We start from the raw sequence: 115,343 nt of genomic DNA, 5'->3' as shown, positions 1-115,343 counted from the left end.
ATCCGCCAGAATCCACACCAACCAGGCGATCAGGAACGTCACCCCCAGGCCGATCACGCCCTTGGCAATCTGCTGACTGATCCCCGCCGAGCTACCCACGGCCCATAGCGACGAGCCCCAGACCCGCATCGCCAGTTCGGCGAAGATCAGCCAGCTCACCAGATGCGCCAGCGTGAAGCCGAACCTCACCAGCCGCGACCAGTATTCGGAAGCCCGCTTCTCGCGGGCATTCTCGCTGCGTCGATGGATCAGCCCGGTGATGACCAACGTGGCGATCATTAGGCCCGCGGTCACTACCGCGCGGAAGAAAGCGCTGCGCGAATCTTCTGCCGACATGATCATTGCTATCAGCGAGACGCCGACCATGATCAGAATCGGGATATGCCAGATCCGACTGAACACGCGGATGAACTCGGTCGTCGCGGGTTGCTTCTGGCGTAGCGCGTAGGGACGGTTGCGAATCAAATGGCGGATAGGGCGCCGGAATACCTGTACAAAGGCACCCAGCAGCAGTGCGGCAAAACCATTGGCGATCACGGACAGAAACGTCGTCAGGCCCTCGCCGAGCGGTCCCACCAGAGCCTCGGCATGAGCGGCATCACCGAGAGCGACCAGTGCCCCCAGCGCGAAAAGCCAGCGAACCCCGTGTTGACGCAAAATGCGCAGCGCGGTGTGACGGTGGCCGCTCCCGAACAGGGAGAAGACGATTTCACAAACCGACGCGAACACGGCGCCGCATAGCGTCGCGTAGGCGGTTACCATGGCCAGCGCGACGCCGATGGACCCCGTCGCCACTTGGTGAACCGTGGTCAACGCCACGCTAAAGCCGATCCCCAGCGGCACCACACGCCGGACGATATGCCGCACCAGCATCCAGGTCGTGGGCTCGGAAGGCAGGTGCCATGGCAAACCCAGTTGCCTGACGGCCCAGCGCCACAATAAGGCGAGGATAACGGTGACACCGACCCATAATGCCGAGACCCACAGCAGGTCCAGCAGGATGCGCGGCCACTGTGCGTGGTTGCTCATCAACTCGGAGATGTCGTTACCCGCCTGGTCTGCGCGCCTGGACCAGTAGTGCACCGGGTTATCGAGCCCGTCCGTCTCCAGCGACGAAAAAGATTGGGCTAGAGCGCCCAACAGGCCACCAGAGCCACTCTTCTTCTTGGCATCCGCCGCCGTGGCGTCACGTAACTGCTTGAGATTATCCAGCAGCGCCTGACGCCGGTCGCCATCGTCGAGCGTGGCGATGATCTGATCGAGCGAAGCGCGCAGCTCTTGCGGCGAGGGCGACGGCACCGAGCTCGATTCGCCGGTATGGCTGCTGCCCATCAGCGAGGTCAACGACTGCGCCGAGGCAGGGACACTGATCGCCAATGTCAGCGCCAGCAACAGCATCCACCCCAACTTTCTCAATCCAATCACAGTGACTCCTGTCTGCATTCCTTCGTGCCATCGAGGGCGCGTGGCCGACATCATGCTATCCACGAGACACTAGAACAACGTTGCGATACTTTGGTCTAAGGACGAAGCTACCCTGTCTTCTGCAGATTCGCCTTGATGAACACGCTTCGAAACGGCGTTCAAGACATACGCTTTTCAAGCGAACGCGCAATGCAGATCGGTTTCATGCTAAGCCCAGTCTGAGTCCATCATCCCTACCAGGACGTATGTCTCATGACGTGATGCTCATCCGATGTGTTGTCGAAGGCGATGCGTTCTCCAAGGGAGAAGATCCCCGGGACCGGTTCACCGCCACCGAATCATCCACTCAAGGAGAGAGATATGCGCCTTTCCGGCAAAGTCGCTCTGGTTACCGGTAGTACGCAAGGCATTGGCCGTGCGATCGCCGAGCGTCTGGCCCAGGCCGGGGCCGATATCGTCGTCAGCGGTAGTCGCCCTTCCGATCGTGCCGAGGAAACGGCAGCGCTCGTACGAGCCCATGGACGGCGAGTCGCGATCGTTACCGGCGACATTGCCGATGTCGAGACCAATCGCCGCTTGATCCGGGAGAGCGTCGAAGTCATGGGGCGACTGGATATACTGGTCAACAACGCCGGTATCGAGATCGACTCCCCCTTCCTCGATGTCAGCGAAGACGACTACGACCAGGTCATGCAGACCAATCTGAAAGGCGTCTTCTTCACCACGCAGGCGTTCGTCAGCTATTTGCGCGATGAGGGCCGTGGCGGCCGAGTAATCAACATGAGCTCGGTCCACGAGGACCTGCCTTTCCCCGGATTCACCAGCTACTGCATGAGCAAGGGCGGCATGCGCATGCTGACGCGCAACCTGGCGATCGAACTCGCACCACTGGGCATTACCGTCAACAGCGTAGCGCCCGGGGCCATCAAGACACCGATCAACTCGGCACTCGACGACGATCCGGAAAAGCTGCGTCATCTGCTTGGCAATATCCCGCTCAATCGGCTGGGCCGGCCCGAGGACGTGGCCGGCGTGGTCGAGTTTCTGGCATCCGATGATGCCGCCTACATGACCGGCACCTCGCTGCCGGTAGACGGCGGTCTGCTCTGGCAGTATGAAGAATAACTCCAGTGCGGTCCTGTCACCGACCTACGCTCCGTTACGCAGGAAAACCGGCATGCTCGATAGTCCGCAGACGATGTCTGAAAGCGTCGAAATGCAAGAAGAAGCCGCGACGACGCCTCACGACTGCTACGGCGAACTGTTCGAGGCCGTTGCGCTCGCCCATATCTTCGAGGATTCCAAGACGTTCGCCGATTCCGTCCCCCGGCAACCACCCGCGCAGATCATGGAAGCCTACGCACAGCAGCGCCACCAGATCGGGTTCGATCTCGGTGCCTTCGTGGCTGACCATTTCTACAGTGATCTGGTCTCCTGCAAGGGCTACGAATCTCGGCCCGAGCACGACCTGGTCACTCACATCGACAATCTGTGGCCGGTGCTGACGCGCAACTCCCGCCGACACCCACGCGGCTCATCACTGCTGAAACTCCGTCACGACTACGTCGTGCCGGGCGGGCGATTTCGCGAGTACTACTATTGGGACTCCTATTTCACCATGCTGGGTCTGGCCGCCAGCGGCGAAAACGATCTGGTATGTGCCGTTACCGATAACTGCGCCGACTTGATCATGCGCTACGGTCATATGCCCAACGGTAACCGCAGCTACTATCTGAGTCGTTCTCAACCGCCGTTGTTTTCGATGATGGTCGAACTGACCGAGCGCCAGGGGTTACGCAAAGCCACCCACTACCTGCCCCAGCTGGAGCAGGAGTACGCGTTCTGGATGGCAGGAGAAAAAAACCTCGCGCCGGGAGAAAGCCATCGCCGCTGCGTTCGTCTCAGCGAAGAGCACTACCTGAATCGCCATTGGGACGACCGGGCGACGCCACGCGAGGAGTCGTTCCGGGAGGATACGGAGATCGCAAAGCGATGCAGCCGCCCCGCCGAGACGCTGTTTCGCGAGCTTCGCGCCGGCGCGGAAAGTGGTTGGGATTTCAGCGGACGCTGGCTGGACGACGTCACGGATTTGAGCACGATTCATACGACCGACTTCGTTACGCCGGAACTCAACGCGCTGCTGTTTCATCTCGAACAGACGTTGAGCCGTCTTAACGGGGCTGTGGGCGATGACGCCAAGGCCGCTGATTTTCGCCGTCGTGCCATCCGTCGACAGAAAGCGATAGACGCTTACCTCTGGAACGACGCCCGGGGTACCTACTACGACTACGATTTCGTGCATGACCAGCTCAGCGTCCACCTGACGGCCGCGTGTGTCGTGCCGCTGTTCGTCGGCGTCGCCTCCGAGGCGCAGGCGGAGCGGGTCGCCAATATCGTCGCCAATCGACTCGTGGCACCCGGAGGGCTCGTCAGCACGGAGATCACCGATAGCCAGCAGCAGTGGGATCATCCCAATGGCTGGGCGCCACTGCAGTGGATGGCGATAGAAGGTCTGCGAAACTACGGCTTTACCAAGCTGGCAAACGACATCGCCGACCGCTGGCTGGACCTGGTAGAAGATCTCTACCGGCGCGAGCACAAACTGGTAGAGAAGTACGTGCTCTACCCCGGTGCAGACTTCGCCCGCGGCGGTGAATATCCCCTGCAGGACGGATTCGGCTGGACTAATGGCGTGACGCGGGCGCTACTCGCCCAGCGCGCCGGGAGACAATAACACCACCCCCAACGGCGGCAGCGTCAGCGAAATACTGGCCATCTGCCCGTGCAGCGGCGTATCGAGCGCCTGGATCTGCCCCATATTGCCCACGTTCGATCCGCCGTAGCACTGTGCATCGCTATTGAAGATCTCTTCCCAACGTCCCATGACCGGCACGCCGAGTCGGTAGTCGTAGCGCGAAAGCGGGGTCATGTTCGCCACCACTAGCAGCGGCTCGCCAAGCGAGTTCCAGCGTAGCCAGGCGAATACGCTATTGGTGCTGTCGTCGCCGACCACCCAGGCGAAACCCTCCGGCTCGGTGTCACGCTGATGCAGTGGCGTCTCCCGCTGATAGAGCCGGTTGAGATCGCCGACCAGACGCTGGACCCCGGCATGATGGGCCTCGCCAAGCAGCGACCAGTCGAGTTCACGGTCGTGACTCCATTCGCGCCACTGACCGAACTCGCAGCCCATGAACAGCAGTTTCTTGCCGGGCTGAGTCCACATGATCGAGAGATAGGCACGCAGATTGGCGTACTGCTGCCACTCGTCGCCCGGCATCTTGCCGATCAGCGAACCCTTGCCGTGCACCACCTCGTCATGCGAGATCGGCAGCACGTACCTCTCGGAGAATGCGTAAACCATCGGAAAGGTCAACTCGTGGTGGGCATACGAGCGATAGACCGGATCCTTGGCGACGTACTCCAGGGTGTCGTGCATCCAACCCATGTTCCATTTATAGGCAAAGCCCAAGCCGCCTTCCGAGGTCGGCTGGGTGACACCCGGCCAGGCGGTGGACTCCTCGGCAATCACCGAAGCACCCGGCACCTCCTCGGCGACCACGTCATTCAGGTGGCGCAAAAACTCGATCGCCTCCAGATTCTCCTGCCCGCCGTACTGGTTGGGGATCCACTCCCCTTCCTTGCGCGAATAGTTGCGGTACAGCATCGACGCCACGGCATCGACGCGCAGCGCATCGACATGATAGTGACGTAGCCAATGCAGTGCCGAAGCCAGCATGAAGCCATGCACCTCGCGGCGCCCCAGATTGTAGATATAGGTGTCCCAGTCCTGATGGAAGCCCTCGAACGGGTGCTCGTACTCATAGAGCGCCGTGCCGTCGAAGCGCGCCAGGCCATGTGCATCGGTGGGAAAGTGCGCTGGCACCCAGTCGAGGATGACGCCCAGCCCGGCCTGGTGGCAGGTATCCACGAAGTAGGCGAAATCCTCGGGCTTGCCAAAGCGCCCGCTGGGCGCGAACTGACTCAGTGGCTGGTAGCCCCAGGAGCCGCCGAAGGGATGCTCCATGATCGGCAGTAGTTCGACATGGGTGAAGCCCATCTCGAGCACGTAGGGAATCAGATGCTCGGCCAGATCACGCCAGCTGTAGGTGATCCCGTCGTGTCCGCCATGCTTGCGCCACGAGGCAGCATGCACTTCGTAGGCGGAGATCGGGCGGTCGGGCGCCTGTCGCTCGCCGCGCTGAGCGATCCACTCGGCGTCATGCCAGGTGAAAGGCGCGGTGTCGGCAACCACCGATGACGTGTGAGGCGGCGTTTCGGTAGCCAGCGCTACCGGGTCGGCCTTGAGCGCAAGGGTGTCGTGCGCGTCGAGCAATTCGTACTTGTAGGATTCGCCCGGCCCCACCCGTGGGATGAATAGCTCCCAGACTCCGGCCGGATGGCGCAGACGCATCACATGGCGGCGTCCGTCCCAGGCGTTGAAATTGCCGACTACCGAAACACGTCGAGCATTCGGCGCCCAAACGGCGAAGCGCACCCCGGGCACCCCGTCGATTTCCATCGGCTGGGCACCCAGGCAATGCCCCAGGTTACGGTGATTGCCCTCGCCGAACAGGTACAGATCCGTCTCGCCAAGCAGCAGACCGAAGGAATAGGGATCCTCGGTTTCCTGCTCACCGCCCGACCAACGAATGCGCAGCGTGTAGGGCGCGACATGCGGCAAACGGCCCGCGAACAGTCCCGGGATCTGGATGCCGGTCAAGCTGCAGCGCCGTTCGCCGCTATCGCGGTCGAGCACGTCCACGCCCAGTGCGCCGGGCAGATAGACGCGCAACTGACGTGCTTCCGCGCCTTCCTCGCCACAGGCATGCACGCCAAGTATGGAAAACGGATTGCCGTGCGTGCCACGCGCCAGCGCTTCGGCGTCATCGGCAGACAACCAGAGGGCCTCGTCCTTGACGGAATTGACGTTCAGATCAGTCATATGCCCCTCTCATCTACAGTGGGTCTGATGGACAGTTGGTCGACGACGGCGACCAGCCCGCGCAGCGGCACGCCCAGCCAGGCGGGGCGATTGGCAGCTTCATAGGCGATCTCGTAGACCGTCTTTTCCAGCACGAACAGTTCCAGCGCGGCATCGGTACCTTGCGACGAGGCCCAGCGATGGGCAATGTCGGCGGTACTCTGCCAATAGGCGTCGAGGAAGGCTTGCCGACTGGCGATCAGATAGCGCTCGGCCACCTCGTGGGCCATTTCGGTGGCACTGTCGTCGCTTGGCTTGCCGACGGCAGCTTCGTCCATCTTGGCGCTGGCGTAGTCGAAGGAACGCAGCATACCGGCGACATCACGAAGCGGGCAGTCCTTGGCGCGCCGCTCTGCCAACGAGCGGGCGGGCTCGCCCTCGAAGTCGATGATGTAGGCGTCGTCATGGGCGACCAGCACCTGACCGAGATGCAGATCGCCATGGATGCGAGTCAGCAGACTGCCCTTGGCCTGCTGAGCCAATGGCTCGATGGAGGACAGCAAGGTATCTCGTTCGGCCAGCACCCGTTCAGCCAAAGCTTGGTCGGCTTCACTGGCATTACCTTTGTGATGTTCCAACAGATCGAGCGCCGTCTCGATCTGCTCGCGAACACGCTGCGACCAGACGGCCACATGCGTGTCGTCGGCCAGCTCCGGCGCGAAGTCGGGGTTCTCGCTGGAGGACGCCAACACCCGGTGCAGCTCGCCCAGACGTTGCCCCAGGGTCGTGGCAAACTCCTCGAGTTCGTCGAGGGCACTGTAGCCGCCCTCCTCGGCGCTGGTCTCGCTCTCCTGACCCACCTCGCGGATCGCCCGTTCGAGCGCGTTGTGCGTCCACGACCACGCGTCGCCCTGGTTGGCGATGAAGCCCTGCACCAGCATCAGGGTCTGCGACTCGCCCTCTTGATTGCGACGCGCCACTTCGCCGTACAAGGGCGGTACGTGTTGGAAGCCATGCTCGCTCAGGTAGCGGCCGATCTCGGCTTCGGGGTGCAGCCCCGGCTCCAGACGCCTGAACAGCTTGAGCACCACTTGATGACCGATGATCACCGAGCTGTTGGACTGTTCGACGTTGTTGTGAGCCACGTCGACATCCTCGGGCAACTCCAGTGCCTCCAATGCCGGGGTCGGCAGGAAGCAGATCTCGCCGTCTCCACAAGGCAGGCTGGCCCCGCTACGCAACAGGTCGAGAATGCGCAAAGCAAAAGCATCCAGACCCAGAGCGTCGGTCAGCAGCCCGACATCGCGGCCACGACGTACGCGTGCCAGGGCCAGTTGCTCTGCCATCGCGCCGCTACGGTCATCCTCGCCGAGAAAACCCAACGGCAACAGGTAGCGATCATGCCCCTGGGAATGCTCGACCTCGATTTCGCTGAGCAACATTGAATGCTGCTCATCCTCGATACGCACGGCATAAAGTAGGTTCACGTGGTTGATGCTCGCCTGCTTGGCGGCAAACCAGCGCCGCTTGGGCAGGTAATTGGGCAGCGCCTCTTTCTCCATCAGGGCTCGCGATGGCGCGTCGAGTATCTCTTCCAGTTGGCGTTTGATGATTAGCGTGACGAAGTCCGGCATCGCCTCGGGAGCCGGCACGTGCCACTCGGGCATGGCGGACTCGGGCGCGAGCAGGAACCAGTAGAAACCGTAGGGTGACAACGTCAACAGATAAGGCAGCTTGCCGACCGGCGGAAAAGCGCTACCGCCAACCATCTCCACCGGCACCTGACCGGCGAAGGCCGACAGATCGAGTTCCACCGCCTGGGCGTTGCGCGCCACGTTGGCCACGCACAGCAGCACCTCGGTCTCGCCATTGTCCAGCACCAGCTCGCGCAGATACGCCAGGATATGGCGGTTGGCAGGATACAGCGGGCGCATAGTACCGCGGCTGAACACCCGATGCTGGCTGCGCACCGTGAGCAGCCGGCGCATGCTGTTGAGCAACGAATGTGGATCGCGGGTCTGCGCCTCGACGTTGACCGATTGGAAACCGTAGAGCGGATCCATGACCGCCGGCAACACAAGCTTGGCCGGATCGGCCCGCGAAAAGCCACCATTGCGATCCATCGACCATTGCATCGGCGTGCGTACACCGTCGCGATCGCCCAGATAGATATTGTCACCCATGCCGATCTCGTCGCCGTAGTAGAGCACCGGCGTACCCGGCATCGACAGCAGCAGACTGTTGAGCAGTTCGACACGCCGCCTGTCGCGTTCGAGCAGGGGCGCCAGACGGCGGCGGATGCCCAGATTGATGCGCGCGCGGCGGTCGACGGCGTAGTGGTTCCAGAGATAGTCGCGCTCCTTGTCGGTGACCATCTCCAGGGTCAACTCGTCGTGGTTGCGCAGAAAGATCGCCCACTGACAGTTGGCGGGAATCTCGGGGGTCTGGCGCAGGATGTCGGTGATCGGAAAACGATCTTCCTGAGCCAGGGCCATGTACATGCGCGGCATCAACGGGAAGTGGAACGCCATGTGGCATTCGTCGCCGTCGCCGCTCTCATTGCCGCCAAAGTAGGGACTCGTGTCCTCCGGCCACTGGTTCGCCTCGGCCAGCAACATGCGGTCGGGATAGCGCTCGTCCAGAGCCGCACGGATTTTCTTGAGCACCACGTGAGTCTCATCGAGGTTCTCGTTGTTGGTGCCCTCGCGTTCGACCAGATAAGGGATTGCGTCCAGGCGCAATCCATCGACGCCCATGTCCAGCCAGTACGCCATGACCTTGAGCACTTCGTCGAGCACCTGCGGATTGTCGAAATTCAAATCCGGCTGGTGAGAATAGAATCGATGCCAGAAGTAGGCATTGGCCACCGGATCCCAGGTCCAGTTGGACGACTCGGTGTCGAGGAAAATGATCCGCGTGCCGGGATACTTCTGATCACTGTCCGACCACACGTAGAAATCGCGCTCGGGCGAGTCCGGCGGTGCACGACGGGCGCGCTGGAACCACTCATGCTGATCCGACGTGTGGTTGATGACCAGTTCGGTGATCACGCGCAGGCCACGTCGATGTGCCTCTTCGATGAAACGCTGGGCGTCCTCGAGAGTGCCGTAATCGGGGCTGACCCCGGTGTACTCGGCAATGTCGTAGCCGTCGTCGCGACGCGGCGAGGGATAGAACGGCAGGATCCAGATCGTGTTGACGCCCAGGCTGACGATGTAATCGAGCTTCTCGATCAGGCCCTGGAAATCGCCGATGCCATCGTCGTTGGCATCGAAGAACGACTTGACGTGCACCTGGTAAATAACGGCGTCCTTGTACCATAGCGGATCGTCGAGGAAATCGAGGGTCTCGACGGCGTGCGATTCGCTGCTGGCATCCATCATGGTGCCTTCCTCCTTGACTGATCAGCGCTCCGGATGGATGCGCCAGATGGCGAACGGCAAATGCCGCGGCTCCAGTCGCGTCGACTGCCACTTGCCATGCCATGTCCAGCGATGACCGGACATCAAATCTTCCACGCGCAGTGCCGCATCGTCGGGGAGTTCGAACTCCCACAGCGGCAATTCGAAGGGCCCCTCCTGGGCCTCGAACGGATCCAGATTGATCATTACCAGGATGAAGTTGCCCTGGTCATCGGTGCGCTTGCCGAAATAAAGCAGACGCTCGTTGTGAACGGGGTAGAAGGCAACTCCAAGGTGGGTCTGGAGTGCCGGGTTCTCGCGACGAATCCGGTTGAGCTGAGTAATTTCGTAGGTGATGTTGCCGGGTGAGGCATAGTCGCGAGGCCTGATCTCGTATTTCTCCGAGTCGAGATACTCTTCCTTGCCCGGCACCGGCTCGCCTTCGCACAGCTCGAAGCCGGAGTACATGCCCCAAAGCCCCGACCCCAAGGTCGCCAGCGCAGCACGGATCAGGAACCCGGGCCGGCCGGAGGACTGCAGGAAGTAGGGATTGATATCCGGCGTGTTGACGAAGAAATTGGGTCGATAGCACTCACGCATCGGCGATTCGTTGAGCTCGGTCAGGTACTCGGCCAGCTCGGCCTTGGTATTGCGCCAAGTGAAGTAGGTATAGCTCATATTGAAGCCGATCTTGCCCAGGCGCTTCATCATCGCCGGCCGGGTGAACGCCTCGGCGAAGAACAGGACATTCGGATCGCGCGAGCGGATGTCGGCGATCAGCCACTCCCAGAACGGCAGAGGCTTGGTGTGCGGGTTGTCGACGCGGAAGATCTTCACGCCCTCGTCGACCCAGCCCTGCACCACGTCGCGCAGCGTCAACCACAATGAGGGCAGAGAGTCCTCGGCATAGAAGTCGACGTTGACGATATCCTGATACTTCTTGGGCGGGTTCTCGGCGTAACGGATCGAGCCGTCCGGACGCCAGGAGAACCAGCCCGGATGTTGCTGGAGCCAAGGATGTTCCGGCGAGCACTGGATGGCAAAGTCCAGCGCGATTTCCAGGCCGTGCTGGGCCGCCGCATTGACCAGGTTGCGAAAGTCCTCACGAGTGCCGAGCTCGGAATGAATCGCCTCGTGGCCGCCCTCCGGGCTCCCGATGGCATAGGGGCTCCCGGGGTCGCCCGGGCCGGCCTGAAGCGTATTGTTGCGCCCCTTGCGGTGAGCGCGACCGATGGGGTGAATGGGCGGAAAGTAGAGTACGTCGAAGCCCATGTCGCGGATCATCGGCAACCGCCGGTGGACATCGTCGAAAGTACCGTGTCGGTTGGGATCGTCGGTTTCCGAACGCGGGAACAGCTCGTACCAGCTGGCAAATTGGGCGGCTCGACGCTCGACTTCGAGCGAATAGGCACACTCACTGCGCGTCAGATGCGGACGCGCGTCGGCGGCATGCATCTCCTGTGCGGTTCGAGTCTCGAGCATGACACCGACTCGCTCACCCTCACTCGCACAGGCCTGGAAACGCGCGAGTACGCTTTCCAGTGCTTCGCGATACTCCCCTTCCGAACGCTCGGCTGCCGCTGCCACTAGCCGCCGGCCCTCCTCGAGTTCGAGTTCCACGGGGACCCCGGCTTGGTGCTTCTTGAACAGTTCGTCGCGGTAGGTGCCGAACACGTCCCACCACGCTTCGATCGTGAAGGTGTGTCGGCCGACCCGATTCGGCGTGAAGGTCGCTTCCCAGATGTCCTTGCCCAGCGGTCGCACCAGATGCAGAGGCTCGTGCCGACATTGGCCCCGGTCGTCGCACCAGGCCACGGTGGCGGCCAGCACATCGTGACCATCGGCGAAAATCACCGCGGAAACGTTGACCGGCTCGCCGACAATGGTCTTGGCGGCGAAACGTCCCAGCTCGAGCGAGGGCTGAACGGATTCGATGGCAATGCGTGGCGCTTGCGTCGCCGCCAAGGCGCCGTCATCTCGCCGAGATGACGTAGCAGGCATTTCAGCGGTCAGATGCGGGGATGAACTCGTAGTCACTGGCGTCTCCTTCCATCCATGAGGTGGAGTTGCAGTCTGTCCAACGCTTGCCGCGCAAACCGTTCGCGCGGCATGCCGATTACGGCGCAGCAGAATCCTGAAAGCGTTTCAGCACCGCCAGCGAGCGTTCCATCAGGCGATGACCGTCGTCGAGAGCATCTCGGCAGACGCATGGCTCGTACTATGGCTCGCACTACGCATGGGGAGCTCCGCCCTGTCTTTCGACGAGTTCGAAAAGCGCCAGACTCCGCGCTTCGACCCCGTACTCGCTGTGCATATCGACACGAACATCATCGACGGTCGGGTCGAAGGTATCGACGCGGCGAACCCATTGGTTACCGCCCGGAACCTTCGGCAGCACGAACGTGACGCGCGCCTCGCCCGCGTTGATGGCCAGCAGTACCGTGACATCGTTGCCGGGGGCGCGTATGCCAGTAGGCTGGGCATGACCGTCGAGAACGACGCCGATCGCCTTGACGCCGCCTTCATGCCAGTCGCCGTCCTCCATTTCGGTGGCATCGGTATTGAGCCAGGTCACGTCCTTGATGCCCAATTCCTCGATCAGATCGCCGGTCATGAAGCGACCACGCTCGAGAATCGGATATTGGCGCCGCAGTCGAATCAGCCGCTGCGTGAATGCCAGCAGCTCACGCCCCTCGTCGGACAGATCCCAGTCGACCCAGCCGATCTCGCTGTCCTGACAATAGGCATTATTGTTGCCATTCTGGGAGCGCGCGAACTCATCCCCCGCCAGCAACATCGGTGTGCCCTGAGACAGCATCAACGTGGCCAGCAGGTTACGCATCTGGCGCATGCGCAACGCCCGGATCTCGCCGTCGTCGGTCTCGCCCTCGACCCCGTGGTTCCAGGAAATGTTGTCATCGCTACCGTCCTGGTTGTCCTCGCCGTTGGCCTCGTTGTGCTTGTCGTTGTAGCTGACTAGATCGCGCAGCGTGAAGCCGTCGTGAGCGGTGATGAAATTGATCGACGAGAACGCCTTGCGGCCACGGTGGTTGAAGAGATCGGCCGAGGCTGTCAGACGATTGGCGAAAGCGGGCAGCTTGCCCTCGTCGCCGCGCCAGAAGGCGCGCATATCGTCACGAAAGCGATCGTTCCACTCCGCCCAGCCAGGGGGGAACTTGCCCACCTGATAGCCGCCCGGGCCACAGTCCCAGGGCTCGGCGATCAGCTTGCACTGCGACAGCAGCGGGTCCTGACGGCAGGAGTCGAGAAACCCGCCGCCCTCGTCGAAACCGTCGGCCTCACGGCCCAGAATCGTCGCCAGATCGAAGCGGAACCCGTCGATACGCATCTCGGAAGCCCAGTAACGCAGGGAATCCGTGACCAGCTGCAACACCCGGGGATGCGATAGATTCAGCGTGTTACCGGTGCCGGTGTCGTTAATATAAAAGCGGGGCTCTTCCGGCATCAGGCGGTAGTACGAGGCGTTATCGATTCCCTTCAAAGACAACGTTGGACCCATCTCGTTGCCTTCTGCAGTATGGTTGTAGACCACGTCGAGCAGCACTTCGATGCCGGCCGAATGGTAACGCGCCACCATCTGCTTGAATTCACTGATGCTATTGGTCGCCATATAGCGTGGATGAGGCACGAAGAACGCCAGGGTGTTGTAACCCCAGTAGTTGTGTAGCCCCTTTTCCTGCAGATGACGGTCGTCGGCAAAAGCATGAATCGGCATGAGCTCCAAGGATGAAATGCCGAGCCGCTTCAGGTAATCGATGATCTCGGGAGCCGCGAGTCCCGAGAACGTGCCGCGCAGGTCCTCCGGAATGGCCGGATGGCGCATGGTGAAACCGCGCACGTGCGTCTCGTAGATGACGGTGTCGCTCCACGGCACCATGATCTCGGCCGAACGTCCCCAGGTGAACGCCGGATCGATCACCCGACAACGTGGCATGAAGGGCGCACTGTCACGTTCATCGAAGCTGAGATCACCGTTCTCGTGGCCGATGGTGTAGCCGTACAGCGCATCGTCCCAGATCAACTCGCCGACCAGTTGCTTGGCGTAGGGATCGATCAGCAACTTATTGGGGTTGAAGCGATGCCCCGCTTCGGGTTCATACGGCCCATGCACCCGATAGCCGTAGAGCTGGCCCGGCCGGGCATCGGGCAGGTAACCGTGCCACACCTCGTCGGTGTACTCCGGTAATGCGATACGCTCGATCTCCTGCTCACCGCTCTCGTCGAACAGGCAAAGCTCGACCATCGTGGCAGTGGCGGAAAACAGCGCAAAGTTGACTCCCAGCCCATCCCAGGTCGCCCCCAGCGGATAGGGCAATCCTTCACTGATGCGCGACGGCTGTACCACGCCGCCCTGAACGGTCATTTCACTATCCGTGTCGAATTCGTGCCGCTCGGTCATGTTTCGCTCCGTCGAAAACCGGACAAGGTCCGGGTTCCTCAACGCTGGTTGAACGACGATTCACTCTCGTGAGCGTCGCCTTACTCGCTCTTGTTGCGCGTCGTACGCGGCTTGCTAGCCGGCTTTGCGCCAGTGCTCGCCTCATCCTTGGCAGTGGGGGCCTTGCGAGAGCTCGCTTTCGACTTGGTCGATCGAGTCTCCTTCTCTTTCTTCTCGCTGTCAGTGGCTCGCGTCGAGGCCCGTCGAGCCGTCGCAGGCTTGGCGGTTTTGGACGCCGTTGTCGCTGCGGCCCGCTTCGGCGTAGCGATCGAGCGCGACTCGTTCGGCGACGTCTCCACCTCGACACCAGTGTCCTCTTCCTTGCGCGCCTCTGTTTCGGGATCATCCAGTGGCAGTCGCTGCTCGTCGATGCCCAGCTCGTCTAGCTCCGCCGGGGGATCCTCGCCTTCCAGCGGAGACGGCTCGTCCGACGCTTCCAGCCACTCGTGCTCTTCCTCACGGGCGTTCTCGGCCTCGACGATACGCTCGGCCATTTCCCAATGCCGAGCCTCCTGATCCTCCGGACGGCCTTCCGATTCCCACAGGCGATAAGCCAGCATTCTTACCCGTTGCTCGCGACCGGTCATCATGATGCCTCCTTACTCTCACGTTGCGTGGCGAGGTCATCCTTGCCCGCCGAATTCATTTGAGACCAACGTTGGCGTCATCGATGCATCGCTTTCCAGCGTCATCGATGCCTCAACTTCAAAGTAGCGGGTTCATGAGCGCCATACCCAGACCCCGCAGGGAAATTCCGACGAATGTCGCTGTAGTGACAGCGTATCGGGGGTTTCTACCGGCGATGATGTCAACCAGGCTTCGCCGATACCGTTCAGTGCCAGCGGTGCCAGCGACAGCGTGGTATCCAACCATTGCAGCCGGTTATCGCTCGTATCCCGCAAGAGTCCGGCCGACAATCTCGGCACCACGACCAGCAGCGTCGAATCCGGCGTGCGCCGAGCGAACGCAACGACGTGATCGGCCCGGGCGCCGGTGGCTTCCAGAGCCACGTATTCACCTTCACTGAACAGCCGGGGGTACTTCTGGCGTAACGCCAGCAGCCGCTGGATGACCGCCTGCTTGACGGCGCCGTCCTGCCAGTGCGACCAGGCCGCAAAGGGCTTTTCGGCGTCGTCCAGCGACTCCCGGCGTGCGGCCATGTCGACCGGCCGCCGATTGTCGGGATCGACCAGCGATTGATCCCAGAATTCTGTGCCCTGATAGAGATCGGGTACGCCGGGCGAACACAGTCGCAGTACCGTCTGCGCCAGCCCATTGATGGCACCAGGCAGATTCAGCAATGCCGCAGCCTCGGCCAATTCATGGGTCAATTCGTCTCCGGCCAGCGCGCGTCGTACAACGTCTTCGCCGGCCTGCTCATAGGTCTCGTCGGGGGCCAGCCAGTGGCTTCCCAGCTTGGCTTCGCGCATGGCCTTCTGCTGCCAGGCGACCAAGCGGTCAGCGAAGGCATCAAGCGACTCCCGAAGATGCTCGTCCACTCCCGGCTCGAATCTCGTTCCCAGAGGCCATGCCGCCAGCACCAACTGCAGCAGCATAAGGCGATCACCGCCGCTGGGCGTTTCGGGGCTGTCGTACAGTCGCTGATCCGCTGCCCAGGCATACATCTTCGGCACCAGCACGTCGGTCAGCTCGCTGATGGCGGCCAGCCGAGCTCGCACGTCTTCGCCACGCTTGTGATCATGGGTCGCGGTGGTCAGCATCGAGCGAGGGAATCGGGCCAGCCGCGTCATGTTCGCGTCGTGAAGACGTCTAGGCGCATAGGAGAAATGCGCGCCCTCGCAGCCGACATCATTGCGTGACAGCAACACCGCCGACCGGTAGCCGGCAGTATCCTCAACCGCCTTCGCGGCCAATGGCGATGTCAGCTGTTGAAACCGCGTTACCGCGACAAGGCGAAGGTCCCGTTCGGGAGTGTCGAAGGCGTCCGGCGCTTCGCCACCGAGCCAATCATCGAGCAGTGAAAGCCATCCGGCATCGGCCGCGGTAAGGCGTGATTGCGCAGCACGCACGGCCTGCGCGAAGGCCTCGGCATCGGCTTGAGGGCGGCCGCGTCGATCAGTATAGCTCCGATAGACCGGGTAGCCGATTGCCAACGCGCCCACGACGCGACGGATCGCCGGCAGACTGAATTCGCGCGTGGCTGGACTCAGGCGGGCCACTGCAGCAATCGCGCCGATGCAGCGCTCGAATTCCACGGTCAGCGATCCGTGAAGCATCTCACCTCGCGCCGCTTCTACCTCTTTGGCGAAATTTCCCGAGCGACCACTGACGTCGCACCAGAGCCGATCGAGTGACTCGTACCCCTCCGGATCGTGTTGAAGGCCCGAGACCAGATCGAGAAACTCGTAACCGGTCGTCCCGTCTACGCCCCAGTCGGTATGTAGCTGCTCGCCATCGCCGAGAATCTTTTCGACGTAGATCGGTAAATGTGACGTCTTCTCGGCACTCTCACCACGCCGTTCGGCGATCGCATCGAGCCGGCCGCGGAGGCGCAGCGCATAGCCACGAGGATCCGCCAGGCCGTCGATATGATCGATACGCAGACCCTCGACCCAGCCACGTTCGACCAGCGACAGCACGGTCGCGTGGGAGAGATCGAACACGCTTTCGTCCTCGACCCTTACGCCGACCAGCTCCGTGATATCGAAAAAGCGTCGCCAGTTGAGCGCATCGTTGGCGGTACGCCAGTACGCCAGCCGATAGGCCTGCCGCTCCAACAATGCATGCAGCCGCGTTCGGCCCTCGACAGTCGTGGCATCGTGGCGTGCCAAAATGGCGGCAATCGCCGAGTCGCCGGACCTGGCATCGAGCAGCTCGGCGACATGCACCGGACTGAGCGGAAAGCGGTGCTCATGGTAGGCGATGAAAAAGACTTCGCGGGTCTCATCCCATGCCAGCGCCAGCTCCGCATTGGCGAGTACCTGGACGTAGCGATCGCCGAGAAACGGCAGCAGCAGCTTGCCATCGGCACCGGGCTGCTCCCAGTCGATATCGAAGCAGCCGGCGTAGTCGCTGTCGCGACCGTGAGCCAGAACGTCCTGCCACCAGGGGTTTTCGGCGCCGACGGCCAGGTGGTTGGGTACGATATCGGCCAGAATACCCATATCGGCGGCGTGCAGCGCTTCCACCAGACGTCCCAATCCGGCTTCCCCGCCCAATTCCGGATCGATCCCAGTCGGATCGACGCCGTCGTAACCGTGCGTCGATCCCGATCTCGAGGCGAGAAAGGGGGAAAGATAAAAGTGACTGATGCCGAGTGCGGCGTAGTAGCCGACTTGCTGGCAGGCATCGTCGAAGGTGAACTCTGCATGCAGCTGCAGACGAACGGTGGCGCGGATCGGTCTCATGTGCGGCGCTCCCGGCGTGCGCGATCTAATCGAGTCAGGCGCTGCCGCACCCGCGGATCTTCCAGCGCCTGGGGCGCAGGCAGCGGTAATCGCCGACGCCAGTTAGGGTGTTCATCGAACGTGCCGGGCAAATTGGCCTGCTCTTTCAGCCCCAGCAGATCCTCCAGAGGGAACAATGCCAACGGCGTCGGCGTCGATGCCACGTGGACCAGCACGGAATCGATGACATCGTTCAAATCCACGCTGTCGTTCGAGAGGCCATCGTCATGGGCAATCGCGTCGAGCCCGCAGACGCTGGCCAGCCGCCGACGCTCCTGCCGCCGCTGCTCGCTGAGCTCGGTCAGCACTTCGTCTTCGGACAGTAGCCCCAGCCGATCACGCCATATCAGATCGTTCCCGAGCCACCAGCCCGCCACGGTCGGCAGATCGTGAGTGCTAGTCGTCGCCATGGTCGTTTCGCGCCATGCTTCAGCCAGCATGAAATCCTCGTCCTGCCGTTCGAACCACATCACGCTCATGCCGAGCACGCCGCGCGCCGCCAGAGTGTCGCGCAGCCCGGCTTCAACCGTTCCCAGATCCTCGCCGATGACGATGGCGCGATGACGCCAGGATTCCAGAGACACCAGGCGCAGCAGATCATCCAGTGGATAGCGCAGATAGGCGCCCTGCTGCGCCGACGCGCCCTCCGGCACCAGCCATAGTCGTGACAGTCCTAGAACATGGTCGATTCTCAGTCCTCCGGCGTGCGCCAGACTGGCTCGTAGCATGGCAAGGAAGCCGTGATAGCCAGAGTCGACCAATCCCTCGGGCGAGAATGCCGCCACGCCCCAGCTTTGGCCGTGAGCGTTGAAGGCATCCGGGGGTGAACCCACGCTCAGCCCCGGGAAAAACTCGGCCGGATCACTCCAGGCCTGGCTCCCCGCCGGATCGACGCCCACGGCCAGATCGGCGATCAGCCCGACCGCCATTCCGGCTCGATGCGTATCGGCCTGGACGCGATCCAGTCCGGCGGCGACCAGCCACTGCAGGAACGCGGAAAATGTGATCTCTTCTCGATGCGTTTCGGCAAACGCTTCGATCTCGGCGCTACCGGCATCGCGCCATGCTTCGGGCCACTGACGCCAGTCAGCCTGCTCGGCATGCGCCTGTAGCACTTCGAAACGACAGTGGCGTTCCAGACTATCGCCGCCATCACGACGAAACGCGATGAGCTGCGAACGCCAGTCCAGGGCACTCTTGTCACGCTGCACCTGCACAAACAGCCGTTCCAGCATCGCGAGCTTGAGCCGAGCGCTGACCGGCCAGTCGATCAACTCGAGCGTTGCCTGTTGCGCCATGGCCTCGCTGAACGGGGCACGCGCGCGTGACAATGTCTCTTCATCGAACACGCACTCCGGCGAGGCGTGCCAGACGTTGTAGAAAAGCCGGCTGGATGGCGAGTAGGGGCTGAACCGCTCGGGATGCGCGGCAAACAGCGCATGCAACGGGCTGATGGCGATCGCATCGGCCCCCGACTCTGCAATAGTCGCGCACAGTTCGGAGAGCGCCTGCAGGTCGCCGATGCCGCCGTCTCCGTCACGTCGAAGCGCGTATAACTGTACCGCCACGCCCCAGTAGCTTGGCCGGGCCTGATGCTGCCCGCGAGCGATATCCTCAAGAGTGAAGCAGCGCAACGGCGCCACGGCCAACACCCGTGTCACGCTCTGGTCGCCCCGCTCGGTGAGAAAACTCACGCGGTGATAACCCGCCTCCTGAATCGCGGGCAGACATCCGCCGGCGTCGAGATGGCCGTCGAGCGTCTCTCCACTTTCGAGACGAATGTCGAAGGCGCAGCCGTTACCAGCAGCCACCGGAACGTGGCAAGGCGAGCCCTGATCGGCAACCAGCATCGGGGGGAGCTGTGCCAATGTCGCTGGCTGGTGGCGTGCTCGCCAGCGAGCCAGACTGGCGGCGATTTCCTTATCATCGTCGGCCGGCCAACCGAGCCGTGCCAGCATCGTGCGCTGACGTGCTTCTGGAAGCGACTGAGGCTCATCGTCGCTACCCGTCCACTCAACCAACAGGCCTACCGCATCGGCCAGCTCACGCAGCGGGGTATCTCGCCCGCCCGCGGATTCACGCAGATTCTCATCGACGGTCGTCATGCTGGTGTCGCTCCCGCCGCGGTATCGGTTGGCTGAAGCCAGACTGCGCTGCTCTGCGCCGGAAGCCGGCCCTCGTCGAGCTGATCGACGATCTCCTCCCGCGAGACGACAAGCGGCAACGGCTGCCGGTTGTAGACGATTTCCTGCCCGGAGAGATTGAGGGCAATGGTTAGCATCTGCCCATTTCCCAACTGCCAGCGGGCTTCCACCGCCTTGGCGGCAACGACGCGAGAACCGACGGCGCGACAGCCCTCGAGACCGGGGATGATGTACTGATGCCGCAGCGCCAGCCAGCGGCGAAAGCGTTCGCGAACGCGGCGATGCTCGGGTGCATCGGCTTCGGCGTCATCAAGACAGGATGCTTCGAACGTGGACAGGGCATTGGGGTCGGGAATACGTTCCCGCTGAGCCGGATCCTCGAACGCACTAAATTCCGCGAACTCGCGGCGTCGCCCTTCCCGTACCGCATCCGCCAAGGCATCACGATGATCGGTGAAGAACAGAAAAGGGCGCGTCGAACCCCATTCCTCACCCATGAACAGCAACGGAATGGCCGGCGAAAGCAGCAATAGCAGCATCGCCGCGTCGAGCGCATTCGGCTCGGTCAGATGTGGTAGACGATCGCCCAGCGCGCGGTTACCGATCTGGTCATGGTTCTGTAGAAAATTGACGAACGCGGTGGGCGGCAGATGACCGCTAGGCTCCCCACGCGCTTCGCCCTTGCGCGACGGTTGGCCCTGATAGATGAAGCCTTCGCCAAGCGCCGTCGAGAGTTTTTCCGTGGCGTCTTCGACGAAGTCGGCGTAGTAGCCCTCACGCTCGTCGGTCAAAAGAACATGCATCACGTTGTGCCAATCGTCCGCCCACTGCGCATCGTAAAGTTCGGGGCTCAGCAAGCTGGACTGATTGTGCTCGTTTTCCAGAATCAAATGGCAGTACCGCTCGCGACCGACTCGATCCCTCAGGGTTTCCCCAAGCTCGACCAGAAAATCACGCTCGCTGATGGCGTGAACGGCATCGAATCTGAGCCCGTCGAAACGGTATTCGAGCAACCACATCAGCGCATTGTCTGTGAAGAAACGCCGCACCTGAGGCAGTCGAAAATCGATCGCATCGCCCCATGGCGTCTGCAAGTCGTCGCGAAAGAATGGCTTGGCGTAGTGCGGAAGATAATTGCCGTCCGGCCCGAAATGGTTATAGACCACGTCGAGGAAGACCATCAATCCGTGCCCGTGAGCCTCGTCGATCAGCGCCTTGAGCGCTTCCGGAGTACCGTAATAGGCGGCGACGGCGTAGGGTTGAACGCCGTCATAGCCCCAGTTGCGACGTCCCGGACATTCGGCGACCGGCATCAGTTCGATCGCGGTAATTCCCAGTTCTACCAGCGCCGGCAACCGACGACGCAAACCGTCGATTCCTCCGCAGGCACTCAGATGGACCTCGTAGATGACCGTCTCTTCCCACGGCCGGCCACGCCATTCTGTCTGTCGCCAGGTGTAGCGATTCGGGTCGACAACGCAGGTCCAGCCATCGACGCCGTCGCGCAAGGCTCTCGAAGCGGGATCGGGAACCGCAATACCTTCGTCATCACCTTCGACAAAGACTCGGTAGCGATAGGCAATGCGAGGCTGGCTCTCGCGGTCGAAGTCGAGTTCGAGTTCGAAATGTCCGTCCGCCACGGGCACCATCGCTCGCGGAGCCATTCCCTCGCACTCCAAATCGACCCGCAGTGCACTCGGGGCCCACAGACGAAAACGAACATGCCCATTGGCGACAGGCGACGCGCCATAGAAAGGCGCCCAGGTTGCCTCCCTCGACTTGCCGGATTGCGCGGTGGTCACATTCGACTCACCCGCTTGAGATGTCGCATTCATGGGGCATCCTCATACCAATTTTCGTGGCGCAGAAACAGGGTCGCCATCGGTGGCACCGTGACGGCAAGCGACTGAGCATGACCATGGCTGGGTATCGGCTCCGTCGTTGCCCCGCGGCCGTTACCCACATTGCTGCCACCGTAGAAGACGCTGTCGCTATTCAGGGTCTCATGCCACCATCCGGCACTGGGTACGCCCAACCGGTAGCGATAATGAACGCAGGCCTGAAAGTTACACAGGCAGATCAGGCTGGCATGGCCACTTTCACCATGGCGGGCAAAGACGATCACGCAGTTGTCGCTATCGTCATCGACCAGCCACTCGAACCCCAGGCGATCCTCGCCGCGAACCTGCAGCGCCGGTTCGTTGACGTAAAGACGGTTGAGATCGGCCACCAGGCGCAGCATCCCCGCATGACGACTCTCAAAGAGCAGCGGCCAGTGCAGGCCAGCTTCATGGGGTTCTGCCAGAACCTGGCCGAGCTCGACCCCCATCGCGACCTGCTTGTCGCCGGGTAGCGCCCACATCAATGCCAGACATGCCCTGAACGCTGCAAAACGCTGCCAGTCATCGCCATGGACACGTTGTCGCCACCGCCCCAACGCACGCGTTTCATCGGGAACTTGCTCCAGTAAGCCGCGACTACGCTCGCGAGGGGTCAGCGAAGAAACCCAGGTGGCGTGATGCTGACTGCGCTCGGCAGGCGTCAGCGCCAGATAGTCGGCACTAGCGTTACGCCACTCCGGCCGACGTTCGAGTTCCAATGCCGGCTGAGTGGTAGCACTCAGAAACAATCGGCATTTGGCACCTAGGCTTTCTGTTAAGTGATCACTCACCTCCTCGAAACCATCGATATGACAGCGTTCGCACCACGCCAGAAATTGCGCCTGATTCATGGTCGGGGTGGACGGATAGACGACGACTACGCCGACACCGGCAATATGGCAGGTTTCGATGAACTGGCAGACGACGCTATGCGGTTGACTGATCAGCGCTTCATCGAGAACGATATGTGTGAAGCCCAGGTCGGCCACATAGGGCACTAGCTCCTCGGCGAGACGATTCCAGTTCAATGGCAGGGGCAGGCGGGATAGATACCAGTCCAGTGCACACAGACGATAAAACGCCAGAGGCATTTCTCCCCCATGTCGCCCAGGCCTGGCGCGCATCCAGTCACCATCGTCCCAGGACCAGATGCCCAGCCACTCGCTAGTTCTCATCTTGCCACCCTGGCTGGGGCTGGCCATGACGCGCCGCACCGCGACGGAGCCCGTACCTATACCCGGAGTTTCCGAGTGTCTCGAAGCGCCCTTTTCACTGGCACTCTCGCCATCGGTACCCTCTTCGCTGGAATCCGTCATCGTCTTGCCGCGACATCGTCGGATCGAACGGTCGCCTCCGTCAGCAGATCGGCATAGAGCCGGCGATAGGGAATCACGGCTTGGCGCCAATGCAGCCGCCCCGCCATTGCCGCCCGACGCATGGCGTAGAACAGATCGGTCGCCCGGAACAGATCGAAGGCTCTCAGCACGGTGGCGCGATAGTTTTCCAGGTTCATATCGTCAAACAGCAGGCCATTGATGCCATCCTGAATCGTGTCCGCGAGCCCTCCGGTTCGATGAGCGATCGGCAGCGAGCCGAAGCGCTGCGCATAGAGCTGGCTGAGCCCGCAAGGCTCGAAACGCGACGGCATCAGTAGAAAGTCGCTACCGGCATAGATTTGACGCGCCTCGCCCTCGTCGAAGCCGATATTGACACCAACCTGACCCGGGTAGAGCGCCGCCATCTCGACCAGCTCTTGCTCGATAGCATGTTCACCCTGACCGATCACCACCAGTTGGCCACCGGCTCGCACGATGGCATCGGTCACATCGATGGTCAGATCAAGCCCTTTCTGCGCGACTAACCGCGAGACCACCGCGAACAGCGGGCCGCCGCTGGGCGCCAGCCCGAACATTCGACGCACACGCTGAGTGTTGGCACGCTTGCCGTGCCAGTCGTTGATGCCGAAATTGGGCGCCAGATGCGAATCGGTACGCGGATCCCAGTGATCGTCGATACCGTTGAGCAAACCGCTTAGACGGCCCTCCAGCGCACGCTTCTTCAGCAACCCCTCAAGGCCGCAACCCAACGCTGGCGTGGTGATCTCGACGGCATAGTTGCCGCTGACGGTAGTGACATGGGAGGCATAGGAGAGCCCCGCCTTCATGAACGAGAGCTGACCATGGAATTCGACGCCGTCGATATGAAAAGCAGTTTTCGGAATGCCCAACGCCGCCAAGCGCTCGACCGGGAAAACACCCTGATAGGCAAGATTGTGAATGGTGTAGACCGAGGGGACATAACGCCTGCCGAGCCAACGCACGTATCCCGCCGTCAGCCCGGTGGCCCAATCATTGAGATGTAGCAAATCGACCTGCCAATCGAGCAGAGAGGCATCGTTGACGATCTCGGCAGCTGCCATCGCCAACCGAGCGAAGCGAACATCGTTATCGGCCCAGCCCACGCCCAGCTCGTCGCCGTAGGCATTGCCGACCCGATCGTAAAGTTCGGGGCACAGCACCACGTAAACGATCAAGCCATCTTCACAAAGCAGACGGCCGATTTCGCAGGCTGGCAGATCGTGGCTAGCAGGAAGACTGGCGACATGGACGATCGGCCGTCCGGCGGTCAATAACTGGCGATAACCAGGCATCAATACGCGCACGTCGTAGTTGGGCCTCAATGCGCGTGGCAGTGCGGCAGATACATCACCCAATCCGCCAGCCTTGATGAAATCGGCAATCTCGGTCGTTACGAACAATACACGCCGGTGACGTTCCGGCGCCGATGGAATGGGGCGCGACAAGGCACTTCTGGAAGCGTTTGCCGCTCCTTTTCCAGACATCGGCGCGAGCCAGCGTGCCGCCTCCCCACTTCTCGCTACCGTCTGACGGTTCTTTCCATGAACTACGGCCTGCGTCATGTTCAGCCTCCCCGAACATCCGGTCCACCAGTCGGTACTAACCAGCGTCGACCCTTTATCGTGCGCGCCAATGACACTCAACGACGATAACCGGCGTTAAGCAGCGGGCCAACGGCTGTAATGATGATCCTCCTGGGGATAAAGAATGAGATATGAGTTGCGGGCTGACAGGCGCCTCGGCGCGTCGGCCCCCGCTCCATTCACGGGCTGATGCCGCTGCCTACAGATATATGCCACTGCTCAGGAAGCGTCAAAGCCTGTTTCAATAACAGTTGGAACGGTAAGGATGACGGCAAATAAAAAAGGCAACCCCCATAGGAGGTTGCCTTCGAGGAACCGCATTTTCGATCGTTCGGAGTAGAACCGATCAATGACTTTCGCGCGATTCCAACGACTGTCGATCCTCGCTGGGCTTATTCTTGCCCAGTCTGGACTGCAACCCATGCGTGACCTTCATGATCAGTACATAGGTCGCCGGTACGAAGATCGTGGCCAGCAACGTGATCGAAATCATGCCGCCCACCACCGGCGTGCCGATCTGATTACGACTCGCCGCGCTGGCACCCGACGCCAACGCCAGCGGCAAGGTGCCGCCGATAAACGCCAGCGAGGTCATCACGATGGGACGGAAACGTTGACGAGCCGCCACCTTGGCCGCATCGACCACCGATAGCCCCGCATGTTTGCGCTGCTGCTCGGCGAACTCGACGATCAGGATGGCGTTTTTCGCCGCCAACCCGACCACCACCAACAAGCCCACCTGCAGATAGACGCTCGTACTCAAGCCCGCCAGATAGACTGCGAGGATCGCGCCGACGAAGGCGAACGGCACCGCGGAAACCACCGCCAAGGGCAAGGTCCAGCTTTCGTACTGCGCCGCCAGGATCAGGAACATCATGATCACGCCGAACGACAACGCCAACGTCGCTGCCGTCCCCACGTTGACCTGCTGATAGGCCTCGCCGCTCCAACCCATTCCGTAATTGGTGCCCAGAGTATTGGTCACCACTTCCTGCATCGCCTGCACCGCTTCTCCGGAGCTATAGCCCGGTGCCGGGCCGCCGGAAAATTGAGCAGCCGAATAGGTATTGTAACGCTGCAGCACCGACGGTGCCTTGCCGCGGGTCAGGGTCACCAACTCCGACAGCGGAATACGCTGACCGTCGCCGCCACGCACGTAGACCTTGCTCAGGTCATCCGGGTTGCGCCGGAAGTCGTCCTCGGATTGAAGATAGACCTGGAAGTTACGGCCCGAGCTCGTGAAATAATTGACGAACGCACTGCCGAAGGTACTCGCCATGGTGGTATTCAAATCGCTGATATCCACCCCCAGACTGCGCGCCTTCTCGGTATCGACATCAGCCTTGTAAACCGGCACGTTGACATCGAGTGACGAGAAGACACCCGCAAGCTCCGGCCGTTTGGCTGCCGCCTGCATCACCTTGCCTGCCGCCTCTGCCAATTGCTGCGACGTATCGCCACCGTATGCCTGGAGGTAACCGGTAAACCCGCCGGTCGGCGACAGACCCTGGATCGGCGGCAGGTTGAACGCAACAGTCTTACCGCCCTGGATCTGCGCGCCGATCTGCATGATCTTCTGGGTCAACTGATCGATGGTGATATCACGCTCCGACCAAGGCTTCATGGTGACGAAGACCGTGCCCTTGGCGGTATTGGGCGAACTCGACAGAATATCGAACCCCGGGATACCGGTGACAAAATTGATCCCCGGTACCTCGTCGCGCAGACGTTGACTGAGCTCCTGCACGTAAGCATCGGTGCGCGCTACCGAGGATCCCGCCGGCAAGTTGACGGCGGCCAAGGCGACGCCCTGATCCTCGGAAGGCAACAGCGCCGCTGGCAACTGGGCAAAGATCATCCACGAGACAACACCGGCTGCGACCAGGCCAACCACGACCAGCCAGAGCTGATGAATGATGAAGTTGGTGATCGCCATGAAGAAGTCTGTGATCTTGTCGAAGATCTTGTTGAACCAGTCGAACGGCTTGCGGATGACGCGCACGAACTTGGACTGCTTCATGCGATCCTGATGCTTGAGGAAGATCGCGCTCATGGCCGGCGTGAAAGACAGGGCCACGATGGCCGATATCGCCACCGAGATCGCAATAGTGATCGCGAACTGCTGGTACATCTGGCCGGTCAGGCCGCTCATAAAACCAACCGGCACGAACACTGCCGACATGATGAAGGCCGTCGCGATGACCGCACCAGACACCTCTTTCATGGCCTCGAGCGCAGCGCTGAACGGTGTCGCTTCTTCATCCTCTTCCATGATGCGTTCGACGTTTTCGATGACGACGATAGCGTCATCTACCACGATCCCGATCGCCAATATCATGCCAAACAGCGACAGCAAATTGATCGAGAAGTCGAGCAGATACATGCCGGCAAACGTTCCTACGACCGAAATCGGCACCACCGACATCGCCACCAAGGTCGAACGCCAGCTCTGCAGGAATAGGAACACGATCACCGCGACGAGAAGCAGAGCCTCGATGAATGTGTGTTCGACAGACTCGATGGACGCATCGATGAACAGCGTGGTGTCGTAGGGAATATCGAAGTCGAGCCCCGGCGGGAAACGCGTCTTGAGATCCGCCATGGACTGCTTGACTTCATTGGCCACGTCCAGCGCGTTAGCACCCGGCTGCAGGTAAATCGCGATTGGTGCAATCGGCTTGTTGTTGACGTAAGCCTGTATCCCGTAACTATTCTTGCCCAGCTCGATTCGCGCGACATCACTTAGGCGCAGCGAAGAGCCGTCCGGATTGGTGCGCAGCACGATCTCGCGGAACTGGTCGACGTTCTCGTAACGCCCTTGGGTGGTGATGGTATAGGTATAGGGTGTCGGATCGCTCTGAGGCTCGGCGCCAAGCTTACCGCCCGCCACCACCGCGTTCTGAGCCTGAATCGCGGAAGAGACCTCGGCCGGCGTCAAATCATACTGTGAAAGTTTGTCCGGATTGAGCCACACGCGCATGGCGAATTCCTGGCTGCCCAGCACTTCCGCCTGACCCACACCGGGAAGCCGGGAAAGCTCGTCCGTCACGTTGATGTTGGCGTAGTTGGTCAGATAGAGCGAGTCGTAGGCATCGGAGTCCGAGGTGATACCGACGAACAGCAGAATGCTCGACGAGCGCTGCTCGACCGTCACACCCTGCGACTGTACCTCGCTGGGCAACTGCGACAGCGCGCGCTGAACCCGGTTGTTGACGTTGATCGTCGCCGTCTGCGGGTCGGTACCGATGTTGAAATAGACGCTCATCGACATCTGACCGCTGTCGGAACTGCTCGAGGTCAGATAGATCATGTCCTCGGTGCCGTTGATCTCCTGGGCGATGACGGAAGCGACGGTGTCCGAAACGGTCTGGGCGCTGGCGCCGGGGTAGGTCGCGGAGACGCTGATCGTCGGCGGTACCACGGGAGGATATTGCTCGATCGGCAACGTCCGCATCGCCATCAAGCCGATCAACGTAATGATGACCGAGATGACCGTGGCAAAAATCGGGCGCCTGATGAAAACGCTAGCAAAGTTCATCAGTTGGCTCCGTTCTGTCCGTCTTGCGCATCACGATGAGCGCCTTCGACACCCTCACCACCTTGCGCGTCTGGCTCCTGAGAAGGGTTCTCTCCCGCGTTGTTCTGCGGCTCCGCCACCTTGCCGCTGAACGGTTGTGCATCGATCTCATCGCCGGCCGAGAGGCTGCCGATCCCCGATACCACGACACGGTCGCCGGGCTTCAGCCCATCGGTGATGATCTGCCAGTCACCGGCGATTTCACCCAACGACACGAAGCGTGATTCCGCCTTGCCTTCACTGTTGACGATGTAGACCTGCGGTCCCTTGAGCCCCTCAGTCACGGCAATGGCCGGCACGGCATAGACGTCGTAACGCATCACGTTGGGTAGCGAGACCCTGACGAACTGTCCCGGCAGGAAGACTTGGTCGTCATTCTGGAACACGGCCTCGGCCTGCACGGTGCTGGTGGATTCATCGACCCGGGAGCCAAGGAAGTCCAGCTTGCCACGCAATTGAAGCGCGTCGTGTGAGGCACTTTCCGTGCCCGGGGCGGTCAGCGTGACTACGTTGGCCTGACCGGAATCTTCCTGCTGACGCTGCTGACGCAGCGAAAAGGCGTCATCGGCAGGCAACGAGAAGCGCACCTCGATCGGATTCAGTGGCGTGATCGTCGCCAGTTCCTGAGGCGGTTGCACCAGGTTACCGACGTTGACCTGACTCAGGCTGATCATGCCGCTGACCGGCGCGTTGACCTCGGTATAACTAAGATCGATCTTGGCGCTGTCCAGCGACGCCTGGGCTTGAGCCTGGGTCGCCTGCGCCGTGCGAAGATCGGCCTGGGCCTGATCCCGCTGCTGCTGGCTAATGGAATTCTGCTTGTACAGCTTTTCATAGCGGGTGGAATCACGCTGGGCACGATAGACCTCTGCCTGCGCGCTCTGCACGTCGGCTTGACGTTGCTTGACGGTCGCTTCATAAGGCGCTTGCTCGATGGTGAAGAGCTTATCGCCTTTCTCGACCATCCCGCCCTCACGGTAGTGGCGCGATTCGAGGATACCCTCGACGCGCCCCATCACGGTGACCTCACGATTGCTGCGGACCTGAGCGGGATACTCCTTGGAAAGCGAGACATCGTGCGCCTCGACTTCGATCACTTCCGCCTTTGTCGGCGGCTTCTGCTGTTGCCCCTCACCTTGCCGAGCACTTTTCGAGTCGTCGCCGCCACAGCCGGCCAATGCCAACGACAGCAACAACGCCCCACCGAAGCCAAGGGTGCAATTCATGAAATTAGGGCGCATGAGTCTCCATCCTGGAAGGATTCTACCTAAGTTAATCCCGCGAGCTTACAGGCATACATACATGAATGTAAACTTGCAGAAAAATTGGTTATGCTCTTGTTACGGCGGTTTTAACCACAACATAACAAATGCCGGTCTGACGTCACGCACCCACTCACCTGTCGACGACACCATCATGCCCAAACGCACCAAGGCCGAAGCCGAGGCAACCCGCGAAGCGTTACTGGACGCTGCCGAGGTCATTTTTCTCGAGCGTGGCGTGTCACGCACCTCGCTCGAGCAGATAGCACGCCAAGCCGGCATGACTCGAGGCGCGGTCTACTGGCATTTCAAGAACAAGTCCGACCTGTTTCACGCCATGCTCGACCGCGTCAAGATGCCACTGCGGCAATTGCTGGATGATGTCGAGGATCCCGACCAGCCCAACGCACCGCTGGAAAGCCTGCGGCTCGCTACGCTTCACGCTCTCGAACGACTACAAGGTCCACGCTCTCGTCGCGTGCATACCATCTTGCTGCACTGCAGTGAATCCGCCAGCGACGTCGATATACTTGCCCTGCAGGATCAGTTGGCCTGCGATTGCTACGAGACGATGCTCGAGCGCTTCGAAGATGCGCGCGACACCGGCACCCTGGCCGCAAGCATCGAGCCGGAAATCGCCTGCCGCATGTTGATGTCGATGTTTCTGGGCCTCATGCACGACTGGCTGAGGGATCCAGAGCGCTACGATATCGGTGAAATCGGCCCACGCATGCTCGATACCCTCTTCGAACGCATCAGACTGATGCCGTGCGATCCCCGTCCGGGTTAAAACCAACACTGGGCATGGTCCTCGCGATATTCCGTGCCCGGTGTTATCGGCAACCTTATTCGCCGATAACACTTTCGTCGCAATGACAGCTATCCCCACAACGACAAGACTGTGTCGATCCTAATTTCCGGTCGACCCCACATTCTGGTCGGTCTTACATTCTGAGGGTGGCTGCATGCATTACCCCGATTGGTATATCGTCGAGGATATTCGTTTTACGTCGCTGATACTTCCCAACACGCAGCTCGAGCGTCTCTGGAGTGAAGGACGCTGGTGCGAAGGGCCAGTCTACGACGCCGCCGGGCGTTACCTGCTGTGGTCCGACATCCCCAATGATCGAACGCTGCGTTACGACGAGTGCGATGGCCATGTCGCGATTTTTCGTCAACCTGCCGCTTTCGGCAACGGCCAGGCACGAGACCGGCAAGGCCGTCTCATTACCTGTGAACACGGTTCTCGTAGCGTCACTCGCACCGAACACAACGGACGCATCACCACGCTAGCCGATCGATTCGAGGGTCACCGGCTAAATTCGCCCAATGACGTCACCGTCAAGTCGGATGGCTCGATCTGGTTCACCGACCCGAGCTACGGCATCGACAGCGACTACGAAGGGGGACTGCGCAATGCCGAAATGGGTTGCCACGTCTACTGCCTCACCCCCGAGCATCGACTGATCCGCGTCGCAGACGATTTCGAAAAGCCCAATGGCCTGGCGTTCTCGCCCGACGATGCGTGGCTCTATATCTCGGATACCGGCGCCACCCATCGCGATGCTGGGCCTCATCATATTCGTCGATTCCGGGTGGAACCGGATTATCGTCTCTCCGGCGGCGAGGTTTTTGCCGTATCGACGAGCGGCCTCTTCGACGGTTTTCGTCTCGACGTCGATGGCAATCTGTGGACGAGTGCCGGCGATGGCGTGCACTGCTACGCCCCGGATGGCACCCGGCTCGGACGCATCGCGGTCCCGGAGACCGTGGCCAACGTCTGCTTCGGCGGCATTAGTCGTAACCGGCTGTATATCTGCGCCACGACATCGCTCTACGCGCTGCATATCAACACCCGAGGCCATGATGTCATGGGAGAGCCTGTTGCGCCCTCCGATATTCGCGCTCCCCAGCGGTAATACGGAGATGATGGCCAGTGATCGGCAATGATGAAAACCCATCCGCGGCGAGCACCATTATCCGACCAGAACCCGATCCATCGCTCGTGTCACGCCGCCGAGATAACCCCGTCCAAACAAATACAGATGATTGAGTAGCGGATAGAGCTGGAACAGCGCCTCGCGACGTTCCCAGTCCACGGGGCGATCGCCATCCCAGTAGGCCTCGAAAAAGGCCTCTCCCGGCCCGCCGAACAGGGTCAACATGGCGACATCCACCTCCGGATAGTGGCGATAGACCGCCGGGTCGATGATCGCCGGCCCAGTGGGCGTGAACAGCACATTGCCCGACCACAGATCACCGTGGACCAGACAGGGCGGCGTATCGGGCAACCAATCTTCCAGCGATTCGGCAAGGCGCTCGATACGCGCAGCCAGCTGGGCGTCCAGTGCCCCCTGTTCGCGACAGAGCGTCACCAATGGCAACAGCCTGCGTTCGCGCTGGAAAGCCCGGCCATCCTGCAGCGGCGCATTGGGCTGGGGCGTCAGCCCGCAGGCGTTGTCCCGTGGCCAGCCATGGCCCGCCTCGGCATCCCGGGAATCCTGGTGCATCTGACGTAGCCCTTCACCCAGCGCGGCGCCATCGCGCTTCCCCGTGTCGTCCAGCGCCTGCATGACCAGCAGGTCATCATCCTGCGCCAGCACCGCGGGCACGATGAGCAGACGACAGGCCGACTGCAGCGCCCGCAAGCCGTCCGCTTCACCGGCTACGCGCTCTGGCGAATCCCGCTTGACGATATGCGGCGTCTCGCCCTCGACCCGCCACAGCCCGGCGCCGCTGTCACCGCCGGAGAGCGGCGTCAGACCTCCTTCTACTGGCACATCAAACGCCGCGAGTCGTCGTTCCAGAGTCTGGGCCATGGGATCTCTCCTCGTTCTCGCCGCTACCATCAGCGCCGCCGGCATCCTCACTGGCGCCATCGCTATCGTTGGCACTGCGGCTGTCGAGCGGGCCTTCCGGGTCACGTCTATCGTTGGCACGCCCTCTATTGAGCGCCTGCTGGAACAGCGATTGCAGTTCGGCCATCGCTGCCTGCTCGGTCGCCATCAACCGTTCGGAATCATTGCGATGAGCGTAGGTATCCTTGAGTAGCTGATTGTCGAAATCGCGGAACGTGCGCACCGCATTGATGGCATTGGAACTGGGATAACCCAGCCCCTTGAGGACCTCGACACTCATTTCCATGCTCGAAGCGAAGGTCTCGCGGACCACGCTGTCGATGCCGATTTCCATCAACTGCCAGGCGTGATGCCGATTGCGCGCTCGAGCGTAAACGCTGAGATGGGGAAAATGGGTCTTCGCCAGCCGCGCGATGGTGAGTGCGGCGCTTTCGCTATCCACCGCGATGACGAGCAGTTTCGCCTTGTCGATACCTGCCGCACGCAGCAGATCCAGCCGGGTCGCATCGGCGTAGAAGATGCGCGAACCGAAGCGCCGGATGAACTCGACCTGAGTGATATTGGGGTCCAGCGCGGTGAAGTTGATGCCCTGCATCTTCAGCATACGGCCGACCATCTGTCCGAAGCGGCCCAGCCCCGCGATGATCACCGGCGGGGTATCGTCGCCGAAGTCGGTTTCATAGGGGCGACTCTCCTTGAGTCGGTCGCCGAGTTTTTCCCCCAGCTGATACAGAAATGGGGTGGCCGCCATGCTCAGGGTGACCGCAGCGATACACAGACTGGCGATGCGCTGGTCGATGACACCGGCGGCCACCGCCGCGGTCAACAGCACGAAGTCGAACTCTCCACCCTGAGAAATGATCGTCGCCAGCCTTGGAATTTCGGTCCGTGGCAGCCGTACCAATAGACCGATGGCTGCCAGCACCACGGTCTTGGCCAATGTCATCGCCACGGCCAACCCCAGTACGAGCAAGATATTATCCAGCACCAGAGACAGATTGACCGACATCCCTACCGCCACGAAGAACAGCCCCAGCAGCAGCCCCTTGAACGGCTCGATGTTGGCCTCGAGCTCATGACGATATGGCGTATCCGCCAGCATGACGCCGCCCAGGAAGGCACCCAGCGCCATCGACAGACCGGCCCACTGCATGACGAGTGCCATCGCCAGTACCAGGAACAGCGCCGCAGCGGTGAAGATTTCATGCACGTCGCTGCGCGCGATCAGCGCCAGCACTCGGGGAAAGACCAGACGACCGAACGCGATGGCGGCGATGACCACACCGATGCTTCGTGCGATGACCCAGCCGTCGTCCGGCGCCGCATCGGCGCGTCCGGCCAGAAACGGCAACAGTGCCAGCAGCGGTATCACTGCCAGATCCTGAAACAGCAGCATGGCGAAGGCGCTCTGACCGTGCGGCGTTGCCAACTGGCGTCGCTCGTTGAGCACCTGTAACGCGAAGGCCGTCGACGACAGCGCCAGCGTCAGCCCCAGAAAGATGGCGATACTGGGCGACAGATCGAGCAGCAATCCGACCGGCATCAGCAGCGCCGCACAGCCCGCCATCTGCAAGCTTCCCAGCCCCAGCAGACGTTTGCGCATCGACCACAATCGGCGCGGCTCCAGCTCCAGGCCGATGATGAACAGCAGCATGACCACGCCGAATTCGGAGAAGTGCAGGACGGATTCCGGTTCGGAAACGAAGCCACTGACCGAAGGTCCCGCCAGCAAACCAATGCACAGATAACCCAGGATCGATCCCAGGCCAAGGCGTTGAAACAGCGGTACTGCGATGATGGCTGCGCCCAACAGCACAGCCGCTTCATTGAGAAAATCCATCTCCCTCGTATCCTCGTATCCCCGTTACATCAAGGCATTGGCGGTCGATCCTGCTAACGGCGTTCTGTCGGCTCACACAGCACACGCTGTTCGCTCAAACGGCACACGTCTTGAACGGCAAGCGCAGGCGGCACTCTTCGAAATAGGCCTGCACGTGACGCCGCTCTTCATGACAAAATTCCTCGACGGCGTCACGAAACCCCGGATGGTCGAGATAGTGCAGCGAACGGCTGATGACCGGCGCGAAACCCCGCGTCAGCTTGTGTTCTCCCTGAGTGCCGGGGTCGAACCGAGTCAGCCCACGCTCGAGGCAGTGTTCGATGCCTTGATAGTAACAGGTCTCGAAATGCAGAAAGTCGGCCTCGACCTCGCTGCCCCAATAGCGGCCATAGAGCGTCCCTCCTCCTTCGGCCCCCCGCCCCTCGAGACCTCGCCCTTCAAAACACAGGGCCGCAGCCACCGCTCGCTCGCCGACGCTGGCACGAACCAGCATCAGGGCATCAGCCATCCCGTCGCGCAGGCGCATGAAGAATTCGAGGCTGAGGTAAGGTCGCTGCCCGCGCTCCAGGTAGGTCATGCAGTAGCAGCGGTAGAACTGCGCCAGAGCGTCATCATCGATCTGCGAACCGGTGAGTCGGTCGAACACGAAGCCCTGCTCGGCGAGCTTGCGACGCTCCCGTCGGATCTCCTTGCGCTTGCGTGAACTCATTCGCGCCAGAAATCCGTCGAAGTCGCCAAACTGTTCATCCTGCCAGGCGAACTGGACCGCGCTGCGCTCCATCAGTGGCGCATCGAACGCAGCCTGCCAGTCGTCCACCTCGTCGCTATCGGCGAACAGTAGATGCCAGCTTTGTAGACCGGAATCACGAATCACCGCCGCCAGCGCTGCGATGACCGCACGCCGATCGACGTCGTCAGCTACCGCCAGTCGCGGCCCCATTGCTGGCGTGAACGGAATGGCCGACAACGATTTAGGGTAGTAATCGCCGCCGGCGCGTTCCCAGGCATCGGCCCAGGCCCAGTCGAATACATACTCGCCGCGAGAGTGATATTTGGCGTAGCGAGGCAAGACTGCCACGGCTCGCTCATCGTCGAAAACCACTAGATGATCCGGCTCCCAGCCGGTGGCCACGTCAGCGCAACCACATGCTTCCAAAGCCGCCAGAAACTCATAACGCAGAAAAGGATAGCAATCACCGACGGCGCCATTCCAAAGCGCCGCGTTCGTATTCGCGAGACTACCGATATTCTCGACCCGCAACGCCATGTTCTTCTCCTGTTTTACGCGGTCCATCCAGGCCCGGGGCCGTCAGGCCAGATGAATGCGAATGTGGATAACATCCTGGGCTGAAAACTTCGAGAGCCACGGGCAAGAGTGCGATACTCTGCCACTAGCTCATGATCGAGAGACGCCCAGCACGATGACATTCGCCTCTTCTCCTCCCGGCCAACCCACCCCGTCGTCGGGGCCTACCAATATCATGGCGCTGGCCGCCTTCGCGCTCAGCGTGCTGGGTACTTTCGTACCACCGGCGGCATTGGGCGGCATTGTCTGTGGCCATCTGGCTCGGCGGCAGATTCGCCAGAAGCAGGAGTCGGGCGATAGCTGGGCGCTCGCCGGTCTGATATTAGGCTATCTGCTGATCTTGCTCTCGCTGGCCGGTCTTTTATTGTTCGGTGGTTTCGTCGCGACAATGTTTGGTGTCATGGCCTTCCTTTAGCGTACCGATGGACGAAAACCGTACCGACGGACGAAAACCGCACCCATGGACGATCGCTCGCGGGAGTCAACGACCGCGAACTTTGCTCACGCTGATGAAGAGTTTTCATGCTGACTTCGCTTCTCGACAACGATTTCTACAAGATCACGATGCAGAACGCCGTGATCAAGCGCTTTCCCTATGCGCAGGCACGATACGCCTTCATCAACCGGGGCCAGCATGCATTCCCCGTAGGCTTCGGCGAAGCACTACGGCGTGAAGTGGATGCCATGGGCGGCCTTGTGCTGACCGAGGCGGAAAAGCAGTACCTGCAAACCACCTGCCCTTATCTCGATCCGACCTATCTCGATTTTCTGGCGGGCTTCCGCTACGACCCGGACGAGGTGATCATCGAACAGACGGGCAGCGAGCTCTCAGTGACCATCGATGGGCTGTGGTATCGCACAATCCTGTGGGAAGTTCCGTTGATGGCGTTGATCAGCGAACTCTGGTACCGCCTGCGTAGAGTCGATCGCGATGACGACGAAACGGTCGAGGCACGCACGCGTGCCAAGATCGAACAGTACCAGCGGATGGGACTGAAGATCGCCGAATTCGGTACTCGCCGCCGCTTCTCCTTCGACGTCCATGATCGCGTGGTCGGCGCGCTGCGCCGTCACGGTGGCGAGGCGTTCAGCGGCAGCAGCAACGTGCTGCTGGCGATGCGCCATGGGGTCAAACCCATCGGTACCCACGCGCATGAGTGGTTCATGTTCCACGGCGCACGTTTCGGCTTCAAGATGGCCAATAGCCTGGCACTGGAGCACTGGGTCGATGTCTACCGCGGTGATCTCGGCATCGCCTTGACCGATACGTTTACCAGCCCGGCCTTCTTCGAAAGTTTCGACAAGAAGTTTGCCAAGCTCTTCGATGGCGTGCGCCACGACAGCGCCGACCCCATCGACTTCGCCGCCTCGACTATTGCCCACTACGAGAAGCTGGGAATCGACCCGCGCAGCAAGACGATCATCTTCTCCGACGCATTGACGCCGGAAAAGGTCGAGCGGATCCAGTCGTTCTGCCAGGATCGGATCGGCATGGCCTTCGGCATCGGCACCAATTTCACCAACGATGTCGGCGTCGAGCCGATGAACATGGTCGTCAAGATGGTCGAGGCCAGGCCGGAAGGCCAACACTGGTTGCCGGTCATCAAGCTATCCGACGTGCCCGACAAGCATACCGGTGACCCGGAGATGATTGCCCTGGCCAAGCGCGTGCTGGCGCTGAGCCGCCCCAACGAATAGGCCCTGCGCCGCGAAGCAAATAGCCACAAGGCAGAAGCCACGAACGNNCGTTCGTGGCTTCTGTATTTTGCGACTCCTCGCTCTCACTTGCCCGGCTCACTATGCGTAGACAGCAGCGCGTGTAGCTTTTGAACCAAGACCTCAGCCGTGGCTCAGGCGCCTATTGATTCAACGCCTGGTCCAGGGTCAGCAGCGCGGCCTGCCAGGAGGCAGCATCTGCGGCTGCGTTGTAACCGAGCGGCAAATCGTCTTCCTCGGCCAGTTTGTCGGCGTCAGGGTTGGTGAAAGCATGCTTGGCACCGGGATACTGCACGACGCGCACATCCGCCCCGTCCTTGGTCAGCGCCGCTGCCATGCTATCGAGCGCATCAGAATCGACAAGCGAGTCATCCTGGCCGTTGTAGATTCGCACCGCACCATCGAAAGGCTGCGGATTGGACACCACCTGGGTCGGGCTGCCGTGGAAGCTGATCACCGCGTCCAGGGGCATACCGGCCAGCGCCATGTTCATCACCACGCCGCCGCCGAAGCAGTAGCCGATCGCGGCCATGCGATCCTCGCGGACCGCGGGATGCTCACGCAGCGCCGACATTGCCGCTTCCAGCCGCGCACGCGCGGAGGGCCAATCCTGCATGACCTGACTGGAGAACGCCTTGGCATCTGCGGGGTGCTGGGCGACCTTGCCATCGCCATACATGTCGACCGCCAGCGCCACGAATCCCAGCGCAGCCAGCTGGTCGGCCTTGTGCTTCATGTAGTCGTTGAGCCCCCACCACTCATGCACCAGCAGTACGCCCGGACGGGGCTGGTCGTCGCTCGCGTTGTAGGCAAGGTACCCCTGATAGGTCTGACCACCGGTGGAGTACTCGAAGGTCTGTCCTTGGACATGGGGCCCCTCGACCTCATCGGCCCACGCCGATACACATATCAGGCTAAGCAGCGAGGCCAGCAGTAGTCTTCCCATCATCGTTCTCCTTGTTTGACTGGCTTGGCGCGAGCTCGACCGGCTTGGCGCGAGAAATTTGATTGGCTTGGCGCCAGGGTTGGCCACTATTAACGACTTCTTCACGGCGCTTGCTGTACGCGATCTCGTCCCAGCTGCTTGGCAGCTTCGACACCCGCTTCGGCACGCGTCAGCAAGGCTTGCGCCGACTCTTCCGTGCGGCGTTCGGCCACCCCAAGACTAACCGAGAAAGCCAGCCAGTGACCATGGAACTCCACCCGGGTCGAGGCGAACCGTCCCCGTAGCCGTTCTGCAATGGCCGCGCTCTCCTGTAGAGACTTGCCGCTCAACAACAGCGCGAAGGTGTCGTCATCCAGACGTCCGAAACTGAAGCGCTCTTTCAATGTCGCCCGACACATTTCGCCGATGCACGAGAGGACGAGATCGCCGCCTTCGCGCCCCCAGGCGGCGTTGATATCGCTGAAATGATCGACGTCGAAGACGATCAGGGTGAATCGGGCGCTGGCATCGCCGCTCGAGAACGCATGGTTCAATAGGCCCATGAAAGGCTCTCGATTGAGGGCCGAGGTCAGTTCGTCCGTGGCGGTGTACGCATCCCATTGTAGTGATTGCTGCCGGCGCCGGGTAATGTCGCGGGCGATGGCGATCCACCCCGGCATTTCCGAAGACGTCAGCGTCAGTGCGGCAGGGAGCGGGCAAGGCGAGAAGTGAATCTCGAACCAGCGATATCCGCGGTCCCGGTGCCTCAACCTCAGTTCCAGCATCGTCGAGGCCGCTTGGGCAGCCGCCTCGGCCAGCAGCCGTTGAACACGAGAGCCATCCTCCGGGGCCATCAGGCTGAAAAGGGAGCTCGATCGCAGCGACGCGGTACCGATGCCAAGCATGCCCTGAGTGTTACCTGCCACATCACAGCAGTTGAGATCTTCGTCGAGTGCCATGACCACATCGCCGCTGTGATCGAGCAGCGATTGAAGGGAGAGACTTTCGCTCGCCGTGGGCTCCACCTTCTGCGGCAACAAAAACCCCACGAGAGCGACCACCGCGCCATCGGCGTCACGCAGAATGCTGAGATTGTCATCGACCAGGCACTGCGAGCCGTCCGGCCGTTCGACGACGTAGGACAGCCGAGCCGCATGATCGCCCCGCGCCAGCGCCTTCTGCAGCTGCTCGAGTAGCGGCCAACGCTCGGGAATCTGGGCCAGCCATCGATCGGGCTGGGATCGGTAATCCGCCGCCTGGCGTTGACCCAACGTGCTGATGGATTCGGCGAGAAAGTGAAGTTCTCCCAGCCACCAGGCCGAATCGGTGACGTAGGCCGTGCCTGGCAACGATTGCAGCCAGTGCTGCGCTTCCGCGCTCAAACTGCCATCGTCATGCACGCAGGCATTCAGTGGACCCATGCACTCCGGCCTCATCTAGCCGCAGTACCGTGACACGCGGCTGGGTGATAGAACGAAATCGCGTCAGCGAGAGCCGACACGACGTTGATTCAGTTCAGGCGAAACGAACGTCGCATCGCCTAGCGATGCACTCGTATCGTCATCCTTGCGGGTGGCTTGAGCATCGTGACCTGGCGAACGGCGGCTACAGGCCTCGGCCAGTTGACGCAGCTCGTCGCGAGTCAATTCGAAGCGCTGTATGCCTGACTGTTCCTGCCAGATCACGAAAATCACCGGCACGGAACGCGACTGGTCGACACCGACGATCCGCCCACGTCGCTCTGTCTCGGGCTCGTGGATGGTCTCGCCGATCAAACGGTGCGCGTTGATAATGTTGTCGTGCATGACGCCGCCGACCTCTATGCGTGGATAAAATATGCGTGGATAAAAACGGAATTTATTCAGCGTTACATTAGAGGGTCGGCCCGACAAGTCCAAGCCCACCAGCACGATTGATCAGCTTACAGGGGTCTATCGACACCTGATCGAACGACTTGAGAGCAAAATAGGCACGATTTCGGCGGTAAGAGGCACGATTCCGGGATTCGACGAGCGGACAAAGGCTCGAGGAAGAATCACGGGATCCGCAAGCGGTATTGGCGGGAACGAATAGCAGAGTGACGAAAAACCGGAGCCCGGTATTCTCGAGCGGACATGAAGCCGGGCGACAGAACCTCGGTCGCCCGGCGCGTTCGAACTACAGATCCGGGTGGGATCAGCTGGCAGCTTGCATCGCCAGCGCGGTATCCAGCATGCGGTTGGAGAAGCCCCACTCGTTGTCATACCAGGCCATGACCTTGACAAGACGCCCGTTGACACGCGTGTGGTTGGTATCGAATGTCGATGAATTGGCATCATGGTTGAAATCGATCGAGACCAGCGGCTGAGAGTTCACCGCCAGCACCGATGACTTGGCGGCAGCCTTCACGACGATCTCGTTGATCTCTTCCTTGCTGGTGTCACGACCGGCGGTGAAGGTCAGGTCCACCAGCGATACGTTGATCACCGGCACACGGACCGCCAGGCCGTCGAGCTTGCCATCCAGTTCGGGCAGCACGATACCGACGGCCGCTGCGGCGCCGGTCTTGGTCGGAATCATTGACTGGGTCGCACTGCGCGCACGGTACGGGTCAGTGTGGTAGACGTCAGAAAGATTCTGATCGTTGGTGTAAGCATGCACGGTCGTCATCAGACCGCTCTCGATACCCACGCCTTCCTGCAGCGCCTGTGCCACTGGTGCAAGACAGTTGGTCGTACAGGAGGCATTGGAGACGACGCGGTGTTCGGCCTTGAGCACCTGCTCGTTGACCCCGAACACGACCATGGCGTCGGCATCACCGCTCGGCGCGGAAATCAGCACGCGCTCGGCGCCGGCTTCGATGTGCTTGGCCGCCGCGTCACGCTTGGTGAACAGCCCCGTGCATTCCATTACCAGATCGACGTTCAGCGTTTTCCAGGGCAGCTGTGCCGGGTCACGCTCGGATAGGATACGGATGCTATCCCCGTCTACGCTCAGAGTATCGCTGTCATGCGTGACTTCGAATCCAAAGTGCCCGTGAACGCTGTCGTGACGTAGCAGATGGGCGTTGAGCGCAGGGTCACCCAGGTCGTTGATGGCGACGACTTCGATCCGGTCACGATAACCGTTCTCGTACATGGCACGAAGCACATTACGGCCGATGCGGCCGAATCCGTTGATGGCGACACGCAATGTCATGGTGCTCTCCTCTTTGATGACGTGATTCAAACGTTCAGCTGTGTGGTATGGCCACGCCCTAGTTACAGCCTCTTGCGGCAGGCACTGTTACAGCCTGCATCGACAAGCACTTGGGCGATGCCGGACCGAGCGGCAGGCTCGATCACCTTGAAGCTCTATAAGTAGTCTAGAACACGCAGTCTAGAACATCGCCGCGTGAAAAAATATTACTCCGAAAGACTAATACAAAAGGCTCATTTGCGAACAAAGTCGATATTTTTTTGGTAAGTTTACCAAATAACCCTGACAGCTCGATGAGGCAGACCATGAAGCTCAATCCCACAGTCGACCGTGTGACACGGCGCATCGAGGAGCGCTCAGCCGATCGCCGCCGTCTCTACGAAGAACGCATGCAGCAGCAGCATCGTCGCGGCGTTCATCGTGCAGAACTCTCCTGCGGCAACCTGGCGCACGGCTTCGCCGCCTGCAATGCTGGCGACAAGAACAGCCTGAAGCTGATGAACAGCACCAACATCGGCATCGTCTCTTCCTATAACGACATGTTGTCGGCCCACCAGCCTCTCGAGCATTTCCCCGAGCTGATCAAGCAAGCCGCCCGCGGCATGGGCAGTACCGCCCAGTTTGCCGGCGGCGTGCCCGCCATGTGTGACGGCGTTACTCAAGGTCAGCCGGGCATGGAGCTGTCGCTCTTCTCCCGCGATGTGATTGCCATGTCGACGGCGGTGGCGATGTCGCACAACATGTTCGATGGCGCACTCTATCTCGGTGTATGTGACAAGATCGTGCCAGGACTGTTCATCGGCGCTGCGCGTTTCGGCCATCTGCCGGCCGTGTTCGTGCCCGCCGGCCCGATGCCAAGCGGGCTGCCCAATGCCGAGAAATCCCGCATCCGTCAGCTCTATGCTGAAGGCAAGGTTGGCCGGGATGCGCTGCTCGAAGCGGAGTCCGACTCCTACCACAGCGCGGGAACTTGCACGTTCTACGGCACCGCCAACTCCAACCAGCTGATGCTCGAGATGATGGGCCTGCACTTGCCGGGCACCTCGTTCGTGAATCCCGGCACACCGCTGCGAGATGCCATCACACGCTTCAGCACCGAGCAGGTCATCCGCAATAGCGATCAGGGCGGCGACTATCACCCGTTCTACAAGCAGATCAACGCTCATGCGATCGTCAACGCCATGATCGGGCTACTGACCTCCGGCGGTTCGACCAATCACACCCTCCATCTGGTCGCGATGGCGGCCGCCGTCGGCGTTACCATTACCTGGGACGACTTCGCCGAGCTGTCGACGGTGATTCCCGGCTTGACCCGGATCTACCCCAACGGCCAGGCCGATGTGAACCATTTTCACGCTGCCGGTGGTGTCAGTTTCCTGGTCCGAGAGCTGTTATCGGCGGGCCTGATGCACGCTGACGTCCACACCGCTTTCGGCACCGACATGCAAGCTTACACACAGGAGCCGTTCCTCGACGGCGATCGTCTGATATGGCGTGAGGGCACACAGCACAGTCTCGATGAAGACGTGCTAAGGCCGGCGGACAGGCCCTTTTCTGCCACCGGCGGCCTGGCAGTGCTCGACGGCAACCTGGGCCGCGGCGTGATCAAGGTTTCCGCGGTCAAGCCGGAGTTTCGCAAGGTCGAGGCACCGGTGCGTATCTTCGACGACCAGAGCCAGGTCAAGGCCGCGTTCGAGAGCGGCGAACTGAACCGGGACATCATCGTCGTCGTGCGCTTTCAGGGGCCGCGCGCCAACGGCATGCCGGAACTTCACCAATTGACACCGTTTCTGGGCGTATTGCAGGATCGCGGCCACAAGGTCGCGCTGGTCACCGATGGGCGCATGTCCGGTGCCTCTGGTAAGGTACCCGCGGCGATCCACATCACGCCGGAAGCGGTCGACTCAGGCCCTATCGCCTATCTGCGCGATGGCGACACGGTACTGCTCGACCCCGACAATGGCGTTCTCGAAGCCCTGGTCGATGCCGACACCTGGGCGCAACGCGAACCGGCAGCCTGCGATCTGGATCACTATCATCATGGAATGGGTCGCGAACTGTTCGCCGGTTTCCGCCAGCTGGTCGGTGGTGCCGAGGAAGGCGCGGCTACCTTTGGCGGCTTCGAGGCCGCCGACTTGCCCGGAGGGCACAAATGACCACTCCCGCCCTGATCGGCGACATTGGTGGAACCAACGCGCGCTTTGCCCTGGTCATGCCCGGCAGCGTCGAACTGCAGTCGATCGAAACACTGCCCTGTGCGCATTACGCAGGGTTGGTCGAGGCCATTCAGGCCTACCTGAAGAAGGTCGGCGCGGAGTCACTCGAGGAGGCCTGTCTGGCTTTCGCCTGCCCAGTGCATGATGACTGGGTCAAGATGACCAACAACGATTGGGCGTTCTCCAAGAAAGCCGTTGCGGAACAGCTGGGCCTGTCGAATTTCAAGGTCATCAATGATTTCACCGCCCAGGCGCTCGGCATCCCGCATATCGACCAAAAAGATCTCGTCAAAATCGGTGAGGGCGAAGCCGAGGCTCATCGCCCTCGTCTGGTCATCGGGCCCGGCACGGGGCTGGGTCTGGCCGGCCTGGTTCCCAGCCGGCGCCACTGGATCCCGTTGACCACGGAAGGCGGCCATGCCACTTTTGCCCCCACCGATAAACGCGAACGTCAGCTGCTCGACTACTTCCGCGCGCGTTACGGCCGCGTCTCCATCGAACGCCTGCTATGCGGTCAGGGCCTGCTCGATCTGTATCTGGCTCACGCGGCGCTGCTCAAGGTTACCGCACAATACAACACGCCGGCCGAGATCACCGGCGCCGCCCGCGCAGGCGATCGCGTCGCCCGCGAGACGCTGATGCGATTTCTCAAGATCCTCGGCGGCTCGGCTGGCGATGCTGCACTGACACTCGGCTCGCTGGGCGGCGTCTACCTGTGCGGTGGCATCATTCCGCGTCTTGTCGACTGGCTGCCACGCAGCGACTTCCGCCGCGCCTTTGCCGACAAGGGCCGTCTGAGCGCTTACAATGCTGGCATCCCCACTTGGGTGGTGACGGCGCCGTGGACAGGATTGCTGGGCGCGGCGGAAGCTCTGCACAACGAGGAGGTGACATGATCCCGGATACGCTGCGGCAGTTGATCGACGCGACCGACGGCCAACGAGAGGCAGACTGGGAAGGCCGGCGTCTTCTGCTGCTCAATGCCGATTGGGGCGAGCTGGCGATTTCGCTTCAGGGCGCGCAGGTTCTGCATTTTTTACCTTTCTCCCCCGAAGCCGGGCGAACCACAGGCGCTCGACCAGCTTCCAGCACGGAGGATGGCTGGCTGTGGGTGACGCCGACCCCGCAACCGATGCCGGGCGCCATCCGCGGTGGCATTCCCGTTTGCTGGCCGTGGTTCGCCGACGAATCACCGGACGGCAAGGGGCCCATGCATGGCCCCGCGCGCACGGCGCCGTGGCGTGTCGATGCCGTCGACGAAAGCATCTCCGGCAGCGGGGTCGAGATTCACCTCTCCCCCGAAGAGCGCCTGCATGACCAGCTCGTTCCCAACGTTGTCGTTCATGCCAACGACAAGCGTCTGACGGTCGAGTTGATGACCCGTCACACCGGCACCACACCGGTCAAGCTGACCGGGGCCTTGCACAGCTATTTTGCCGTTGCCGACACCCACCGGTGTCGCGTCGAGGGGCTGGCGGGCGCCCGTTACCTGGACAAACTCGAACACTTTGCCGAACACCATCAGCAGGGCGAACTGGGCATCCGCGGCGCCCTCGACCGCATCTACCAGTCCAACCGCCTCGTCGTGCTCGACGATGGCCAGCGTCGGCTGCTGATCAGCAAGCAAGGCAGCGACTCGACGGTCGTCTGGCATCCCGGCGACGGTCTGCCGGATGACACTCCGGCATTGGCCGGCCTGCGCTTCGTATGCGTCGAGGCCGCCTGTACGCGGGTCGATCCGGTATGGCTGGTGCCCGACGGCCAGCACCTGCTGTCCACCACGATCGTGCGGGAGGCAAGCGCGGCGTGAGCGACGATCTGATTTTCGATTCGCCCTTCATCCTGGGCATGATGCGCCAGTACGAGCGCCCCGAATTCGACGATGTCGAAAAGTTCGCCGATTGGCTGGAGGCTCGGGTCGATCAAGGACTGCACTGGTTCGATCACGCCGACAGCTACGGCAACCATCAGGGCGAGCAGCGTTTCGGTGAAGCGCTGGCCCGCCGGCCATCGCTAAAGTCCCGGGTTCGGGTCGTCACCAAGGGTGACATCGTACTCCCGCATCGCGACACATCACCGTTTGGAATCAAGCATTACGACACCTCCGAGCGTTACCTGACCCAGGTCATCGACGGCTCGCTATCGCGTCTCGGCGTCGACCGTCTGGATCACTTCCTGCTGCATCGCCCCGACCCGCTGATGGATGCCGAAGCCACCGCACGGGCGTTGGATGACGCCATCGCCGCCGGCAAGGTCGGTGCCGTGGGCGTCTCCAACTTTCTCCCCGAACAGTGGCGGCGCCTGCAGGCCTCGATGCAAAATCGGCTTGGCGTGCACCAGCTCGAGCTCTCGCTGGCGCATCCGAATGCGTTGTTCGACGGCTTCTACGACGCCATTCTCGCCGACGGGCTGGCGCCGATGGCCTGGTCTCCGCTGGGCGGTGGCTCGGTGTTCGAGGACGTGCTGGGCAGTGCGCTGTCGCGGCTGGCCGAACAGCTCAACTCGACTACCGCCGGGCTGGCGTTGGCATGGCTGCGACGTTTGCCCGGCAAGCCGGTACCGGTGATTGGAACGTTGAATGAACGACGTATCGACAATTTGCTGCTGAGCAGTAATCTCGAACTCGATCGCCCGACGTGGTTTGCGTTGCTGGAAGAAGCTCGCAGTCACCGCGTACCGTGATGACGTTTGGTGCGGCACCTTGCTCGACAGGACCTGGCCGATAAGACCGGTCGATGAATCAGGTTCGATGGAATCCGATTCGACGAAACCGGATTCAACAAGATCAGGAACGCCGCATCAGGATTCCCGCTAGAGAAGAGAGTCGGTAACCCATGACCCCCATCATCGCCTTCGGCGAAGCCCTCGTCGATATGCTGTCCAGCCGCCTCGGCACCGATAGCGGCCCCGAGACTTTCACTCCCTATGCGGGCGGCGCGCCGGCCAATGCCGCGGTAGCGTGTGCCCGACAGGGAATCCCTAGCCGCTTTCTCGGCATGATCGGTGATGATCGCTTCGGCGACTTTCTGGTCGACGAGCTGAACCGCTACGGCGTCGACACCCAGCACGTCGTTCGGACCCGCGAGGCTCGCACGGCGCTGGCTTTCGTCTCCCGCGACGCCCAGGGCGAGCGTCAGTTCGACTTCTACCGGCCGCCCGCCGCCGATCTGCTCTATCGCCGCGAGCATCTGCCTTCCGGGATATTTACTGAGCCGGCGCTGGTTCATCTGTGCAGCAACAGTCTGACCGATAACGCCATTGCCCGCACCACGCTGGATCTCGCCAGCATCGCTCGCCGCGGCGGCTGCCTGATCAGCGTCGACGTCAATCTGCGCCCGATGCTGTGGCCACAAGGCATTGTCGATATCGGGCTGGTCGAGCAATTGCTCGAACGCGCTCATGTCATCAAGCTTTCCACCGAAGAGCTGGATACCCTGCGCGGTGATCGCAGCGTCGATGAGTGGACCAGTGCCCGACTGGCCAAGGGCGCCCGATTGATCGTGATCACCGATGGCCCGGGGCCGGTGATCGCCTATCAGGCCGACCGTCAGCGGCAGGCCATACCGCCAAGCGTGCAAGCAGTCGATACCACTGCCGCCGGCGATGCCTTCATCGGCGGTCTGCTGGCCTTCCTGTCACGAGATGACGTGACCTGCGAGACATTCTCCGATTGGCTGGCCGACGAAGCCAGGCTGACCGAAGCGCTGACGTTTGCCTGCCGCTGCGGCGCCTTTGCGGCCACTCGTGCCGGGGCCTTCGTTTCTCTGCCCGGCGCCGGCGATCTCGACGACCTGCCCCGCTAACGTACTTGTCGTGCTAACGCGCTGTTACCCAGCTGACGCCGTCCTGTCGCGACGGCGTCTACTCCTATCGTCTAATCGACCTTCGGCGCCTCGCCTCGAATGGTAATGTCTCACCAACCGATCGCCTGCGAGAGCGATATGTTCGGACCTTCATGGTCAGCATGAATGACTCGAAAGTTGGCTCGAGCATTGACCCGAACATCGACGCGACCGTTTTCCAGGCGATTCCTGCGCGACATCCGTTTCAGGACAAGGACACATGAACAAACTGTTTGGCAGCGCCGATGACGCGCTGGAAGATCTGATAGAAGACGGCATGACCCTGGCCGTCGGCGGCTTCGGCCTGTGCGGCATCCCCGAATCTTTGATCGTCGCCCTGCGCAACACGGGCAAGAAGGAACTGACGGTTGCCAGCAACAACGCCGGCGTCGACGGATTCGGCCTCGGGTTGCTGCTCGAATCGCGTCAGATCAAGAAAATGCTTTCGTCCTACGTCGGCGAGAACAAGGAGTTCGAGCGCCAGTATCTTTCCGGCGAACTAGAGCTCGAATTCTGCCCGCAGGGCACGCTGGCCGAACGCTTGCGCGCCGGCGGCGCCGGTGTCGCCGCCTTCTTCACCAAGACCGGCTACGGCACCAAGATCGCCGAAGGCAAGGAAGTACGAGAGTTCGACGGCGAGCACTACGTGATGGAGCGTGGCCTCCCGGTCGATGTCGCCCTGATCAAGGCCCAGGTCGCCGACAAGGCCGGCAATCTGCGCTTCAACAAGACCGCCCGCAACTTCAATCCGTTGGCCGCCATGGCCGGCAAGATCTGCGTGGTCGAGGTCGAAGAGATCGTCGAAACCGGCGCCATCGATCCCGATGACGTTCATCTGCCGGGAATCTTCGTGCACCGTATCGTGCACAACCCGACGCCGGAAAAGCGCATCGAGAAACGCACGCTCAGGGAGGTGAACTGAGATGGCCTGGACCAAGGAACAGATGGCCGAACGCGCTGCAGGCGAGCTGCGTGACGGCTTTTACGTCAATCTCGGCATCGGCCAGCCGACGCTGGTGGCAAACTATATCCCCGACGGCATGGACGTCTGGCTGCAGTCCGAAAACGGCCTGCTCGGGATCGGTCCGTTTCCGACCGAAGAGACCGTCGACCCCGACCTGATCAACGCCGGCAAGCAGACCGTCACCGCCCTGCCCGGCTCGAGTTATTTCGACAACGCCGATTCTTTCGCCATGATTCGTGGCGGCCATGTCAATCTGGCGATACTCGGCGCCATGCAGGTTTCCGAGCACGGCGATCTCGCCAACTGGATGATTCCCGGCAAGATGGTCAAGGGCATGGGCGGGGCCATGGATCTGGTCGCCGGCGTGCAGCGTGTCGTCGTGCTGATGAGCCACACCGCCAAAGGTGAACACAAGATTCTAAAAGACTGCAGTCTGCCGTTGACCGGCGTGGGTGTCGTCGATCGGATCATCACCGATCTGGGCGTGATGGACATCACCGACCAAGGCCTCGCATTGGCCGAACTCGCGCCAGACGTCACCCTCGAGGAAATTCGTGAAGCCACCGGCTGCGAACTGATCGACCAACGGGAGACGACCCATGTCTGAAGAAACGGCAGCCGCCATGCGCGATGTGGTCATCGTCGCCGCCACGCGCACCCCGATCGGCGCCTTCCAGGGAGGCCTGTCGAGCGTTCCCGCCGTGACCCTGGGAGCGACCGTCATCCGCCGCGTGCTCGAAGGCATCGACCCGGCCGGTATCGACGAAGTGATCATGGGCCACGTGCTGCGCGCCGGTCTGGGCCAGAATACCGCGCGCCAGGCCGCGATCGAGGCCGGCCTGCCCGACAGCGTGCCGGCAATGACCGTCGATAAGGTCTGCGGCTCGGGACTCAAGGCCGTGCATCTGGCCGTCCAGGCGATCCGCTGCGGAGACGCCGAAGCGATCGTCGCCGGCGGCATGGAGAGCATGAGTCTGGCGCCCTACGTGCTGCCCAAGGCCCGTACCGGGCTGCGCATGGGTCACGCCGAGCTGCTCGACAGCATGATCAGCGACGGCCTGTGGGACGCCTTCAATGACTATCACATGGGGATCACCGCCGAGAACGTCGCGGAACAGTGGGATATCTCCCGCGAGGCGCAGGATGCCTATGCCGCCGAGTCCCAGCGGCGTGCCTCGCAAGCTCGCGACGGCGGACGCTTCGACGCCGAGATCACGCCGGTGAGCGTGCCGCAGCGACGCGGCGATCCTCTCGTGATCGCACGTGACGAGCAACCCCGTGACGGCGTCACGGCGGAGTCGCTCGGCAAACTCAAGCCTGCGTTTTCCAAGACCGGCAGCGTCACCGCCGGCAACGCCTCTTCGCTCAACGACGGTGCAGCCGCGCTGTTGATCATGAGCGCCGAGCGTGCCGAGACACTTGGGCTACCGGTTCTGGCGACCATTCGTGCTTATGCCAATGCCGCCGTCGACCCGGCCACCATGGGCATCGGCCCGGTGCCAGCGACTCGCCGCTGCCTGGAGCGGGCCGGCTGGACCCTCGACGAGCTGGACCTGATCGAAGCCAACGAAGCCTTCGCCGCCCAGACGCTGGCCGTGGCCAAGGATCTGGGATGGCGCGATGACAAGGTCAACGTCAACGGCGGCGCCATCGCGTTGGGCCACCCCATCGGTGCCTCAGGCGCGCGCATCCTGGTAACGCTGTTGCATGAAATGCAGCGCCGCGACGCCCACAAAGGGCTGGCGACACTGTGTATCGGTGGCGGCCAGGGCGTGGCAACGGCGATCGAGCGAGCCTGACCGCCAGGCTCCCGCTCATCGAGACTCAAGCCGGAAAAGCGAAGGCCAGATCCATGGATCGGGCCTTCTTTATGGTGCCGTCATTGCTGGTCAGCGAATCATCAACGCGGATAGCGCTGCGTCGCGGCCCGCGTCAGTTCGGTAATACCTGCCCAGTCTTCGCTGTCGATCAGCGATTTCGGTGCCATCCAGGAACCGCCCACGCACATCACGTTGGGCAGCGCCAGATAATCCGCGGCGTTGTCCACGGTAACCCCTCCGGTCGGGCAGAACTGCGCCTCCGGCAGCGGGCCGCCGAACGACTTCAGCGCCTTGGCACCGCCGTTCGATTCCGCGGGGAAGAACTTGAAGCGACGGTAGCCGTACTCCCACCCGGTAACGACTTCGGTAACGGTGGCCACACCCGGCAACAGCGGTACGCTGCTGCTGACGCCGTACTCGAACAGAGCCGGCGTGGTTCCCGGCGTCACCACGAAGTCGACACCAATCTCCTCGGAGAGTCGATACTGATCGAGGCTGAGCACCGTCCCGGCGCCAACGATCGCATCCGGCAGCGCTTGCTTGATCTGCTTGATAGCCTCGACCGCACAGTCGGTACGTAGCGTGATCTCGAGCACGTCGAGACCGCCGTCGACCAGCGCCTTGGCTAGCGGCACGGCGTGCTCGAGATGCTCGATGACCAGCACCGGAATGATCGCGCCAGAGCGACAGATCGCATCCAGACGCTCGGTTTGGGACGTGGGCAAGCGTTGTTCGGATGACATACGAGAATAACTCCTTTGAAAGAGATCCGGCGCCTCATCACCTGACGGCAGGCACCGGATGGCGCGCTAAGGCGCCCAATATAGGGTCAGTGGGCAGGTCAGGAACGCCCGGATCGGCAGTTCGCGGACGTCGTCTCCGCTGAACGCCTGGGCCAGCACTGCCTTCTTGGCATCACCGACGAGATGAAGGGCATGGCGACGCGCATCGTGCAGGCGCGCTGCGCTCAAGGTAATCCGAGGTTGCGACACGCTGGGTGCTCGCACAGCCACGACGCTGTCATCGGTACTCAACGCCAGGGATAGCTCGCCGCTATCCGGGAACAGCGAAGCAGTGTGCCCGTCATTGCCCATGCCGAGGACGACCAGACTGGCTGGCCAGGGTAGCGCCGCCAGACGCTCGGCAACGGCCGCCACACCTTGTTCCGGAGTAGGATCGCCCGTCGTCAGCGAATGAAACGTCGCTGCCGACGCCAGGCCGACGAGTAGCGTTTCCCGGACCAGACGGGCGTTGCTGTCGGGATGATCCGCAGCCACCCAGCGTTCGTCGGCCAGCGTGATGTCGACGCGTGACCAATCCAGCGCCTGCTCGGCGAGACGCTGGAAGAACGGCAGCGGTGTCGACCCGCCCGAAACGACCAGCAGCGCGCGCGGCTGGTCGACGAGATCCGCCGCCAATGCCCGAGCGGCGGCCTCCGCCAGCTGGGTGGCGATCTGCTCGCGCGGACGCTCGGGCTTCTTGATATCCGTAGACTTGATATCAGTAGTCTTCATACCAGGAACGTCCGTCCTGAGTGATCATCGCAATGGAAGCGACCGGCCCCCAGGAGCCAGCCGGATAGCGACGCGGCGGGATGTCGCGCTTTTCCCAGCCGTCGATCAACTGATCGACCCATTTCCAGGCGTATTCGACTTCATCGCGACGTACGAACAGATACTGCTGGCCTTTCATCACTTCCAGCAGCAGGCGCTCGTAGGCATCCGGAATACGCTCCTTGGGGAAGGCGTGGTTGAAATCCAGGTGCAGCGGGCCGGGGCGCAATCGCATGCCCTTGTCGAGACCGCCATCCTTGGTCAACACCTGCAGCGCGATGCCCTCTTCCGGCTGCAGCCGGATCACCAGCTTGTTGGCGGCCAGATTGCGCTGATCGGGATCGAAGATGTAGTGCGGCTGCTGGCGGAAATGAATCACGATCTGGGAGAGCTTTTCCGGCAGGCGCTTGCCGGTACGCAGATAGAACGGCACGCCGGCCCAACGCCAGTTGGCCACTTCGAGGCGCATGGCGACGAAGGTCTCGGTGGTACTGGAGGTGTTGGCGCCCTCTTCGTCGAGATAGCCCGGCACGCTCTCGCCTTCCATGGTGCCGGCCACGTACTGCCCGCGCACCACGTGGCGGTTGAGATCTTCACCTTCCAGCGGCTTGAGCGCCTTGAGTACCTTGACCTTCTCGTCGCGAATGGCATCCGCATCGAGATTGGCCGGCGGATCCATCGCGAGCATGGTCAGCAGTTGCAGCAAATGGTTCTGGACCATATCGCGAAGCTGACCGGCCTTGTCAAAATAGCCCCAACGCCCTTCGATGCCGACCTGCTCGGCCACGGTGATCTCGACGTGCGAGATCTGGCTCTGGTTCCACTGGTTGCCAAACATCGGGTTGGCGAAACGCAGTGCAATCAGGTTCTGGACGGTTTCCTTGCCCAGATAGTGATCCATCCGATAGATGCGCGACTCGGGGAACACGGCGCCGATTGCATCGTTGATCTCGTGGGAGGATTCGAGATCGTAGCCGATGGGTTTCTCGACCACGACACGGGAGTCATCATCCAGGCTGCCACTCTGCTCGAGATTGGCGCAGATCGCCCCGTAGATACTCGCCGGCACCGCCAGATAGATTGTCAGCGGGCACTGATCGTCCGGGCTCAGGGCATGCCAGTCACGAATCTGTTCGTAGCCGTCGACGGTGTCGAAATCGAGTCGGGAATACTCGAGCCGCGCCAGAAAGCGATCGAGACATCCCTGCTCGAGCTCCTTGGTCTTGACGCGTTTCTTGAGCATGTCCAGCACCAAGCCGCGAAAGCTGTCGAGGTCATGTTCATGACGTGCCAGCCCCAGGATTCGAGTGTCGGGGCCTAGTAGACCGTCGCGGTCCAGATGATAGAGCGCGGGATAGAGCTTGCGCATTGCCAGATCACCCAGCGCACCGAACAGTGCCAGATCCACGTTGGGCGTTGCATCTCGAGTCATTGCCTCCCTCCGCTAAAGTCAAAAGTCGTTAATTTACGAATAAAATACGCCACTCATGTGACATTTGACATTCTACTTCGTAACTAAATTACCGATTTCACCTCAGTATACCGTGCTGCAGCGTCCCAGGCTGACGTTCTCCTAAGTATCGATGCTTGGCGCACCTGTCGGCAAAGGCTAGGATGCAGGGCCTGCTTGATGAAAACCCTAGTCATTCCGCTGCAAGGAGACGCGCGTAGCCATGGCAGTCCACGATCTCATTGCCCGCATTCGTTCGCGGGTCGACGAACTGAATCGTTCGGAGCGCAAGGTCGCCGACGTCATCCTTCAGGATCCCGATGCGGCGATTGGCATGAGCATAGCCACTCTGGCACAGGCTGCCTCAGTGAGCGAACCCACGGTCAACCGTTTCTGTCGTAATTTCGAGACCAAGGGTTACCCGGATTTCAAGATTCAGCTGGCTCAGAGTCTGGCGGGCGGCACCCCTTATGTCAGCCGAAGTGTCGAAAGCAACGACAACGCGACGGCTTATACCGACAAGATCATCGGTGCGACCATTGCCGCGCTGGACGAGGCCCGCCGCGAGATCGACCCCAAGCGGATCGAACGAATCGTCGATCACCTTTCCCAGGCGCGTCAAATCAGCTTCTTCGCCCTCGGTGCTTCGGCCCCGGCGGCGTTCGATGCGCAGAACAAGTTCTTCCGTTTCAACCTGCCGGTTGCCGCCTACAACGACGTTCTGATGCAGCGCATGATCGCGGCGGCCTCTCATACCGGCGATGTCATCGTGGTCATTTCCTACACCGGCCGAACTCGTGATCTGGTCGAAACCGCCCAGATCGCTCGTGACAGCGGTGCACTCGTCATCGGCATCACCCGCGACGGCTCGCCACTGGCCGAGGTGTGTACCGATATACTCCCCGTCGATCTGCCGGAAGATACCGAAGTCTACATGCCGATGAGCTCGCGCATGCTTCACATGGCGCTGATCGACGTCCTCGCGACAGGAGTGACGCTGCGCCGGGGCGAATCGTTCCTGCCCCACCTCAAGAAGATCAAGGAAAGCTTGCGGTCGACCAAGTTCGCGCCGAAGGAGCCATGAGCGTATTCCGCAAATACCCCAATGCCGTGGAGAGATTCACGATTTTCGGCGGCCACTCGCGGCTTAATACCAACACCCGAATCCGGTTATCATGAGCACCTTCTGACACCAACGAGGTCGTTTTCTCATGCGCTGGATGCTTGCTCTGGTTCTGTTGCTCGGTTGTTCGGCCGCCAACGCCGCCGACACCTTCCGCTTCACGGCGATTCCGGACGAGGATCAGTCCCGCCTGGTCGAGCGCTTCTCGAAGGTCGCCGACTATCTCTCCGAGCAGCTCGGCGTCGATGTCGAATATGTACCGGTGACCTCCTACGGCGCCGCGGTCACGGCCTTTCGTAACGATCAGGTGCAACTGGCCTGGTTCGGCGGGCTATCCGGCGTTCAGGCGCGGCAGCTGGTGCCGGGGTCGAAAGCCATCGCCCAGGGCAAGGAAGACGCCGCATTCAGCAGTTACTTCATCGCCAACACCGCGACGGGCATCGAGCCGGAGCAGGATCAGCTCCCAGAATCGGTCAGCGGCCATTCGTTCACGTTCGGCGCCAAGACCTCCACGTCCGGCCGCCTGATGCCCGAGCACTTCATCCGCCAGCGCTTCGACAAGGCGCCCGATCAGGTCTTCTCGCGCGTCGGTTTCTCCGGTGATCACACCCGCACCATCGCACTGGTGGAATCCGGCACCTACGACGTCGGCGCCGTTAACTTCACCGTGTGGCAGGCGGCCGTCGAGGACGGACGTGTCGATACCGACAAGGTCGAAGTGATCTGGGAGTCTCCCACCTACCCGGACTATCAGTGGACGCTGCGTGGCGATGCCGACGAGCGTTACGGCGACGGCTTTACCGACAAGGTTCAGAAGGCGCTGCTCGACATGACCGACCCCGCCCTGCTGGAAAGCTTTCCGCGTTCGGGCTTCATTCCCGCCAGCAATGACGACTACGGTCCGATCGAATCGGTGGGGAAATCCATCGGCGTGTTGCGCTGATATCTCATGCCGTTACTGAACTTCGACAACGTTGACCTGGGGCACGGCGCGAACATCGTGTTGCCGGGGCTGACGCTATCGTTTCAGATCGGCGAACGCGTGGCGCTATTGGGGCAGAGTGGCGCCGGCAAATCGACGCTGCTCGCCGAGATTCGCCGCCGCCTGGGCAATACCGCCGCCTGGTGCCCACAAGGGCATGGCCTGGTGCCGCTGCTTTCGGTTTACCACAACGTCTATATGGGGCAACTGGAACGCCGCGCCGCACTGGCCAATCTCTTCAACCTCATTAGACCCCGACGCGATGCCTGGCAGGCCATCGAGACATTGACGCAGGAACTGGGTCTCGAGGGATTGCTACGCCGCCCGGTGGAACAGCTTTCCGGCGGACAGCGCCAACGCGTGGCAATCGCCCGCGCGTTCTATCAGCAGCGCGAGATTTTCCTGGGTGACGAACCGCTGGCCAGCGTCGACCCCCATCAGGCGCTACGCCTGCTGGAACGTATCCAGGCTCGCCACGCCACCAGCATCGTCGCCCTGCATCAGCACCGTCTGGCGCTGAGCCACTTCGATCGAGTCATTGGATTGCGTGACGGCCGAGTGGTGCTCGATGCCCCGGCCCGCGAGCTGACGCTGGCAGGCCTCGACGCCCTTTACCCGGATGCGGCCAAGACGAAGGTTGAAGCAAAGGACGAGACGAGGGACGAGGACAGGGCAGCCCCGGCGACATGAATGCCCCACCCGGTTTACTGCGAGGCAAGAGCCCCGGATTGACGCTAGCGCGCCGTTCGCTGGCACTGATCCTGCTCTGTCTACTGCTGCTCCCCTTCGCCGATCTCCGGGTCATCGCGGTCGACCCTTGGGGAGAGCTTTGGCGCATGCTCCAAGGTTTCGTCTGGCCCGACTTTTTCGCCCTGGAAAATCCGTTCTATGCGATCGCACTGACCGTCAGTGTCGCCCTGTGGGGCACCTTCATCGGTGCGTTACTGGGTTTCCCACTGGCACTGCTGTTTCATCATTCGCGATTGATACGCGGCTTCTGCGCGTTCGTGCGCGCCATTCATGAACTGTTCTGGGCGTTGCTGTTCATCCAGGTCTTTGGCCTCTCGGCGGTCACTGCCCTCGCCGCGCTGGCGATTCCCTATGCCGGCATCTTCGCCAAGGTCTATGCGGAAATCCTGGAGCTCACGCCCAGAGCGCCGACCGACGCACTGCCCAGCGGGGTCGACCGGCTGTCGCGCTTTCTCTATGCCGAGCTACCGCTGGTCTGGGATCGTCTCGCCAGTTATACCCGTTACCGTTTCGAATGTGCCATGCGCGCCAGCGTGCTGCTCGGCTTCGTGGGGTTACCGACCCTCGGCTTTTATCTCGAAAGCGCCTTCCGAGAAGGGCGCTTCGGTGAAGCCGGCGCCCTGCTATGGGTGTTCTACGCGCTGATCGCCACGCTACAGTGGTGGGGGCACCGCCGCCTGCTGCCGATACTGCTGATTGGCGCGGTGTTCTGTCTGGGACCGTGGCCGGATGTGGATGGCGACCTGCTGTGGCGCTTCGTCAGTCAGGATCTATGGCCCGCACCCCTGCTCCACGGCGATCTGGCCGGCATGGGCAGCTGGTTGGCCGGCCTGCCCGAACTGCTGCCGGCGATCGGCAATACGTTGCTGCTGGCACTCATGGGCACCGCCGGCAGTCTGGTCCTGGCCCTGCTGCTGTGGCCGCTGGCCAGCCGCCATTTCGGGCGGCCATGGCAGCGCGTTGGCGGGCGGCTGATGCTGGTCGTGCTGCGCTCGACGCCGGAACTGATGCTGGCGTTCATCTTCCTGCTGATGCTCGGGCCTTCGATGCTGCCTGCATGGCTGGCGCTCGCCCTGCACAATGGCGCCGTGATCGCCTTTCTGGTGGCGCGTCATGCCGACGGCCTGAAAACCGGAATGACCGACCTACCGGCTTCCGGGCGCTACGCCTACGAACTGCTGCCCAGGCTCTACCCCAACCTGCTCGCGCTGATCTGCTATCGCGCGGAAGTCATCATGCGCGAGACCGCCCTGCTCGGCATGCTCGGTGTCGCCACACTCGGCTTCTATATCGATTCCAGCTTCCAGTATCTGATGTTCGACCACGCCTTCTTCCTGCTGCTGGTGACCGCCATGCTCAACATCGGCATCGATGTGATCTCCCGCCGTTTCCGCCCCCGCGAGGTTCCGCTGGACGATCCGTGTAGTCGTTAGCACCTCTCAAGTACGGCGCGCTGCTGACGCAAGGCGCGGAAGGTCGATGCTGTGGGTGGTGAAGGCATGCACTCTGTCAGCCCAACGAAAGCTATTGTCCATTTTATAAAGGCGTCCATTATTAATGGACAATTCATAACATTGGGCACCCGCGATGAAGTCAGAAGTTGCGGATGCTGCGACGAGCGCTTCCTAGCGGGAAGCAGGCCTCACGGTTTCAATCGACACGCATTCAAGAAGGCCAACAATCTGGTCGGCATGGGCACCACCGGCAGTCTGGTCCTGGCCAACTGGCCTTGCCGTTTGGCCGGCCGCCATTTTTGGGCACCCGTGGCAGCGCATTGACGGGCGGCTCATGCGGACCTCGTCGGCGAGGATACTGGCGTTCACCCTCTCCACTTCAGACTACAGCAGTATGGATTCTCACGAACAAACGTGAAAAAGTAACACAATGTATCAAAATAGCTTTATTTGACCAAAACACGAAGAGCCATCGTTATTATCTGCGTCAACTTCGATAGCTCTCAATGTTCGCGATAACTAAAACCAAAAATCATAAAGGACAGGGACATATGGACATTCCACAGAAAATTGCCGCTCTCGCCAGCCGTGCAAGAGAACAACTGGACCATATCGTAAATGAAGAATCGACCAAAAACGCGATGGTCATGCCTTTCATTCAAAGCCTCGGGTACGACGTCTTCAACCCTACTGAAGTTTTGCCGGAGTTCACCGCAGACGTCGGTTTGAAGAAGGGTGAAAAGGTTGACTACGCAATCAAAAACGATGGGGTTCTGTCCATTCTCGTGGAATGCAAACCGCGCACTACAGACTTGGCCAACGCCCAGTTCAGCCAGCTATATCGATATTTTAACTGCACCGAAGCCAAGTTCGCCATCCTGACCAATGGCATCGAGTATCGATTTTACTCTGATCTCGATGATACCAATCGCTTAGATACCAGGCCTTTCTTCACTTTTCGTCTGGCCGATTATAACGAGCGTGATATCGAAGAACTGAAAAAATTCGCAAAACCTGTGTTCGATGTGGATGCCATTCTCAGTACTGCCAATCGTCTGAAATATACTAATCTCGCCAAAGTATCTTTCGGAAAACTGTTGAAAGAGCCGCCGCGGGATTTCATCAAGTTTCTTGCCCAAGATTTTTACGATGGTCGAATGACTCAGCAAGTATTGGATGAGTTCACCCCGATCGTCCGAGATGCAATGTCTCAATACATCAAGGAGCAGATTTCGCAGCGCCTGAAATCGGCACTGGCCAGCACAACGGGAGAAGAGCCAACGACAGGCACCGATACGTTACCAAACACACTCGATTCAGAGACTCCAGTAAAAGCAGAAGACGACATCGTAACGACACAAGAGGAGATCGACGGCTACAACATGGTGAGGGCTATTGTCTCCAGTGAAGTCGCTCCAGAGCGCGTCTTTATGCGAGACGCCAAGACTTACTGCGCCGTCCTACTGGACAACAATAACCGTAAACCGATCTGCCGCCTGCATTTCAATTCAAAAACCCTGAAACGGCTTGAACTATGGGAAAATGAAAAGCAGGTCAAACACGATCTTGCGGCACTCACGGACATCTTTAGCCACAAAGAGGCGCTTTTGACCACGATAAAAAGCTATCAGTGAATTAAAATTATTCCGGCTAACTGATTTGAGCCCACAGACAACAGGTAGTAGAGGTAGACGCAGCCCTAAGATGGAGCCGGCCAAGGCCGGCTTCACTACATGCTTTTTCCTGTGAATTCATGACTGTAAGCGAGCGCTTTGATACAAAAAGACCATGCTCAGAGTGAAACGTGGCGTGTAGGCATCATCAGTAGTTCCTGAAAATTGGCTTGGCCAGGCTGGCACAATCGTAGACCGAGGCGCTGGCGATATCCTGGGCTTGCAGCGCATCGTGAAAGCCAACCACGGCGAACTTGGTATCGTTGTAGACGATTTTTCGATTGCGCTCGACTGGAACTTAACTTGCATCAAGTGCAATCGAGAGAACCGAAGGTAGGCTTGTCCGGCCCACGGGATCGTCCTCCCAGGGCGCGTCGGACTCCGGTTCGGCGCTTTGTCTCGCCTCGATCCACCGCAGTCACCTCACCGCTAGAATGCATAATGCTTGCACCGCGTATGCCTCCTTTTCCGTTATGATGCGTAAAGTTTTGGCAATACGGATCGTTACAACGGCGCTATGGCAGACCTGTACTTACACGATTGGCGAGGCTGGACCCCGCATCGCGTAGCCGATGGCGAGCCCCGACTCGATACGCGAGACAAACCGGCCGGCACGGCCGTGCCGTCGATGTTGCGACGGCGTCTCAACCTCGTTGGACGCGCGGTTTGCGACATGCTCGCGGCGATCGACCCCGATGCCGACAGCCTCGTTCTGCATGCTTCGCGTCACGGAGACGGCGAACGCACGCTGGAGATGCTGTACGGCCTCGATGAAGGTGAGCCGCTATCGCCTGCCCGCTTCGGTCTGTCGGTGCACAACGCCACCGTGGGCGTCTATTCCATTGCCAGCGGCAATCGCCGCAGCCAGCAGGCGATCGCCGCCAGCGGCGGGGAGTGGGCGGCGCTTATCGCTGAAAGCCGTGGCTATCTTGCCGACCATCATTCGAGCCTCGTGGTTATCTTCAGCGATCAACCCGTGCCGCCGCGCTTCGCTGCTTACGCCCCCGAGTCGTTCTCAGCCGCCGTCGCCCTGCGCCTCGGCCGGGAACCCGTGGAAGGCGCTCGGCGGCTGACGGAGACGCCGATGGCGGTCGATGATCCGACCTTGCAGCCACTCGATATCATCGACTGGCTGATGGGCCTGCGTCAGCGCGTGGCATGCCCCATGAGCCGGCGCGGTTGGCAACTCGCGAACCTTCCGTCATGATCCGCAGCCCGCGACGCAGGATCCTGGAGCGGTGTCTCATTCCTACGCCATGAGATTCCGCCCCTGCCGGCTGATACCGGCACCGCGCCTGGTCCTGAAACCAGGCGTCAGCAATTGATAATGAATGAGCAATAGGGACGATCAAGACCGATGGCGACGACAGCGCTGGAACACGAACTCAAAGAAATGATCATCGAGACTCTGGAACTGGAGGATGTCACTCCGGATGATATCGATCCCGAAGAGCCGCTGTTCGTCGAAGGGTTGGGGCTCGACTCCATCGACGCACTGGAGCTGGGGTTGGCGCTGCAGAAACGCTATGGCATCACGCTGGAATCCGAAGCGGAGTCCTCGCGCCAGCATTTCGCCAATCTGAAAAGCTTGGCGGCACTGGTCGAATCGCGTCGCCAGAAATGAACCTGGCAGCACCATCGTGATTCCGACAGCCCCTCTCAACGGCCCCAAACGTCTGCTATTGCTGGCGCTGGGCATCATCGGCCTGCTCTGGCCGCTGGTGGTCCACTTCCTCCTGCCGCATTACGGCGCCTGGCCGCTGCTGATCGGCCTGGCCGCCGTTGCCTGGTGGCGACTGCCGCCGTCTCAACGCCGCTGGGGCTGGCTCCTGCTGCCATTGCTCGTACTGCTGATGGCAACCGGCAGTGCGGAGCTCGGCCTGCGCCTGTGGCCGGTGGTCGTCAATCTTGGTCTGCTGCTGCTCTTTTCTCACGGCCTGCGCCATCCGCCCACGTTGATCGAGCGTTACGCCCGTCGACAGGAGCCGGACCTGCCCCCGCACGCCGTCCGCTACACCCGACGAGTCACCCAGGCCTGGTGTATTTTCTTTGTTATCAACGGCAGTATTGCGCTGATTACCGCAATTTATGCCGATCTCGAAACCTGGGCCTGGTACAACGGCGGTATCGTCTACGGTCTGATGCTGATCATGTTCTTGGGTGAGTGGTGTATTCGTCAGCGCGTCAAGCGTCGGGCCCCCGCTCCTGTCGATGAAGCCGGCCTGAGCGATAGCCGCCTGGACGATGGCCCTCTGGTTAACGGACCTCTGGTTGGCGGCCCTCTAGATGATGGCCCTCAGGACGAAGCCCGTCAGCGCGAAGCCCGTCAAAAGAAAGGTGCCTCATGACGTTTCGTGGCTTGAGCAATCGCCCCTGGCGTGACCGCGCCTTGGCGGCCCCCGTCGCCTGGATACCGCCGGAAGGCGACGTCCCAGCTCGCTGGTTGACCGTCAGCGAGTGGCATGGCCGCATTGGCGCGTGGCAACGATATCTGATCGACACACCCAACTTGAGTGGTCGCTGGCGACTTTACGAACCGGACCCGGTCGAGTTCAGCGCAGCGCTGATCGCCATCTGGGAACGCGGCGATCACGTCATTCTGCCCGCGGATAACCAGCCGGAGACATTGCGAAGTTTGAGCAACATGGGTGTTGCCTTGGGCCAGACCGCACCGACTTCCGAGAGCGAGCACGAATCATCACGACCGTTGGTCAGCCAACCGCCCCAGTGGTCTTCACGCCCGTTGCCCGGGATCGCCGTCTCGCTCTACACCTCCGGCTCCAGCGGCGAACCACAGCGACTGGACAAACGTTTCGATCAACTGGATGCCGAACTGGCAACGCAAGCGTCGTTATGGCCGCTGGAGGCCAACCTGATCGTCAGCCAGGTCAGTCACCAGCATATCTACGGGTTACTGTTCTCTATCTTGCGCCCACTCTGTGAAAGCAGCCCATTTGCGGCACAACCCTGTCGCTACCCGGAAACCTTGCGTACCTGGCTACAGAGCTGTCAGAACGAGGGGTTGCGGATGATCCTCGTCAGCGCCCCACCGGCGCTGTCACGCCTGCCGGAAACGCCGGGCTGGGCACCGGTGAGCGCCGCGCTCGACACGATCTACAGTTCGGGCGCCCCGCTGTCGCGAGACGCCAGCGATCAAGTCTATGCGTGTCTGGAAACGCCGGTGCACGAAGTCTATGGCAGCTCCGAAACCGGCGGTATCGGCTGGCGAGTGCAGCAGCGCGGTTCGACCTGGACGCCCTTTCCTGACGTCGAGGTCGATCAGGATGCAGACAGTCGTCTCTGGTTGCGATCACGCCATCTGGAGTCGCCGGATCAATGGCAGCGCCAGGCCGACCTGATCATGCTGATGGATGAGGGATTCGAGTTGCTGGGCCGGGCCGACCGCATCGTCAAGATCGGCGGTAAGCGGGTCTCGCTGACCGCCATGGATCGCGCGCTGGCCGAGCTACCCGGTGTCGAGCGCGCGCAGACGTTAACGCTGCAGCGACGAGACCTGCGCCTGGCCGCAGTCATCCAGCTGGATCCGGAGGCGTTGCCTCACGATCACTCTCAGCATCGCGAAACGGTGAAGCAATTGCGCCGGGCATTGGCCGCGCGCTTCGAGATGCCCGTCCTGCCCCGCTACTGGCGCTTCGTGAGCCGCTGGCCTACCAATGCCCAGGGCAAGTTGAGCGCAGACATTCGCCAACGCCTGTTTCAGGATCTGGACGACCGCCGAGCGCCGCGCTGGCTCGGAGAGTTCGCCGATGAGGATGGCTGGCACGTGATGCTGGAAGTGCCGGAGCGCTGTGTCTATTTCGACGGCCACTTCGACGACCATCCGGTACTACCCGGCATCACGCTAGTGCACTGGGCAATGCAGCAGGCGCGCCGACTGTTCGCGCTGAAAGCCGATTTTGCCGGCCTCGAACGCCTGCGTTTTCCCCAGCCACTGCTGCCCGGCGATCGCTTCGAGCTGACGCTTCTTCACCGCAAGGATGCCTCTGACCATGGAGAAGCAGGGGAGAGCCTGCGCATCGACTGCGATAGTCGACGTGGCAAGCATGTCAGCGGCCGCGTCGCCCTGGTCATCCGGCAAGAAGGGGGAGAGATAGTCGATGTCGAATGAAAACAGCGCCAGTGTCGCCGTCCTGATTCCCGTCTATAACCACGCCGAGGCGATAGGTCAGACGCTGGCAGGACTACGCGCGCTGAATCTGCCGATCATCCTCATCGACGACGGCAGCGACGCGAACTGCGCCGGGGTGCTGGACACGCTTGCCGAAGCGGACAGCGTGGAGCTGGTCAGGTTGCCGGTCAATCGGGGCAAGGGCGCCGCCGTGCGCGCGGGCCTGGCGCGGGCCGCCGAACGCGGGCTGAGCCATGTGCTTCAGGTGGATGCGGACGGCCAGCACGAAGCCGCCGACCTTCCGCCCTTCGTCGAGGGCTTACGCGCCGATGACGAGACCCTGCGGATCGGCTATCCACGCTTCGATGCCAGCGTTCCCAAGCACCGTTTCTACTCTCGCTACATCACGCATTCCCTGGTATGGCTGGCAACGCTGTCGTTCGAGCTTCGCGATACCATGTGCGGGGTCAAGCTCTATCCGGTCGCGGCGGTCAATCGACTGGTCGCCGAACACCCTTGTGGCAATCGCATGGAGTTCGACAGCGAACTGCCGGTGCGCTGGGTCTGGCAGGGCGGGCGTGTCGGCAATCTACCCGTGCGGGTTCGCTATCCGATCGATGGCGTCTCCCATTTCAAGCTGTGGCGAGACAACGTGCTACTCGCCGGCATGCATTCACGTCTGTTGCTCGGCATGCTCAGACGCCTTCCCAACCTATTGAGCCGCCGCCAGGAAACGCTTTCATGACTCCGATCAGCAGCAACCCCAACCACTGGTCGCGAATTCGTGAAACCGGCACTGCCGGCGGCGTCCGCACAATGGTCTGGATCCGGCGCAAGCTGGGTCGATTGCCGTTTCAGATCATGCTGGCGCTGGTTATCGTCTACTACTACATTGCTCACGGCTTGCATCGACGCGCCTCCCATACCTACCTGACCCGACTTTGGCGTCACCTTCACGGCGAGGCGCCCCAGCATCTGGCCTGGCTCAGCCTGCGCCACTTTCGCAGCTTCGGGCAGAGCCTGATGGACAAGATCGACGCCTGGAGCGGCATTCCGCCCGCGCTCAGCTTCGAAGGCGACACCCGCGAACGATTTCGTCGGGCAGTCAAGAGCGGCCGCGGCGGCATCATGTTCGTCTCCCATGTCGGCAACATGGAAATCTGTACCGCCATGAGCGACATGCAGGACGACTTCCGCGCGACGCTTTTGATGCATACCCGCAACGCGAGCCAATTCGACGAGGTTCTTGCCCGCTCGACTCACCGAGAAAACCCGCCGGAAATCATCGAAGTCAGCGAGATTACGCCCTCGACCGCGATGAAGCTGGGCCAGCGAATTGCCGAAGGCGGCTTCGTGGTCATCGCCGCCGACCGCGTGCCGATCAGTGACAGCGGCCGCGCCCGTACCCTGCCGTTTCTGGGCCATCCCGCACGTTTCCCGGAGGGGCCGTTCTGGCTGGCCGGTCTACTGCGCTGCCCGGTCTACACCATCGGCTGTTTTCGCGAAGAGACCAGTTACCGCATCGATTTCGATCACTTCGACGATACCAGCGAATTGAGTCGGCGGGATCGGGCAGCCTGGATCGATAGCGCCATGCAGCGCTACGTCGACTGGCTCACTCGTCAGTGCGAGAAGACGCCGCTGCAGTGGTTCAACTTCTTCCCCTTCTGGCTGGACTGCGCCGACGCTCACGCGGATGCCGACAACGATGACGAACGTAAGACCCCCTGACTCCGGCCGGTCCGTTTTGACAGAGCTTGTTTCTGGAAGACCCGGCCCGGCTCGGGAACCAGACCCGGCCACGCGAGCCATGAGACATCACAAGGACCCGACCATGCTGTTGCGCCAATTACTGATCAGTCTGCTGCTATGGGTGCCATTAGCGTCGATACCCGTTAGCGCCCAAGCCTTCGATCTGGATGATCTGCAACGCCAGCTAGCCGCCACGCCGTCAGTGGCCGGCCGTTTCGAACAGCAGCGCGAACTGGCGGATCTGGATAGCTCGCTGAAAAGCCAGGGCACGTTCATCTTCGAGCGTGGCAAGCGCGTCGTCTGGCAGCTCGAAACGCCGGTCGAGGAGCGCATCGAACTGACCCCGCAGGCGATCACCGACGGCAGCGGCGAGGCCGCGCCACCCGGCGGCGAGCAGGTCGCCCAGCTGTTCCTGCAACTGCTCGAGGGCAACTGGCAGGCGCTGGAATCACGCTTCACGCTTGAACTTTCCGGCGACCGGGACGCCTGGCAGGTCGCGCTGACGCCGAAGGAGGCCGCGCTGCGTGAACGTATTGCCGAGATCACCCTGCGTGGCGACCGCACCATCGACAATCTCGACATGCGCACGCCCGATGGCGATCGACTCGAAGTCCGCCTGTTCGACCAACACCCGCTGAACGGTTCATGAAGCCCGAGCGAATCATGAAGTGTGATCGATTCATCAAGACCTTGAGTTATCGCCGACTTGGCTGGCTCTGGCTCGTCGCACTGGCCTTCTGCGCAGTATGGCTGGGCTGGATGCTGCGTCAGGGGTTGCCCGCGGATACCGACCTGACCGCCCTGCTCCCCGCGGATCGCCAGGCGCCTTTGATCGAGAAGGCGGACCGCGAACTGGGCCGCGGCTTCGAGAATCGCTTCCTGCTGCTTCTCGGCGACGACGATCGCGTCGCGACGACCCAAGCGTTGGGACGATCGCTGCAGCAGCTGGTCGATGACGGCCAGCTCGCCGGTATCGACTGGCGCGAGCTGGATCTGGCCGATGCCGATCCGCACGAATGGATGGGACCATGGCGCTATCGCCTGCTGACGCCTCAATGGCAGCAGGCCATCGACACCGACGGTGGCAGCACGCTGGTCGACCCGGCGTTGCGCCAGCTGTTCTCGCCGACGGCGCGCCCGAATCCCGTCGCCGACCCTTTCGGCCTGCTGGATGCCTGGCTCTCGCGGCTGCCTCAGAGCCCGGTCGGCGCCGCCGACGGTCTGTTGACGCTGGACCGGAGCCATCAGCCCGGCAACCAGAAATGGAGCGTGCTGATCGGCGAGCTCGACGGCTCGCCCTATGATCTGCCGATGCAGAGTGCCCTGCACACGACGCTCGAGCAGTTTCAGCAGCAGCATCCCGATGCCGAGCTGCTACGATCCGGCCTGGTATTCCATGCTGCGGCCGGCGCCCGCCAGGCCAAGCACGAGATGTCCACGATCGGTGCCGCCTCTCTGCTCGGCGTGCTGTTGATCATCGGGTTCGTGTTTCGCTCGCCCCGGGTTCTGCTGCAGCTGATGGTTCCTCTACTGGCAGGGTCGCTGTTCGCGCTGACCCTGACCCTGGGCATCTTCGGCCGCCTGCATCTGCTGACCCTGGCCTTCGGCGCCAGCCTGATCGGTATCGCCATCGACTACGTGCTGCACCTGCAGTGCGATCGCGCCATCGAGGGCCGAGGTTTCAGGCTGCGCCGGCTGTTGCCAAGTCTCACCCTGGGCCTGATCTCGAGCGTCATCGCCTACGTGGCCCAGGCGCTGACGCCGATGCCGGGGTTACGCCAGATGGCCGCTTTCGCCGCCTTCGGGCTGATCGGCGCCTGGCTCACCGTGGTGCTGTGGCTGCCGCGCTTCACGCTTCACGCCAGCCCCTTCACCGCACGTCTGGCGACGGGCTGGTGGCGGCTGTGTCAGCCCCGCTGGAGACTGTCACCGTGGCTTGCCCTGGTCGGCGCTGTCGTTCTGGTGATCGTCTGCGCCCTGCGCTTGACCAGCGATGACAGTCTGGAACTACTCAACCCCTCGCCGGCAGCACTGATGAAGAATGAGGCCCGCGTCCAGCAACTGCTCGATCGCGACACCGGCAGCCGCTATTTCCTGGTCCAGGCCGAAGATACCCAGGCGCTGCTGGCCCGCCTCGATACGCTGGATGGCGCTCTGGATCAGGCCATCGGCGAAGGACTGAAGATCGACTATCAATCGCTGGCCGGCTCGGTGCCGACGGCCGTCGAACAGCAGGCCAATCTGGCGCGGGTGCGCAAGCTCTACGGCACTCCGCTTGACGAGCTCATTCAGCGTGCCGGACTGTCGGCCGAGGTTGCCGCCAAGGCCAGAGCGCGACTGGAACAGTCGACGCCGCTGACTCTGGCCGAGTGGCTCGAGACGCCGCTGGGCTCGCTCCAGCAGCGGCTGTGGCTGGGCGAGACAGCCAATGGCGGCGTGGCCGCAACGGTGGTGATTTCCGGAGCTCGCGACGCTCGGGTCGATAAAGCCCTGCAAGCGCTAGGCGAATCCCTCACGACGCCGAAAGCCAGCATCGAATACGTGGACCGGGTCAGCCGAATCGGCGAACTGCTCGGCGAACTGCGGCGGCATACGGCAATGTGGGTGGCGCTCGCCATGGTGCTGATGACACTGGCACTGGTGGCGAGATACCGGCGCCGCGCCTGGCGCGTCATTGTACCGCCGTTCGGCGCCACGCTGATCGTGTTGACGGCGTTCGCCGTGACCGGCGTTCCGCTCAACATCTTCAACCAATTGGGTCTGCTACTGGTGTTGGGAATCGGGCTCGATGCCGGTATCTTCAACGTGGAGCACGCCAGACGGCCCTCCGCCTGGTTGGCAATCACGCTGTCGACGCTGACCAGCCTGCTGGCATTCGGAATGCTCGCTTTCAGCGCCACGCCGGCACTGCATTACCTGGGGTTGACGTGCCTGATCGGGCTGGCCAGCGTCTGGGCGCTGGTTCCCTGGGTGCGGCCTGCCGACGCGTATCCGACGCACAGTTCACCTCGCCAGTTCTCACGGGAGAGCGAGCATGGCTGAAGCCGACCACGACGTCATCGTCATCGGCGCCGGTCCGGCCGGCGCCACGGCCGCGGCGATTCTGGCCGCCCGAGGCCGGCGCGTGCTGGTGGTCGAGCGCAGTCACTTTCCGCGCTTCTCCATCGGCGAAAGCCTGCTGCCGCAGTGCATGGGCCATCTCGAGGAAGCCGGGCTGCTGGAAGCCGTGATGGCGGCGGGCTATCAGCCCAAGAACGGCGCCGCATTCACCCGCGCCGGAGAGGAAACGGCGATCGATTTCCGCGATAAATCCACGCCGGGCTGGGGCACCACTTTCCAGGTCGAGCGCGCCGACTTCGATCAGCGTCTGATCGAGGGGGCCCGCGCCCAGGGAGCGAGCGTCGAATTCGGCGTCACCGTCACCGCCTTCCACGCCGACGATCGCCATCCCCAGATAGACGTCACCGATGAGGTCGGCCATTCTCGCACCTTGACGGCGCGTTTCGTGCTCGACGCCAGCGGTTACGGCCGCGTGCTGGCCCGACTCGAGAGCCTCGAACGTGATGCGCGACAGGATCCGCGCACGGCGCTGTTCACTCACGTCGAAGGCTTCCCCACCGAACCCTGCCATGACCGCGACAAGATCCTGATTGGCGTCCATCCCGACGACGCCGGCATCTGGTACTGGCTGATTCCGTTTCGCGATCAGCGCGCCTCGGTGGGCGTGGTCGGCGAGACGGACCGCATCAACGCTCACGGCGAGACCCCCGAATCGCGTTGGCGGGCGCTGGTCGACGCCGAACCGCGTTTCCGCCAGCTGCTCGAAGGCGCCACCACCACCCGGCCCATCGCCGAACTCCGCGGCTATTCCGCCGACGTGACGCGCCTGCATGGTCCCGGCTACGCACTGCTGGGCAACGCTGGTGAATTTCTGGACCCGGTGTTCTCGTCAGGCGTGACCATCGCCCTGCGTTCGGCCAGCCTGGCGGCGCCGCTGGTCGATCGTCAGCTAGCCGGCGAGAGAGTCGACTGGCAAAGCGAGTTCGAAAGCCCCCTGCGCGAGGGTATCGAGACGTTCCGCGCCTTCGTCGATGCCTGGTACGACGGTCGCCTGCAGACGATCATCTTTCACGCCGATGCGCCGATCGACATCAAGGCGCGCATCAGTGCCATTCTGGCAGGCTACGCCTGGGACCGAAGCAACCCCTATGCCAGTGCCTCACGCCGCCATATCGACACCTTGGCAGCCATCTGCGAGATGCGGGCCTCTGCCGCGACGGAACAGACCGGTATCGATAAGTCCACGGAGACCCGGCCATGAATCGCGTCGTGCGACCGCCAGGGATGCCGTGTCTGGGCCCGGTACTGATCCTGGTACTGATGCTGGCACTGAGCGCCTGCAGCCTGACGCCGCCGGTATCGCCAACGCCTCCGCTGGCCGCCGCAGCCACGGCCGACACGTTGAAGAGCCAACTGACGTTTCAGCCGGATGACGGGGAAGCCAGCACGCTGATCGCGTTCATTCGGATCACTCCCGAGCAGCTTCGTGCCGTGCTGGTCACGCCCTACGGCCAGCGTCTGACGACGCTGGTTCGCGATACCGAGGGCGCGCGATTCGAGGCCGGCGACGCTCCGGGAGAGTCTCCGCTGCCGATTCCACCGCAGTGGCTGGCATCGCGTCTGGAGTGGAGCCTGTGGCCACTGGGTGCCTTGCGCCGGTCATTCGAGGGGAGCGCCTGGCAGGTCGCAGACAGCAAGACAGGTCGCACCATCACCTATCGCGGCGAGCTGACCGCGCGGATAACCCCGGTACCCGACCGCGAACACCCCACCACACTCACCCTGGATGATCGCCAGGGAGGTTATCAACTGACGATCGCGCCCATGCAAGGCAGCGGCGAGTCGGAGAACAACGAGCCGAAGAGCGACGAGCCAGCGAACGATAAACAGGAGAACGCCAAGCCATGAGTGCCGCCTTCGATTGCCGTCTGTCCCGGCCCGGCGTCGTCTGCTCGCTGGGCGACGACCTGGAGACGATCGGTCGCGCCCTGTTCACGGGGAAGCGTGGTCTGACGATCGGCGATGCCTTCACGCCGGGTCGTCCTTTACCGCTGGGTAGCGTCGGCGGCGAACTGCCCGACGACAGCCAGTGGCCGAAAGATCACCGCAGTCGCAACAACCGGCTGCTGGCATTGGCGCTGGCACGCCTCGACGACCAGGTCGAGCGCCTGCTGGCGACGGTGGCGAGAGACCGGATCGGCGTGGTCATCGGCACCAGCACATCAGGAATCGGTGAAACCGAACGGGCACTCGCCGCCAGCGGCCGAGAGTCGCCGCTACCCGAGGACTTCGCCTACGCCCGCCAGGAATTGGGCGCGCCGGCGCGCTTCATCGCCGAGCACCTGGGGATCACCGGCCCCTGCTACGCGCTGTCGACCGCCTGCAGTTCGAGTGCCAGAGCGTTGGCAAGCGCCAGACGCCTGCTCAAGAGTGGCCAGTGCGATGCGGTGATCGCCGGTGGTGCGGACAGCCTGTGTCGCCTGACCGTCAACGGCTTTCTGAGCCTGGAAGCCGTCAGCGACGAGCCTTGTCTGCCTTTCTCCCATCACCGCGACGGGATCAATCTCGGCGAAGCGGCAGCGCTGTTCGTGGTCACGCCGGAGGCCGGCGGCATTCAGCTGTCTGGCGTCGGCGAAAGCGTCGATGCCCACCATATCTCGGCGCCGCGCCCGGATGGCAGCGGTGCCGCAGACGCCATGCGCCAGGCGCTGGACATGGCCGGACGCGATCCGTCGGAGATCGATTATCTCAACCTTCACGGCACCGGCACGCGGCTCAACGACAGCATGGAAGCCGCCGCCGTGGCGACGCTGTTTTCCACGCCACCCGCCTGTAGTTCGACCAAGGCCCTGACCGGCCACACGCTGGGTGCCGCCGGCGCGTTGGAGGCCGCATTCTGCTGGCTGGCGCTCGAACGGGGGCTGTGGCCGAGACACGTCTTCGACGGTGAATACGACCCGGACATTCCCGCCTTGCCACTGGTGACAGCCAACATGGCGCCGGCGCACCGGCCACGCCATGCGCTGAGCAACAGCTTTGCGTTCGGCGGCAACAACGCCAGTCTGCTGCTGACCCGGGTCGACTGAAGCGCCGGCTTGCTCCGAGAAGAGAAACGCGAGAACGACAATGGAATCCCCTTGACTGCATTCGACCCGGTTTCCCTGCCCTGCCCCATCGCACCGCTGATACCTCATGCCCGCGGCATGTGCCTGCTGACACGCCTCATCGAGGCCGATGACGAGGGCGGCGTTGCCGAAACGCTGATCCGGCGCGACGATCTGTTTGCCGAAGCCGATGGCATTCCGGCCTGGGTCGGCGTCGAGTGGCTGGCCCAGACCGTCGCCGCCTGGGCCGGCTTCCATGCCGCCGCATCGGGCAAAACCCCGGCTCCCGGGCTGCTGCTCGGGGCCAGACGCTACCAGGCCCGAATCCCGGCGTTCGCCTTCGATCAGCGAATCCGGATCGCCGTGACCATCGAATTCGTCGCCGACAACGGCGTCACCCAGATCAACGGCAAGCTGTACCCGGCGGAACATGACGATGCGCCATTGGCCCAGGGCAGCCTGACGCTCTATCGCCCCGCCTCGATGCCGACACTGGACGGCGTCTGACGGCTTTGATTTCCCCCTTTGCAGTTCTGCGCTCGAGGCTCCATGGAAGAACGACATTGCGAGACACTCCTTGTCACCGGTGCCAATCGCGGCATCGGTGAAGCAATCGCCAAACGGCTGGCGCGTGACGGTTACGATCTGGTGCTGCATTGCCGGCAACCCGGTGAAGACATCGACTTGGTTAAAGCCGCCGTGGAAGCCGAAGGACGTCAGGCACGCATCGTCCATTTCGACGTTACCGCACGAGAGACGGTCAAGACGGTATTGGAGGCGGATATCGCCGAGCACGGTTGCTATTACGGCGTGGTCTGCAATGCCGGCATCACCGCGGACAAGCCCTTTCCGGCGTTGGGGGGAGAGGATTGGGATAGCGTTCTACGGACCAACCTGGACGGGTTTTACAACGTCCTGCATCCGCTGGTCATGCCGATGATCCAGCGCCGTCGGCCTGGCCGGATCGTCACGCTCTCGTCGATGTCCGGAATGATCGGGAATCGCGGTCAGGTCAATTACAGCGCGGCCAAGGCCGGGATCATCGGTGCGACCAAGGCGCTGGCCGTCGAACTGGCCAAACGCAAGATCACGGTCAACTGCGTCGCGCCAGGCTGGATCGAGACGCGCATGACCGACGAGCTTCCGCGTGACGAGATTCGTAAGCTGATCCCCATGCAACGCACCGGCACTGCCGAAGAGATCGCCGGCACCGTGAGCTTTCTGTGTTCGAAGGACGCCGCCTATATCACGCGTCAGGTGATCGCAGTGAACGGCGGCATGATCTGAGCCAGCGCGGTTGAAGCATACTTTAGCGGATGCTCAAGAATAGCGATCCAGCGCCGATAAAGCGTCATGGCGACAACGCCTCCCCTGATTGGACATCAGCATGAAATCCGGCATTTCCATCGCCCTGATCATCATCGTGCTACTGGCGCTGGCCGTCGGTGGCGTGCTGGCCAGCGAACTTAGCTGGCCACTACCGGCCAGCGCGCTGGCGCCGCTGGGCATGTATCTGCTGACTCTGGTCCTGGCGGGTTGGCTCTGCGTGCAACTGGTGATTCTGGTCCGAGGACTCATGCGCCAACAGCAGGCACTGATCGAAAGTCAGGACGCGGTACGCCGCCAGCTGGAGGCCGCCGAACTGTCGCAACTGATGGGCCAGTTCGTCCAGCATGCCGAAGCGTTGTTGGACAAGGAGAGCCTCGACCCCAACAAGCGTAGCGTCATGCGCTGCCTGGCGGTCGACGCCATGCGGGGAAACAGCGGCCGCGGGGATGTCAATTACTCCCGTCTGGCGCAGCTCTTCGAGTGGCTCGACGCCGAGGCAAAACGTCACGAAAACGACGCTCACCGTCTGCAGTTGATGCTCCCGACGCTCATGCAGTATGCCGAGATCGCCTGGCAGCTGTGTCAGGTTGGCGAAAGCCAGGCGGAGCGGCTGTCACGGTTTCTACAACATCGACCGGCGCCGTCATCCCGCGACGACGCCTGAACGGCGTGTCGCGGGTCGACACCCTGATCACTCGGCGCGCTACTTGATCGCAGCGGTCAGCGTGATCTCGACCTTGAGCTCTCTGGCCGGCATCGGCGCGGTGATACAGGTTCGCGCTGGCGCATGACCGTCTGGAACCCAGGCGTCCCAAACGGCGTTCATGGCAGCAAAGTCCTCTCCGTCCGCCAGATAGATCGTGGCCGAGAGCAAATGCTCGCGGTCGGAACCGATCTCTTCCAGCAGCGACTCGACCCGGGTAAGCATACTGAGCGTCTGGGCAGTGATATCGCCTTCGCGGGCTTCCGGCCCCGTTACCTGGCCGCAGAGATAGGCAACGCCGTTGTGAATCACGGCGCGGCTCATGCGAGTTTGTGGATCGTGGCGTCGAATGGTCATTCGAGACTCCTGCATGACCGCCGGTCGGCGATCGATGGTCTATTCAGCCACGGCGACGTTGTGAAGCCGTGGCGCTCGGTCAGCACAGTGTATCGCCCTGTGCGGTTTAAGCGTTGCACGAGGTCTTGCTCAGCGCAGTATCAGCGTCGCCGTTCGCGCGTGCCGCAGCATGGCTGTCGTGGTGCTGCCGACCAGCAGGTGACGAATCCGCGAGTGACCGTAGGCCCCCATGATCATCAAATCGATCTGCTGACGATCGGCGTAGTCGGCGAGCACTTCGTCGACGTCACCGGCGAGAATCGTGCCCTGCGCGTCGACCTGCCCCTGACGGAGCCGATCCAGCGCCCACTGTAGCTGCGCTCGCTGATCATCGGTGCCGGCGCCGATCATGACCACGTGGCATACCAGGCCGTTGAGCAACGGGCTTTCGGCGATCATCTCCACGCCCTTGCGGGTCGTCTGGCCGCCGTCGAAGGCCAGCAGCAGTCGTGACGGCGGTCGAAATTCAGGTGGCGTCACCAGAATCGGCGTATGCAGCGTGCGCACGACCCGTTCGAGATTGCTGCCCAGATGCTCGAGGGCTTCATCCGCCGATTCGCCGCGCTTGCCCAGCACGACCAGACGGGTCTGGGGCTCGCGCTCGACCAGCGATTCAATCAGATCCCCGTGACGTAACGCGGTAGAGACCGCGGCACTCGGAACCAGGCGCTCGGCCTGGACTCGCGCTGCTTCCAGCAATTCACGGCCGTGCTGCTGCGCGAGCTTGGCCCGCTGCTCGTCGAGTTCGGTCAGCTGTTCGCGCAGATGTTCGCGACTCCCGAGACCGATCTGCCCGCTGGCGTCGGTGGCGCCCAGACACGGCGCCTTGCTCAGGACGTGCATCAGCTCGATCGGCGCGCCGATCCGTTCGGCGGCCCACGCCGCCGCCGCACAGACTGCGAAAGCGTGGTGCGAGTCGTCAATGCAGGCCAGAACCTGACGTCCACTCATGGGTTTCTCCTAGAACTCTCGTTGTAAACCAATGCCGATGAATAACGGCCTCGTCCTAACTTGCAGCTGATAACCAACAGGCGAGCGGAATGAAGCGTAAGGCGCAAGGCGCACAGGAATCCGAGCATATGGGGTATATGTGAGGGTTCCGCGCACCGCGCAACACAACGATTCGTCCGCGCAGGCGTTGGTTCAGTGGCCCATGAGTTTTTCTACCGCGTCCGGCTTATCATGCACCCCGAAACGATCGACCAGGGTGGCACTGGCCTCATTCATGCCCACCACTTCGACGTCGGTGCCCTCGCGACGGAACTTCACCACCACGTTGTCCAGGGCCTCGACGGCGGTAATGTCCCAGAAGTGAGCACGGGACACATCGATCGTCACACGCTCGACCGCTTCCTTGAAATCGAAGCCGGCGTTGAAACGGGTCGATGAGGCAAAGAACACCTGACCCACGACGTCATAGTTGCGTGTCTTGCCATCATCGTCCATGCGACTCCCGATGTAGAGGATCTGCCCCACCTTGTTGGCGAAGAACAGCGACGCCAGCAGCACGCCGACCAGCACGCCGATCGCCAGATTGTGGGTCGTGACGACGACGATCACGGTAGCGAGCATGACGATGTTGGTCGACATCGGATGGTGACGCAGGTTGACGACAGACTCCCAACTGAAGGTACCGATGGAGACCATGATCATCACCGCGACCAGCGCAGCCATCGGAATCTGCGATACCCAGTCGCCGAGGAAGACCACGAGAATCAGCAGGAAGGCCCCGGCAATCAGGGTGGAGAGACGCGTGCGACCACCGGATTTCACGTTGATCACCGACTGGCCGATCATCGCGCAGCCGGCCATGCCGCCGAGCAGGCCGGAGAAGATATTGGCGACGCCCTGTCCCTTGCACTCACGATTCTTGTCACTCGAGGTGTCGGTCAGTTCGTCGACGATCGTCGCCGTCATCATCGACTCCAGCAGGCCGACGATAGCGATACCCAGCGAGTAAGGCAGAATGATCATCAGCGTGTCGAGATTGAGCGGCACGTCCGGCCACAGAAACACCGGCAGCGAGTCCGGCAGCTCACCCATGTCGCCCACGGTGCGGATATCCATGCCGCTGACCATGTAGACGATGGTCAGCACCACGATGCACACCAGTGGTGACGGCAATGTCTTGCCGATGACCGGCAGGTACGGGAACAGATAGATGATGCCGAGCCCGGCAGCCGTCATCGCGTAAACATGCCAGGTCACGTTGGTCAGTTCCGGCAGTTGGGCCATGAAGATCAGAATGGCCAGCGCGTTGACGAACCCGGTCACCACCGAACGCGACACGAAGCGCATCAACTCGCCCAGGCGTAGATAACCGAACACGATCTGAATCACCCCGGTCAACAGCGTCGCCGCCAGCAGGTATTCGAGGCCGTGATCGCGCACCAACGTCACCATTAGCAGTGCCGTGGCGCCGGTCGCTGCAGAGATCATTCCCGGCCGGCCGCCGGTGAAGGCAATGACCACCGCGATCGAAAACGAGGCATAGAGACCGATCTTGGGATCGACGCCGGCAATGATCGAGAACGCGATCGCCTCCGGAATCAACGCCATCGCAACGACGGCGCCGGCCAACACGTCGGCACGGACGTTGGATAACCAGTGTTTTTTTATCATTTCTAACATGGGCAGTTCCCTGTCATGGGCCGCGATAATCCGTCAGAGACTTTGCCAATCCGCTCGATCGAGCAGCGAAGTGGCCACCTGTTACCGCGCCGAGGGGCAGCGGAGCGCCAATACAGAGTGCAGTCGATGAACGGCCACGCAGTCGCGGCAAGAATTTTGAATGGAATCGGACGAACAAGAGCATGCCGTCTCGCCGATACCGCGGCATCGGAGACAGCGGAGCGCGCGCGAAAGGCACGCCGGGGGGCATTACGCTAGGGTGGAGTCATACCGGCGATGGTGTAACCGAATCGGTCTTGCATGAAATCGACCTTGTCGAGCGCGTCACTGAATGATCGAGGATTTTAGCGAGCGAAATTCTACCACCAACGTCGAAAGGTTCCCAGACGGGATTCCGGTATCGGCAGGCCAATGCCGTGGCAAACTGACGACAAACGCTGCCGTATCAGCGGTTGTGTGCTTCCAGAAATCGCTGCATGGCTTCGACCGTGGCATCACTGCAGTGATGCTCGATCCCTTCGGAGTCGGCTTCGGCCACGTGGGCCGGCACGCCAAGCGCCAATAGCGTCGACAACACCAACTGGTGGCGCGCTTCGACCTTCGCGGCCAGCTTGGCCCCCTTTTCGGTCAGGAAAACACCGCGGTACGGTCGAGCCTCAGCCAGGCCGTCACGCTTCAACCGCGCGATCACCTTGGATACCGCCGCCGCACTGACCCCGAAACGCTCGGCCAGATCGCTGGCACGCGCCTCGCCGTGATCGCGATGCAGCTGCGCGATCTCCTCGACGTAATCTTCCACCAGCTCCTGCTGATGGTCGAGACGCGTCCGCTCGAAGCGGGCATAACGGGGACGTGGCGTTACTGGCATGGTGTTCTCATCGACAGGCAGAATGATCGGCGGTGGGAGTCTTTCCAGCGTTCACCCACGCGCTCCTGAGAGCCTACAGCAACTCGAAGGCCAACACATAACCATTCAACAAGATGATGATCGCCGCAATGAGGCACCCTAGGCCGGTCACCCAGCGGCGACTGGTCAAATTGCCCATCAGGCGATGCTGGGCAGTGAAGTGGATCAGCGGAATCAATGCGAAGGGAATACCGAAGCTCAGGACCACCTGACTGGCCACGAGAACCTGCTGCTCGGGGAAGCCCAGCATGATGACGACGATGGCCGGCAACATCGTCAACAGACGACGCAGCCACAGCGGAATGGTAAAGCCGACGAACCCCTGCATCACCACCTGCCCTGCCATGGTCCCGACGATCGACGAGGACAACCCGGCCATCAGCAACGTGAAACCGAACAACGTGCTCGCCAGATCGCGATCCATCAAAGGCGCCAGCAATTGGTAGCTCTGCTCGATCGTGGCGACGCCGGTGCGACCGTTATCGAAGAAGACCGAGGCCGCCAATGCCAGCATTGACAGGTTGATGATGCCGGCGATACCCATGCCGATGATCACATCCCAGCGATAGTAGCGCATGGCACGACGGCGCTGTTCGTCAGTATGGGTCGCCACTCGACGTTGCGACAGCGACGAATGTAGATAGATGACGTGGGGCATCACCGTCGCGCCCAGAATTCCGGCGGCCAGAAACACAGCGTAGCCATCCGGAAACCCGGGCACGAGCAACCCTTCCAGCGCCGGCGCTGCCTCGGGTCGACCCATGACGATCTGGATGATGAAACCGGCGGCCACCGCCAGCAGCATGCTGCCGATGATGATCTCGAGCAGGCGAAAGCCGAAACGCTGCATGTAGAGTGCGGCATAGGTGATCGCACCCGTCAGCAACGCCCCCTCGAGCATCGTCATCCCGAACAGCAAATTGAACGCCAGGGCAGCGCCGAGGAATTCGGCCAGGTCGGTGGCGATCGCCACCAGCTCGGCCTGGACCCAGTAGAACCAGACCAGCGGTCGCGGATAGCGTTCACGGATCATCTCCGCCAGGTTCCTTCCCGTCGCCAGGCCGAGGCGCACCGACAGCGTCTGGATCAGCATCGCCATCAGGTTGGCCCACAGCACGACCCACAGCAGGACATAGCCGTAGCGCGAGCCCGCTTCGATATTGGTGGCGAAGTTACCCGGATCGATATACGCCACTGCCGCGATCATTGCCGGGCCGAAGAACGGCAGGAAGCGGGATAGCTTCGAGCGCCGGCGCGCCTGCGTCGGCGCCAACGAGCTTTCGTCGCGAGATTCGGTCAGAGAATTCGACACAATGGCCTCAGGAAATTGCCAACACACCGGGCAATGATGCCCTGGTTATCAAGTTAAACCTTGGTTGACAAAATATACCCCAGTTACCAAACACGCAACGGTGTCCCGCCATGAGTTATTTCAATCAGGGTGATTAGCAGGCGCTCAAGACTGCCGCCAATTGGCTAGCGCCACTGCAGAACCGGCCACCCACGCGCCTCGGCGGTTTCGCGCAGGCGAGCATCGGGTTGGGTGGCGTGCGGATGATCGACGAATTCGAGCAGCGGCAGGTCATTGAAGGAGTCGCTGTAGCCCCAGGTTTCCCAGCCTTCGGCAAAGCCGGTGTCGTGGTTGGAAAGCCACGTCTCGAAAGCGTCGAGCTTGCCACGCTGGTAGGTCTGAATGCCGGTGGGTTCGCCGGTGAAACGGTCGCTGGCATCGAACTCGGGCAACGTGGCCAGCGCCCCGTCCGCACCGACGGCATGGGCGATAGGCTCGACCAGGTGATGCATCGAGGCCGAGATCACCAGGGTGGCATGGCCATCCCGACTATGCTGCTGCAGACGTTCTACCCCGGCCTGCATCAGTCGCGGGCGGACCGAGGCTTCGACGAACGCCTCGACCTGCTCGCGAACGCTCTGGCGCGAGCGACCCACGAGCGGTGCCAGCGAGAACCGCAGATGATCGGTCATGTTCAGCGTGCCGGCGTGGTATTGCCTGTCGTGCTCGCGCATCTGTGTCAACAGCGCCTCGCCGTCCTCGACCCAACCGCAGTCGATGATCCACTCGAGCCAAAGATGGGTACAGTCTCCGTCGAGCAGGGTGTCGTCGAGGTCGAAGATGGCGAGTGCGGAAGGAGGATGGGACGTGGCCAAGCGTGACTCCGGATTCAGTCGGCTGCGGGAGGTCTCAAGGATACACGCTCGTGCCTCGACGGGAAGTGCTCAGCCACGTTCGTTCCGTCTGCTTCAGGGGTCACTCGGCGTCCTTCGGCGCGCGCGCATCGACGAAACCTTTCATCGTCTTGAACGCCTCCATGATGTCCATCGGTAATGGAAAGACGATCGTCGAGGCGTTCTTGTTACTCATGTCGCTCATGGTCTGTAGATAGCGCAGCTGCAGCGCCGCCGGGTTCCGCGACATGATATCGGCCGCCTCGACCAGCTTCTCGGCCGCTTGCTGCTCACCTTCGGCATGGATCACCTTGGCTCGGCGTTCGCGCTCCGCTTCGGCCTGACGCGCGATCGCGCGGATCATGCTCTCGTCGAGATCGACGTGCTTGATCTCGACATTGGCTACCTTGATGCCCCAAGCCTCGGTCTGGGTATCGATGATCTCCTGAATGTCGTCGTTGAGCTTGTCCCGCTCGGAGAGCATCTCGTCGAGATCGTGCTTGCCCAGCACCGAACGCAGCGTGGTCTGCGACAGCTGGCTGGTAGCGTTGACGTAATTCTCGACCTGGATGATCGCCTTCTGCGGATCGACGACGCGGAAATAGAGCACCGCGTTGACCCGCACGGTGACGTTGTCCTGGGAGATGACGTCCTGCTCCGGCACGTCCATGGTAATCACGCGCAGATCGACCACCTGCATTTTCTGAACCACCGGTATCAGGAAGAACAGCCCGGGCCCTTTGACGTCCTGGAAGCGACCGAGAAAGAACACCACGCCGCGGCGGTACTCCGGCAGAATTCGGACCGAAGCCAGCAACAGCAGAACCAGCAGTACGACAGGTACCAGATAGGTGAACATCATCTCGTCTTCTCCCTATGGAAAAACCGATTGCCGTTTCTTCAGGCCATCTCCGCAAAAAACTGTCTTTTCAACAGGCCATTGTCGTCACGGCCTTCAGGCATCGGTTTCAGATCGATCTCGAGGAACGCTCCACGTTGGAGAGCTCGACACTGACGGTCAAACCCTCCAACGCCGTCACGCGTAGCTTGTCGCCTTTATGAATGCCGGCTTTGCCGCGCGCCCGCCAGCGCTCTCCATGGAGCAGCACCTTGCCACGGCCCGCGGAGAAATCGCCCAGCGCTACGGCATCGGCGCCGATCAACTCCTCGCGACCGGTCAACGGGACGCGACGGCGCACCTTTATCAGGCGCATCACCGCCCACAGCAGGAAACCGGCGGCGATCAGCGCGGTGCCACCGATCAACGGCCAGGCCACTGCGCTATTGGCCTCGTCCATCAGCAATACCGAACCGATCACGAAGGCGACGATGCCGCCGGCACCGAGCGCACCGAAGCTGGGTAGAAAGGCCTCGCCGACGATCATGGCCAGACCCAACAACACCAATCCCAGCCCCGCCAAATCGACCGACAGCACCTGAAAGGCAAACAGTCCCAGTAGCAGGCTGATACCGCCAACGACACCCGGCACCAGGGTGCCGGGGCTGGCGAGCTCGAATACCAGCCCGTAGAAGCCGATCAATATCAGGCCATAGGCAACGACAGGATTGGCGATCAGCGAAAGCAGTGCCGTACGCCAATCCGGCGCCTCACGCATCTGCTCGATGCCCTGGGTCGAAAGCGTGGTGACGCCGTCTTCCAGCTCGACCTGCCTTCCATCCAGCTGCGTCATCAGGTCATCGAGATCCGTGGCCACCACATCGATGACGTTCTGATCGAGCGCATCCTGCGCGTCGAGATTGGCCGCGTCGCGCACGGCCTGCTCGGCCCAGTCGGCGTTGCGTCCGTGACGCTCGGCGTAGCCTCGTATCATGGCCACGGCGTCCTCGATCATCTTGCGTCGCATCGCTTCCTGGTTGGCGCTTCGGTCGCCATCGCCACCCAGCGTGACCGGCGTTGCCGAACCTAGATGCGTGCCAGGCGTCATCGCGGCGACGGGGCTTGCATAGAGCAGGTAGGTGCCGGCACTCGCCGCGCGTGCCCCGCTGGGTGTGACGTAGGTCACCACCGGCACCTTGGCAGCGAGTATCGTCTGGGCCAGAAGTCGCATCGACTCGACCTGCCCGCCAGGCGTGTCGAGTTCGATGACGAGCAGCTCGGCGCGGGTCGATTCGGCCCGCTGGATGCCGCGCTCGACGTAATCCCGCGTTGCCGGATTGATGCTATCGTTCAGCGTCAGCACCAGAGCCTGCTTCGCAGCAGGTGACTGAGCCAGTGCTGTCAGCGCCAGAATTGAGCCTGCCAAAAGACACACGAACCAGCCAACGCACCGCCAGCGGCGCGGCGGAAATCTGCGAATATCACTCGTGGAATTGACCATATTTGCAGCGTAGCCAGTTTCCGGCCTCTGCGCCGTTAGACGGTCGTCGCCCTACTCCGACCCTGGCACGCTTCGCCTGCGGCGCCGGCCCCAAAATTTCTAGGCCGAGGTGTTTCGTCCCGACTTTTTTGTCACCATGAACTCGCGGAAAGGCAAATCCACTCAACGACATCACTGCTGTCTTTCAGAACGCCGGAGAAACGGATTGGATTACTTATGCGCCTAGATAACTTATGCGCCTAGATAACTTATGCGACTAGACCATTTATGCGCTTAGACTACGCAGGCCCGCTACCCGAGCCGGTGGGGTTTCTGTTGATTCCCCGCTTTTCGATGATGGCGTTCTTCTCGGCGGTAGAGCCGCTGCGAATCGCCAATCGGCTGGCCGGCCAGGAACTCTATCGCTGGACGCTGATCAGCGAAGACGGCCAGCCCGTTACCGCCAGCAACGACATGACCCTGCTCGTCGATTGCGGCCTCTCCGACGCCCCCTCCCTGCCCACGCTTGCCGTCTGCGCCGGCTTCGAACCCGAGCGCGATCACTCCCGCCGACTCTCGCAATGGCTGCATCGCCACGCCAGCGAGGGATGCCTGCTGGGCGGCATCGATACCGGCCCGCTGATACTCGCGGAGGTCGGGCTGCTCGATGGCCATCGTCTGACACTCCACTGGGAAAGCCTGCCCGCCTTTCGTGAGCGCTTTCCCGGACTCGATGCCGTGGAATCGCTGTTCGAGATCGACGCCCGTCGTTTTACCTGTGCCGGCGGCGCCGCCGCCATGGACATGACGTTGAGCATGATCGCCAGCCGTCATGGCCAGGCCTTGGCCGACGATATCTCCGAACAGCTGATTCACGCCCGTCTGCGCCCGCGTCAGGACCATCAAAGACTTCCGCTGGCGAAACGTCTGGGCACGCATCGTCGGCCCCTGGTCGATGCCGTCGCGTTGATGGAACAGCATCTCGAACAGCCACTGTCGATGGCGGAACTCAGCGAACGGATCGGTCTGTCACTGCGCCAGCTCCAGCGTCTGTTTGTAGACGAGCTGAGCAAGCGCCCCCGGGATTACTACCTAGAACTCCGTCTGGACCGCGCCAGACATCTCCTGGAAGAGACCGACCGCGACATCCTGAGCATCGGTCTGGCCTGCGGATTCAGCTCGGCTTCGAGCTTCTCTCGCGCCTATCGCCAGCACTATCGACAAGCGCCCAGCGCCTCGCGGCGTCGCACCGAGCTCCCGACATCAGATGCTGATCGCGGCCAATAACCTCAAAAAAATGGCGTTTTAGGTCAATCTCGCCACCGGCTCATCAGCCACGCTGGTTCGACCCCTATCAGTGAGCCTTCGGAGCCTCCATGTCAGCCGATCCAGACTCTCGATCTCAGCCCCAGTCTCATTCCCGGCCCTTGCCCGCCACCCCGGATTTCGATGCCTGGCCGGTCGAGGTCGCCATCACCACGATCGATCATGATCCCCGAACGTTGAGCGTTACTTGGCAGGACGGCCGACAGAGCCGATATCACAGCATCTGGCTGCGCGAAAACGCCGCCGACGACAGCACCGTGAATCCGGCAACACGGGAGCGGATCCTCGATCTTTCCCGGCTGGAAGCGTGGCCTACCATCAAGGAGGCCCGGCTGGAGGCCAATGGCGGTGTCACAATCGAGTTCCTGCCTGAACGGCGCCAGCTATCGTTTCACCCTGGCTGGCTGCGGGCCCACGATTACGCCAACCTCGTCGAGCACGCCCCCCCTTTGACGCCGCGCACGCTATGGATGGGGTCGGACCGCGAGGAACCAACCACGCTCGACGCGACCGGCTGGATGGAAAGAGATCAAGACGCGACGAGCGTCGACTCGCTGCTGAAACAGGCACTGGAAGCGGTCATCGGCGAGGGGCTGGTCAGGCTTCGCAACCTGCCCACCGAACCGGGCAGTCTGGATGCCATCGCCCGGCGAATCGGCCCACCGCGACCGACCAATTTCGGCAACCTGTTCGACGTTCGCGCCAAACCGGATCCGGATTCCAACGCTTACACCTCGCTCGCCCTGCCACCCCACGTCGATCTGCCGACGCGGGAGTACCAGCCGGGCCTGCAGTTACTCCACTGCCTGGAGAACGATACCGTCGGCGGCGAAGCGGTGATGATGGATGGATTCGCCGTGGCCGAGGCGCTGCGCGAACGTCATCCGCAGCACTTCGTCACGCTGACCCGGGTGCGCTGGTGCTACGCCAATACCGCCAGGACCAGCGACTACGTCTGGTTCGATCCGATGATCAAGCTCGATGCCCGGGGCCACTATGACGAAGTCCGCATTGCCGACTTTCTGCGCGGCCCGCTGATGGCACCGTTCGACGACGTGGAACCCGCCTACGCGGCGCTGATGACGCTTCAAAGCCTGCTCCGCGAGCCCGAGTTCGCGCTGCGCTTCACCTACGCTCCCGGCGATCTGGTGATCTTCGACAACCGGCGCCTGCTGCATGCCAGAGATGCCTTCGATGTCAGCCAGGGCGGTAGTCGTTGGTTGCAAGGGTGTTATCTGGAACGCGACGAAGCCCGCTCACGCCTGCGCATGCTGAAGCGCGCCGAACGCCGGGCGCGGCTGGAAGACGCCTGAGCCCGGAGAGCGACCCGTTTCCACAACGCAAAGACCCCGCTGTTTCCAGCGGGGTCGATGGTGTTTCAAACAGCCGATGAAACCGTCAGCGCCGAATGCCGATCTTGCATCCGGCAGCACTCGGCCATTCTTCGCCGACGGCCGGCAGCGTTCGGACCGCAGCGGCCACCGGTTCGGGGAAAGCGCCGGGTCTGCCGCTTTCGACATCGATACCCATCAGCATCTGCTCGCTGGTCGCCAGGGTATCGCCATCGGCATTGGTCAACGTGAACAGCACGTGCAGGCGCTTGGAATCGCTGTCGAGCAGCGTCAACGCGACCGCCAGCGCCTCGCCACGATGCGCCTGCTGGCGATAGCAGAGATGGGTCTCTAGGGTATAGATCGTGTAGCCGTGGTCGGCGCGACCGGCCTCGTCGAGACCGACGCGATCCATCAACGCCTCGACCGCCAGCGAGAACACGCGGGCGTATTCGGCATCGTTCATATGGCCGTTGTAGTCGACCCAGGCGTCTTTCACCCGGGTCTGAAACAGGGGAGCGTCCGACATTGCTGCCATCACATGCGCCTCGTTGATTAAATTCGACCCTGAAGCCCTTCGGCTTCCGGCCAGTATTTCTGAGTCAATTCGAGCAGTTCGGTGAGAAACGCATCGCGGCGTGTCTCGAGCTCGGCAACGCTGCGTCCGGCTGCCTGATGCTCGCAACCATCGGCCACCTTGTCGATCAGCTCGTCGGTCAGTTCCGGGGCTTCCAGCTTGGTCCACGGCAGTTTCAGCGCCGGGCCGAACTGATGCAGCATGTGCCGCATGCCGCCATCGCCACCGGCCAGGTGGAACGTCAGGAACGTCCCCATCAACGACCATCGCAGGCCGCAGCCGTAGACGACGGCGGCATCGATCTCTTCAGTGGTCGCCACGCCGTCATTGACCAGATGCAGCGCCTCGCGCCACAGCGCTTCCATCAAGCGATCGGCGACATGACCTTCGATTTCGCGGCGGACCACCAGCGGGCGCATGCCCAGTGCGGCGTACTGTGCCTGGGCGCGCTCGATCACCACCGGCGCGGTGTGCTCGCCACCCACCAGCTCCACCAACGGCAGCAGATAGACCGGGTTGAAGGGGTGCGCCACGATCACGCGGCCCGGAGCCCGGGTGCAGGCGGATTGCAGATCGCTGGGCTTGATTCCAGAGGTCGAGGAACCGATCACCACGTCCGGCGGCGCCAGCGCATCGAGCTGGCTCAGCACATCGTGCTTGAGCGCCAGCCGCTCGGGCACGTTTTCCTGGATCAGTTCGGCACCGTCTACTGCAGTTGCGAGCGAATCGACGAAGGTCAGCGCGCGGGGATCGGCGTCATCGGAAAGCCCGAGCCGTTCGAGCGACGGCCAGGCACGCTCGACGAACGCGCGGGTGCGCTCCCCGGCAGCGGGGTCGGGATCGAAGGCGGTGACCCGGCAGCCGGCAGCCAGGGCGCGGGCGATCCAGCCGTTACCGATCACGCCGGTACCGATCACGGCAACGTTACGGGGAAGAGAAGCAGTCATGAAGACACTCCAGGACGTTCGGAAAAAGGGGAATCACGAACGCGCGCTCAGGAGAGGCCCAAGCCGCGTTCGCGAGAAACAGAGAAAGAATCAGGGCTGGCGCAGCTTCAGGCTGTCACGGGTCTGGGCCGGCGTCTGTACCTTGCCGCCGAGGTTTTCGGCGATGGTGGCGGCACGCTCGACCAGCTGGGCGTTGGTCGCGAAGACGCCCTTGCTCAGATAAAGATTGTCTTCAAGCCCCACACGCATGTGCCCACCCATCACCATCGACTGCGCGGCCATCGGGAACTGCTGGCGGCCGATACCGAATGCCGACCAGATCGCGTTTTCCGGCAACTTGTTGCGCATCGCCAGCATGGTTTCAGTGTCGGCTTCCGCACCCCACGGAATGCCCAGGCAGAGCTGGAACAGCGGATCGCCGTCAATCAGCCCTTCTTCGACCAGCTGACGCGCGAACCAGACATGGCCCAGATCGAAGCATTCGAGCTCCGGCTTGACCCCGGCCTGCTGGATCAGACGTGCATGTTCGCGCAGCCAGTCGGCGCTGTTGAGATAGACCATATCGCCGAAGTTGAGGCTGCCGCAGTCCAGCGTGCACAGCTCCGGCAGCAGCTCGCCGACCGGATGGTGACGTTCCGCCGCGGTCTGCAGGTCGGTACCTTCGAGGCCGTGGATCACGCCGTCGCGAATCTCGGGGAACAGATCACCGCCGCCGCCGGCGGTGATGTTGATCACTGCATCGACATCGGACTCGCGGATGCGCTCGACGACTTCACGGAAGTGATCCGTCGAATGGCTGATACCGCCGGTTTCCGGATCGCGAACGTGAAGGTGGACGATGCTGGCGCCAGCGCGGGCGGCATCCAGCGCGCTGTCGGCGATCTGCTTGGGCGTGATCGGGAGATCCGGGTGCTTGCCGGCCGTGTCGCCAGCACCGGTAACGGCACAGGTCAGGATAACGTCGCGATTCATGAAAGAGCCTCTCGGTCCGACCCCGAACCTTGGCAGCGCGGGGCAATGGTTGAGCGCACCTGCTGGTGCGTTGCGATGCATCCATTGTGGCCACCGAATCGACTCACCTATTGTCATTAAACGCCATGATATTGACCTGAGACGACGACCGAAGCGCTGTCATGATGGTCGTTTGCCCCGCTGTGCCGTCGTCCGCGGCGACTCCCCGAATCGATTACGATAGACACGAGAAAAATGCGCGGGCTGACCGAATCCGGCCGCCAGCGCGGCCTGGGTCACACTGGTGCGGCTATCGGCGAGAATCTGCTGGGCGCGGTCGAGACGCAGCGAGAGATAGCGCCCTTTCGCCGTCTCGCCCCGATAACGCTGAAAGAGCCGATTGAGCTGACGCTGGGACTGGCCGATCCGCTGACAGATGTCGGGAATCGTCAGCGGTTGCGCCAGATGGCCCTCCATGATCGCTTCCGCCCGCCGCACGCTGCGTGGGCAATACTCCGAGCCGATATCGACATCGCCCTCATTGTCGATACGTGGATCCAGGCGGGAATGCACCAGCTGGCGGCTCAGGGCCGTCACCAGGTTGGCGCCGTGCTCGCGCTCAATGAAAGCCATCATCAGGTCGAGACTTGCCGCCCCGCCGCCGCCGGTCAGGCGCTGACGATCGAAGCGGTAGCGTGCATCGCTCAGCGCAAGCCCCGGAAACTCCTCGACGAACGCGGGGGCGCTTTCCCAGTGCAGCGCCGTCTCGTAGCCTTCCATCAATCCGGCTCGCGCCAGGATGAAGGCGCCGGTATCCAGCGCCGCGAGCAACCCGCCGTGGGCGGCAACCCGACGCAGCACGGCCCACTGCGACGGTGCCACGGTCGCCTCGGCTTCATAGGAAGCGATGACGAACAGATTATCGAAGATCGGCGTTTCACCCAGTGCAGCGTCGACGTCGACGGTCACGCCGTTGCTAGCGGTCACCGCTTCACCGTCGTTGGAAAACAACCGCCAGGCGAACAGCGAACGACCGAATCGATTGGCGACGCGCAGCGGTTCGAGCAGACAATAGAGCGTCAGCATCGAGAATTTGGGCAGCAGCCAGAGATTGACCGTGATGTCCGCTTCGTCCGGCGAGAGCACGGGTGGCTGGTCGGGGCGCGGATAGAGCCATTGCGGCGTCGAATGATCGGTCATGGCGAAAATCCTCTCCGATACGGCCAGAAATATCAAATGCTTTAGCGCCATACCTCATAGGGTGTCATGACACTGACACACCAAGAGCAGTCGCCATGGACATTTTCGTCGAGATCATTCCGGAAACCCACGCCCGCCAACTGAGAGTGATCGTGGATAACCGGGAAACGCGGCTTCATGCGCTGTGGCTGCGCGAGCGCTCGCCGGATGCCGGAACCCTCGACCCGCGCACCGGCCAGCGTCTGATCGAGGCCGCGGCGCTGCCGCTGGACCTCTCTCTTCTCGAGGCAAGCTGCAGCGGCGACCGGATCCATCTCGCGTTCAGCGATGGTCATCAAGCCGATTTTGCCTTGGGCGACCTTGTTCTCTCGTCGTCGGACGTGATCCACGAACACTGGGATGCGTCACTGGCCGAACTGCCCAGCGCCGATTTCGATCGCGCCCTCGAGGATGACGGGACGTTGGCCGCGATGCTCGAATCGCTCGAGCGTTACGGTTTCATCAAGGTGAGCGGCGTGCCGTTGACGCTCGACGGGATGATGCCGCTGGTGGAACGTCTCGGCCCACTGCGCCAGACCAACTGGGGCGGCATCGCCGACGTCAAGTCGATCGCCGATGCCTATGATCTGACCATGACCCAGCGCGGGCTCGAGCCGCACACCGACAACCCCTACCGCGATCCGATCCCGGGTTATATCTGGCTGCACTGCCTGAGCAATGCCGATAGCGGCGGCGACAGCACGCTGGCCGACGGTTTCATGGCCGCCGAGCGGCTGCGTCGGCACGATCCCGACGCGTTCGACTGCCTGACCCGGATCTCGACGCGGTTCCGCTACGTCGACGACAGCACGCATCTGGAAAGCGAAGGACCGCTGATCGAACTCGATAGCCGTGGCGACGTCATCCGCGTGCGCTACAACAATCGCACCGAGCGCGTCCCGCCGCTCCCGCCCGAGCAGCTGGAACACTACTACGCTGCCCGGCGCGCGTTCTTCGCCTTGATCACCGACCCGGAAATGACGCTGACACCCAAACTGGCGCCGGGCGAGATGCTGATCATGGACAACTACCGTCTGCTGCACGGGCGAACCGCGTTCCGTCTCAGCCAGGGCGTTCGCCATCTGCGTCAGGGTTACGTCGACCGCGACACGACTTCCAGCCGGCGTCTGACGTTGCGTCGCCGGCACGATGCCCCTTCCCTCTCGCAGCTGGAGTCCGCATGAGCACCAACTTCACCCGTTTCGACAATAGCCAAGAGGATGACTGGCGCGTCATCGACGCCCATTTTCGCGACTATCGCGAAGGCGTCGTCGAGCGGGTCATCACGCATCTGTTGCGCCTCGAGGGCGATACACACGGCTATCCGGTCGATCGCTACACGCACTGCCTGCAGACGGCGACCCGCGCCGAGCGCGCCGGGGCCGATGACGAAACCATCGTCTGCGCCCTGCTTCACGATATCGGCGACGATCTGGCGCCGGACAATCATGCCGAGATCGCGGCCGCCATTCTCGAACCGTTCATCGATCCGTTGAATGTCTGGATGATTCGTCATCACGAGCTGTTCCAGGGCTATCATTACCGTCACTTCTACGATCTGGATCGCCACGCCCGCGACGATTACCGCGGCCACCCCGGCTACCAACGCACGGTTCGTTTCTGCGACGAATGGGATCAGACCTCGTTCGACCCCGATTACGACACGCTTCCGCTCGAGCACTTCCGTCCGCTACTCGAGCGAGTTCTGGCACGCCCGCCGTTCGAAGGCGAGGGGCTGCCCAGCGTTTCGACCGGCTAAGCCCGCGCGCTCGTCGATCGTAACGCCCACTAATTTCACAACAACGAGGAGTCACCATGACACTGCGCACCGCACTCGTGGCCGCCACGCTGCTGCCGCTATCGCTGATGACCTTATCGATATCGGCTTTCGCCCAGAGCCCACGGCAGGATCAGGCCGACAGCGTCAACTTCGTCGTGCCGCCCTGGCCCGGCGTGACCGTCAAGACCGAAGTCTTCAGTCAGTTGATCGCACCGCTCGGCTATGAGAGCGAGACTCAGGAGGTCAGCAGTACCGTCGGCTATCAGACGCTGCAGACTGGCGACAGCGATGTGTTCCTGGCTGGCTGGCTGCCGGCCCAGCAGGAGAGTCACGACAAAGCCATGGCCAGCGGCAAGATCGAGGATCTCGGCAACAGCGTGACCGGTGCCCGAATGGGCTTCGCAGTACCGGGCTACGTCTACGATGCCGGTATCCACAGCGCCGAGGACCTCGATGCACAGCGCGATCGATTCGGCGGTCGCTTCTACTCGATCGAATCCGGCTCGACGGTCAGCACTTTCATTCATGATGCCCAGGACCAGGATCTATACGGTTTGGGGGACTGGCAGATTCTCGACTCATCGACGCCGGGCATGCTGTCGGAGGTCGACGCGGCCTTCAACGACAAGCGCTGGATCGTCTGGTACGGGTGGACGCCGCACTGGATGGCTCCGGCTTACGACATGCACATTCTCGACGATCCGAAGTCGGTCTACGGCCCGGACAACGGCCAGAGCGACGTGCGCACTATCGTCAACAAGGCGTTCGCCGCAGCCAATCCCAACCTGCTCGCGCTGCTCGAGCAGTTCACGCTGACTGCCGACGAACAGAGCGAATTCATCGACGGTTACGGTCGTCAGGAGCTTTCGGCCAAGGATGTCGCCCGCCAGTGGTTGCAGGATCACCCTGACCGGGTTGCCGAGTTCCTAGACGGCGTGAAGACCCGCGACGGCAAACCGGCACTCGATGCCGTGACGGCCAGTCTGCAGTAATCGGTTCTGATGAGATGGTCGCCGAACGGCCCTGGTGCCGTCCGGCGGCTGTTCGTCGAGGTGTGTAATCGTTAGTCTGTCCGTATCAGCTTGCTTCCAATCCGCGACTTGCGACCACGGGACTGTCATGCGTTCAGCCGATTCACACGATACTTCTCCCCCCTATGCCCAACTGACGCAGCGCATCGCCGGTGAGGGTGCCAGCGCCTGGAATATCCACTTCCGCGCCAAGGCCCGTCAGGCCCGCGGCGAGGACGTGATCATCCTGTCGGTGGGCGATCCCGATTTCGATACGCCGCCTACCATCGTCGAGGCCGCCGTCACCAGTCTGCGTAGCGGCGCCACCCATTACACAGACGTGCAGGGCAAACCGGCGCTGCGTGAGCGCATCGCGGCCTTTCATCGCGGTCACGGTGGCCACGCCGATACCGACGCGAATAACGTCGCCGTGCTCGCCGGCGCACAGTGCGGGCTCTACGCCACGGCCCAGTGTCTGCTCGATCCGGGCGACGAGGTAATCATTCCCGAACCGGCCTACGTCACCTACGAAGCCGTGGTGCAGTCCACCGGCGCCGTGCCGGTCTGGGTGCCGTTATCCGCCGATGAGGGCTTCCAACCACGGGCGGCCGACATCGAGGCGGCGATCACCCCTCGAACGCGAGCGATTCTGGTCAACAGCCCGCACAATCCCACCGGCCAGTGCCTGACACCGGCCATGTGGGAGTCGATCGCCACGCTCTGCCGCGAGCGTGACCTATGGCTGATCGTCGATGCCGTCTACGCCGATCTGATCTTCGACGGTGAGCACGCAAGCCCCGACAGCCTGCCGGGCATGCGCGAGCGCACGGTGGTGATCAGTAGTCTGTCGAAATCCCACGCCATGACCGGCTGGCGACTCGGCTGGGTCGTCGGCCCGCCGGCGCTGATGGCGCACCTGGTCAATCTCGCCCTGTGCATGCTCTACGGCTGTCAGCCGTTCATTCAGGACGCCGCGATCGCCGCCTTCGACGAGCCGCCAACGGCGATTGCCAAGATGCGCGAGACTTATCGGCAGCGCCGCGATGCAGTGGTCGAAACCCTGCGCGACAGCGAGGTCATCGCCACGCTGTCACCCGCCGCGGGCATGTTCATGATGATCGATATTCGCGCCACCGGACTCAGCACCCATGCCTTCGCCGACCGCCTGCTCGATGAGCATGGGGTCTCGGTGCTCGCGGGCGAGGCCTTCGGTCCTTCCGCAGCGGGTTTTATCAGGCTGAGTCTGACGGTGGACGCCGAGCGTCTGCGTGAAGCCTGTTGGCGAGTCGAGCGCTGTGCCCAGGAATGCCAGGGCGAATCCCGGCTGGCAGCCAGACCGCTCAACGGCATGACAAGCTGACGCCAAATCCGCACAATATCGCGATCACGACATCGTCATAGATAAACGGCAGGACAACGCCCATGGCATCTCAGGACTCATCCCAGCGCACCTTCGAGGGCTCTTCCAAGCGTCCTTACAAGGGCTCTTTCAAGGTGTATGTCGACGGCCAGGAAGGCACCACCGGCCTGCGCCTGTTCGATTATCTTCAGGCTCGCGACGATATCGAACTGCTGCGTATCGACAGCGACAAGCGCAAGGACCCGGTCGAGCGCGCACGACTGCTGAATGCTGCCGATGTCGCGTTCCTGTGCCTGCCGGATGCAGCCTCCCGCGAGGCTGCAGCGATGGTCGAAAATCCGGACACCTGTCTGATCGATGCCAGTACGGCGTTTCGTACCGATCCCGCTTGGGTCTACGGGCTGCCGGAACTGGATGAGGGCCAGCGCGACCGGATTCGCGCCAGCAAGCGCATCGCCAATGTCGGCTGTCATGCCAGCGCGTTCATTCTGCTGGTGCGGCCGCTGGTGGACGCGGGACTGCTGCCGGCGGACTACCCGCTATCCGCCTTTTCGCTGACCGGCTACAGCGGCGGCGGCAAGGCAATGATCGCCGACTATCAGGCGAGTGAGGACGACAGCAGCAGACTGCAGGCACCACGCCCCTATGCCATGTCGCTCGGCCACAAGCACCTGCCGGAGATGCAGCAGCATGGCCGCTTGGCGCGGCCGCCGGTGTTCTCTCCGATCGTCGGTCCTTTCCTGAAAGGGTTGATGGTCAGCGTGCCGCTGCAGCTATCCCATCTACCTGCCGGCATTCGGGCGGAGGATTTGCTGAATGCCTACCGCGCCCATTACGCCGAAGAGCCTTTCGTGCAAGTCAGGCCGTTCGAGGATATCGATAACCTGGACAACGGTTTCTTCGACGTTCAGGGCGCCAACGAGACCAATCGCGTCGACCTGTTCGTGTTCGGCAACGAAGAGCGCGTCTGTCTGGTGTCGAGGCTCGACAATCTCGGCAAGGGCGCCGCCGGGTCCGCCGTACAAAACATGAACGTTCACCTCGGCGTGGACGAGATGACAGGCCTCAGCATCTGACGCGAAACTCGCCGGACCTGGATTTCAGCGATCCAGACCCGAAGAGTTCAGAGTTGTATCTTGTCGAGAGTCGGTCTGTGAGCGCCGATCGATCAGCGTCGATACGTTTCCAGAAACGCATAGATCGCCGCGATATCCTGCTCGCCATGCCCTGCATTGACGGCATCGAACCAGAGATTGCGGATATGGGAAAGCGACGGCAGCGCCTTGTCGTCGCCCGCCTCCAGTGCCAGCCCGATATCCTTGAGCCCCCACTGCATCGCCATCTGCGGATCGAATTCCCCGCTGGCGATCATGTCCATCTTGAGCTTCATGTAGGGCGTGGCCAGCGGGCCACCCTCGATCACCTGCCAGAGATCGTCGGTGGTGAAGCCGAGCGTATCGGCAAGCTGTGCGGTCTCGGCGATGCCCTGCATCATCGAAATCAGCCAGGCGTTGATGACGACCTTCATTCGCGCGCCCTGCCCGGCCTGCCCCAGCCAATGGGTCTTCTGGCCCAGCACGTCGAAGATCGGCTCGACCATGGCGCCCGCGCGATCACGATCACCGCTGGCCAGAATGGTAATCTTACCCTGCTGCGCCGGGGCCTTGGTGCCGGAAACCGGAGCGTCGATGAAAGCGACGTCACTGCGCGCTTCGCCGACTTCGGCGATCAGGCGGTCGGTTTCGGCTACACCCAGCGTGCCCATCTGAATCAGTAAGGCATCTATGGGCATGGCGGCCAGCGCACCGTCGTCACCCAGCAGAACGTCTCGCGTTGCCGCGAGATCCGGCAGCATGACGACGACGGCCTGGGCGTTCGACACGGCATCGGCAGGTGACCCGGCCACTTTAGCACCGCCTTCGATCAGGTCATCCGCCTTGCCGGGAGAGCGATTCCACACGCCAACGTGAAATCCGGCTTGCACGAGATTGGCCGCGAAGGCGTGGCCCATCGCACCCAGGCCCAGTACGGCAATGGAACGAGAATCGGACATCGGAATGTTCCTCGAGAAAAGTGTAGGCTGCTAATCACAAAGGAAACTATAGACGAAAGTCACATCCTTCAAGCTCGAGGCCCGATTTCACGCGACGCCCTTCCTCTATCGTTCCCTTGCCTAGGCGCCTTTTTAACGATGACCGCGCCATAAAGACAACAGCGTTCCGCCGACGGGATCGTCGTCGGGTAACGCGACCGCGGCCACGCGCTGGCGGGCGGATTCGAGCTCACCCGGCTCGCCACGCTCCACTTCCCAGGATTGGCCTGGCGGATAGGCGCCGACCATGGTGAAGTCATCACTGGCTTCCAGGCAGGCGTGGCCGACACCCGCGGGAAGCACCAGTACGTCGCCTGCAGCGATATCGTGCTCGCGACCGTTAGGGCCGCCCAGGCGAATATGCGCCCGACCATGAAAGACTCCCAACGCCTCATGCGCGGTGGAATGAAAATGGTCGAAATCATAAAGACCATAACGCCACTGTGGCGGCCATTGGTGGCGAGCGAACAGTGCCTCGAAACCGGCGGCCGGATCCGACTTGGAGACGTCGAGAACCTGACGGTAGATCAAAACCGGCAGCGACGAGTTGGGAAAGCCGCTGGCCTCATCGGCGTCGAAAACCAGCGTTTCGGGTTGCAGCGTAGCCATATCGTTCTCCTCGACTTTCAACGTTGACTCTCCCAGACCCTAGGAGATGGCCGACGGATCATCTTCCTTGCTCGCCGACAGCGGCATCCGATAGACCGCGAAAAGACTCAGGCTGGCGAACAGCAGCATCGGCCACAGCGCTAGACTCTGGTTCGAGTACACCTCGGCCAACCAGCCACCCAGCATGGGCATGACGAAGGCCATGGAGTAGCCGACGAAGGACATCCCGGCGGTCAAGGAAGCCACCGCCTCACCTCGTTCCAGACATGGAGGCAGCGCCATGATCAGGGTGAGTTCGAGGGTAATGCCGAAGCCGGAGATCACCAGCGCGACCAGTGCTGGCCAGCCCTCCATGCCCAGGAAACCCAGCAGTCCCAGAACGCCCAGCGCAGCGAAGATGCCCAACGGCCGACGTCGAGTAATCCAGCGGCGCCCCCGCCACAACATGACCAGCGACGCCGCCAACGGGCTAGCGTTGTAAAACAGCAGCGCCAGCGTGAGCAGGTCGGATTCTCCGCGAGCCGCGAGAACAGTGCTGAGATAGGCGTTAGTGGCCATGAATAGCCCTATCGACGCTGCCAGCGGTACGCCCATCAGCCACACACGCGCCGAGCGCAGTGACAACGAACGAGACGGCACCGCTTCGGGTACGGCCGCGCCCTTGCGATGTCGAGAACTTTTGCGGAGACGCACCGCCAGCAACGCGACGATCACCAGCGCCGGCAACGACCACAGCAGCAGCGCCAACTGCCAGCTATCGCCCGCCAACGCCAGCACGATGGGTCGCGTGCCTCCGGCACCGATCAATTCACCCACCGTCATGCCGTTGAGATAGATCGCGCTGCCCAACCCCAGGTGACTGGGCGTCCAGTCCCGCAACAGTGCGGGCACCGTGACCTGCATGACCGCCAGCCCGAGCCCCATGACGACCGAGGCCGTGAACAGAACGGGGGCGGAGAGCGTCAGACCCCGTGCCGCGGAACCCAGCGCCACGATCGCCAAGGCCAGCGTCAATGCCCGCAGCATGCCGACGCGTCGGGCGAATCGCACCGCCAGCATCATGCTCAACGCCAGCACCACATAAGGCACCGTGGTCAGTGCGCCAATAGCAGCGCTTCCCAGAGACAGCGACTCGGCGATCTCTCCGGCCAGTGGCGGCATGATCAGAATGGGCAGGCGCATATACAACCCGACCAACCACAGCAGTGCCAGCGCACCCCATGGCAAAGCCGAGTCGGTCTTTGTCGAAGAGACAATCGACGAGACATAAGACTGCGCGCGTGCAAACAGAGCCATGACGCCACCTGTGTTAGCCAGCGCCCGGCAATGACCGGGCGCGATGAAAAGACGATCACGAGTCGATGAGAAAAGGTCAGCAAAGCATCGTGTGAGTGTCTCTGACGATATCAGCGCAATCTAGGCAATCGGCCGGACTGCGACAAAAGAAACTTCTTGCCATAATGGATGAAAATATCTCACTCATGGTGCCATCGACGATGCGTTATCTGCCCCCTCTCAATGCGTTGCGTGCCTTCGAAGCCGCCGCCAGACACGAGAGTTTTCATCACGCCTCGCAAGAACTTCACGTCACGGCGTCGGCGATCAGCCATCAGGTTCGCGGACTGGAAGAAGCGCTGCAGACGACACTGTTCGTGCGCCGCACGCGTCAGGTGCTATTGACCGATGCCGGGCGTCGCCTGTTCGATGGCGTCCGTGAGGGGCTGGATCGCATCAGCGCGGCGGCGGTGTCGGTTAAAACGCAACAGGAGGACCCGGTGCTCACCGTATCGACGGTGCCGATTTTTGCCAGCGGCTGGCTGATCCCGCGTCTCGCCGACTTTCAAACCGCCTATCCCGGCTATCAAGTGCGCCTGGAGACCTCGGTCGATCTGATCGATGTCGAACGCGCTGACGTCGGCGGCATGAACGTCGACGTCGCCATTCGTTACCTGTCGAAGCCGCCGGACACCTCGCTCGATACCCGATTTCTATTTCACGAAAGACTGACCGTGGTTTGCGCACCGGGAATGGCATCAAAACTGACGACGCCCGATGATCTCACTCGCGTCACGCATATTCAGACCCGACTGCGGCCGGAGGGTTGGCGGGCGTGGCTAACGCCCAGAGGGCTGGCCCACCTCGATGACGGCAGTGGCCCCACCTTCGATAACGATAGCCTCGCACTCGAAGCGGTGATGACAGGGCTCGGCGTTGCCATTACCCATCAGGAGATCGCGCATCCACTGATCGCCAGCGGCCAGTTAATCGAGCCGTTCGGTGCCGGTCATGTCATCGGCCTAAGCTGCTACTGGGTCTGCACCCGCCGCTGCGCCGAGCTGCCCAGGGTCGCCGCCTTTCGTGACTGGCTGCTGACCCAACTCGCCGCCGAAGGGCTACTCGACGCCAGTCGACCAATGCATCGCTAAGCGGATCGGATAGCGGATATCAGCGTCGAATACCGGCAGGTTGAAGTGTCGAGATACAGTAGTGGATAGACTCAAAGCCATGTTCAATGGCGAGCGCTACTTCAAAGATCTGATTCACGGGTTTAACTCAAAGTCACAGCTCAAAGTTCCTGGCCAGAGCACCATTTCGAAAGAGGCTTCTGAATGACGATCACGAAACAAGATGAGCTGGATGGGCTCAAGGAAATCGGTCGAATTGTCGCCAACACGATGCTCGCCATGTCGAAATCGTTGGAGCCCGGCATGACGACACGAGAACTGGATGAGATCGGTAAAGCGTTACTGGAGCGTGAGGGCGCCCTGTCTGCGCCGCAATCCAGTTATCACTTTCCGGGAACGACTTGCATCAGTGTCAATGAAGAGATCGCCCATGGAATTCCGGGAGATAGAGTTATCGCTCAGGGCGATCTGGTCAATATCGACGTCTCAGCCTCCAAGAATGGTTATTTTGCGGATACCGGCTCGACATTCCGTGTCACACCAGTCGCGCCTGCACTCGACACACTTTGCCGAGACGGTAGGCGAGCCATGCAGATCGGAATCGAACAGGTTGGCAACTCACGGCCGTTATCCGGCATCGGCAATGCCATCGGGCGCTTTGCTTCGGATCGGGGCTACACATTGATCCGCAACCTCGCCAGCCATGGTGTTGGCCGATCACTGCACGAGTACCCCGAGGAAATCGCGACCTGGCCCACCCGCGGCGAGAAAAGACGCATCAACAAAGGACTCGTGCTGACCATCGAGCCATTCCTGTCCACCGGCGGACACTGGGCAACCGATGGGAATGACGGCTGGACGCTTTACAGCGAGCCACACGCTCCAACTGTGCAGTATGAACACACTATCGTCGCCACGGATCGAGGGGCCATCATCGTTACATTGCCGAGTTGATCGATCTCTGTATTGTTAATCTCTTGAGACTAAAACTCCTCGCCCTGGAATCTTCTCCCTTAGACACAAGGGGCATGGTCGAAGGCCGAATCCTGTCCGATAGTATTTGTCATACAAACTCGACAGGAGAAACCAGACCATGACACTGACCGTTGCATTGATCGCTCCGGGCGCGATGGGGGCCGCCATCGGCAAACGCTTGAGCGAGAACAATGTCGAGGTGATTACCTCACTGAAGGATCGCAGTGAGCGCAGCCGAGAACGTGCCAAGCACGCTGGCATGCGTGACGTCGAACTGTCTGAATTGATGCAGGCCGATCTACTGCTTTCCGTCGTACCACCGGCGCAAGCCGAGGCGATTGCCAGCAAAATCGCCCCGCTACTGGCCGACTGTGAAACACCACCGATTTACTGTGACTTGAATGCCATCAGCACCGCCACGCTGGCCCGCGTCGAACGTATCGTGCGAGATAGCGGCGCGGCATTCGTCGATGGCGGCATCATCGGTCCACCGCTCTCCGAGACCAAGACGCCGCGAATCTACGTGGCCGGCGAACAGGCCTCCAAACTGGCCCAGCTCAACGATCACGGCCTGGACATTCGGGTGCTGGAAGGAGAGAGCGGCAGCGCTTCCGCGCTGAAGATGTGTTTTGCAGGAATCAACAAGGGCATGACAGCGTTGACCACGATCATGCTGATCGCTGCCGGGCGCAGTGGCGCCGGCGATGCGTTACGTGCGGAACTCGAACATAGCCTGCCCGAGGTCATCACGCGTATCGATAGCGGCATTCCGGATATGCTGACCAAGGCGTGGCGCTGGCACCCGGAAATGCGCGAGATCGCCGATTTCCTCGATACCAGCGATCCTCAGGGCACCAATCCCGCCGGGCGGCAGGCTTTCGAGGGCTTTGCATCGCTTTATGAGCAGCTGGGAGACGACACCAACAATGAAGCACTCAAAACGCTACTCGCTGGCCTGATCGATAACGGCTCCGGCTCAAACTGCGAGGGGAAGCCCTACTGAGCCGACCACGGTGCTATATGGCCGCTACATGGCGGCTATACGGGCGCTACATGCCGTGCTTGATGCCCCGATTGATCAATATCCAGTTGGCCGGATAAGAAGTGACAAAGCCGATCAGCATCGCGATCTGCATCATGAACCAGAATGGCGCGGTGAACGCGTTGAGCTCTCCCATCCAGCCATAGAGAGCAATCAGCATCCAGAGATACATGCCGATCTGAAAGGCGATCAATGACAACGTATCGGCCTTGATCGCATCACGCAGCGCCGCACCGGGGCCCGAGTCGCTCATCGCGCGAATGGGTAGATATTGAAACATTACGCCGAACAGATAGGCCCCGATGAAAGCGAGTACAAAGTGTCCCAATACCGCCGAGCCCAATAGCGCGAAGCCAGTAGCCGTTGCGATCGGTGCCGTCACCACGTCGCCTAGCGTGCACCCACCCCCGCAGTGGGTGGCAGAAACGAAGACGCTTTGCCACTTGGGCTTGTCACCGCCGTGATGATGCTCGTGCCCCTGCTGCCCCTCCCGCGACGACTGCTTCGCCTGTTCCGGTTTACTCGGCGCACGGCCCATGCGGCGATAAGCCCACCAGCCGAAAACCGGCATGTAGAGTCCGGTGATCGGCCAGGTCACGTTCATGATCTTCATGGGTTGGGGCCGTTTCGAGACATCGACAGCAATCACCAAGGCAGTCGCGAAACCCAGAAACAGAAAAAACCAGGACCAGAAAATCAGCATCTTGTTGCTCTCCTTTACGTTCCCTTGAGGATTCCTTGGCTATCCAGTGCCAACCGGAGTCCATCGCCGTGTCGTGGCAAAATTCTGTCTCAGGTATAGAAACGTTCGATGGCTTCAACAAGCGGGGTCCTGCACTCAGGTTCGCCAAATCCCGACGACTGCAGGCTCATAAGATCCTGCACAATGTGGTTTTATTACAACAAAAAAGACGATTTTGGTGGATTTTGACAGTTTTCGAACACTGATAGGCAATAAAGAAAAAATATTACTTAACTCTTGTGCAATAACACTGCTCGGCGTCAACACCACCATGGTCCGGCCGTCAGCAGGCGATAACTCACTTACCGTTCTAATGATGAACAGCTACTTTATAAGCCACCTTGCTTAATGCATCATCTCGTTCCAGCTTGCCGCTGACACGATTAACGTCGAGCCCGCGACCCTTTCTCTGGACGCCTTACCAACAGGATTTCGATCATGTCCGACATGCAACGACCGAACTATCGCAGCGCGCTGGTCGTCGTCACGACGATCTTTTTCATGTGGGGTTTCATCACCTGTCTCAATGACATTCTGATTCCCCACTTGAAAGCGGTCTTCTCGCTGAACTACACCCAGACCATGCTGATCCAGTTCACCTTCTTCGGCGCGTATTTCATCATGTCATTGCCGATGGGCAAGGTGCTCACCAAGGTCGGCTACAAGAACGCCATCAGCCTGGGGTTGTTGATTGCCGCCGTGGGCGCGGTGATGTTCTACCCGGCGGCGCGGGCGCCCTCTTACCCATTGTTCCTGACCGCGCTGTTCGTGCTGGCCAGCGGCGTCACCATGCTGCAGGTCGCTGCCAACCCCTACGTCAGCCTGCTGGGATCGGACGATTCCGCTTCCAGCCGACTCAATCTGGCCCAGGCGTTCAACTCGCTGGGCACGACGCTGGCGCCCTACTTCGGCGGCATGCTGATTCTGGGCGCCACGGTGCTGGGTGCCAGTGAGCTGGCCGACATGTCCAGCGCCGACCGGGTGGCCTACAAGGTTCAGCAGGCCCAGAGCGTCCAGTTGCCCTACCTGCTGCTGGCCGCCATTCTCGCCATCCTCGCGATCGTGATCTATCTGTGGAAGCTGCCCAACTTCAAGGATCAGGCCCGAGACGATAGCCCGACCGATAACGTCACCGCCGCCGAGGCTCTGCGCCATCCTCACGTACTGTTCGGCGTGATCGGCATCTTCGCCTACGTCGGGGCAGAGGTCTCCATTGGCAGCTTTCTGATCAATTACATTTCGCTGCCAGACATCGGCAACATGAGCGAAAGTAGCGCGGCAAGCTATGTCGCATACTACTGGGGCGGCGCCATGATCGGGCGCTTCATCGGCTCGGCGCTGATGCAGAAGATTCGCCCCAGCCTGATGCTCGGCGTGTTCGCGATCGTTGCGGCACTGCTGACCGTCGCGACCATGTTGACCTCCGGGCATATCGCCATGTGGAGCATCGTTGCCATCGGCCTGTTCAACTCGATCATGTTCCCGACCATCTTCACGCTCGGCATCGCCAAGCTCGGCCCGCTGACCAGCAAGGCCTCGAGCCTGCTGATCATGGCCATCGTCGGCGGCGCCATTCTGCCGGTCGCCCAGGGCATGATTGCCGATAGCGTGGGCATTCATCACGCCTTCGTGCTGCCGCTGATCTGCTATCTGTTCATCGCCTTCTACGGCTTCCGCGGTTCCCGAGTCATCAACCCGCACCCGGCCTCGGAAAGCGAAGCACAGACGGTTTGAAAGACGCTGAGCTAACGGCGTGAAATCGAAGACAATGTAAAACGCCTCTCCGAAGTTATCCATGTAACCATCGAGGGGCGTTTTGCGTTAGCAGGGAGAGCGGGAACCCGCATTACGTTCGCGAATCCTGCCACTCGATCACGGGGCCGGGTAGTCGGTAGCTTCCCCGACCGCACGCCACTCGCGAATTTCCGCCAGTCTCTCCTCGAGCTGCTCGATCACCTTGTCGACACCCCAAGCCCCCAGCACCAGATGGCGCGGCGGCTGCGGATGGGCGACCAGATCCATCATCGCCTGAGCGGCCCGCGCCGGGTCGCCCGGCTGCTTGCCACTGTTGCTGCTGGTCCCCGCCATGCGGGCCTTGGCCGTGTCGGCGTAATCATCGATCCGGCTCGGCGTCTGCTGCAGCGAGCGCCCAGCCCAATCGGTGCGAAACGGCCCCGGTTCGACACAGGTGACGTGAATGCCGAGCGGCTCGACCTCGGCCTTGAGCGAATCCGACCACCCTTCCACCGCATGCTTGCTGGCGGCGTAGTAGCCGGAACCTGGGAAACCGATGAAGCCGGCCACCGAACTGATGTTGATGATGTGCCCGGCACGCCGATCACGCATTCCTGGCAATACCGCTCGCGTCATCGCGAACAGGCCGAAGACGTTGGCATCGAACTGGGCGCGGATTGCACTCTCATCACCCTCCTCGCAGGACGCCTGATAGCCGTACCCCGCGTTGTTGACCAAGACATCGATTCGGCCGAACTTGTCGTTCGCCGCTGCGACGACACCATCGATCTGTGCCGCATCGGTGACGTCCAGCGCCAGTGCGAGAACGCGATCCTCGACACCCGCGGTCAGATCAGTGACTCGATCGCTCGACCGAGCCGTCGCGATGACGTTAACGCCCTGTTCGATGATCAATTTGGCCAGTTCGCGGCCAAAACCGGTGGAACAGCCCGTGATCAGCCAGACGGGGGAATCGGGCATGGACATGAGTTACCTCCTTTCGAAAACAAGAACTTGCGAGATCACGGCGTCGCTGGAAATAGATCGCACCTGTAAGGCGGCGCCGTCGATGAACATGACTCTCCAGCGTAGACGATCCCGTGAAGATCGACGCCGTCCTGGAGAATACCCCGGCCCGGTAAGCCCACTACCGTCGCGCTTCGTCTCCTGCGACCTTAGTCGCAAGCACCTTGAAAGTCAGACAATCGAATCGGGATAATCGCTTAGCGAGCGAAAAATAGACGCGTTATCGATTCGCCTGCTTTCTTCGTTGCCAAATCCTCATGTCCTGTCAGCGGTATTCGTCGCAGCTTCCTGTACGGGCCTGTCACTGACTGCCTCGCCGATACGGGCGGAGCGGGCGACTGATGGCATCAATGCATTGACCAAGGACACGCCTTGTCTTCCATGAATCGGACAGCCGCTGCCATCGGTAGCCCAGGCAGTGACGCATGACCCAGGTCGAGCAGCTTTTCGAGCGCTACGGTCAACGCTATCGGCTGTGGGTCACGTTGACCGTGATGCTGGGATTGGTAGCGCTGGGCATGTCGATCACCATCGTCAATGTGGCCATCCCCTATATCAAGGGCGCCTTCGGCATGAGCGACTCGCAGGTACAGTGGCTCTCCACCGGTTTTCTGGCCTCGACCACCGTCTCGCTGCTTGTCGCCCCCTGGCTGGTTGCCGCTGTCGGCCAGCGAGCCACGTTCGTCGGGCTGCTGCTGACGTTCATCGCCGCCTCGATACTCGGCGGTCTGGGCCAGGGCATGGCGGCTCTGGTGGCCGCGAGAATCGTACAGGGCGGCATGACCGGGTTGATTCGCCCGGTCGCCATGCAGGCCCTGTTCGCCGTCTATCCACCCGAAGGGCGCGGCATGGCGACTGCCATGTACGGCATGTGTCTGGGCCTGCCACTCACGCTGGCGACCGTCGTCGGCGGCTGGCTGGTGGAGCATTTCACCTGGCGCTACGTATTTTTCGTCACGCTGCCGATCTGCGCCGCCGCGATCGTGATGGGGCTGTTCTTTCTGCCGACCCGCGAACAGAAGGGTCCGCGTACGCCCTTCGACTGGGCCGGCGTGGTGCTGTTGTTCGTGGCCGTGTTTTCGCTACTGGCGGCGCTTTCCAACGGCCAGCGCTGGGGCTGGTACGATCCTCGCGTCCCCGAGCTGATACTGGTGTCGGTACTCTGTGGCGCCGCGTTCATCGCCTGGCAACGCCGAGCCGCGCACCCGCTGCTCGACCTGGCGATCTTCCGCAATCGCCTGTTCGTCGTCGGCACGCTGGCGATGTGCCTGTTCGGCGGCACCTTCTACGGCATCATGTACCTGCTACCGCAATTCGTGCAGGCGGTGCTGCACTACAGTCCGATCACGGCCGGGCAGATATTCCTGCCCTCCACCGCCGTGCTCGGCATTCTGGTACCGCTGGTCGGTTGGCTGAGCGATCGTTACCCACCCCATTGGATCACGCTGCCCGGTCTCGCCTGCACGCTGTTCTCGGTATGGCTGATGGCGCAGATGGACTGGAATACTTCCTTCGTTTATCTCGCCACGGCGATGGGCATTCTCTCCATCGGCATGGCTTCGTTTCCGCCGCCGACGCTATCCAACGCTATCGCCGGTCTGCCCAGCCACCTCACCGGCCATGGCTCGGGCGCGATCAACTTCGCGCTGCAGCTGGGCGGCGCGCTGGGCACGGCGGGGCTGGTCATACTGCTCGATCGCCAGACCGTCTACCACGGTCAAATCCTGAATGCCGGCGTCAACGCCGGTAACGCCATCGCACGCCAGCAGCTGGGCCAATTGACCGATCTGGTCGGCCGCCTCGGCGTACCGGAAACGCACCAGCAGGCCATGGCCGGCTATCTGATGGGCCGGATCGAGGCAATCTGGGCTTCGATCCTCGCCTATCAGGACGGTTTCTGGATTCTGATCGGGAGCCTGCTTCTGGTCGTGATTCCCTCGATACTGCTCAGCCGCTGGCGAGGCGTGTCTCGTGTCTGATCTTGCGCACTACCTAATGTTCACCCGACTTTGAAGGACCCATTCGCATCATGACCGCTGATTCAGCTAGACCCGCTAAACGCCGTCTGCCACGCAGCGGCAAACTGCTGATACTCGCCATCGTCGTGGTGGTGTGTCTGATCTGGATCGGCATGGCGATTGCCCACCATCTGTCGCATGTCAGCGCCCAGGATGCTCGCGTCATGACCGATCAGGTGACCGTCAGTAGTCGTCTCGAAGGCTGGGTGACAAGATTCGCTCTGACCGAAGGTGACGCACTGCACCGCGGCGATGCCGTAGCGGCGCTTTATCGAAAACCCGATGCGCGCAGACTGACCGCGCTGGAAGCCGAGGTCGCCGCTCAGCAGGCCCAACTGGATTACGAGCGAGCGCGGTTGTCGATGGCCGGGAAACAGCTGAAAGGAGGGATGCATCTGACGCATCGTCAACTCGAGGCCAGCAAGGCCGCCGAAGACGCAGCCCAGGCGCGACTGACTCAAGCCCAACGGGATTACAAGCGCTCCGACACGCTCTACCAGAAACGCTCGGTCTCCGAGCAGCGCCGTGACCAGGATTACTACGCCTATCAGGCCGCTCTCGCCGAACATGCCCAGGCGCAGCAGGAGGTCCAGGTCAATCAGGCGTTGGCGGACAACGCCCAGATCGGCTTCATCAACGGTTCGCAGATGCCGCTTCCCAACCCCGATGTGTTACGGCAACAGGTAAAGATTGCCGAAAGCCACCTTGCGTCTGCCGAAGCCAAACGTGATGAGGAGAAACTGCGCATCGCCGACCTGCAGGTCAAGAGCCCGATGGGTGGCGTAATCGACAAGACGCTCATCGACCAGGGCGAATACGTCAGCGCCGGGCAGCCGATCCTGATGATGCACGATCCCTCGAAGCTGTGGGTCGAGGCCAACATCAAGGAAACCGACATCGGCGCCCTACGAATTGGCCAATCCGTCGCCATCACGGTCGATGCCTTTCCCGACCAGACCTTCAGCGGTCACGTCGCCGTCATCGGCCGCGCCGCGACCAGTCAATTCGCCCTGTTACCGGATCCCAATCCTTCCGGCAACTTCACCAAGATCACGCAGCGAATTCCCGTACGCATCCGCTTCGACGACGGCCCCACCGACCTGATCGGCCCCGGCATGATGGTAGGAGTGGATATCGACATCAGCGGCGCCGGCAAACGCCAACCGGATTCACGATCGGGCATCGATCCCCATCGTTGACCGCATCGAAGAGATCGGAGCGGTGAAAACTGTCACCCGCGCAGAGCCCGACAGTGCCGCTGCGCCGACTCCTCGATGACGTGTTTGGCATCGATCAGTATCTCGCGTCCCCAGAAAGCGGAATAGGCGCTGTCGAAACCGAGCGGCTCGAGGCGACTGGCGATACTCTCGACCGTGTTGGCGTCGAGAGGAATATTGTTGGGATAGGACCACATGAACGATGCCATCCGATCCGGCGTCACCATCAGCGTATCGCTAGTCAGCAGAACCTCTTGCTTGGGCCAGTGCAGCACGCTGGCACCGGGAAAATGACCGCCCAGACGATGGACATCGATGCCAGGCAAGATCTCGCGTGACTCTCCTTCCCAGAACTCGATTCGCGAATCCGCCATCGTGACCCAGTCACGATCCGCCGCATGAACGTGAACTGGACAATCGAACGCCTGCGCCCAATCCGCCATGGTGGAAAAGAAATGCGGGTGCGACAGCACAATGGCATCGAGCCCGCCGAGTCCTTCGATGATCTCGATGGTCGCCTCGTCGAGTAACGTCAGGCAGTCCCACAGCACATTGCCGGCCGGCGTTCGCAACAGGAAGGCACGCTGACCGATGGCGAAGCTTGGCGTGGTGCCTATCGCCATCAGGCCCGGCGCCATGTGGCGGAAGGTGTTGGTGTGACGGGTCGCCAGTTGGGTTGGCGTCGTCCAGCGCTGACCCTCGACGGGCACGAATTGACGCTCGTCCTCGCAGATCTCGCAGTGCTCCGGCGGTGCCTCGCTCGGTGGATATTGCACACCGCAGGTAGCACAGATAAAACCATGATTACGCATCCCGACCTCCCCTTGGAACCGACTCAGATCATCGCTCTTTCATTCTTTATCAACGGCGCTTGTTATCAACCTAGCTTGAGGTCCTGCGCTTGCCAGCGATCATAACGCTTTGCTGCCGGATCATCAGCCATCCCGCGATCAGGATAGTCGCCATGCCCACCAGCGTTGGACCATCGGGAACCTCGTCGAATAACCAGAACCCCCAGCCGGTGGCGAATATCAGATAGGCGTAGTCGAAAATCCCCACCAGCGCCGCTGGAGCAATCTGATAGGCCCGGGCAACGGCGGTATTGACGCTCACCATCAGTAACGCATAAAGCACGATCAGCAGGTACGGATACGCGTCGAGTCGCTGCCAGCCACGGGTGAGAAATCCGGATGACGCCTCAGACACGACCACAGTCACAGTGACATGACCGACCACGCCTGCCAGCAGGAAAGCGACATTGAGCCCGAGGGCCAACAGCCACGGAGAGATATGGCGGCAGCGCGTTCGCGTCAGGACCATCGCACCGGCATAGCAGAGCGCCGCCAATAGCGGAAGCAACATGGCTGTCGAGAATAATGCTCCGCCGGGACGCAGTACGATCACCACGCCAGCGAAGCCGAGCCACAGCGCAGCCCAACGTCGTCCTGTCAAAGGCTCGCCTGTCACTGCGGCCAGTACCGCGATAAACAGCGGCGTCGTGTAGATTCCGACGGCGGCGATGCTCAGCGGAATCCAGGGCAATGCGGCATAGAACGCAATCCACATTGCCAGCAGCAGCAGGCTACGCAACGCGATCCAACCGAAGGTCTCCAAGCCTCGTGGAAGGCGCTCGTCCTGACGTCGCCACCCCCATATCAGTATCGGCAATGAGATCAGCGGCGCGAGGATGAACAATTGCCATAGAGAAAGGCTGTCGCTGAGATATTTGACCGTTGCATCAGCCAGGGCGAGGAGGAAAACCGCACCGACGATCAATTGAACGCCTCGGTGCGGGTTATCTTCGAACGCGTAAGGTGCTTTCATGGCGGCTCTCCTGTCGGTATCAACCGACAGAGCGTGCCTCACCGGCCGCAATCGCCACTAACGATGGTTACGTCATCATTCATGAGCCAGGGTTATGTATCCGCTGAACCGCTCGCTGCCACCTCTCGCCACCCTGCTTCCCTTCGAAGCCGCCGCCAGGTGGGAAAGCTTCACTCGCGCCGCCGAAGAACTCGGCCTGACTCAGGCTGCCATCAGCCGCCAGATACGATTGCTGGAACAGGATCTTGGAACGACCCTGTTCGAGCGTAGAAACCGCGGCGTCTTTCTGACGCCTGCTGGGCGGGAACTGGCAGATGCGGTCTCTCGGGGTATGTCTCGTATCGCACAGCGTGCCGATGACCTCCGCGGCGGCGAGCGCGCGCCTCGGGTCATTCTCTTCTGCCAGCTTTGCGAAGCGTTCTACTGGCTGATGCCTCGGTTAGCGGGGTTCAATCAGCGCCACCCCGATATCGATCTGAAGCTGGTGACATCGACCCGACCATTGACCGAACAACGCGATCCATTCGACATCGCCTTGCAGACGCATGGCAGACCTCATGGCAATCACACGCTGGCGTTTACCGCCGCGGATACAATCTATCCCGTCTGCAGTCCCGATCATTCGGCCGCGCGGAGCGCGCCAATTTCGGTGGACGCGCTGGCTGGCGCCGACTTGTTGCATCATCGCGCAGAGCCCCCGGACTGGATGGAGTGGAGCGCATGGTTCGCGGCCATGGGCCGGAAAGTGTCGCCGCCGTTACCGGGAAAAGTGTTCGATAGCTATCCACTGATGTTGCAGGCCGCACTGGCCGGACACGGTATCGCATTGGGATGGCAGCGTACGACCGAGCGCTTGATCGACGCCGGTGAACTGGTAAGGCCGGTCGAGGAATTTCTCGTTCAACCCGAGGCTATCGCCGTCTACACCCACCGCGAGACGATAGATCGCCATGCTTGCCGGACTTTGCTCGACTGGCTGAAAGAAGCATTAGACGGCACGTCCTGTTAGTGGAGACTTCAACCGCCCCGGTCCGGCGGCCTATGATCAACGAGTACTAGACGACCAGTCTATTCACGACTAAAGTAGAAGCATGAACAATTCACCTGCCAACCGCGACGTCAAGACGCAGATCCTTGATATCGCTCAGTCCACCATGGGAAGCCGGGGGTTTTCTGCGGTCGGGCTGAATGAAATTCTCAAAGCGGCCCAGGTACCGAAGGGCTCTTTCTACCATTACTTCGAGTCGAAGGAAGCGTTTGGAGTGGCACTGCTGGAACGTTACTTCAGCCGCTATCTGGTTGAACTCGATGTGTTGCTCGCCTCTAGCGACGAGAGTTCCGCTGTCTCGCGGCTGATGCGTTACTGGCAGCGGTGGGTCGAAACACAGAGCGGGCACGACCTGCAAAGCCGTTGTCTGGTGGTCAAGCTGGGTGCCGAGGTCAGCGATCTTTCCGATTCGATGCGCCAGGTCCTGGAAAGCGGCACGGATCGAATCATCGAACGTCTGACCCGCGAGCTGACACGCGCCCGGCAAAGCGGAGAAATGGCTGCCGACGGCGATGCCAGAGAGCTGGCTGCCTCGCTTTACCAGATGTGGCTAGGGGCCAGCATGTTGGCTAAGGTGACCCAGGATGATAGACCGTTGCAGTCGGCATTGAACACAACGCGACGCTTGCTCGGTCGTCACTGAATCGAGAGTGAATCCAGGGCCGATGATTTGGCTCTTTTATTTTCATCGCGACTAGACGACTGGTCTAATCGGATCGACTTCATCGACGCAAAAGGAGTGCCTCATGACGCAGAATCAGGCAACCAACCGACAGTGGGTACTGGCCTCGCGCCCTCACGGCGAGCCGAATCGGGATAATTTTCGCCTGGAAGAGACCGAGATTCCCGCCGTTACCGAAGGCTCGGTATTACTGCGCACGGTCTATCTCTCGCTGGACCCCTACATGCGTGGCCGAATGAGCGACGCGCCCTCCTATGCCCCACCCGTGGAAATCGATCAGGTCATGGTCGGCGGCACCGTCAGCCGTGTCGTCGAGTCCCGCCATGACGATTTCAAGCCGGGCGATTGGGTACTCGGCTTCACCGGCTGGCAGGACTATGCGCTGTCGGACGGCACGGCACTGACCAACCTGGGCCAGCAACCCGAGAATCCGTCCTACACCCTGGGCGTCATGGGCATGCCGGGGTTCACCGCTTACATGGGGCTGACGGATATCGGCCAACCCAAGGCGGGCGAGACCCTGGTGGTCGCCGCCGCGAGCGGCCCTGTCGGCGCGACTGTCGGACAGATCGGAAAGATCAAAGGCATGCGGGTCGTCGGTATTGCCGGGGGCGAAGAAAAGTGCCGCTATGTGGTCGAGACACTTGGCTTCGATGCCTGTATCGACCACCGAGCCGACGACTTCGAAGCCCAGCTAAAAGCCGCCTGCGATGCAGGCGTCGATGTCTATTACGAAAACGTGGGCGGCAAGGTCTTCGATGCCGTCCTGCCGCTGCTGAACACCAGCGCTCGGATACCGGTCTGCGGCGTGGTCGCGCAGTACAACGCGACGGATCTGCCGGAGGGGCCCGACCGCCTGCCTCTGTTGATGACGACCATTCTCAAGAAGCGCCTCACCGTGCGCGGGTTCATCATCTTCGATGACTACGGTCATCGTTTCGACGAATTCTTCACTGATATGTCGCGCTGGGTCGAGGAAGGTCGCATTCACTATCGCGAAGAGATCAAGGAAGGCCTGGAAAATGCCCCCGAGGCGTTCAACGGTCTGCTGAGAGGCGACAATTTCGGAAAGCTCGTGATCCAGGTCGGCGAGCGCTGATGCCGCGCAGCGGAACTTGGAGACAGCAAGTTCCGCGACAACTCATTCCGTCACAATTCATATCGCCACAACGTATTCCATCACAGCCGGAAAGGTTCTTATCCCATGAAAGTATTAATGGTACTCACATCACACGATCAGCTTGGTGACACGGGCAAGAAAACCGGCTTCTGGCTCGAGGAGCTGGCGGCGCCTTACGTCGTCTTCCAGGACGCGGGGGTCGAGATCACGCTGGCCTCTCCCAAAGGTGGTCAGCCACCGCTTGACCCCAAAAGCGACGACCCGACATTGGATACCGAAGAGGTCAAACGTTTCCGCGCTGACTCGGAGGCCATCAAAGCACTGGCCAACACTCATGTACTGGGGGATATCGATAGCAACGATTTCGATGCGGTCTTCTATCCCGGCGGCCACGGCCCGCTGTGGGATCTGGCCGAAGACAAGGCATCCATCGCGCTGATCGAAAAGACTCTGCAGGCCGGTCGCCCGGCAGCCCTCGTTTGTCATGCGCCGGGCGTGCTGCGCCACGTGAAGGACGCCGACGGCGCGTCGATCGTGAAGGGCAAAAAGGTCACCGGCTTCTCCAACAGCGAGGAAGAAGCGGTCGGCTTGACAGACGTGGTGCCGTTTCTGGTCGAGGACGTGCTCAAGTCACAGGGTGGCGACTACAGCAAAGGCGCTGACTGGTCCTCTTACGTTCTGACCGACGGCCTGCTGATTACCGGCCAGAACCCGGGCTCCTCCGCCGAAACCGCGAAGGCCCTGCTGCAACGACTCAACGGAAAAGGATAGTTCAATGAGCACTTACGTGATCTTCATCAAGGACGCCACTCTCGATAGCGCGGAGATGGCGATCTACGCCGACAAGGCCAGCAAGGCGAGGGGCGAGAATCCTCCCAAGCCGCTGGTATCCTATGGCGATATCACCACACTGGAAGGCCCCGAAGCCGAGGGCGCCGTGGTGCTGGAGTTTCCCGACCGGCAGGCCGCGCTGGCGTGGTATGAAAGCCCGGCCTATCAGGAGGCCAAGCAGCATCGTCTTAAAGGCGCCGACTACCGTGTCATGCTGGTGGAAGGGGTTTAACGGCTAGCGATTGCCGGTAGAAATTCCAGTGCAAAGGGGGCGGCAAGTGACAATGCCGCCCCCTTTATTGTGCAGCCTCTCCGGTATGGATCGACAACCTCCGGCCGCCATCGATGCCACCGCACGCTCGGCAGAAAAAGCCGCCGGACCGTCTACTTCCAGAAATTGCTCTTCACCAGATCGACCACGTCACTCATCCGCCCGTTGAGTACGGCCTTGCCGGAATAGAGCGCGGTGGACGTCACCTGACCCGGTTCGATCTTGGGTGGCATTACCAGCTCCATGCGGTTGACCTTGACATCGAGAATGGCCGGGCCGGGATGAGCCAACCACTCGGCGATGGCGTGCTTGAGCTCGTGTTCCTGCTCGACCCGCCGCCCCCACAGGCCAATCGATTGCGCCAGCAGGCCGAAATCGGGGTTCTCGAGATCGGTGTAGCTATCCAGCAGGCCATCCACCTTCTGTTCCAGCTCGACGAAACCCAGCGAGCTATTGTTGAAGACGACGATTTTGAGCGGAATCTTCTCCTGCTTCAGGGTCAGCAGGTCGCCCATCAACATGGTCATGCCGCCGTCGCCGCACATCGCAATGACCTGACGTTCGGGAAAAGCCTTCTGAATGCCTATCGCCTGTGGATAGGCGTTGGCCATGGTGCCATGGACAAGACTCGACAGCGTGCGACGCTTTCCGTTGGCGCGGATATGACGCAGCATCCAGACCATGGGGCTGCCGCCATCGGCGGTAAAGAAGGCATCGTCGTGGGCGGCTTCGTCCAGCGCCAGCGTCAGTTCCTGCGGGTGAATCAGGCCATCGTCGTCAGACTCGTGAGCGTCGCGCTCCAGCGCCTTGTGGTAGCTCTTGCGGCAACGCTCCAGCCATTTCGTATCGGGCTGCTCGTCGACGATCTGGGCCAGCGCGGCACAGGTATCGCGCACGCTGCCGAGCAGTCCGATATCGACCGGATGACGCTTGCCGATCTGCTGCGGATCGATATCGACCTGAATGATCGTCGCTTTCTCGGGATAGAACTGTGTCCAGGCGAAGTTGCAGCCGAGCAGCAGCAAGGTGTCGCATTCGGCCACAGCATGATAGCCGCCGGCCAGCCCGAAAACCCCGGTCATGCCGACCTCGAAGGGGTTGTCCGGTTCGATGAAATCCTTGGCACGTGAAGTCCACGCCACCGGCGCGTTGAGCTTGGCCGCCAGCACCATCACCTCGTTACGCGCGTGCTCGCAGCCGGACCCGGCGAAAATCGAGATCTTGCCGCCGGCGTTGAGCGCCTTGATCGCCGGCACCAGCTCCTCGGCGCTCGGTCGCGTGACCGGGTTGAAGCGATGGGTGCGATACGGCAGATCCTGGCTGGGCTTCTGAGTGAACAGATCGCCATGCACGATCAGCACCGCGACGCCGTTCTTGGCCAGTGCCGCCTGGGCCGCCAGGGCCGTCATCCGGCGCACCTGATCGGGATTGACGATCCGTTCGCAGAAGACGCTGCACTGTTCGTAGATCGGCTTGGGATCGACGTCCTGCGGGAATCCGATTCCGGTATCGGCGGTGCCCACCTGAGAGGCAATTAGCACGACCGGCGAGCCGCTGCGATGAGCTTCGAACAGCCCGTTGACGAAATGCAGAGTACCCGGACCACAAGTGCCGGCACACAGCGCAAGCTCCCGGGTCATGTAGGCTTCGCCACCGGCAGCAAAACCACCGACCTCCTCGTGGCGCACATGCACCCACTCGAGCTCGCTGCGTCGAATGGCATCGGTGAAGTGATTGATGGTATCGCCGACCACACCATAGCAGCGCTTGGCGCCAGCATTGGAAAGCGTTTCGACGATGATTTCGGCGACGTTCTGATGACTCATGTTGCGACTCCTGTCACGGCCGGAAGGCGCTGCCGAAGCACCGCTGCGCTACCTTCGGCGACGCCGGCCGTGTTGGCCCGATGAACTGGGCGATGAAAAGACAAACAGATGGACCACCGCGCCTGATTGCGCGGCGTCCTGTTCAAGCGTAGTCGGCGATCGGAATTTCGTCTGACGCGTCGAAGGCCTGAAGCGTCGAGGGAACACGGCTCGAATCGCCAAAGTCGTAGCGGCCGTTCTTCGAGACATGGCCTATTACTGAACATCCAGACAATAGATGTAGAGCCATCACCAGGGGAACATCATGTTGGGGAGCCGTATTCGAGTCAGCGCGTTTCGCTGGGTGCCCGATTTCGCCCGCGGCAAGGTTCGGGACTTGCGTGTCCGTTGGGCGTTGGAAGAGGCCGGCCTGCCCTACGAGACAGAGGCTATCGACTTCGTCGAGAAACGCAGCCCGAATTACCTGTGTCGACAGCCCTTCGGGCAAGTTCCCCTGATGGAGGTGGATGGCGAAGCCATGTTCGAGTCCGGCGCCATCGTGCTCAAGATCGCAGAGCAGTACGAGCCGTTGCTATCCCGTGCTTCCCGACAGCGCGACCAGACACTGAGCTGGCTATTCGCCAGCCTCAGCAGCGTCGAACCCGCCATCATGACATTGGCCGAGCTGGATTTCTTCGTCGAGGACGAGACGGTCAAGGCGCGTCATCGCAGTTTCGTGCTGGGCAACGTCGTCCGTCGGCTGGATGATCTGGAGCGTGCGCTGGGCGACCGAAGCTATCTGGTCGACGAATTCAGCGTCGCGGATCTGATGATGACCACGGTCCTGCGCATCCTCGATCATACCGCGTTACTCGCAGAGCGCCCCACGCTCGCTAGCTATGTACAACGATGCACCACACGGCCAGCCTTCAAGCGCGCCCTGCAAGCTCAATTGCGCGTATTCGACGAGAACGCGCCAGTTTCCGAATGAGGAGAGACAACAGGAGATGATGCGATGATAAGCCCCCAAGGCACGAGAATCTGAGCGAAACGAGAAGCTTCATTCAACGAGACACGTGCAAATCAGCGTTCCTCTCCGGCTCAAAAGCCATTGGCAAATGAACCGGAGAACGACTGTGGCAAGTCATCGCTCAAACGTCGTCAAACGTCACGATCTCGACCCAGTTGGCGTTTTTACCGGTTGGCGCGGTGTCCACTCGGGTCAGCTCACCCGTCTGCGGTGCAATCCGGTAGAGCCCCACCTCATCGTCGAGCTGTCCCGTGACCACGATGAAAGCGCCACTATCGTCGATCTGAAACCCTCGCGGCTGCGTTTCCACATCGGTCGTGCGCAGGAAGGTCAACTTGCCGTCCTGTGGGTCGGCCTGAAAGGTACTGATCCGGCTACCGGTGCGCTCGCTGGTGTAGACGAAGCGACCATCGGGCGTCACGTGAATGTCCGCTGCCCACACGCGCGGCGTGTTGTCGCCCTCGGGGATGGTTTCCTGAGCCATGCCGCGCATCAGCTTGAATGACGCGGGGACTCCCGAAGCCGTGCCCAGCGCTGTCAGCTTGCCGCTTTGATCATCATAGGCGTAAGTGGTGACATCCCCGGAAAACTCACCCAGTACGTAGACATATTGACCGTCGGGAGAAAAGACAAAATGTCTCGGTCCGGTTTGCGACGGCGTTTTAGCGGCGCTCGGTGTCAAGGGTACGAGGGCGCCACTCTCGGCGTCGAAACGAAACTGGGCGATCTGGTCATCACCCAGATTGGTGACATAGGCGAAGCGGCCATCGGG

General features: G+C 61.6%; 96 protein-coding genes (2 of these 96 only partly in view). 52 read left to right on the top strand and 44 right to left on the bottom strand.

All coding sequences use genetic code 11. The features are described 5' to 3' along the window. Positions 1 to 1,425: the 5' portion of a mechanosensitive ion channel family protein gene (locus tag DOM27_RS07490; RefSeq protein WP_245392633.1), read on the bottom strand. It extends 804 nt beyond the left edge of the window; 1,425 of the gene's 2,229 nt are visible here — the first part of the coding sequence; the start codon lies at positions 1,423 to 1,425; its stop codon lies off the left edge, out of view. 360 nt (positions 1,426 to 1,785) lie between these two features. On the opposite strand from DOM27_RS07490, the gene DOM27_RS07485 reads away from it, so the two are divergent. Continuing rightward, positions 1,786 to 2,550 (top strand): SDR family NAD(P)-dependent oxidoreductase, encoded by a 765-nt coding sequence (locus DOM27_RS07485; protein ID WP_110655422.1) that lies wholly within the window; start codon positions 1,786 to 1,788, stop codon positions 2,548 to 2,550. Positions 2,551 to 2,602: 52 nt separating this feature from the next. After that, entirely contained in the window at positions 2,603 to 4,159 is a 1,557-nt protein-coding gene (gene treF, locus DOM27_RS07480) for an alpha,alpha-trehalase TreF (protein ID WP_110655421.1), read from the top strand. Here treF and glgB read toward each other — a convergent pair. The 12 genes from glgB to DOM27_RS07420 all read right to left on the bottom strand — a co-directional run bounded on the left by glgB (position 4,130) and on the right by DOM27_RS07420 (position 29,396). Continuing rightward, positions 4,130 to 6,367, bottom strand: a complete 2,238-nt coding sequence (glgB, locus tag DOM27_RS07475; protein ID WP_110655420.1) for a 1,4-alpha-glucan branching protein GlgB — start codon at positions 6,365 to 6,367, stop codon at positions 4,130 to 4,132. The two genes, treF and glgB, sit on opposite strands and share 30 nt — an antisense overlap. Further along, entirely contained in the window at positions 6,364 to 9,729 is a 3,366-nt protein-coding gene (gene treS, locus DOM27_RS07470) for a maltose alpha-D-glucosyltransferase (RefSeq protein ID WP_110655419.1), read from the bottom strand. Before treS ends, glgB begins: the two co-directional genes overlap by 4 nt. 21 nt (positions 9,730 to 9,750) lie before the next feature. Then, the gene (locus tag DOM27_RS07465) at positions 9,751 to 11,784 is read right to left on the bottom strand and encodes an alpha-1,4-glucan--maltose-1-phosphate maltosyltransferase (protein ID WP_245392632.1); all 2,034 of its coding nucleotides are present in this window, start codon (positions 11,782 to 11,784) and stop codon (positions 9,751 to 9,753) included. A 193-nt stretch (positions 11,785 to 11,977) separates the two neighbouring features. Then, positions 11,978 to 14,167 carry a glycogen debranching protein GlgX gene (gene glgX, locus DOM27_RS07460; RefSeq protein WP_110655418.1) on the bottom strand — a complete coding sequence of 730 codons (2,190 nt, stop codon included), beginning with the start codon at positions 14,165 to 14,167 and terminating at the stop codon, positions 11,978 to 11,980. An 80-nt stretch (positions 14,168 to 14,247) separates the two neighbouring features. Beyond that, positions 14,248 to 14,796, bottom strand: a complete 549-nt coding sequence (locus tag DOM27_RS07455; protein ID WP_245392631.1) for a DUF2934 domain-containing protein — start codon at positions 14,794 to 14,796, stop codon at positions 14,248 to 14,250. Positions 14,797 to 14,925: 129 nt separating this feature from the next. Next, entirely contained in the window at positions 14,926 to 17,574 is a 2,649-nt protein-coding gene (gene treY / locus DOM27_RS07450; RefSeq protein WP_110655417.1) for a malto-oligosyltrehalose synthase, read from the bottom strand. Beyond that, positions 17,571 to 19,718, bottom strand: coding sequence for a 4-alpha-glucanotransferase (gene malQ, locus DOM27_RS07445; protein WP_110655416.1), 2,148 nt, complete (start codon positions 19,716 to 19,718; stop codon positions 17,571 to 17,573). The genes treY and malQ overlap by 4 nt, the downstream gene beginning before the upstream one ends. Further along, positions 19,715 to 21,592 carry a malto-oligosyltrehalose trehalohydrolase gene (gene treZ, locus DOM27_RS07440; protein ID WP_110655415.1) on the bottom strand — a complete coding sequence of 626 codons (1,878 nt, stop codon included), beginning with the start codon at positions 21,590 to 21,592 and terminating at the stop codon, positions 19,715 to 19,717. Before treZ ends, malQ begins: the two co-directional genes overlap by 4 nt. Then, positions 21,589 to 22,953 (bottom strand): alpha amylase C-terminal domain-containing protein, encoded by a 1,365-nt coding sequence (locus DOM27_RS07435; RefSeq protein ID WP_110655414.1) that lies wholly within the window; start codon positions 22,951 to 22,953, stop codon positions 21,589 to 21,591. Before DOM27_RS07435 ends, treZ begins: the two co-directional genes overlap by 4 nt. Next, positions 22,950 to 24,557 (bottom strand): glycogen synthase GlgA, encoded by a 1,608-nt coding sequence (glgA, locus tag DOM27_RS07430; RefSeq protein ID WP_245392630.1) that lies wholly within the window; start codon positions 24,555 to 24,557, stop codon positions 22,950 to 22,952. Before glgA ends, DOM27_RS07435 begins: the two co-directional genes overlap by 4 nt. Positions 24,558 to 24,924: 367 nt before the next feature. Then, the gene (locus DOM27_RS07425) at positions 24,925 to 28,116 is read right to left on the bottom strand and encodes an efflux RND transporter permease subunit (protein WP_110655412.1); all 3,192 of its coding nucleotides are present in this window, start codon (positions 28,114 to 28,116) and stop codon (positions 24,925 to 24,927) included. Next, positions 28,116 to 29,396 carry an efflux RND transporter periplasmic adaptor subunit gene (locus DOM27_RS07420; RefSeq protein WP_245392629.1) on the bottom strand — a complete coding sequence of 427 codons (1,281 nt, stop codon included), beginning with the start codon at positions 29,394 to 29,396 and terminating at the stop codon, positions 28,116 to 28,118. Before DOM27_RS07420 ends, DOM27_RS07425 begins: the two co-directional genes overlap by 1 nt. Positions 29,397 to 29,571: 175 nt before the next feature. Between DOM27_RS07420 and DOM27_RS07415 the strand changes: the two genes are divergently transcribed. Continuing rightward, on the top strand, positions 29,572 to 30,207 hold the full coding sequence (locus DOM27_RS07415) for a TetR family transcriptional regulator (protein WP_110655411.1): 636 nt from the start codon (positions 29,572 to 29,574) through the stop codon (positions 30,205 to 30,207). A gap of 175 nt (positions 30,208 to 30,382) precedes the next feature. Next, the gene (locus DOM27_RS07410) at positions 30,383 to 31,336 is read left to right on the top strand and encodes an SMP-30/gluconolactonase/LRE family protein (RefSeq protein ID WP_110655410.1); all 954 of its coding nucleotides are present in this window, start codon (positions 30,383 to 30,385) and stop codon (positions 31,334 to 31,336) included. Between the two features lie 57 nt (positions 31,337 to 31,393). Here DOM27_RS07410 and DOM27_RS07405 read toward each other — a convergent pair whose 3' ends face one another. The 3 genes from DOM27_RS07405 to DOM27_RS07395 form a co-directional block, all read right to left on the bottom strand. Beyond that, complete coding sequence (locus tag DOM27_RS07405) at positions 31,394 to 32,236, bottom strand: fructosamine kinase family protein (RefSeq protein ID WP_110655409.1); 843 nt, start codon at positions 32,234 to 32,236, stop codon at positions 31,394 to 31,396. Beyond that, positions 32,199 to 34,115: a monovalent cation:proton antiporter-2 (CPA2) family protein gene (locus DOM27_RS07400; protein WP_110655408.1), complete on the bottom strand. Its 1,917-nt coding sequence runs from the start codon at positions 34,113 to 34,115 to the stop codon at positions 32,199 to 32,201. Before DOM27_RS07400 ends, DOM27_RS07405 begins: the two co-directional genes overlap by 38 nt. A gap of 94 nt (positions 34,116 to 34,209) precedes the next feature. Next, positions 34,210 to 35,382 carry a GNAT family N-acetyltransferase gene (locus DOM27_RS07395; RefSeq protein ID WP_110655407.1) on the bottom strand — a complete coding sequence of 391 codons (1,173 nt, stop codon included), beginning with the start codon at positions 35,380 to 35,382 and terminating at the stop codon, positions 34,210 to 34,212. Between the two features lie 154 nt (positions 35,383 to 35,536). Between DOM27_RS07395 and DOM27_RS07390 the strand changes: the two genes are divergently transcribed. Then, on the top strand, positions 35,537 to 35,836 hold the full coding sequence (locus DOM27_RS07390; RefSeq protein WP_245392628.1) for a DUF4190 domain-containing protein: 300 nt from the start codon (positions 35,537 to 35,539) through the stop codon (positions 35,834 to 35,836). Positions 35,837 to 35,943: 107 nt separating this feature from the next. Then, positions 35,944 to 37,119, top strand: coding sequence for a nicotinate phosphoribosyltransferase (pncB, locus tag DOM27_RS07385; protein WP_110655406.1), 1,176 nt, complete (start codon positions 35,944 to 35,946; stop codon positions 37,117 to 37,119). A 160-nt stretch (positions 37,120 to 37,279) separates the two neighbouring features. On the opposite strand, the gene DOM27_RS07380 is transcribed toward pncB, so the two are convergent. From DOM27_RS07380 to gap, 4 genes are all read right to left on the bottom strand, one after another. Next, positions 37,280 to 38,086: a dienelactone hydrolase family protein gene (locus DOM27_RS07380; RefSeq protein WP_110655405.1), complete on the bottom strand. Its 807-nt coding sequence runs from the start codon at positions 38,084 to 38,086 to the stop codon at positions 37,280 to 37,282. 98 nt (positions 38,087 to 38,184) lie between these two features. Next, the gene (locus DOM27_RS07375) at positions 38,185 to 39,483 is read right to left on the bottom strand and encodes a sensor domain-containing diguanylate cyclase (RefSeq protein ID WP_188113696.1); all 1,299 of its coding nucleotides are present in this window, start codon (positions 39,481 to 39,483) and stop codon (positions 38,185 to 38,187) included. 63 nt (positions 39,484 to 39,546) lie between these two features. After that, positions 39,547 to 39,867, bottom strand: coding sequence for a hypothetical protein (locus tag DOM27_RS07370; RefSeq protein WP_110655403.1), 321 nt, complete (start codon positions 39,865 to 39,867; stop codon positions 39,547 to 39,549). A gap of 370 nt (positions 39,868 to 40,237) precedes the next feature. Continuing rightward, a complete protein-coding gene (gene gap, locus DOM27_RS07365) occupies positions 40,238 to 41,239 on the bottom strand; it encodes a type I glyceraldehyde-3-phosphate dehydrogenase (protein WP_110655402.1) in 1,002 nt (333 codons plus the stop codon). A 305-nt stretch (positions 41,240 to 41,544) separates the two neighbouring features. On the opposite strand from gap, the gene edd reads away from it, so the two are divergent. From edd to DOM27_RS07325, 8 genes are all read left to right on the top strand, one after another. Next, the gene (edd, locus tag DOM27_RS07360) at positions 41,545 to 43,395 is read left to right on the top strand and encodes a phosphogluconate dehydratase (protein ID WP_110655401.1); all 1,851 of its coding nucleotides are present in this window, start codon (positions 41,545 to 41,547) and stop codon (positions 43,393 to 43,395) included. Further along, on the top strand, positions 43,392 to 44,351 hold the full coding sequence (gene glk / locus DOM27_RS07355; protein ID WP_110655400.1) for a glucokinase: 960 nt from the start codon (positions 43,392 to 43,394) through the stop codon (positions 44,349 to 44,351). Before edd ends, glk begins: the two co-directional genes overlap by 4 nt. Beyond that, positions 44,348 to 45,265 carry a D-hexose-6-phosphate mutarotase gene (locus tag DOM27_RS07350; protein WP_110655399.1) on the top strand — a complete coding sequence of 306 codons (918 nt, stop codon included), beginning with the start codon at positions 44,348 to 44,350 and terminating at the stop codon, positions 45,263 to 45,265. The genes glk and DOM27_RS07350 overlap by 4 nt, the downstream gene beginning before the upstream one ends. Continuing rightward, the gene (locus DOM27_RS07345) at positions 45,262 to 46,137 is read left to right on the top strand and encodes an aldo/keto reductase (RefSeq protein WP_110655398.1); all 876 of its coding nucleotides are present in this window, start codon (positions 45,262 to 45,264) and stop codon (positions 46,135 to 46,137) included. The genes DOM27_RS07350 and DOM27_RS07345 overlap by 4 nt, the downstream gene beginning before the upstream one ends. Before the next feature lie 152 nt (positions 46,138 to 46,289). Beyond that, a complete protein-coding gene (locus DOM27_RS07340; RefSeq protein WP_110655397.1) occupies positions 46,290 to 47,258 on the top strand; it encodes a carbohydrate kinase family protein in 969 nt (322 codons plus the stop codon). Between the two features lie 259 nt (positions 47,259 to 47,517). Continuing rightward, entirely contained in the window at positions 47,518 to 48,219 is a 702-nt protein-coding gene (locus DOM27_RS07335) for a CoA transferase subunit A (protein WP_110655396.1), read from the top strand. Position 48,220: 1 nt separating this feature from the next. Further along, positions 48,221 to 48,868 (top strand): CoA transferase subunit B, encoded by a 648-nt coding sequence (locus DOM27_RS07330; protein ID WP_110655395.1) that lies wholly within the window; start codon positions 48,221 to 48,223, stop codon positions 48,866 to 48,868. A gap of 16 nt (positions 48,869 to 48,884) precedes the next feature. Then, positions 48,885 to 50,060, top strand: coding sequence for an acetyl-CoA C-acetyltransferase (locus DOM27_RS07325; RefSeq protein WP_110656378.1), 1,176 nt, complete (start codon positions 48,885 to 48,887; stop codon positions 50,058 to 50,060). Between the two features lie 101 nt (positions 50,061 to 50,161). Here the strand turns inward: DOM27_RS07325 and DOM27_RS07320 are convergent, their stop codons facing one another. The 3 genes from DOM27_RS07320 to zwf all read right to left on the bottom strand — a co-directional run bounded on the left by DOM27_RS07320 (position 50,162) and on the right by zwf (position 53,066). After that, on the bottom strand, positions 50,162 to 50,824 hold the full coding sequence (locus tag DOM27_RS07320) for a bifunctional 4-hydroxy-2-oxoglutarate aldolase/2-dehydro-3-deoxy-phosphogluconate aldolase (protein ID WP_110655394.1): 663 nt from the start codon (positions 50,822 to 50,824) through the stop codon (positions 50,162 to 50,164). A 66-nt stretch (positions 50,825 to 50,890) separates the two neighbouring features. After that, entirely contained in the window at positions 50,891 to 51,595 is a 705-nt protein-coding gene (gene pgl, locus DOM27_RS07315; protein ID WP_110655393.1) for a 6-phosphogluconolactonase, read from the bottom strand. After that, complete coding sequence (gene zwf / locus DOM27_RS07310) at positions 51,582 to 53,066, bottom strand: glucose-6-phosphate dehydrogenase (RefSeq protein ID WP_110655392.1); 1,485 nt, start codon at positions 53,064 to 53,066, stop codon at positions 51,582 to 51,584. Before zwf ends, pgl begins: the two co-directional genes overlap by 14 nt. Before the next feature lie 241 nt (positions 53,067 to 53,307). On the opposite strand from zwf, the gene hexR reads away from it, so the two are divergent. From hexR to DOM27_RS07215, 19 genes are all read left to right on the top strand, one after another. After that, the gene (gene hexR, locus DOM27_RS07305; RefSeq protein WP_110655391.1) at positions 53,308 to 54,168 is read left to right on the top strand and encodes a transcriptional regulator HexR; all 861 of its coding nucleotides are present in this window, start codon (positions 53,308 to 53,310) and stop codon (positions 54,166 to 54,168) included. 127 nt (positions 54,169 to 54,295) lie between these two features. Next, a complete protein-coding gene (locus DOM27_RS07300; RefSeq protein WP_110655390.1) occupies positions 54,296 to 55,150 on the top strand; it encodes a putative selenate ABC transporter substrate-binding protein in 855 nt (284 codons plus the stop codon). 6 nt (positions 55,151 to 55,156) lie between these two features. Then, entirely contained in the window at positions 55,157 to 55,879 is a 723-nt protein-coding gene (locus tag DOM27_RS07295) for an ATP-binding cassette domain-containing protein (RefSeq protein ID WP_110655389.1), read from the top strand. Next, positions 55,876 to 57,372 (top strand): PhnE/PtxC family ABC transporter permease, encoded by a 1,497-nt coding sequence (locus DOM27_RS07290; RefSeq protein ID WP_110655388.1) that lies wholly within the window; start codon positions 55,876 to 55,878, stop codon positions 57,370 to 57,372. Before DOM27_RS07295 ends, DOM27_RS07290 begins: the two co-directional genes overlap by 4 nt. 572 nt (positions 57,373 to 57,944) lie before the next feature. After that, positions 57,945 to 59,027, top strand: a complete 1,083-nt coding sequence (locus tag DOM27_RS07285; RefSeq protein ID WP_110655387.1) for a type I restriction endonuclease — start codon at positions 57,945 to 57,947, stop codon at positions 59,025 to 59,027. Positions 59,028 to 59,583: 556 nt separating this feature from the next. After that, positions 59,584 to 60,273, top strand: coding sequence for a beta-ketoacyl synthase chain length factor (locus DOM27_RS07280; RefSeq protein ID WP_110655386.1), 690 nt, complete (start codon positions 59,584 to 59,586; stop codon positions 60,271 to 60,273). 150 nt (positions 60,274 to 60,423) lie between these two features. Continuing rightward, on the top strand, positions 60,424 to 60,690 hold the full coding sequence (locus DOM27_RS07275) for a phosphopantetheine-binding protein (protein WP_110655385.1): 267 nt from the start codon (positions 60,424 to 60,426) through the stop codon (positions 60,688 to 60,690). Positions 60,691 to 60,706: 16 nt separating this feature from the next. Next, positions 60,707 to 61,414, top strand: coding sequence for a COG4648 family protein (locus DOM27_RS07270; protein ID WP_188113694.1), 708 nt, complete (start codon positions 60,707 to 60,709; stop codon positions 61,412 to 61,414). After that, positions 61,411 to 63,195, top strand: a complete 1,785-nt coding sequence (locus tag DOM27_RS07265; RefSeq protein ID WP_110655384.1) for an ApeI family dehydratase — start codon at positions 61,411 to 61,413, stop codon at positions 63,193 to 63,195. Before DOM27_RS07270 ends, DOM27_RS07265 begins: the two co-directional genes overlap by 4 nt. Then, positions 63,185 to 63,940, top strand: coding sequence for a glycosyltransferase family 2 protein (locus DOM27_RS07260; RefSeq protein WP_110655383.1), 756 nt, complete (start codon positions 63,185 to 63,187; stop codon positions 63,938 to 63,940). The genes DOM27_RS07265 and DOM27_RS07260 overlap by 11 nt, the downstream gene beginning before the upstream one ends. Next, positions 63,937 to 64,926 (top strand): lysophospholipid acyltransferase family protein, encoded by a 990-nt coding sequence (locus DOM27_RS07255; RefSeq protein WP_110655382.1) that lies wholly within the window; start codon positions 63,937 to 63,939, stop codon positions 64,924 to 64,926. Before DOM27_RS07260 ends, DOM27_RS07255 begins: the two co-directional genes overlap by 4 nt. Positions 64,927 to 65,029: 103 nt before the next feature. Beyond that, positions 65,030 to 65,596, top strand: a complete 567-nt coding sequence (locus DOM27_RS07250; protein ID WP_157956731.1) for an outer membrane lipoprotein carrier protein LolA — start codon at positions 65,030 to 65,032, stop codon at positions 65,594 to 65,596. A gap of 14 nt (positions 65,597 to 65,610) precedes the next feature. Then, positions 65,611 to 67,989, top strand: a complete 2,379-nt coding sequence (locus DOM27_RS07245; RefSeq protein ID WP_188113693.1) for an MMPL family transporter — start codon at positions 65,611 to 65,613, stop codon at positions 67,987 to 67,989. Next, complete coding sequence (locus DOM27_RS07240; protein ID WP_110655380.1) at positions 67,982 to 69,268, top strand: NAD(P)/FAD-dependent oxidoreductase; 1,287 nt, start codon at positions 67,982 to 67,984, stop codon at positions 69,266 to 69,268. The genes DOM27_RS07245 and DOM27_RS07240 overlap by 8 nt, the downstream gene beginning before the upstream one ends. After that, on the top strand, positions 69,265 to 69,915 hold the full coding sequence (locus DOM27_RS07235) for a DUF3261 domain-containing protein (RefSeq protein WP_245392627.1): 651 nt from the start codon (positions 69,265 to 69,267) through the stop codon (positions 69,913 to 69,915). Before DOM27_RS07240 ends, DOM27_RS07235 begins: the two co-directional genes overlap by 4 nt. Beyond that, positions 69,912 to 71,093 (top strand): beta-ketoacyl-ACP synthase, encoded by a 1,182-nt coding sequence (locus DOM27_RS07230; RefSeq protein WP_110655379.1) that lies wholly within the window; start codon positions 69,912 to 69,914, stop codon positions 71,091 to 71,093. Before DOM27_RS07235 ends, DOM27_RS07230 begins: the two co-directional genes overlap by 4 nt. A 51-nt stretch (positions 71,094 to 71,144) precedes the next feature. Then, on the top strand, positions 71,145 to 71,618 hold the full coding sequence (locus DOM27_RS07225) for a hotdog family protein (protein ID WP_110655378.1): 474 nt from the start codon (positions 71,145 to 71,147) through the stop codon (positions 71,616 to 71,618). A 42-nt stretch (positions 71,619 to 71,660) separates the two neighbouring features. Further along, on the top strand, positions 71,661 to 72,398 hold the full coding sequence (fabG, locus tag DOM27_RS07220) for a 3-oxoacyl-ACP reductase FabG (RefSeq protein ID WP_110655377.1): 738 nt from the start codon (positions 71,661 to 71,663) through the stop codon (positions 72,396 to 72,398). Positions 72,399 to 72,498: 100 nt separating this feature from the next. After that, complete coding sequence (locus tag DOM27_RS07215; RefSeq protein ID WP_110655376.1) at positions 72,499 to 73,104, top strand: hypothetical protein; 606 nt, start codon at positions 72,499 to 72,501, stop codon at positions 73,102 to 73,104. 39 nt (positions 73,105 to 73,143) lie between these two features. On the opposite strand, the gene DOM27_RS07210 is transcribed toward DOM27_RS07215, so the two are convergent. The 8 genes from DOM27_RS07210 to DOM27_RS07175 all read right to left on the bottom strand — a co-directional run bounded on the left by DOM27_RS07210 (position 73,144) and on the right by DOM27_RS07175 (position 81,534). Further along, positions 73,144 to 73,500 carry a RidA family protein gene (locus tag DOM27_RS07210; RefSeq protein ID WP_110655375.1) on the bottom strand — a complete coding sequence of 119 codons (357 nt, stop codon included), beginning with the start codon at positions 73,498 to 73,500 and terminating at the stop codon, positions 73,144 to 73,146. Positions 73,501 to 73,629: 129 nt separating this feature from the next. Then, positions 73,630 to 74,490 (bottom strand): universal stress protein, encoded by an 861-nt coding sequence (locus DOM27_RS07205; RefSeq protein WP_110655374.1) that lies wholly within the window; start codon positions 74,488 to 74,490, stop codon positions 73,630 to 73,632. 192 nt (positions 74,491 to 74,682) lie between these two features. Then, positions 74,683 to 76,170 (bottom strand): SulP family inorganic anion transporter, encoded by a 1,488-nt coding sequence (locus tag DOM27_RS07200; protein ID WP_110655373.1) that lies wholly within the window; start codon positions 76,168 to 76,170, stop codon positions 74,683 to 74,685. A 445-nt stretch (positions 76,171 to 76,615) separates the two neighbouring features. Next, complete coding sequence (mntR, locus tag DOM27_RS07195; protein ID WP_110655372.1) at positions 76,616 to 77,038, bottom strand: manganese-binding transcriptional regulator MntR; 423 nt, start codon at positions 77,036 to 77,038, stop codon at positions 76,616 to 76,618. A 73-nt stretch (positions 77,039 to 77,111) separates the two neighbouring features. Next, the gene (locus tag DOM27_RS07190) at positions 77,112 to 78,389 is read right to left on the bottom strand and encodes an Nramp family divalent metal transporter (RefSeq protein WP_245392626.1); all 1,278 of its coding nucleotides are present in this window, start codon (positions 78,387 to 78,389) and stop codon (positions 77,112 to 77,114) included. Positions 78,390 to 78,553: 164 nt separating this feature from the next. Next, complete coding sequence (locus DOM27_RS07185) at positions 78,554 to 79,243, bottom strand: HAD family hydrolase (RefSeq protein ID WP_157956730.1); 690 nt, start codon at positions 79,241 to 79,243, stop codon at positions 78,554 to 78,556. 100 nt (positions 79,244 to 79,343) lie between these two features. After that, positions 79,344 to 80,123, bottom strand: coding sequence for a slipin family protein (locus DOM27_RS07180; RefSeq protein WP_110655370.1), 780 nt, complete (start codon positions 80,121 to 80,123; stop codon positions 79,344 to 79,346). Between the two features lie 106 nt (positions 80,124 to 80,229). Beyond that, complete coding sequence (locus tag DOM27_RS07175) at positions 80,230 to 81,534, bottom strand: NfeD family protein (protein ID WP_342588605.1); 1,305 nt, start codon at positions 81,532 to 81,534, stop codon at positions 80,230 to 80,232. Between the two features lie 333 nt (positions 81,535 to 81,867). Here DOM27_RS07175 and DOM27_RS07170 point away from each other — a divergent pair, with 333 nt between their 5' ends. After that, entirely contained in the window at positions 81,868 to 82,866 is a 999-nt protein-coding gene (locus DOM27_RS07170; protein ID WP_110655368.1) for a GlxA family transcriptional regulator, read from the top strand. Between the two features lie 89 nt (positions 82,867 to 82,955). Beyond that, a complete protein-coding gene (locus tag DOM27_RS07165; protein ID WP_110655367.1) occupies positions 82,956 to 84,218 on the top strand; it encodes a TauD/TfdA family dioxygenase in 1,263 nt (420 codons plus the stop codon). Positions 84,219 to 84,303: 85 nt separating this feature from the next. Here the strand turns inward: DOM27_RS07165 and DOM27_RS07160 are convergent, their stop codons facing one another. The 4 genes from DOM27_RS07160 to DOM27_RS07145 all read right to left on the bottom strand — a co-directional run bounded on the left by DOM27_RS07160 (position 84,304) and on the right by DOM27_RS07145 (position 87,911). After that, positions 84,304 to 84,765: a thioesterase family protein gene (locus DOM27_RS07160; protein ID WP_110656375.1), complete on the bottom strand. Its 462-nt coding sequence runs from the start codon at positions 84,763 to 84,765 to the stop codon at positions 84,304 to 84,306. 26 nt (positions 84,766 to 84,791) lie between these two features. Next, a complete protein-coding gene (locus DOM27_RS07155; RefSeq protein WP_110655366.1) occupies positions 84,792 to 85,760 on the bottom strand; it encodes a 3-hydroxyacyl-CoA dehydrogenase NAD-binding domain-containing protein in 969 nt (322 codons plus the stop codon). Between the two features lie 90 nt (positions 85,761 to 85,850). Then, positions 85,851 to 86,732 carry a beta-keto acid cleavage family enzyme gene (locus DOM27_RS07150; RefSeq protein WP_110655365.1) on the bottom strand — a complete coding sequence of 294 codons (882 nt, stop codon included), beginning with the start codon at positions 86,730 to 86,732 and terminating at the stop codon, positions 85,851 to 85,853. Positions 86,733 to 86,891: 159 nt separating this feature from the next. Beyond that, positions 86,892 to 87,911, bottom strand: a complete 1,020-nt coding sequence (locus DOM27_RS07145) for a GlxA family transcriptional regulator (protein ID WP_110655364.1) — start codon at positions 87,909 to 87,911, stop codon at positions 86,892 to 86,894. 95 nt (positions 87,912 to 88,006) lie between these two features. Between DOM27_RS07145 and tmpA the strand changes: the two genes are divergently transcribed. The 5 genes from tmpA to argC all read left to right on the top strand — a co-directional run bounded on the left by tmpA (position 88,007) and on the right by argC (position 93,176). Continuing rightward, a complete protein-coding gene (gene tmpA, locus DOM27_RS07140) occupies positions 88,007 to 89,134 on the top strand; it encodes a 2-trimethylaminoethylphosphonate dioxygenase (protein ID WP_110655363.1) in 1,128 nt (375 codons plus the stop codon). Next, positions 89,131 to 89,709 carry an HD domain-containing protein gene (locus DOM27_RS07135; RefSeq protein ID WP_110655362.1) on the top strand — a complete coding sequence of 193 codons (579 nt, stop codon included), beginning with the start codon at positions 89,131 to 89,133 and terminating at the stop codon, positions 89,707 to 89,709. The genes tmpA and DOM27_RS07135 overlap by 4 nt, the downstream gene beginning before the upstream one ends. A 56-nt stretch (positions 89,710 to 89,765) precedes the next feature. Further along, positions 89,766 to 90,722 (top strand): ABC transporter substrate-binding protein, encoded by a 957-nt coding sequence (locus DOM27_RS07130; protein ID WP_245392625.1) that lies wholly within the window; start codon positions 89,766 to 89,768, stop codon positions 90,720 to 90,722. A 127-nt stretch (positions 90,723 to 90,849) separates the two neighbouring features. After that, positions 90,850 to 92,100 carry a pyridoxal phosphate-dependent aminotransferase gene (locus DOM27_RS07125; protein ID WP_110655361.1) on the top strand — a complete coding sequence of 417 codons (1,251 nt, stop codon included), beginning with the start codon at positions 90,850 to 90,852 and terminating at the stop codon, positions 92,098 to 92,100. Between the two features lie 62 nt (positions 92,101 to 92,162). Beyond that, the gene (gene argC, locus DOM27_RS07120; protein WP_110655360.1) at positions 92,163 to 93,176 is read left to right on the top strand and encodes an N-acetyl-gamma-glutamyl-phosphate reductase; all 1,014 of its coding nucleotides are present in this window, start codon (positions 92,163 to 92,165) and stop codon (positions 93,174 to 93,176) included. Positions 93,177 to 93,268: 92 nt separating this feature from the next. Here argC and DOM27_RS07115 read toward each other — a convergent pair whose 3' ends face one another. From DOM27_RS07115 to DOM27_RS07105, 3 genes are all read right to left on the bottom strand, one after another. After that, entirely contained in the window at positions 93,269 to 94,153 is an 885-nt protein-coding gene (locus tag DOM27_RS07115; RefSeq protein WP_110655359.1) for an NAD(P)-dependent oxidoreductase, read from the bottom strand. 132 nt (positions 94,154 to 94,285) lie between these two features. Next, positions 94,286 to 94,801 carry a cupin domain-containing protein gene (locus DOM27_RS07110; protein ID WP_110655358.1) on the bottom strand — a complete coding sequence of 172 codons (516 nt, stop codon included), beginning with the start codon at positions 94,799 to 94,801 and terminating at the stop codon, positions 94,286 to 94,288. 39 nt (positions 94,802 to 94,840) lie between these two features. After that, positions 94,841 to 96,097, bottom strand: coding sequence for an MFS transporter (locus DOM27_RS07105; protein ID WP_110655357.1), 1,257 nt, complete (start codon positions 96,095 to 96,097; stop codon positions 94,841 to 94,843). A 200-nt stretch (positions 96,098 to 96,297) separates the two neighbouring features. Between DOM27_RS07105 and DOM27_RS07100 the strand changes: the two genes are divergently transcribed. From DOM27_RS07100 to DOM27_RS07090, 3 genes are all read left to right on the top strand, one after another. Continuing rightward, a complete protein-coding gene (locus DOM27_RS07100; RefSeq protein ID WP_188113692.1) occupies positions 96,298 to 97,227 on the top strand; it encodes a LysR substrate-binding domain-containing protein in 930 nt (309 codons plus the stop codon). A gap of 183 nt (positions 97,228 to 97,410) precedes the next feature. After that, positions 97,411 to 98,160 (top strand): type I methionyl aminopeptidase, encoded by a 750-nt coding sequence (gene map, locus DOM27_RS07095; protein ID WP_110655355.1) that lies wholly within the window; start codon positions 97,411 to 97,413, stop codon positions 98,158 to 98,160. Positions 98,161 to 98,299: 139 nt separating this feature from the next. Next, positions 98,300 to 99,184: an NAD(P)-dependent oxidoreductase gene (locus tag DOM27_RS07090; RefSeq protein ID WP_110655354.1), complete on the top strand. Its 885-nt coding sequence runs from the start codon at positions 98,300 to 98,302 to the stop codon at positions 99,182 to 99,184. A gap of 46 nt (positions 99,185 to 99,230) precedes the next feature. Here DOM27_RS07090 and DOM27_RS07085 read toward each other — a convergent pair whose 3' ends face one another. Next, on the bottom strand, positions 99,231 to 99,926 hold the full coding sequence (locus DOM27_RS07085; protein WP_110655353.1) for a DUF4396 domain-containing protein: 696 nt from the start codon (positions 99,924 to 99,926) through the stop codon (positions 99,231 to 99,233). A 477-nt stretch (positions 99,927 to 100,403) separates the two neighbouring features. Between DOM27_RS07085 and fucP the strand changes: the two genes are divergently transcribed. Next, positions 100,404 to 101,699 carry an L-fucose:H+ symporter permease gene (fucP, locus tag DOM27_RS07080; RefSeq protein ID WP_110655352.1) on the top strand — a complete coding sequence of 432 codons (1,296 nt, stop codon included), beginning with the start codon at positions 100,404 to 100,406 and terminating at the stop codon, positions 101,697 to 101,699. Between the two features lie 138 nt (positions 101,700 to 101,837). Here the strand turns inward: fucP and DOM27_RS07075 are convergent, their stop codons facing one another. Next, complete coding sequence (locus tag DOM27_RS07075) at positions 101,838 to 102,686, bottom strand: oxidoreductase (protein WP_110655351.1); 849 nt, start codon at positions 102,684 to 102,686, stop codon at positions 101,838 to 101,840. A 464-nt stretch (positions 102,687 to 103,150) separates the two neighbouring features. Here DOM27_RS07075 and DOM27_RS07070 point away from each other — a divergent pair, with 464 nt between their 5' ends. Further along, a complete protein-coding gene (locus DOM27_RS07070; protein WP_110655350.1) occupies positions 103,151 to 104,704 on the top strand; it encodes a DHA2 family efflux MFS transporter permease subunit in 1,554 nt (517 codons plus the stop codon). Between the two features lie 50 nt (positions 104,705 to 104,754). Then, positions 104,755 to 105,942, top strand: a complete 1,188-nt coding sequence (locus DOM27_RS07065; RefSeq protein ID WP_110655349.1) for an HlyD family secretion protein — start codon at positions 104,755 to 104,757, stop codon at positions 105,940 to 105,942. 32 nt (positions 105,943 to 105,974) lie between these two features. On the opposite strand, the gene DOM27_RS07060 is transcribed toward DOM27_RS07065, so the two are convergent. Beyond that, positions 105,975 to 106,772, bottom strand: coding sequence for an MBL fold metallo-hydrolase (locus DOM27_RS07060; RefSeq protein WP_110655348.1), 798 nt, complete (start codon positions 106,770 to 106,772; stop codon positions 105,975 to 105,977). Positions 106,773 to 106,842: 70 nt separating this feature from the next. Beyond that, a complete protein-coding gene (locus DOM27_RS07055) occupies positions 106,843 to 107,784 on the bottom strand; it encodes a DMT family transporter (RefSeq protein ID WP_110655347.1) in 942 nt (313 codons plus the stop codon). A gap of 94 nt (positions 107,785 to 107,878) precedes the next feature. On the opposite strand from DOM27_RS07055, the gene DOM27_RS07050 reads away from it, so the two are divergent. The 5 genes from DOM27_RS07050 (at position 107,879) to DOM27_RS07030 (ending at position 111,697) form a co-directional block, all read left to right on the top strand. Next, complete coding sequence (locus DOM27_RS07050) at positions 107,879 to 108,793, top strand: LysR substrate-binding domain-containing protein (RefSeq protein ID WP_110655346.1); 915 nt, start codon at positions 107,879 to 107,881, stop codon at positions 108,791 to 108,793. Between the two features lie 82 nt (positions 108,794 to 108,875). Then, positions 108,876 to 109,475: a TetR/AcrR family transcriptional regulator gene (locus DOM27_RS07045; RefSeq protein WP_110655345.1), complete on the top strand. Its 600-nt coding sequence runs from the start codon at positions 108,876 to 108,878 to the stop codon at positions 109,473 to 109,475. 103 nt (positions 109,476 to 109,578) lie between these two features. Continuing rightward, a complete protein-coding gene (locus DOM27_RS07040; protein WP_110655344.1) occupies positions 109,579 to 110,613 on the top strand; it encodes an NADP-dependent oxidoreductase in 1,035 nt (344 codons plus the stop codon). A 105-nt stretch (positions 110,614 to 110,718) separates the two neighbouring features. Beyond that, positions 110,719 to 111,405, top strand: a complete 687-nt coding sequence (locus tag DOM27_RS07035) for a type 1 glutamine amidotransferase domain-containing protein (protein ID WP_110655343.1) — start codon at positions 110,719 to 110,721, stop codon at positions 111,403 to 111,405. Positions 111,406 to 111,409: 4 nt separating this feature from the next. Beyond that, positions 111,410 to 111,697 carry a DUF1330 domain-containing protein gene (locus DOM27_RS07030; protein WP_110655342.1) on the top strand — a complete coding sequence of 96 codons (288 nt, stop codon included), beginning with the start codon at positions 111,410 to 111,412 and terminating at the stop codon, positions 111,695 to 111,697. Positions 111,698 to 111,849: 152 nt separating this feature from the next. On the opposite strand, the gene DOM27_RS07025 is transcribed toward DOM27_RS07030, so the two are convergent. After that, positions 111,850 to 113,562: a thiamine pyrophosphate-dependent enzyme gene (locus DOM27_RS07025; RefSeq protein WP_110655341.1), complete on the bottom strand. Its 1,713-nt coding sequence runs from the start codon at positions 113,560 to 113,562 to the stop codon at positions 111,850 to 111,852. 304 nt (positions 113,563 to 113,866) lie between these two features. Between DOM27_RS07025 and DOM27_RS07020 the strand changes: the two genes are divergently transcribed. Beyond that, entirely contained in the window at positions 113,867 to 114,532 is a 666-nt protein-coding gene (locus DOM27_RS07020) for a glutathione S-transferase family protein (protein WP_110655340.1), read from the top strand. Between the two features lie 160 nt (positions 114,533 to 114,692). On the opposite strand, the gene DOM27_RS07015 is transcribed toward DOM27_RS07020, so the two are convergent. Continuing rightward, on the bottom strand, positions 114,693 to 115,343 hold the 3' portion of the coding sequence (locus DOM27_RS07015; protein ID WP_110655339.1) for a lactonase family protein. Its footprint extends 486 nt past the window's final position; the window shows 651 of its 1,137 coding nt (coding positions 487–1,137); its start codon lies off the right edge, out of view; the stop codon is at positions 114,693 to 114,695.

Origin of the sequence: Salinicola halimionae (genome assembly GCF_003206065.1) — a bacterium.
Classification (GTDB): Bacteria; Pseudomonadota; Gammaproteobacteria; order Pseudomonadales; family Halomonadaceae; genus Salinicola; species Salinicola halimionae.
Note: the sequence above shows the minus strand (reverse complement) of the source record. Positions and strands in the feature narration are given on the sequence as shown.

Bases quoted from the DNA above. Each gene is read 5' to 3' on its own strand.
- DOM27_RS07340 (WP_110655397.1), top strand. From the start codon at position 46,290: ATGACCCCCATCATCGCCTTCGGCGAAGCCCTCGTCGATATGCTGTCC.
- DOM27_RS07455 (WP_245392631.1), bottom strand. From the start codon at position 14,796: ATGATGACCGGTCGCGAGCAACGGGTAAGAATGCTGGCTTATCGCCTG.
- argC (WP_110655360.1), top strand. From the start codon at position 92,163: ATGGCATCTCAGGACTCATCCCAGCGCACCTTCGAGGGCTCTTCCAAG.
- DOM27_RS07485 (WP_110655422.1), top strand. From the start codon at position 1,786: ATGCGCCTTTCCGGCAAAGTCGCTCTGGTTACCGGTAGTACGCAAGGC.
- DOM27_RS07390 (WP_245392628.1), top strand. From the start codon at position 35,537: ATGACATTCGCCTCTTCTCCTCCCGGCCAACCCACCCCGTCGTCGGGG.
- DOM27_RS07025 (WP_110655341.1), bottom strand. From the start codon at position 113,562: ATGAGTCATCAGAACGTCGCCGAAATCATCGTCGAAACGCTTTCCAAT.
- gap (WP_110655402.1), bottom strand. From the start codon at position 41,239: ATGACATTGCGTGTCGCCATCAACGGATTCGGCCGCATCGGCCGTAAT.
- glgA (WP_245392630.1), bottom strand. From the start codon at position 24,557: ATGACGCAGGCCGTAGTTCATGGAAAGAACCGTCAGACGGTAGCGAGA.
- DOM27_RS07055 (WP_110655347.1), bottom strand. From the start codon at position 107,784: ATGAAAGCACCTTACGCGTTCGAAGATAACCCGCACCGAGGCGTTCAA.
- DOM27_RS07275 (WP_110655385.1), top strand. From the start codon at position 60,424: ATGGCGACGACAGCGCTGGAACACGAACTCAAAGAAATGATCATCGAG.
- treS (WP_110655419.1), bottom strand. From the start codon at position 9,729: ATGATGGATGCCAGCAGCGAATCGCACGCCGTCGAGACCCTCGATTTC.
- treF (WP_110655421.1), top strand. From the start codon at position 2,603: ATGCTCGATAGTCCGCAGACGATGTCTGAAAGCGTCGAAATGCAAGAA.
- malQ (WP_110655416.1), bottom strand. From the start codon at position 19,718: ATGACGACCGTCGATGAGAATCTGCGTGAATCCGCGGGCGGGCGAGAT.
- DOM27_RS07215 (WP_110655376.1), top strand. From the start codon at position 72,499: ATGAAATCCGGCATTTCCATCGCCCTGATCATCATCGTGCTACTGGCG.
- DOM27_RS07170 (WP_110655368.1), top strand. From the start codon at position 81,868: ATGCGCTTAGACTACGCAGGCCCGCTACCCGAGCCGGTGGGGTTTCTG.
- DOM27_RS07300 (WP_110655390.1), top strand. From the start codon at position 54,296: ATGCGCTGGATGCTTGCTCTGGTTCTGTTGCTCGGTTGTTCGGCCGCC.
- DOM27_RS07070 (WP_110655350.1), top strand. From the start codon at position 103,151: ATGACCCAGGTCGAGCAGCTTTTCGAGCGCTACGGTCAACGCTATCGG.
- DOM27_RS07130 (WP_245392625.1), top strand. From the start codon at position 89,766: ATGACACTGCGCACCGCACTCGTGGCCGCCACGCTGCTGCCGCTATCG.
- DOM27_RS07375 (WP_188113696.1), bottom strand. From the start codon at position 39,483: ATGGGTCCACTGAATGCCTGCGTGCATGACGATGGCAGTTTGAGCGCG.
- map (WP_110655355.1), top strand. From the start codon at position 97,411: ATGACGATCACGAAACAAGATGAGCTGGATGGGCTCAAGGAAATCGGT.
- edd (WP_110655401.1), top strand. From the start codon at position 41,545: ATGAAGCTCAATCCCACAGTCGACCGTGTGACACGGCGCATCGAGGAG.
- DOM27_RS07065 (WP_110655349.1), top strand. From the start codon at position 104,755: ATGACCGCTGATTCAGCTAGACCCGCTAAACGCCGTCTGCCACGCAGC.
- pgl (WP_110655393.1), bottom strand. From the start codon at position 51,595: ATGAAGACTACTGATATCAAGTCTACGGATATCAAGAAGCCCGAGCGT.
- DOM27_RS07335 (WP_110655396.1), top strand. From the start codon at position 47,518: ATGAACAAACTGTTTGGCAGCGCCGATGACGCGCTGGAAGATCTGATA.
- DOM27_RS07330 (WP_110655395.1), top strand. From the start codon at position 48,221: ATGGCCTGGACCAAGGAACAGATGGCCGAACGCGCTGCAGGCGAGCTG.
- DOM27_RS07165 (WP_110655367.1), top strand. From the start codon at position 82,956: ATGTCAGCCGATCCAGACTCTCGATCTCAGCCCCAGTCTCATTCCCGG.
- DOM27_RS07210 (WP_110655375.1), bottom strand. From the start codon at position 73,500: ATGACCATTCGACGCCACGATCCACAAACTCGCATGAGCCGCGCCGTG.
- DOM27_RS07155 (WP_110655366.1), bottom strand. From the start codon at position 85,760: ATGACTGCTTCTCTTCCCCGTAACGTTGCCGTGATCGGTACCGGCGTG.
- DOM27_RS07235 (WP_245392627.1), top strand. From the start codon at position 69,265: ATGAATCGCGTCGTGCGACCGCCAGGGATGCCGTGTCTGGGCCCGGTA.
- DOM27_RS07035 (WP_110655343.1), top strand. From the start codon at position 110,719: ATGAAAGTATTAATGGTACTCACATCACACGATCAGCTTGGTGACACG.
- fabG (WP_110655377.1), top strand. From the start codon at position 71,661: ATGGAAGAACGACATTGCGAGACACTCCTTGTCACCGGTGCCAATCGC.
- DOM27_RS07395 (WP_110655407.1), bottom strand. From the start codon at position 35,382: ATGGCGTTGCGGGTCGAGAATATCGGTAGTCTCGCGAATACGAACGCG.
- fucP (WP_110655352.1), top strand. From the start codon at position 100,404: ATGTCCGACATGCAACGACCGAACTATCGCAGCGCGCTGGTCGTCGTC.
- DOM27_RS07325 (WP_110656378.1), top strand. From the start codon at position 48,885: ATGCGCGATGTGGTCATCGTCGCCGCCACGCGCACCCCGATCGGCGCC.
- DOM27_RS07255 (WP_110655382.1), top strand. From the start codon at position 63,937: ATGACTCCGATCAGCAGCAACCCCAACCACTGGTCGCGAATTCGTGAA.
- DOM27_RS07030 (WP_110655342.1), top strand. From the start codon at position 111,410: ATGAGCACTTACGTGATCTTCATCAAGGACGCCACTCTCGATAGCGCG.
- treY (WP_110655417.1), bottom strand. From the start codon at position 17,574: ATGAGACCGATCCGCGCCACCGTTCGTCTGCAGCTGCATGCAGAGTTC.
- DOM27_RS07150 (WP_110655365.1), bottom strand. From the start codon at position 86,732: ATGAATCGCGACGTTATCCTGACCTGTGCCGTTACCGGTGCTGGCGAC.
- DOM27_RS07125 (WP_110655361.1), top strand. From the start codon at position 90,850: ATGCGTTCAGCCGATTCACACGATACTTCTCCCCCCTATGCCCAACTG.
- DOM27_RS07090 (WP_110655354.1), top strand. From the start codon at position 98,300: ATGACACTGACCGTTGCATTGATCGCTCCGGGCGCGATGGGGGCCGCC.
- glgX (WP_110655418.1), bottom strand. From the start codon at position 14,167: ATGACCGAGCGGCACGAATTCGACACGGATAGTGAAATGACCGTTCAG.
- DOM27_RS07160 (WP_110656375.1), bottom strand. From the start codon at position 84,765: ATGTCGGACGCTCCCCTGTTTCAGACCCGGGTGAAAGACGCCTGGGTC.
- pncB (WP_110655406.1), top strand. From the start codon at position 35,944: ATGCTGACTTCGCTTCTCGACAACGATTTCTACAAGATCACGATGCAG.
- DOM27_RS07320 (WP_110655394.1), bottom strand. From the start codon at position 50,824: ATGTCATCCGAACAACGCTTGCCCACGTCCCAAACCGAGCGTCTGGAT.
- DOM27_RS07075 (WP_110655351.1), bottom strand. From the start codon at position 102,686: ATGTCCATGCCCGATTCCCCCGTCTGGCTGATCACGGGCTGTTCCACC.
- DOM27_RS07180 (WP_110655370.1), bottom strand. From the start codon at position 80,123: ATGATGTTCACCTATCTGGTACCTGTCGTACTGCTGGTTCTGCTGTTG.
- DOM27_RS07110 (WP_110655358.1), bottom strand. From the start codon at position 94,801: ATGGCTACGCTGCAACCCGAAACGCTGGTTTTCGACGCCGATGAGGCC.
- DOM27_RS07260 (WP_110655383.1), top strand. From the start codon at position 63,185: ATGTCGAATGAAAACAGCGCCAGTGTCGCCGTCCTGATTCCCGTCTAT.
- DOM27_RS07370 (WP_110655403.1), bottom strand. From the start codon at position 39,867: ATGCACGACAACATTATCAACGCGCACCGTTTGATCGGCGAGACCATC.
- DOM27_RS07105 (WP_110655357.1), bottom strand. From the start codon at position 96,097: ATGGCTCTGTTTGCACGCGCGCAGTCTTATGTCTCGTCGATTGTCTCT.
- DOM27_RS07350 (WP_110655399.1), top strand. From the start codon at position 44,348: ATGATCCCGGATACGCTGCGGCAGTTGATCGACGCGACCGACGGCCAA.
- hexR (WP_110655391.1), top strand. From the start codon at position 53,308: ATGGCAGTCCACGATCTCATTGCCCGCATTCGTTCGCGGGTCGACGAA.
- tmpA (WP_110655363.1), top strand. From the start codon at position 88,007: ATGGACATTTTCGTCGAGATCATTCCGGAAACCCACGCCCGCCAACTG.
- DOM27_RS07405 (WP_110655409.1), bottom strand. From the start codon at position 32,236: ATGGCCCAGACTCTGGAACGACGACTCGCGGCGTTTGATGTGCCAGTA.
- DOM27_RS07435 (WP_110655414.1), bottom strand. From the start codon at position 22,953: ATGACGGATTCCAGCGAAGAGGGTACCGATGGCGAGAGTGCCAGTGAA.
- DOM27_RS07240 (WP_110655380.1), top strand. From the start codon at position 67,982: ATGGCTGAAGCCGACCACGACGTCATCGTCATCGGCGCCGGTCCGGCC.
- DOM27_RS07060 (WP_110655348.1), bottom strand. From the start codon at position 106,772: ATGCGTAATCATGGTTTTATCTGTGCTACCTGCGGTGTGCAATATCCA.
- DOM27_RS07250 (WP_157956731.1), top strand. From the start codon at position 65,030: ATGCTGTTGCGCCAATTACTGATCAGTCTGCTGCTATGGGTGCCATTA.
- glk (WP_110655400.1), top strand. From the start codon at position 43,392: ATGACCACTCCCGCCCTGATCGGCGACATTGGTGGAACCAACGCGCGC.
- glgB (WP_110655420.1), bottom strand. From the start codon at position 6,367: ATGACTGATCTGAACGTCAATTCCGTCAAGGACGAGGCCCTCTGGTTG.
- DOM27_RS07265 (WP_110655384.1), top strand. From the start codon at position 61,411: ATGACGTTTCGTGGCTTGAGCAATCGCCCCTGGCGTGACCGCGCCTTG.
- DOM27_RS07420 (WP_245392629.1), bottom strand. From the start codon at position 29,396: ATGCGCCCTAATTTCATGAATTGCACCCTTGGCTTCGGTGGGGCGTTG.
- DOM27_RS07380 (WP_110655405.1), bottom strand. From the start codon at position 38,086: ATGATGGGAAGACTACTGCTGGCCTCGCTGCTTAGCCTGATATGTGTA.
- DOM27_RS07400 (WP_110655408.1), bottom strand. From the start codon at position 34,115: ATGGATTTTCTCAATGAAGCGGCTGTGCTGTTGGGCGCAGCCATCATC.
- DOM27_RS07425 (WP_110655412.1), bottom strand. From the start codon at position 28,116: ATGAACTTTGCTAGCGTTTTCATCAGGCGCCCGATTTTTGCCACGGTC.
- DOM27_RS07410 (WP_110655410.1), top strand. From the start codon at position 30,383: ATGCATTACCCCGATTGGTATATCGTCGAGGATATTCGTTTTACGTCG.
- DOM27_RS07245 (WP_188113693.1), top strand. From the start codon at position 65,611: ATGAAGTGTGATCGATTCATCAAGACCTTGAGTTATCGCCGACTTGGC.
- DOM27_RS07415 (WP_110655411.1), top strand. From the start codon at position 29,572: ATGCCCAAACGCACCAAGGCCGAAGCCGAGGCAACCCGCGAAGCGTTA.
- DOM27_RS07135 (WP_110655362.1), top strand. From the start codon at position 89,131: ATGAGCACCAACTTCACCCGTTTCGACAATAGCCAAGAGGATGACTGG.
- zwf (WP_110655392.1), bottom strand. From the start codon at position 53,066: ATGACTCGAGATGCAACGCCCAACGTGGATCTGGCACTGTTCGGTGCG.
- DOM27_RS07285 (WP_110655387.1), top strand. From the start codon at position 57,945: ATGGACATTCCACAGAAAATTGCCGCTCTCGCCAGCCGTGCAAGAGAA.
- DOM27_RS07205 (WP_110655374.1), bottom strand. From the start codon at position 74,490: ATGAGTGGACGTCAGGTTCTGGCCTGCATTGACGACTCGCACCACGCT.
- DOM27_RS07295 (WP_110655389.1), top strand. From the start codon at position 55,157: ATGCCGTTACTGAACTTCGACAACGTTGACCTGGGGCACGGCGCGAAC.
- DOM27_RS07290 (WP_110655388.1), top strand. From the start codon at position 55,876: ATGAATGCCCCACCCGGTTTACTGCGAGGCAAGAGCCCCGGATTGACG.
- DOM27_RS07100 (WP_188113692.1), top strand. From the start codon at position 96,298: ATGCGTTATCTGCCCCCTCTCAATGCGTTGCGTGCCTTCGAAGCCGCC.
- DOM27_RS07045 (WP_110655345.1), top strand. From the start codon at position 108,876: ATGAACAATTCACCTGCCAACCGCGACGTCAAGACGCAGATCCTTGAT.
- DOM27_RS07145 (WP_110655364.1), bottom strand. From the start codon at position 87,911: ATGACCGATCATTCGACGCCGCAATGGCTCTATCCGCGCCCCGACCAG.
- mntR (WP_110655372.1), bottom strand. From the start codon at position 77,038: ATGCCAGTAACGCCACGTCCCCGTTATGCCCGCTTCGAGCGGACGCGT.
- DOM27_RS07230 (WP_110655379.1), top strand. From the start codon at position 69,912: ATGAGTGCCGCCTTCGATTGCCGTCTGTCCCGGCCCGGCGTCGTCTGC.
- DOM27_RS07040 (WP_110655344.1), top strand. From the start codon at position 109,579: ATGACGCAGAATCAGGCAACCAACCGACAGTGGGTACTGGCCTCGCGC.
- treZ (WP_110655415.1), bottom strand. From the start codon at position 21,592: ATGAATGCGACATCTCAAGCGGGTGAGTCGAATGTGACCACCGCGCAA.
- DOM27_RS07050 (WP_110655346.1), top strand. From the start codon at position 107,879: ATGTATCCGCTGAACCGCTCGCTGCCACCTCTCGCCACCCTGCTTCCC.
- DOM27_RS07115 (WP_110655359.1), bottom strand. From the start codon at position 94,153: ATGTCCGATTCTCGTTCCATTGCCGTACTGGGCCTGGGTGCGATGGGC.
- DOM27_RS07085 (WP_110655353.1), bottom strand. From the start codon at position 99,926: ATGCTGATTTTCTGGTCCTGGTTTTTTCTGTTTCTGGGTTTCGCGACT.
- DOM27_RS07200 (WP_110655373.1), bottom strand. From the start codon at position 76,170: ATGTTAGAAATGATAAAAAAACACTGGTTATCCAACGTCCGTGCCGAC.
- DOM27_RS07020 (WP_110655340.1), top strand. From the start codon at position 113,867: ATGTTGGGGAGCCGTATTCGAGTCAGCGCGTTTCGCTGGGTGCCCGAT.
- DOM27_RS07280 (WP_110655386.1), top strand. From the start codon at position 59,584: ATGGCAGACCTGTACTTACACGATTGGCGAGGCTGGACCCCGCATCGC.